This window comes from Stenotrophomonas sp. 96582_Sma (genome assembly GCF_056480905.1).
Window position 1 is genome coordinate 2134971 of record NZ_CM151122.1, and the last position, 111144, is coordinate 2246114.

Genomic DNA, 111144 nt, shown 5'->3' on the forward strand with positions numbered 1-111144 from the left:
CGGTCGAGCTCGGTCTCGGCGCCGATCAGTTCCAGGTCCACTTCCTTCTTCAGCGAGCGGGCGACGTCGCGGGCAACCTTGGGGAAGCGCGAGAACACCTTGCCCACCGGCTGCATGCGGGTGCGCATCACTGCCGACTGCAGGCGGGCGGTGGCGATATCCAGAGTGGACACGGCCCGGTCCAGCTCTTCATCGCGCAGGCGTGCACGCAGGGTCTTGAGCCGATTGCGTGACAGCACCAGTTCGCCGATCAGGTTGACGATCGCGTCCAGGCGCTTGGTGTCCACGCGCACGGTATGTTCGGCCTCGGCCAGCGGCTTGGCGGCCGGCTTCGCCACCGGTGCCGGTGCGGCGACCGGGCGCGGCGCTGCGATCGGTGCCGGTGCCACCACGGCCGCAGGCTTGGTGCCCGGTGCCGCGCCACCGTGCAGCTGGTCGAGCAGGGCTTCGAACTCGTCTTCGCTGATCAGTCCGTCGTCGGCCTTCTTCGCTGGCGCGACCGCGGTCGGCGCGTTGCCACCATGCAGTTGGTCGAGCAGAGCCTCGAATTCGTCGTCGGTGATCAGGTCGCTGCCACCCGCGGTGGGTGCTGCTGCGGCGGCGGGTGCAGCCACGGCACCGCCGTGCACGTCGAACTGTGCGATCAGGTCCGGCGGCGCATAGCCCGGCTCGGTGCCGGAGGAAACCGCGTCCAGCATCGACTGCAGGTAGTCCAGCGATTGCTGGGCCGCGTCGAAGTGGTGGGCCTGCAGCACGGCCTGGCCGGCACGTGCGGCGCCCAGCGCCTCTTCAGCGGCATGGCACAGCTCGACCATGGCGGTGACGCCGAGGAAGCCGGCGCCGCCCTTGAGCGTGTGGTAGCCGCGGAACACCGCGTTGAGCTGGTCGCTGTCCTGCGGTGCCTGCTCCAGCGACACCAGCTGTTCGCCGAGGCGATCCAGGATCTCCTGCGCCTCGATGATGAAATCGGCAGTGATGTCGTCGGATACCGCGCTCATGCTTACAGCCCCAGATCCGACAACAGGTCGTCGGCGTCGTTCTGCGAGACCGCGTGGCGGTCCAGTCCCTTCAGTGCCGGCCCGGCCAGTTCCGGGTCGGTGCGATGCTGTTCCGGCGGCAGGCCGAGCGCGCCGAAGCCTTCGTGCACGCGGCGGACGATGCCGACCACGCGACGGATGATCTGCCCGGTCAGGTCCTGGTAGCTCTGGGTCAGGGCGATCTCGGTCAGGTTGTGGCGGATGCGCTCGAGCTGCGCGTCCTGGCCCGGCTGCAGGCCTTCGGCGCGCAGCTGTTCGGTCAGGCTGCGGCATTCCTCGGCCAGGTCCAGGGTGCGGTGCGTGGCCTGTTCTGTCATCGCCACCACGTGGTCCAGTCGCGCGCAGGCGTCGTCCAGTTCGCCGGCTTCGCTCGGCACGGTCGGCAGTTCGCCCAGCGCCTGCCCCAGCTCGCGGGCCAGCCGCGAGAGGCCGCTCATCATCGGCTGCGTGCGCAGCGCGACCAGCCCATCGATGCGCTGCCGCCAGGCGGCCTCGTCACCGGACTCGAGTGCGTCCAGGGCCTCCTGCAGGCGCAGGGCGAGGGCGTTCTTGTCGACCGTGGTATCCATCAGGCGCTGGCCGCCAGGCGTTCGAAGATCTTGCCGAGCTTCTCTTCCAGCGTCTGCGCGGTGAACGGCTTGATGATGTAGCCGTTCACGCCGCTCTGGGCGGCTTCGATGATCTGCTCGCGCTTGGCTTCTGCCGTGACCATCAGCACCGGCAGGGTCTTCAGCTTGGCATCGGCACGGATGGCCTTGAGCAGCTCGATGCCGGTCATCACCGGCATGTTCCAGTCGGTGACCACGAAATCGAACGGCTGGCTCTGCAGCAGCGACAGCGCGGCATGCCCGTCCTCGGCTTCGGCGGTATTGGTGAAGCCCAGATCGCCCAGCAGGTTCTTGACGATTCGACGCATGGTCGAGAAGTCGTCGACGATCAGGATGCGCATGTTCTTGTTCAAAGCAGAATTCCTTTGTTGTTCATTCCGGACGGCCGGGGGCAGCCGCCTCGGGGATGTTCATTCTTCGAGGCCTGCGTCGGCAGCCTCGAACAGCTTCAGCCGGCCACGCAGGCGCAGTACCGCCTGGCCGTGGATCTGGCAGACCCGCGACTCGCTCACGCCGAGCACCGCGCCGATCTCCTTCAGGTTCAGTTCCTGCTCGTAGTACAGCGAGAGCACCAGTTGTTCGCGCTCGGGCAGGTGGCCGATGGCCTTGCCCAGCTCGCGACCGAACTCACCGCGCTCCAGTACCTGCTGCGGGGTCGGCCCGCCCTGGGCGACGGTGTCCAGCTCGCCCTGGTCCTCGATGCGCGATTCCAGGCTCAGCACCTGGCCACGTGCAGCGTCTTCCATCAGCCGCAGGTACTCAGGCAGCGGCATCTCCATCGCGGCGGCCACTTCAGTGGCGCTGGCGGCACGGCCACTGCTCTGTTCCAGGCGGCGGATGGTGGCGGCGGCATCACGTGCACGGCGGTGCACCGAGCGCGGGACCCAGTCACCACGGCGGATCTCGTCGATCATCGAACCACGGATGCGGATCGAGGCGTAGGTCTCGAAAGAAGCACCCTGGTCGGCGTCATAGCTGCGCGAGGCTTCGATCAGGCCCATCATGCCGGCCTGGATCAGGTCGTCGACCTCGACGCTGGCCGGCAGGCGCGCGGCCAGGTGGTGGGCGATGCGCCGCACCAGGTCCGAATGCTGGGCGATGACTTCGTTTGCCGCCGAGCGCTGCACTTCCCTGTACTGGGCTGCGCCTTTCATGCCGTCACCCCACGCTGCTTGAGGATGCGTTCGAGGAAGAACTCGACGCCGCCACGCGGTTCGGTCGGCGCCTGCCAGCGCGCGGTACGGCGCGCGATCTCGGTGATCGCCAGCGCCGCCGGGCTGGACGGATAGGCCTTCACCACCGGCTGCTGGCGCTGCACCGACAGGCGCAGCCAGTCATCCTGCGGCACGCAGCCGAGGTAGTTCAGCGAGACATCGGCAAGGAACTTCTCGCAGACGCGGGTCAGCTTTTCGTACAGCACGCGGCCCTCGTTCGGGTCGCGCACCATGTTGGCCACCACCTGGATGCGGTCCACGCCGCGCTCGCGCGACAGCACCTTGATCAGTGCGTAGGCGTCGGTGATCGAGGCCGGCTCGTCACAGACCACCACCACGGTGTCCTGTGCGGCCTGGCAGAAGGTCAGCACGCCATCGGTGATGCCCGCGGCAGTGTCCACCACCATGATGTCCAGCTCGCGCTCCAGCTCGGAGAACACGTTGACCAGGCCAACGTGCTCAGCCGGGGCCAGCTCGGCCATGTGCCGGCGGCCGGATGCGGCCGGGACCACCAGTACGCCGTTCGGGCCTTCGACGATGACGTCGTCCAGCGAACAGCGCCCGGCGACCAGGTCGGCCAGGGTAAAGGTGGGGTTCAGGCCCAGGATCACGTCGATGTTGGCCAGGCCGAGGTCGGCGTCCAGCAGCAGCGTGCGCTTGCCCATGCCAGCCAGGGCCACGGCCAGGTTGGCCGACACATTCGTCTTGCCCACGCCGCCCTTGCCGCCAGTGACCGCAATGGTGCGCACAGGGCCGAGCGGCTCGCTGCGGGTGGCCGACAGCGGGAAGGTCTTGGTCAGCTTGGCGTACTCACGCGACGGCATGGTTCAACTCCGGGTTGCAGGGCATATCGGCCGCGCGGCGCAAATCTTCAAGGCGAAGTACAAGATTGGCTGCACTGGCCCGGTGCAGGTCCTCCGGGACGTCCTGGCCATCGGTCACCCAGGTGATCGGCAGGGCATGGTCCACGGCCACCGACAGGGCGTTGCCGAAGCGGCCGGTCTCGTCCAGCTTGCTCAGTACCAGGCCCTGCAGGTTGGCGGCGCCGAAGCGGCGGACCACCTCGTCCATGTCGCCGAAGCTGGTGTTGGCCGGCAGCACCAGCAGGGTGCGGACCTGGCGGGCGGCACGCAGCCACTGCAGCTGGGCGGCCAGGGCGCGGTCGCGCGGGCCCAGGCCGGCGGTGTCGATCAGCACCAGCTTGTAGTCCTTCAGGCGTTCCAGCAGCTGGTCCAGGTCGGTGCCGCTGTTGGCCTCGTGCACCGCGATGCCGAGCTGGCGGCCGTAGCCGTACAGCTGCTCGCGGGCACCGATGCGGGTGGTGTCGGTGGTGACCAGGGCCACGTCACGCGGCGCGTGCTTCTCGGCGAAGCGCGAGGCCAGCTTGGCGATGGTGGTGGTCTTGCCGGCGCCGGTCGGTCCGACCAGTGCGATCACACCACCTTCTTCCAGCGGGTCGACCGGGGCGATCGGCAGCTTGCGCGAAATCAGCCCCAGCATCAGGCCGCGGCCTCGATGGGCCTCGGTCTCCAGCGGGATCTGCATGGCCACGTCGCGGGCCAGGCCGGCATCGAAGCCATACTCGTCCATCAGGTCCAGCGCGGTGGCGCGCACCGGGCAGCCGCGCAGGCGCTCGTCGGTGAAGCGGTTCATCTCGCGCTCGATCACATGGCGCATGCCGGCCACTTCCTGGCGCAGCTGGCGGATCTCGGCGTCGTCCTGGGCCACCAGGGTCAGTGCCGGGGCTGGGGCCAGCACGGGGGCAGCGCCGGTTTCGTCGCTGGCTTCGACCGGTGCCGGTTCGCTGGCGACGATCCCGGGTTGCGCTTCGGTCACGGCAGCGGTAGGCAGCGGCGGCGGCTGCACGGCCGACGCCGCGCATTCGTGATGCGTCTCGTGCGGCGGGTCGATCTGGAAGCGGGCGCGGTTGGCCGGTGCGGCGGTGCTGGGCGCCGGTGCGACGATGGCTTCGGCGAACGGAGCGAAGGGCTGATCCGGCAGCGCCGGTTCGTTGACGGCGGCGCGTGCCAGGGTGGCGGCGAAGCCGGTGCTGCCGCGGGTCGGCACGATCTCGTCGGCGCTGTCCAGGGTGCGGCCGGTGGCGCCGACCGCAGCGCGGGCGAGGGCAGCCACGGCCGAGGTGGTTGCGGCGACCGGTTCCGGTGCCGGGGTGTTGCTGCGGCGGCGGGTGACCGCGGCGATCACCGCGTCGGCGGCGGTGCGCGGCTTCGGCGCCGGCGGCGGAGCGATGTCACGACGCGAGGCTTCCAGTGCACGCTGCACGGCGCTCTCGTCGTAGTTGGCGGCGGCGACGATCTCGATGCCTTCCTCGATCCGGCGGTTGGACAGGATCACGGCGTCAGGACCATGTTCCTTGCGCACCAGGTTCATGGCCGAGCGCATGTCGGCGGCGACGAATCGTTTGATTTTCATGCTGTGGTCACGGGACGAAGACGGCGGGGTGGCGGTCGGAGAACTCGGGTGGTCGGTGGTCTGCACGGTGCGGGTTCCCCTTGGTATCTGTCTGTTGCGTTGGTTCGAAAGTGGTGTCTGTTTTCTGGCGCATCGGAGGGCGGCGTCAGCTGATCGTTCCGACCAGCTTCAGGCGCTTGTCCTCCGGCACCTCGCTGTAGGCCAGGACCGACAGCGACGGAACGCTGTGGCGGACCAGGCGGGCCAGCGCGGCACGCACCGGGCCAGGTACCAGCACGACCGCGGGCTCGTTGCGGGCTTCCTGCTTGCTGACACATTCGGCCAGGCTCTGGTGCAGTCGCTCAGCGAGTCCGGGTTCCAGCGCGGCGCCGTTGCCCTGCGTGGACTCCTGCAAGACACGTTCCAATTGTGGGTTGAGCGTGAACACCGGCAGCTCCGCCGACATTCCGGCGATCTCCTGCACGATGAAACGACCCAGCGCGGTGCGCACCGCGGCGGTCAGTACGGCCGGGTCCTGGCTGTTCGGAGCGTGTTCGACCAGTGCTTCGGCGATCTTGCGCAGCTGGCGGATTGGAATGCGCTCGACCAGCAGGTTCTGCAACACGCGCACCACCGCCGACAGCGGCAGCGCCTTCGGCGTCAGATCTTCGACGAGCTTGGGCGCGCTCTTGGCCAGGTTGGCCAGCAGGTGCTGCACTTCCTCGTGGCCGAGCAGCTCGGGCGCGTGTTCGCGGATCAGGTGCGACAGATGGGTGGCGACCACGGTGGCCGGATCGACCACGGTGTAGCCCAGCGTTTCGGCCTGGGCACGCTGGTGCGGTTGGATCCAGGTCGCGTCCAGGCCGAACGCGGGGTCCTTGCCGGCGATGCCTTCCAGCGCGCCGAGCGCGCTGCCCGGGTCCAGTGCCAGCTCGCGGTCCGGATGGATCTCGGCGGTGGCCACCGGTACGCCGTGCACCAGCACGCGGTAGCCGTTGGCCGGCAGTTCCAGGTTGTCGCGGATGTGCACCGACGGGATCAGGAAGCCGACGTCCTGGGTCAGCTTGCGCCGCACGCCCTTGATGCGTGCCATCAGTTCGCCGCCCTGGCTGCTGTCCACCAGCGGAATCAGCCGGTAGCCGACCTCCAGGCCCAGCGGATCGACCGGGCGCAGTTCGTCCCAGCTCAGTTCGGCAGTCGGAGCCGGCGCGGCCGGGCGGCCGAGTGCGTTGAGCGCGGCAGCGTCATTGCCTGCGGCTGCCGGATCGGTGGCCGCGGCCTTGCCCTTGCGGTAGACCTTCCAGGCGATGAAGCCGAGGATCGCGGACAGTGTCAGGAAAGCGACGTTGGGCATGCCCGGCACCAGGCCGACCACGCCGATGATGCCGGCGGTGATCGCCAGCGCGCGGTACTGGCCGAACACCTGGCCGGTCATGGCCTGGGCCATGTCCTGCGAACGCGAGGCGCGGGTGACCAGCATGGCCACGGCGCTGGAGACCAGCAGCGCCGGCAGCTGCGCCACCAGGCCATCACCAATCGACAGCAGGGTGTAGGTGGCAGCGGCATCGCCGAACGGCATGCCATGCTGCAGCACGCCTACGGCCAGGCCGCCGAGCATGTTGATGAACAGGATCAGGATGCCGGCGATGGCATCGCCGCGGATGAACTTGCTGGCACCGTCCATCGCGCCGTAGAAATCGGCTTCCTCGCGGACTTCCTCGCGGCGCAGCTTGGCTTCTTCACGCGTCAGCAAACCGGCGTTGAGGTCGGCGTCGATCGCCATCTGCTTGCCGGGCATCGCGTCGAGGATGAAGCGCGCGGTCACTTCCGAGACGCGGCCGGCGCCCTTGGTGATGACCACGAAGTTGATGATGGTCAGGATCGCGAACACCACGATGCCGACCGCGTAGTTGCCGCCGATCACGAATTCGCCGAAGGCAGCGATGACCTTGCCCGCGGCGTCATGGCCGTTCTGGCCGTTCAGCAGGATCACGCGGGTGGAGGCGACGTTCAGCGCCAGCCGCAGCATGGTGGTGATCAGCAGCACGATCGGGAAGATCGTGAAGTCCAGCGGGCGCTTCACGTAGACCACCGCCAGCAGCACCATCAGCGAGATGGCGATGTTGAAGGTGAACAGCGCATCGAGCACCGGCGCGGCCAGCGGCACCACGACCATGGCCAGCAGGGCCAGCACGATCAGCGGTGCGCCAAGGCCCTGGCGGATCATTTCCAGCGCGCGGCGGGTGTTGAAACCGGTGGAGGGCTGGGCGCTCACGGGCGGCCTCCCTTGCCGAATTCATCCACCTGGATGTGCGGGGCGTCCGGCATCGGGCCAGTGCGCCAGGCGCGCAGCTGGTAGACGTAGGACAGGACCTGGGCGACGGCCGAATACAGTCTCACGGGGATTTCCTTTCCGAGTTGGCCTTCCCGATACAAGGCGCGTGCCAAAGGCGGGGCGGAGACGATCGCCACCTTGTTGCCGTCGGCCACTTCACGGATGCGCAGGGCGGTCTCATCCACACCCAGGGCGACCACTTTGGGGGCGTTCATGGCGCCGCCCTCGTACTTCAGGGCCACCGCGTAGTGGGTGGGGTTGACTACCACCACGTCGGCAGTGGGCACCGCCTCCATCATCCGGCGGTTGGCCATCTGCTGCTGCAGCTGGCGGATGCGGCCCTTGACCTCGGGGCTGCCCTCGCTTTCCTTCATTTCCCGGCGCAGCTCTTCACGGGTCATCTTCAGCTTGCGCATCCAGTTCCAGCGCTGGTAGGGCGCATCGATGGCAGCCAGCACCAGCATCGCGCCGGCGGTGGCCAGCAGCAGGCGCAGGGTGAAGCCGAGGCCGTCGGTGATGGCGGTCTCCAGCGGGTGGTGGATCAGCCCGCGCAGGGTGTCGAAGCCGGTCCACACCACCAGCCCGGCGGCAACGCCGACAAAAGCCACGCGCAACAACGACTTGGTGAACTCGGCGATGGCTTCCGGGCCATACAGGCGCTTGAGCCCGCTCATCGGGTTCATGCGGTTGAAGTCGGGCATCATCGCCTTCTGCGACCAGCGCAGGCCGCCCATCACCAGCGGGGCGACGAAGCTGGCCAGCAGGCAGACCAGCACCAGCGGCGCGATCACCAGCATGAACTGCAGCAGCAGGTCGCCGAAGTGGCCGAACAGCGCCTTCGGGTTCTGCCGCAGGCTCTGCTCTGGGCTGAGTGCATGCTTCATCCAGGCGCTTGCACCACGGCCGATCGAGCCGCTCATGGCCATCACCGCCAGTACACCGGCGCCGAACACGGCGGCCGTGCCGAGCTCGCGCGAGCGCGGCAGGTTGCCCTGTTCACGGGCGTCGCGCAGGCGTTTTTCGGTAGGTTGTTCGGTCTTTTCGCCGGCGGATTCGTTCTCGGACATCACGGGCACTGCGGCAGGGGATGCCGGGGTGCGTGCAAGAACCGTTCCGTGATGGGTTCATGTGCCAACCAAGGTTGGCATCTACCAGAGCAGGTGCAGGTGGGAGCGCAGCCTGGATTTACCCCGGCGGGTGCTGCGTCGGCGGGCTCTGCGCCAGCTCCACCCGTGGGCGAGGCAGGTCGTGCAGCTGCATGAAGCGCGCCGCGTCGACCGGGCGGCCGAGCAGGTAGCCCTGCAGGAAGTCGCAGCCCAGGCGCTCCAGGTAGGCGCGCTGTGCGGCGGTCTCCACGCCCTCGGCCACGATGTCCATGTCGAGCGCGTGGCCCAGTGCCACGATCGCCGAGACGATCACCACATCCTCGGCGCTGTGCTCCAGATCGCGTACGAAGGCATGGTCGATCTTGATCTCGGTGGCGGGCAGCCGCTTCAGGTACAGCAGGCTGGAATAGCCGGTGCCGAAGTCATCGATGGAGATGCCCACGCCCAGCGCCGACAGCGCCTGCAGCAGGCGCAGGCTGGCATCGGTATCGCGCATGACCGTGCTTTCGGTGATCTCCAGCACCAGGTGGCGTGGGGCAATGTCGTAGCGTTCGATCACTTCGCGCACATCCTGCAGCAGGTGCGGCGAACTGAACTGCACCGGCGACAGGTTCACCGACATCGACCAGCCCTCGTGGCCGGCATCGTGCCAGCGGCGCAGCTGCAGGCAGGCCTGGTCCAGCGCCCAGCGCCCGATGTCGTTGATCGCACCGCTGCGTTCGGCCAGCCGGATGAAGCGGTCCGGCGGGATCAGGCCATGCTCGGGATGGCGCCAGCGGATCAGCGCTTCGGCACCGGCCACCTTCTGCGTGGTTACCTGGATCTTCGGCTGGTAGTGCAGGAACAGCTGCTCGCTGCCGATGGCCCGGCGCAGGTCGGCCAGCAGCCGGAACTGTTGTTCGGCGCTGTCATTCATCCAGTCGGCGAACAGCACGAAGGCGTTGCGTCCGGATTCCTTGGCCTGGTACATCGCTGCATCGGCAAAGGCCATCAGCTGCCGCTCGCTGGCAGCGTGATCCGGACAGATCGCCACGCCGATGCTGGCGGTCACCTGCAGTTCGTTGTCGGCCAGCAACGGCCCGCTGCCGACCGCCTGCAGGATGCGCCGGGCCAGCGTCGGCAGGTCCTCGTCGTGCTCGATGCGCACCACCAGCACGAATTCGTCACCGCCCAGACGGGCCAGCATGTCGTTGGGCCGAAGCAGCTGGCGCGTGCGTTCGGCCACCGCAACCAACAGTGCATCGCCGGCCTGGTGGCCGTAGGCATCGTTGACCTGCTTGAAGCCATCCAGGTCCATGAACATCACCGCGAAGCGGCTGCCGCCCTGTTCGGCCTCGGCCAGCGCCTGCACGATCCGACGCTGCAGCAGCAGGCGGTTGGGCAGGCGGGTAAGCGGGTCGTGCAGTGCGGCCTGGGTCAGTTCCTGCTGTGCGTCGGTCAGTGAGGTACTCAACAGGGAATTGCGCAGGCGCAGCAGCTGCGCCTCCACCCGCTGGTCCAGCCAGGAGACCACCAGCACCACGGCCAGGATGGCGACGGTCAGCACCACCACCAGCATGGCCAGCCATTCGCTCTGCAGCCCATCGCCGACGGCTGCGCCGCAGATGCTGCCTTCCGGAAAGCGCGCTGCGGCCATGCCGGTGTAGTGCATGCCGACGATGGCCAACCCGAGCAGGCCGGCAGCCGCGAGCCGGTCGCCGACACGGGTGCGCTGCGCGCGCAGGCGGAACGCCACGTACAGCGCCGTCCACGAGGCGGCCACCGCCACCATCAGCGAAAAAAGCAGCCAGCCCGGGTCGTAGTCGATGCCCGGCTGCATGCGCATTGCGGCCATGCCAACGTAATGCATGCCGGCAATGCCGGTGCCCATCAGCAGCGCGCCACCGGCCAACCGCGGGTGGGGCAGGGTACGCAGCGAAACCAGCCATAGCGCGAACACCGATGAGGCGATCGCCAATGCGAGGGAAAGCAGGGTGATCGGCAGGTCGTAGCCGAGCGGAATGGGCAGATCGAAGGCGAGCATGCCGATGAAGTGCATCGACCAGATGCCCAGGCCCATGGCGAAGCCACCACCGAGGCGCCACCACCACGCCGCGCCCTTGCCGGGTGCAGTGACCGTGCGCCCGGCCATCGCCAGCGCGGTGTACGAAGCCATCACGGCCACCAGCAGCGAGATCGCCACCAGCCACGGGTTGTACGTGCCTACCAGCATTCGTCAGTCTCCCGGACCTGCCTGTCGACGGAAACCACGGTGGGGCATGCATGAGGCAGGCCGACGCACGGCGCCGGCCACGTGCGGCATCCCCCCGGTTGCCGCGTATTCACTCTAACGCGCAGACCCGGGGGAAGGGCAAGCAGTAAAACGTGATGATCCGGTCAGTGTGTGACCGTGTCCGCAGCCTGGAAGGCGGCATCGAAGAGGCGCTGTACCGGCGGACCCATTTCCCCGGCCAGCAGCGCCAGCAGGAACAGGCCCAGCAGCAGAGACACTGGCAGGCCGAGCTGGATCGGGTTCAGCGCCGGGGCCGCACGGGCCAGTACGCCGAACGCCAGGTTCACCGCCAGCATTGCCACAGTCAGCGGGATCGCCAGGGTCAATGCGCCGCGCAGTACGGTCAGCAGGAAGGTTGGGGCGATGCTGAAGAAGGCGTGCGGGTCCGGCAGCGGGGCGCCGATCGGCAGCGCCCGGTAGCTGTCCACCACCAGCGAGATCAGCGCCAGGTGCCCGTTGGCGGTGAAGAACAGCAGGCCGAACAGCAGATAGAACCACTGGCCGATCACGCCGGAGGTGCCGCCACGCAATGGGTCACTCATCTGCGCGAAGGCCAGGCCGGTGCCCTGGGCGATCAGTTCGCCGGCCATCGCGCCGGCCTCGAACACCAGCCGAAGCAGGAAGCCGATGGATACGCCGATGGCCAGTTCACGGGCGATGGTAAGGACCGTGGCGGCATCGAAACCGGTCCAGTCCGGTACCGGCGGCAGCAGCGGCGCCAGTGCGATGGCCAGGGTGCCAGCCAGCACCACGCGCACCCGCGCGGGAACGGCACGGGTGCCGACCATCGGCATGGCCATGGCCACTGCGCCGATGCGCAGCATGGTCCACAGCACGGTGCCGATCATGCCGAAGGCCTGCAGGCCGTCGGCAGCCATCTGGGTGGCGGCGTCCATCGAAGCGCGTGTCCTAGCCGATCAGGTGTGGAATGCGCTGGAACAGCAGCGTGGTGAACTCCACCAGGTGGCCGATCAGCAGGCTGCCCAGCGCGAACAGCACCGCGGTCAGCGCCGCCGCCTTGGCAACGAAGGCGATGGTCGGCTCATTGAGCTGGGTCGCGGCCTGCACCACGCCCACCACCACACCGACCACCAGCACGGTGAGCAGCAGCGGGCCGGCCACCCACAACACGGTGATCAGGCCGCCACGCAGTTCGGTCAGGGCAAGTTCGGGAGTCATTCGGGTTCCATCTGCTCATGTAGAGTCGAGCCGCGCTCGACTGTGCTTCTGTAGAGTCGAGTCATGCTCGACTGCCTCTCGATCACGCCGGATTGAAGCTCGCCGCCAAGGTGCCGACGGTCAGCACCCAGCCATCCACCAGCACGAACAGCAGGATCTTGAACGGTGCCGACACCAGCATCGGCGACAGCATCATCATGCCCATCGACATCAGCACGCTGGCCACGACCAGGTCGATGATCACGAACGGAATGAAGATCAGGAAGCCGATCTCGAAGGCGGTCTTCAGTTCACTGGTGACGAACGAGGCGACCAGCACCGGGAACGGGATCGCGTCGGGGCTGGCGTAGGTGCCATGCCCGGCGATGCCGGCAAAGGTCATCAGGTCGGTCTCGCGGATCTGCGCCAGCATGAAGGCGCGCAGCGGCGAGGTGGTCAGCGTCCAGGCGGTCTGGAAGTCGATCTCGCCATTGAGGTAGGGCGCCATGCCGGTGCTCCAGGCCTTGTCCCAGGTCGGCAGCATGATCATTGCGGTGAGGAACAGGGCCAGGCCCAGCAGCACCTGGTTGGACGGCGTCTGTCCGGTGCCCAGTGCCTGGCGCAGCAGGCCCAGCACGATGATGATGCGGGTGAACGAGGTCAGTACCAGCAGCATCGACGGGATCAGGGTGATCGCGGTCATCAGCAGCAGGGTCTGCAGCGGCAGGCTGACCGGTGCACCGCCGATCTTGCCGACGTTGATGTCCGGCAGCGGCGTGGTCGGGGCACCGGGTGCGGCGAATGCCAGCGCCGGCAACAGGCACAGGGCGAGCATCAGCAGCCACGGCATCAGGGTGGCAAGACGGGTACGGGTGACACGCATGTCAGGGATCCTTGCGCAGCCGCTGCTGCAGCAGCTGGGCGAAATTCGGCAGGTTCTTGAAGTCCGGCACGCGCACCGGCGCGGGCGCCGGCAGCGGTTCGGGCAGGGTGTGCAGGGTGTTGATACCGCCGGCGGTGACGCCCAGCAGCAGCTGCTGGCCGTTGACCTCGACCACCACCACGCGCTCCTTGGCACCGACACTCAGGCTGGCCACCACCTTCATGCCGTCGGCCGGGCGGAAGCCGCTGCCGGGCAGGCGCTTTAGCAGCCAGCCGAGGCCGATGACCAGCGCCAGCACGGCCAGCAGCGCCAGCACCGCACCGAACAGGCTCGGTGCGGCGGCCGCGTGCTGGCCGACCTGCGGACCGATCGGTGCGGCGGTCTTGCCGACCGCCAACAGGGTGGAGGCCAGCAGGCTCAACGCAGTCTCCGGATCCGCTCGCTCGGGCTGACCACGTCGGTCAGGCGCACGCCGAAGCGGTCGTTGATCACCACCACCTCGCCGTGGGCGATCAGGGTGCCGTTGACGAACACGTCCAGCGACTCGCCGGCACCGCGTTCCAGTTCCACCACCGAGCCCTGGTTGAGCTGCAGCAGATTGCGGATCGGCAGGCGGGCACGACCGACTTCCAGCGACAGGGTCACCGGCACGTCGAGGATCACGTCCAGGTTGAGGTCGGCGCCGGCCCCTTCTTCGGCCTGCAGGGTGCCGAACTGGGCCGGGGTCGGTTCGAGGGCGTCGATATCGTTCATTGCGGGTCTTCCTGGATGACGGGTGCGCGCGGGCGGGTGCCCGGCGGATGGGTAGCGGTGATCTTCACGGCGTTCATGCCGTTGGCGATGCCGAACTCGCCGGTGAACACCGGGATGTTCTCCACGCACAGCGGCACCTGCGGGCTGAGCTCGATCGGCAGGATGTCGCCGACCTTCAGCTGGGTCAGGTCACGCAGGGTCATGCGCTTGCTGGCCAGTACGCTGGACAGGGTCACCTCGGCGATGTTGAGCTGTTCGCGCAGGGTCTGGCCCCAGCTTTCGTCGCGATCATTGCGGTCGCTCTGGATGCCAGCGTCGAGCAGCTCGCGGATCGGTTCCAGCATCGAATACGGCAGGGTCACATGGATGTCGCCGCCACCGCCGTCGAGCTCGACGTGCAGCCGGCACACCACCACGTACTCGCGCGGCGTCACGATGTTGGCGAAGTGCGGGTTGATCTCCGAGTTGATGTACTCGAAGTCGACATCCATCACCGGTGCCCAGGCCTCGCGCAGGTCGGCGAAGGTCTGCTTCAGCAGCAGGTGGATCACCCGCATTTCGGTGGCGGTGAACTCGCGGCCTTCAATGCGGGTCGGGTAGCGCCCGTCGCCGCCAAAGAAGTTGTCGACGATGGCGAACACCAGGGTCGGTTCGAACACGATCAGGCCGGTACCGCGCAGCGGCTTGAAGCGGATCAGGTTCAGGTTGGTCGGCACATACAGCGAGTGCATGTAGTCGTTGAACTTGATCAGCTCGATGCCGCGCACCGACAGTTCGGCCGAACGGCGGATCAGGTTGAACAGGCCGATCCGCCACAGGCGCGCGAAGCGCTCATGGACCATTTCCAGGGTCGGCATGCGACCGCGGATGATGCGGTCCTGGCTGGCGAAGTCGTACGAACGTGCTTCGCCTGACGGCGGTTCCGCATCGGTCTCGACCGCGCCACTGTCCACGCCGTGGAGCAGGGCATCGATCTCGTCCTGGGACAGCAGATCATTCATCTGTGGGCCCTTACTGGGTCACGAAGCTGGTGAACAGCAGATCGTCGGCGCCGTTGCTGCCGGTCTCGGCCTTGAGCACTTTCTGCACTTCGGCCAGCGAAGCGGCCTGCAGCTTCTGCTTGCCGGCGATGTCGGCGATCTGGTCGGGGCTGACCTGCGAGAACAGCATCAGCAGGCGTGCGCGAATGGCTGGCGCATGCGTCTTGATCGCTTCCAGTGCAGCGGGATCGCGGGTCATCAGCTGCACTTCCAGCTGCAGGTAGCGCGGGCCGTCGACCGGGCCGTTGAGATTGACCACGAAGGCCGGGTCCAGCGCGAAGTACTGCGCCGGTGCCGGAGTACTGGCCTTCTTCGGGGCCTGCGCGGTCTTCTCTTCGTGCTTGGACTGGGTGAAGAACCAGACGCCGCCACCGGCGGCAGCGGCGGCGAGCACGGCCACCAGTGCGGTGATCAGGATCGGACTACGCGGCTTGGCGGCCTTGTCCTTCTCGGCGGTCTTCTTGGTTTTGTCAGCGGCTGCGGCCACGGGGTGAAGCTCCTGAGGGTTGCTTCACCGGGATATGCAAGGGGTGTGCCGGAGCCGGGGCAGAGGGGTGCGACGGAATTCCGTCGGGGTGCCGGTGGGGCCGTGCGGCGCACGCTCCGCACCCACCAACGCGATACTGGTAGGTGCCAACCGTCCCGCTCTGGTGGGTGCCAACCTTGGTTGGCACGTCTGTCAGGCGTACGCGTCCAGCAACCCGCGCTGGCGGATCAACTGCGCGGACGACACGCTGGCCTCGCCCGGCGACGGTTCTCCGTCACCCGCGATGCCGCCGCCACTGGCCTGGCCTGACGCATTGCCGTCACCACCGGGCGCCTGATGACCAACATCAGCATGAGCCAGCTGGAAGCCCTGCTCGCCGAGGAGTTCGCGCAGGCGCGGCAGGCTGCTTTCCAGTGCCTGGCGCACATCCACGTGTGGGCTGCTGAAGCTGGCATGCACCTTGTCGCCGTTCAACTGCAGGCGCACATCGACCGGGCCCATGTCGTCCGGACTCAACCGGATGTGGGCGTGGCCGATCTTCTGGTCGGCCAGCCAGCCCAGGCGCGCGCCGACGGCCTGGTCGAAACCATCGTCACCGAGCACCGGCTTCGGCGTCGGCTCGCCATTGAAGATGGCATTGCCGGTGGCCAGCGCGGCTTTCAGATCCTGCACGGCCGCATTGCTTGGCGCATGCAGCAGCGGCGCTGCGGCACGGTCGCCGATGAAGGTTGCGTCGCTGTCTTCGCCACGTTCGTTGCGCTTGCCGGGCAGCACCAGTTCAGGCAACGGCAGCGTGGCTGTCTGGTCGGTGCCGCTGCTGGTGGTGGACGATGTGGCAGCCGCCGCTGTGGATGGCAGGGCTGCGGCGGCCGGCAGTGCGGCGGGGGCGGGTAGTGCGTTGCCGTCTACGTCGGTAGCCGTTGCGGCCACTGTTGGCAGAGCGGCGGCAGGATCGGCAGGCGCGGGTACCGCCAGCACCAGCCCGGCCAGGCCGAGTGGCGGCCAAGGGGCTTCCTCGGTCGCCGCCGGGGTGTCCTTTTCGGCAACCGGCTTGGCCGGTGCTGTGGGCACCGTGGCGGCGGTCTCTTCGGGGACGGCAGTGCTGTCCGGCCTGCGCTCGGCGCCGGCCTGGCCAGTGCTGTCCGATGCCGGTCCCTGCGTGGACGGCATAGGCGAGTTCGAGGGTTTCGAGGGTGCATCGGCAGCCGGCGAGCCACCGTGCAGCAGTTGGCTGAACTCCTTGTTGCCATCACCGCGTGGCGCGCGGGGTGCGCTGCTGCCGGAATGCTGTGGCTGCGCGTTGGCGCTGCTGGCCAATGGCGCGGGCATCACGAGCGGCCCCCCTGCTCGGCGCCGTCCTGATCTTCGGCCTGCACCAGGCGGGCGCGACGCGCGCCAATGTCGTCCATCTCGCGCTGGTCGCGGCGGTCCGTCACTACCTTTTCCTGTGCGCGGTAGCTGGCGGCCAGCTGTTCCAGCACGGCCTTGTCACGGCTGGCCAGGATCAGGCGGGCGCGCTCGGCTTCCACCTTTTCGCGGTTGCCGTTGACCGTGGCCTGCTGCTGCTCCACCGCACTGTCGAGACGGTCGAGGAAGGCGCGCCGGTTCAGCAGCTGCGCCGGGCTGGTCGCCGCCATCTGCGCGTTCGCGTATTCCTCGGCATAGCGGCGCAGTTCGTCCAGTCGCGATAGATGGGTATCGAGCACGCGCTGGCGTTCGGCCAGATCGCGGGCGACTGCGTCCTCGTGTTCCTGGGCCCGCTTGAGCAGGGGATCGATGCGCTTGGACTGGTTCATGGCTTAACTCTCTTGTTCCACCAGGCGCTGCAGTGCCGCCTGGCTGTGCGGGAGATCTGCGGCCTTGGCGACGTCCTGGCCGAGGAACTCCATGATTTCCGGCCAGCGTTCCAGGGCTTCGTCGGTGGCCGCGTCGTTGCCGCGCTGGTAGGCACCGATGGCGATCAGGTCACGGTTGGCCGAGTAGGCCGAGACCAGCCGCTTCAGCTTGCGGATGCGCAGGCGCCACGGTTCGTCGGCGATTTCCGTGACCACGCGGCTGACCGACGATTCAACGTCGATGGCCGGGTACAGGCCACTGTCGGCCACGCGCCGCGACAGCAGGATGTGGCCGTCGAGGATCGCGCGCGCTGCATCGGCGATTGGATCCTGCGGATCGTCGCCTTCGGTCAGCACCGTGTAGAACGCGGTGATCGAGCCACGGCCCTTGGCACCATTGCCGGCACGCTCGACCAGCGCCGGCAGCTTGGCAAACACCGACGGTGGGTAGCCTCGGGTGGTCGGTGGTTCGCCGACCGACAGGCCGATCTCGCGCTGCGCCTGGGCGAAGCGGGTCAGCGAGTCCATCAGCAACAGCACGTTCAGGCCCTGGTCGCGGAACCATTCGGCGATGGCGGTAGCGCGATAGGCACCATGCAGGCGCGCCAGCGGCGGCCGGTCGGCGGGACTGGCCACCACCACGGCGCGGCGCAGGCCTTCCTCGCCCAGCGTGGTCTCGACGAAGTCGCGTACTTCGCGGCCACGTTCACCGATCAGGCCGACCACGATCACGTCGGCGGCGGTGTAGCGGGTCATCATGCCCAGCAGCGTCGACTTGCCGACGCCGGAACCGGCGAACAGGCCGACACGCTGGCCGCGGCCGATCGGCAGCAGCGCGTTGATCGCGCGCACGCCCACGTCCAGCGGCTGGGTGATCGGCTCACGCGCCAACGGATTGATCGACACGCCGGCCATGCCGACGTGGCCTTCGGCGCGGATCGGGCCCTTGCCGTCCAGCGGCACGCCGTCGCTGTCGATGACGCGGCCGAGCAGGCCTTCGCCCACTTCCACGCCGCCGCGGCGCGCGGACGGCACCACCCGTGCGTTGGGCAGCAGGCCGTGCAGTTCGGCGCTGGGCATCAGGTAGGTGCGCTCGCCGGCGAAGCCGACCACTTCGGCATCGACCCAGCCACCATCGACCACTTCCACCTTGCAGCTTGCGCCCAGCGGTGCCTCGCAGCCGACCGCTTCCAGGGTGAGCCCGACTGCGCGGCGCAGCACGCCCTCGCGGATCAGGCCGCGGCCATGGGCGGTATCCACGCGCAGGCCGTCGAGCCGACGGGCCAGACGCAGGTTGCGGGCCATGGCCCAGTCGGCCGGTGGCGGCGTCGGCTGCGGATCGGGGTTCATGCATTGGCTCCGGTCTGGCGGATCACCGCGTCCAGCGCGCCGCGCAGGCGGGCTTCCAGGGTGCCGTCGATGCGCACGGCTTCAGCGTGCACGCGAAGATCGCCGCGGCTCAGGCTGGTGTCGGGCACCAGGCGCTGTTGTGGCGGCAGGCTCAACAACGGGGCGAGGGCAGCGATGTCGTCCGGGTGCAGTCGCACTTCGACCTCGCGGGTGCTGCCACCCACTGCGTCGATGGCTTCACCGACCAGCTGTGCAAGCAGTGCCGGGTCAGCTTCATAGGCGCGACCGACCAACGCACCAGCGATGCGTACCGCCAGCTCGCCCAGTGCGCCGACCACTTCGTTCTCCAGCCGCACCAGCGGTCGGCTGAAGTTGTCCAGGATGCCTTCGATCTGCGCGGCGAGACGACGCACCTCCGCCTGGCCCTGACCGTAGCCTTCGGTATGGCCGTGCTGGAAGCCTTCCTTCTCTGCGCTGTCCTGGATGGCCTGGATTTCCTCCAGGGTCGGCAGCTGCAGCGGCGGCTCCGGCTCGTGTTCCGGGTCCGGCTCGGTGAGTTCGAACGCATCCGCCTGATCCAGCACCGGTTCGGGCTGGGCCAGCAGGTCCGGGGCAAGCCAGCGCACGACGTTGCTCACAGCATGGCCTCCGCGCTGCCACCGATGGTGACGGTGCCTTCATCGGCCATGCGCTTGACGATGGCCAGGATCTCGCGCTGCGCGCCTTCCACGTCGGACAGGCGCACCGGGCCACGGGCTTCCATGTCTTCCAGCAGGATTTCCGCCGCGCGCTGCGACATGTTGCGGGTGATCTTGTCGCGCACCTTGATGTCGGCACCGCGCAGGGCCAGGCCCAGGCGCTCGCCGCTCACTTCGCGCAGCACCAGCTGCATTTCGCGGTCGTCCAGGTCTACCAGGTCGTCGAACACGAACATCAGGTCCTGGATGCGGTTGCTCAACGGCGCATCGATGCGGGCGATCTCGCCCAGGATCGCCTGGTCCTGGCCGCTGTCCATGAAGTTCAGGATGTTGGCCGCGCACTGCACGCCGCCGATGTTGGACGACTTCAGGTTCTGGTTGCCGGCGAACTGGCGCTCCATGATCTCGTTGAGTTCATTGAGCGCGTTCGGCGGAATGCCATCGAGCGTGGCGATGCGCAGCAGCACGTCCACGCGGGTACGGTCGGGCAGCAGCTTCAGCGCGTCGGCGGCCTGGTCGGTTTCCAGGTGCGCCATCACGATGGCGATGATCTGCGGGTGCTCGTTGCGCACCAGGTCGGCCACAGCACGCGGGTCCATCCACTTCAGCGCGTCCAGGCCGGTGGTGTTGCGGCCGAGCAGGATGCGGTCGATCAGGTTGCCGGCCTTCTCGCTGCCCAGTGCCTGCACCAGCATGTTGCGGATGTAATCGTCCGAGCCCACGCCCAGCGAGGTCTTCGAGCCCAGCTCCTGGCCGAACTGGTCCATCACCCGTTCCACCTGTTCGCGGGTGATGTCGGTCATGGTGGCCATGGCGATGCCGATTTTCTGCACTTCCTTGGGTTCCATGTGACGCAGCACTTCGGCCGCATCCAGCTCACCCAGCGAAAGCAGCAGTACGGCGGCGCGCTGCACGCCAGTCAGTGCGGCCTCAGTCATTGGCCACCCAGCCCTTGACCACCTGGGCCACGCGCTTGGAGTCGGTCTTCACGGCTTCACGCGCCATCCGCAGTCGTTCCTCATATGAATCCACCGGCAGGGCCAATGCATCCGGCCCGCCCAGGCTGGCCCGGTCGGCGCCCAGCGCCGGCAGCGGCATGCCATCGTCATCGACCAGCTGCACGTCCGCGGTATGCGGCTCCAGTGCCAGCTGGTCGTTCTTCTTGTTCTGGCCGGTGATCGCGCGCAGTGCAGGGCGCAGCACACCGAACAGCAACGCCAGCACCACCACGGCACCCAGCAGCATGCGGCCGGCGTCGTGCACCCACGGCAGCTCCCACCATGCCGGGCCTTCGACCGGCGTGGTGTCACGCACGAACGGGGCGTTCATCACCGACACGGTGTCGCCACGCTCGGCCTTGAAGCCGACGGCCTGCTTGACCAGCGCCTCGACGCGGGTCAGCTCGGCCGCCGACAGCGGCTGCGGCGCGACTTTGCCGTTGGCACCGGCGCGCGGCACGTTGTCCACCAGCACCGCCACCGAGACGCGCTTGATGCGGCCGGCCGGCTGACGGGTGTGCTGCAGGGTGCGGTCCAGCTCGTAGTTGCGGGTCGCGTTCTTGCTGCTTTCGGTCGGAGTCTGTGCGGTTGCCGGTGCGGCCTGCTGGCCCGGCGGGCTGTTGCTGGTCGCGCCCGGCACGCCCTGCGGGCCCGGGGTGCTGGTGGTGTTCTCGCTCATCTGCTCGCTGCGCAGCTTCTGCGGTTCACCGTTGTAGAGCTCACGGGCTTCCTCGGTTACCGAGAAGTCCATGTCCACGCTCACTTCCGGATTGACGCGGCCAGGACCGGTCATCGGCTCCAGCAGCTCGCGGATGCGCTGGTTGAACGAGGTTTCCTGGCGGCGGACCTGCTCGAACTGGGCCGCATTGACTGCCGCTTCGCTGTTCGGGTCGGTGATGCTGAGCATGCGCCCGCTCTGGTCGACCACCGTCACCCGTTCCGGAGCGAGGTCCGGAATGCTGGCCGCGACCATGTGCACGATGGCGTCGACCTGGCTGCGTTCCAGCTGCTGGCCGCCACGCAGTTCCAGGGTGACCGAGGCGCTGGCCACGTCACGCTGCCGGGTGAAGGCGCTGGGTTTGGGAATGGCCAGGTGCACGCGCGAATCGCGCACCGGGCGCAGCGTGTTGATGGTGCGCGACAGCTCGGTTTCCAACGCATGCTGGTAGCGCGCGCTTTCCACGAACTGGCTGACGCCGAAGCCCGGGTCGCGTTCCATCAGCTCGAAGCCGAGCTTGCCGCTGTCGGTCAGGCCGGAGCCGGCCAGCTTCAGGCGGGCGTCGTGCAGGTTCTTTTCCGGCACGGTGATGCCACCGGTGGCCGGGTCGAGCGCGAACGGGATCTGCGCGGCGCGCAGCAGGTCGGTCGCTTCAGCGGTGGCCTTCTGGTCCAGGCCGGTATACAGCGGGACCATGCCGGGCTTCTGCGACCAGAAGAACACGGACAGCCCGGCCGCTACGGCCACGGCGATCATCGCCATCAGTCCGAGCCGACGGGTGATCTGCAGGCTTTGCAGCCGATCGAACCACTGGCCCGCCTTTTCGGCGTTCAGGGATTCCTTGGAGAGCGACAGGGCCATGCGGTTCTATCCTTACAGCGGCATGTTCATCACGTCCTGGTAGGCCTGGACGAGACGGTTGCGGACTTCCACGGTGGCGCGGAAGGCGATCTGGGACTGCTGCGAGGCGACCATGACCTTGGCGAGGTCGGCGCTGGGGTCGCCCATTTCGAAGGCTTTTGCCAGGGCGCCGGATTTCTGTTGCGCGTCGTTGACGCCGGCAATCGCACCACGCAGGGTTTCGGTGAAGCTGGCCGGCTGGGCCTGCGGTGCATCCAGCACCGTGCCCGGCAGGGCGTTGCTGCGCGGCGTTTCGCCCAGCGGGTTGAGCGCCGGCTGTCCCATCTGGGTCTGATAGGAGCGGATCTGCGAAAGGATCGACGTGACGGAGTGGGACATCTGCAACGGTTCCAGAAACAGGGGATGGGGTTGTCTGCTGGAGCAGGTGCAAGTGCCGTGCCGAAACCGGTTTTCGATTCAGTGAAGTGAGGGTTTTGGGTGTGCTGGCAGGGCTGCGCCCTGCACCCGCCGAATCAACGTCAACGTCAACGGCGGGCTATCCGTGGGGGGCGGGGTGGGTCCGGTTGCGGGGGACGCTGCAAGTACGTCCATGTAAGCTCGGTCGCCGCATCCATGCGGCTCACGCCCCCGCAACCGGACCCACCCCGCCTTCGACAGAATTCCGCGATCTGTTGGAACCTGCTGCTGATGGTGGGTGCCGACCGTTGGTCGGCACGGGCTCTTACCCCATTGAAGGCGCCATTTAACCGGCGTCGGTTTTCTGGCCTATGGCTGCAGGGTCCAGCGGCCGGAATTCTGGCGCTGGCGGGGTGCGATGGGGCCGTCGTGCTGGGTGTAGATGAAGCGGCCCTGGTGGTCGGTCTGGCAGGTCAGCAGCAGGGTGTAGTGGGTAGGGCCGGCCGGGTGGGCTTCGGTCATCTGGATTTCCGCGATATGGGGGGCCAGGTGCTGATAGCGGTAGCTGCCGCCGATGCGGAGGTCGGTGCCGAGGATGTCCAGCACATACTGGTTGCCGGCGAAGCTGACCTGCACCATGCGTCCGGCATTGGGGTTGTCCGGTGCGTACAGCGGGTCGCTGAGGTTGGTGAACTGGCGCTGGTCCAGCGTGGTGGGCAGGGTGCAGTCGGCGGCGCTGGCCAGGGGCGGGCAGAGCAAGGCGGCGAGCAGAGTGAGGCGATGCATGGTGGGACCTCGTTGGGATGTCCTTGCCATGCTCCGCACTGCGGCGGTGATGTCTTTAGGAAAACGTGCAAATGCAATGGGGTCAGATCTCTTTCCGCAGGAAAAGGGATCTGACCCCAGGTACTGGAAACACCAACGCCCGGGCAAGCCCAGGCGTTCGTGCCCCCTTCATGCTGGTCGCGAGGTTCAGCCGGCCAGTTCGGCCTGCTCGCGTTCGATGCCGTACTTGCGCAGCTTTTCCACCAGGGTGGTGCGGCGCAGGCCGAGCAGCTGGGCGGCGTGGGCGACGACGCCCTGGGTGCGCTCCAGTGCTTCGTTGATCAGGCCCAGTTCGATGTTGGCCATGTGGTTGCGCAGGTCCATGCCTTCATCGGGCAGCGCCGCCGGTGCTGCGGCGCGATTGACGGCAATGCTGTGCTCCAGCGCCGGTTGGCTGCCGCCGCCCGGGGTGTGGAACGAGAAGCTGCGCAGGTCGAGGCGTTCTTCGCTGGCCGTCGGCTGTACCGGTGCCGGTGCGGCCACCGCTGCCAGTGCAGCGTCGCCACGGTAGCGGGCCGGCAGGTCCTGAACGCGCACCGAGCCGCCCGGGTGCAGCACCGCCAGGCGCTCGACCAGGTTGGTCAGTTCGCGCACGTTGCCGGGCCACTCGTAGCCGGCCAGGGCCTGCAGGGCTTCCGGGGTGAAGCGCACTTCGCCACGGCCGGTGCGGGCCAGCTGTGCGGCGATGGTTTCCACCAGCGCCGGCAGGTCTTCGCGACGCTCGCGCAGGGCGGGCACGTCGATCGGGAACACGTTGAGGCGGTAGAACAGGTCCTCGCGGAACTTGCCTTCGGCGATGCGGGTTTCCAGGTCGCGATGGGTCGCGGCCACAACGCGTACGTTGCAGCGGATGGTCTGGTTACCACCGACACGCTCGAAACTGCGTTCCTGCAGCACGCGCAGCAGCTTCACCTGCATCGGCAGGCTCATGTCGCCGATTTCGTCGAGCAGCAGGGTACCGCCTTCGGCCATTTCGAAACGGCCCTTGCGCGCGGTCAGTGCGCCGGTGAAGGCACCCTTTTCGTGGCCGAACAGTTCGCTTTCCAGCAGGTCGGCCGGAATGGCGCCGCAGTTGATCGCCACGAACGGGCCGTCGCGGCGCGGCGAGCGCTGATGGATTGCGCGCGACACGACTTCCTTGCCGGTACCGGATTCGCCCAGCACGAGCACGGTGGTGTCGAATGCGGCCACCTGTTCGATCATCGTGCGCAACGCAGTCACTGCCGGACCGTTGCCGGTCGGGCCCTGGTCCTGGGCGGCGCCGGCCTGGTGCTCGGCGTCCAGGCGCTTGAGGCTGGCGCGGCGCAGCAGGGCTTCCATCTGCGCATGGCGCAGCGGCGTTTCCAGCGGCCAGATGTTGGCTTCGTGCAGGCCGTGCTGATGGGCAAAGGCTGCGGCATCACCGTCGGCCAGCAGTACCGGCGGCGGCAGGCTGCTGCCGCCCAGCCAGTTGTACAGCGCGGTGCTGGCAGCGGTGTCGTCCAGGCTGCCGACGATCACGGCCATCCAGTCGTTCTGGCGCTGGCGACCCAGGTCGAAGTCGGCCGCGTCGGAAACCCAGCGCGGGTTGAAATCCATGAATTCCAGCAGGGCAACGGTGCGCTCTGCGCGCACGGCGTCGTTGTCCAGCACCAGGATGCGCGATTCGCTCACGATCGATCCTCCCTGAGGCCTTCCAGGATCGGCATGACTTCCTGGATGTAGGACAGCTTGCTGACAAAATTGTCGGCGCCAGCGCGTAGCGCGTGTTCGCGGTGCTCGGCGTCGTCGAAGTGGCTGGCGATCACGATGTACGGTGCATCGTCCTGCGACTTGATCAGGCGGGTGGCCTGCAGGCCGCCCATTTCCGGCATCGCCAGGTCCATCAGCACCACCTGCGGGCGCAGCGTTTCCGAGCGCTCGATCGCTTCCAGGCCGTTGCCGGCGCTGCCGACGATCTGCAGCCAGTCGATCTTGCGGAAATGGCGCATCGCCGCGTTGATGAAGCCCTCGTGGTCATCGACCAGCAGGACCGTGAGCTTGTTCATGTCCAACATCCTTTTCAGCCCACCCGGGCCAGCTGCGGTTGCCTGGCGCCAAGCCGGCGCCGTTCACGGGCCGGGGCGATGTCCAGTTGTTCTCGGTATTTTGCGACGGTTCGGCGGGCAATGTTCACCCCCTGGCGCGACAGCAGGCCGGCGATGGCCTCGTCGGCCAGCGGGCGGCCGGCCGGTTCGGCGTCGATCAGGCGGCGGACCATGGCCTTCACGGCCTGCCCGGAGACGCTGGCGCCTTCCAGGCGCACGGCGAAGAAGTGCTTCAGTTCGAAGGTGCCGCGCGGGGTCTGCAGGAACTTGCCGGTGGTGATGCGCGAGACGGTGGACTCGTGCATGCCGATTTCCTCGGCCACTTCCTTCAACGTCAGCGGCGCCATGGCCTCCTCGCCACGCACCAGGAACGCGGCCTGGCGTTCGACGATCACCCGCGCGGTGCGCAGCAGGGTGTCGTAGCGCATCGACAGGCCGCGGCTGAACCAGCGCGCTTCCTGCAGCATTTCGCGCAGTGCCGGTGCGGCCTCGCTGGTCTCGGCCAGGGCCTGTTCGTACTGGCTGTTGATCGAGACGCGGCGGCTGGTCGCCGGATTCAGCGCCACCTTCCACTTGTCGTCGGCGTGCCAGGCGACCACGTCCGGCACCACCACGGCATTGCGTTCGGGCAGCAGGCTGTCACCCGGGCGCGGCTGCAGCGAGAGGATCAGGCGCACCGCCTCGCGCACGTCGTCGATCTCGGCATCGTGCTGGCGAGCGAGGGCGGGGTAGTCGTGCGCGGCCAGCGCGTCGAGCGCGCCATCGAGAATGCGTGCCGCCAGGTGGCGGGCGGGGACTACGCCGTGCAGGCTGCGCAGCTGGGCCTGCAGGCCTTCGCGCAGGTCCTGTGCGGCCATGCCGGCCGGCTCGCCATGCAGCAGCTGCTGACGGATGGCTTCCACGCCGTCGGCGGCGATGTCGAACTGGGCGCTGGCCAGCAGCTGCAGCTGGTCCAGCGGTGCCTGCAGGTAGCCTGCCTCATCGCAATGGTCCAGCCAGAAGGCGGCCACGGCCAGCTCGCGGTCATCCATGTCCAGCGACAGGCGCTGCAGCACGCGCAGCTGCGGGTCGCTCGATTCGCCGGCGGCGATGCGCGCCATGCGGTCGTCGTCGCCGTCCTGCCAGCTGGCGCCGGCCACGTCCCACATCGACGACTCGGGCAGCTCGTCGAACGCAGCGGTTTCCAGCGTGGTGGCGCCGGCCTCGGTGGCTTCGGCGGTGGGTGCTTCAGCCTCTTCGATCTCCAGCAGCGGGTTGGAGTCCAGCAGGCGCTGGATTTCCTGTTCCAGGTGCAGGCCATCAAGCTGCAGCAGCCGGATCGACTGCAGCAACTGCGGGGTGAGGTGAAGTTGTTGGCCCAGCTGGGCCGAGAGTGCAGCCTTCATCGTGGTTCCCCGGCACCGCTCCCCGGCGCCTTGTGGAACGCATCTTGCTTTTGATCCGGCGGGGGCGGAATCAGGGGGTTCCTGAGGGGCTTCGTGAATGTCCTGACAGGGTGTAGGGGTATTCCCTACATTGTCGCGGAATGTTGACGATGATCGCCGCTAAGTTGCTGATTTCCGGTGTGGGTCCCGGATTGATCGGGCTGCGCCGTGTACGGATTCCTGTCAGGGCGTGTCGGGGTGACGGGAATTCGTCGTCAGTGAAGAGGGCGGGCGTGGGTTGGTAGAGTCGACTGCCAGTCGACTGCTCTCCGGTCAGACAACGGAAAACGCCCGCGCTTCGCGCGCAAGTCGACTGGCAGTCGACTCCACCCGGCATTTTCCCGACGCCCACGCACGGTGGGGTCGGATCACTCCAGCTCGTGCTGGTGGCGCGCGGCCAGCAGCAGCAGATCGTTGGCGCGGCGACAGCCCAGCGACTCCATCATGCGTGCGCGGTGGGTTTCCACTGTCTTGACGCTGATGCCGAGGTCGGCGGCGATTTCCTTGTTGCTTTCGCCCTTGCCGATGCGGCGCAGGATCTCGCGCTGGCGCGGCGACAGTGCGGCGATGCCGGTGGGTTTCTCGCGACCGAGCATCGGTGCCAGCATCTTGGCGGAGATCTGCGGGCTCAGGAACACCTGGCCGGCGTGCGCGGCACGCAGCGCCAGTTCAAGCTCCTGCGGTGCGGCATCCTTGACCAGGAACCCGACCGCACCGCGATCGAGTGCATCGCGCACGTGTGCGGCGTCGTCGTGCATGGTCATCATCACCACCCGCGTGCCGGGGGCGCGCAGGCGGATGTCGCTGAGGGCTTCCAGGCCGGTGCGGCCGGGCAGTGACAGGTCCATCAGGATCACGTCCGGGGCGTGCTGCAGGGCCAGCTGCAGTGCCTGCTCGGCATTGCTGGCCTCGGCGACGAGCTGCACGTCGGCAAACCCCTGCAGCAGCCGCGCCAGGCCGGCGCGGACCAGGGTGTGATCGTCGACGATGAGAACTCGCACAGGCACGTTGGAGGTCCGTGAGGGGAGTCCACCTTAACTTAGCTGAACGGGCGCGCCAAGGGTTGCCCATCCGGCGTCATGGTGGCAGGTTTCAGCGGGCGCGGCGTGCTTCGGCCACCTGGCGGCGATGCAGGCGGAACAGATGCCGCTCCATTGCCATCTCCAGGCCATCGCCAAGACGCTGGAAACGCAGCCACAGGTAATGACCACCGCCACCGTCCGCCGCTTCGGCGATCACTTCCACGGGAAGGTCGATATGGTCAGGCAGCCAGTCGCTGGGCTGCAGACGCACCAGGCCGGCCTGGCCGGGGCTGGCGCCGCTGCGCGGCCCCAGCTGCAGGCGTATGCCGCGGCGTGACCAGCGCACAGGGCGCAGCGTCAGTTCCTGGCCCTGTTGGCGTACCAGACGGCCGAGCAGCACCATCGCCAGATCCAGCTTGGCTTCCAGCCGCTGCAACTGCAGGCTGGACTCATTGCGGTCGTCGTGCTCGTCAACGCGGCTGTCCTCGACCAGGGCCAGGCTGCGCAGCAGACCTTCGGCACTGCTGGTGCGACCGGCGGCGCTGCCTGCCTGGAACTCGGCCGGCAAGGCCAGCTCGCAGCTGAGCGTTTCGTCGAACAGCTCGCTTTCGGCGGGGTGGTGCAGCGACGTGGTCGGCAGTTGGGTCATGCGAGTGATTCTGCCTGCAGGTAGGCATGCGCCGCGCGAAGGGAGCGGCCGGTGTGCTTCAGGTGAGCTGCGGCTTCATCGCGGAGGGAGATCATGCGCGCCAGTACGCGTTGCTGGTGGTCGCGCAACGCGAGGATGGCGGCATCACTGGGGCGCTCGACAACCAGCGACAGGGCAGCCACGGCTTCCAGGTGTTCGGCCATCAGCCGTTCGCTGGTGTCGTGGTCCTCGCCCTCGAGGCTGGTTTCCAGCGTATCAAGGGCGTCGTGCATAGTCTGAAGGTTCATGGCGCCACCGCTTTGGTGACCTGGCGCTGGTCTGCCGGAATCGCGTTCCAGGCCGAGTCGATCTCCACCATCAAGCCCAGGGCTTCCTTCAGTGCGGTCGGATCGTTGTGCAGGTTGCCCTCGGTCAGGCGCATGATGACGAAGTCGTACAGTGCCGACAGATTGCCGGCAATCTCGCCACCGGCTTCGTGATCGAGCGAGCCGTTGAGGTGGCCGACGATGGCGCAGGCTTCGCCGATGGCCTTGCCCTTGCGCGCCTGGTCATTCTGCTGCAAAGAGGCTTCAGCGGTGCGGATGCGCTCGCAGGCACCGGCCAGCAGCAGCGCTACCAACTTGTGTGGATCGGCATCGACGACCGAGGTGGTCACGCCGACTTTTCGGTACTGCTCGGCGAACTGCCGATTGGAACCGTACATAGGGGAAGTCTCCTGGAATGCCTGCCCATCCGCGTGGGTTGAGGGGTTCGGCACGGGTCTAACGGGTTATCGGCGCAGCCGGGGCTCTACTTGAGTACCGACTGCGCCGGAAAAATGCCTGGAAATCAGTTGCCGAGCTGCTGGATGAGCGAGCCGCCGGCCGATTGCATCTGCGTGACCATCTTTTCCATCGCGGTGAACTGCTTGGTGTAGCGGTCGGCCACCTTTTCCATGTTCTTGTCCAGCTCGTCCAGCTGCTTTTCCAGTGCCTTGATCTGCTTGTTCAAGGTCGCCGTACGCTGGGTGATCGTGCCGGTGGTCGCGTCCAGGCTGCTCTTGAGCAGTTCGGTCATCGGCTTGCCCAGCGCGCCCTCTGCACCGAACAGCTTGGTGGCGGCCTCCGGGTTCTTCGCCAGCGCGGTGTCGAGCTTGGCGCCATCAAGGCTCATGCTGCCGTCGGCGGCAATGGTGATGCCCAGATCCTTGAGGTCGTTGACGTTGGCACTCAGCTGGGCGCGCAGCTGCTGCTGCAGGCCACGGACCATGGCGTCACCGGTCATGGTCGAGGCCGTGCGCGTCTCAGCGTTGTAAGCGCTGGAATTCTTCAACGTGGTCTGGATGCCGTTGTAGGCGGTGATGAAGGCCGTGAGATTGGTCTTCAGCGTGCTGTTGTCCGGAGTGACGGTCAGCGTCTGCGTCTCGCCTTCCTTCGCCTTGGTCAGGGTGAGGCTGATGCCAGGTACCAGGTCGGTGATCGTGTTGGAGCTGCTGGTGCGGGTGAAACCATCCACCACCACCACTGCATCCTTGGCGGGCACCATCTCGGTCATCTTCGATGCGGATGTGCCGTCATAGGCCAGCTCGGAGAGTCCGCCATTGCCGCCACTGGCGCTGACCTTCAACGCGCCCTTGCTGCCGGAATCAACGGCGGTCAATACCAGGTGCATGCCATCGTCGGCGGTCACCACGGCTGCGGTGACGCCCTTGCTCTCGGCGGCGGAATTGATCTCGGCTGCGATCTTCTCCATCGTCGCGCCGGGTTCGATGTTCACGCTGATGGACTTGTCGCCGTATGCGATCGTCAGCGTTCCGTCGCCAACCACGGCGTCCTTTGTATACGCCTTGGAGCTGAGCTTCTGGTTCTGTGCCAGGGATTTGACTTCCACCTGGTGGCTGCCCGCAGCAGCCTTGCCGGCGGTCGTGCTGGTGTCCAGGGTCGCAGTGAAGTTCGACTCGGTTGGCGTGCTGACTTTCAGGCCGGGGGTGGCCACACCCTTGACCAGGGTCTTCAGCGCGCTCTGCAGACCTGTCATTCCGCTTTTGATGGTGCCAAGCGCCGAAAGCTTGGCGCTGGCGGCAACACCCGCCGAGTTGATCTGCTTTTCCCGGGGCTCGCGTTCCTTGGCGGTCAGCTGTGCAACCAGGCTGGGAATGTCGAGGCCGGAACCAATCGTGCCGATGGCCATGAGGGGAATCCTTTATCTTGGACGGGCCGGGCGGGTGTCCTGCACCTGCTATCGGCCTGGGAGGGGCGAGCTTGAGCGTGGAAACGCTCTCCAGCCTTCTGCAAGGCCCATGCCAATCCGCCACCGGGCACGAAGAAGGGGGCTTGCGCCCCCTTCCCGTTGTTGCCTTGTACTACCGCTGGATCAGCGCAGCAGGCTCAGCACGTTCTGGCTGGACTGGTTGGCCTGGGCAAGCATGGCGGTACCGGCCTGCTGCAGGATCTGGTTGCGGGTCAGCTCGGCGGTTTCCGAAGCGTAGTCCACGTCGCGGATGCGGCTGCGGGCAGCCGACATGTTTTCCGACGAGGTGTTCAGGTTCGCAACCACCGAGGTGAAGCGGTTCTGGATTGCACCCAGGTCGGCGCGGGCGGAGTTGATCGAGTTCAGGGCAGCGTCCATCGCCAGGATGGCGTTGTCGGCACCGTCCTTCGAGGAGATGTCCAGATCGGCAAAGCCTTCAGCGGCCTTGCCTGCCGTGAACTTGGCGGTGCCAGTGGCCAGGCCGGTAGCATCCTTCAGCTTGTCGGCGGTCAGGCTGCTCTTCACTTCGAAGTCGGCCTTCTCCGAGGTCAGCTGCAGCTTGCCTTCCACCAGCGAGGCGGTGACACCCGTCTCGTGGGTCTTCGCATTGATTGCGTTGACCAGTGCGGTGCTGCGCTCGCCTGCGGTCTTCGCACCGCCGACGGTAATGTCGACGAAGCCGGAGCCATCACTCTTGCTGATCTGAAGTTCGCCAGCGGCGACGCCGGTGGAGAAGTCGGCAGCCTTCGGCAGAACGGTCGCTGCAGCAACAGTCTTCGCTGCGGTGAGGTTGCCGCCCGTCATGCTAAAGCCGGCGCCAGCGTTCGAGATGACGCCAGAAGTGCCATCCATGGTCACACCAGAGGCGGCCAGAGTAGCGTTGCTATTGATCGCCGTGGCCATCTTCGAGATGAGGTCGGCAGCAGCAGCGGCATTGTCCGCGCCCGTTGCAGCAGCGACGGTGACGTTCACACCGTTCACATTCAGAGTGGACTCGGCATAGCTCGTAGCTGCCGTGAAATCACCCGCCGCGACGGTCGCCGCAGTTGCATTTGGGGTGCCTGCGGTTGCGCCACCCACCGGTACGGCGCCGGTTGCGGTCGCAGCTTTCGACGCGGTGGTCCAGTTACCCAGCTTGCTGATGTTGGCGTTGGCAACCTGCGAGATGTTGATCGTCTGGCCCTGGTTGGCGCCGATCTGGAAGGCCTGGTTGGTGAAGGTGCCGTCCAGCAGGTTGGTGCCGTTGAAGTTGGTCTGTTCGGCGACGCGCTGGATTTCCTGCTTCAGCAGCTGCACTTCGGCGTTCAGGGCCTGACGGTCGGAATCAGAGTTGGTTGCGCTGCGCGACTGCACGGCCAGCTCGCGGACGCGCTGCAGGTTGTTGCCGATCTCACCCAGTGCGCCTTCGGCGGTCTGGGCCAGCGAGATGCCGTCGTTGGCGTTGCGGGCGGCCTGGTTGGCGCCGCGGATCTGGGTGGTGAAACGCTCGGAGATCGCCAGGCCGGCAGCATCGTCCTTGGCGCTGTTGATGCGCATGCCCGAGGACAGGCGCTGAATGGTGGTGGCCAGGTTGGCGCCGCTGGTGCCCAGGTTGCGCTGGGCGTTCAGCGACATGGTGTTGGTGTTGATGACTTGTGCCATGGTGCGGTTTCCTTGTAGGCAGTGTGTCCGGCAGAGCAGCCTGACCGGTTTCGGGGGGCAGTGGCTGGCGTCCCCCCAAGGGGTGTGCTACCGCTGCTGAAATCAATAACGGCACTACCCCTCCGGCCTTTAGCGGAGTTTCGATCCTTTTTTCTCTGGTCAAACGAAAAGGCCCCGCCATCTGCATGGCGGGGCCCGGCTCCAGCTCGAGTGGTGCAGGTATTACGACTGCAGCAGGCGCAGTACGTTCTGCGGCACCTGGTTGGCCTGGGCCAGCATGGCCGTGCCGGCCTGCTGCAGGATCTGCCCGCGGGTCAGTTCGGCGGTTTCCTGTGCGTAGTCAACGTCGCGGATGCGGCTGCGTGCGGCGGACAGGTTCTCCGAATTGGTGTTCAGATTGGCGATGGTCGAGGTGAAGCGGTTCTGGATCGCGCCGAGGTCGGCGCGGGCCGAATTGACCGACTGCAGCGCCGCATCCATGGCGAGGATGGCGTTGTCGGCGTTGGCCTGGTTGGAGATATCCAGTTCTGCAAAGCCCGTCTGGGCCGTACCTGCGGTGAATGCCGTGCCATTGGTGGCGCTGCTGCCTGCCGTCAGGCCAGTGGCATTGGCCAGCGCGGTGGCGCTCAGCGAGCCACCAATGGTGAAGTTGCCTTCCTTGTTTTCCAGCTGCACCTTTCCGTCGATCAGCGATGCGGTGACGCCGGTTTCGTGGGTCTTGGCGTTGATGGCGTTCACCAGCAACGTATTGCGTTCCGAGGCGTTCTTTGCGGCGCCAACGTTGATGTCGACCACGCCACTGCCATCGGCCTTGGTCAGCGTCAGCTGGCCGGCAGTGATGGCGGGGAAATCAGCAGCAACTGCCGGCGTGCCGTTTTGATGGTTGGCGACAAAGGCGCCAGTGGCGAAGCCCTCACCGGTACCAGCGCCGGTGACGGTGATCGGCAGATCATTGCCGTCGGCGCGCGAGAACGCCAAGGTGCCGGCAGCGACGGTGCCACTCATGGTGATGCCGGCGGCGGCCAATGCATCGGACTTGCTGGCCAGTGCTGCGGTAATGTCAGCGGCGGTGACATTGGCGCCAGCAGCAGCGGTATGGATCGAAATGCCGCCTACTGAGAAGCTGAAAGCAGGAGCAGCGGCCGCGACATCATTGAAAATGCCGGAGGTACCCGAGGTCGTCGGAATCGCAGCCTCGGCGCCACCGGTCGCAGTCTTGCCGGCCACGCTTGCCGGGGTCGAGGCACTGGTCCAGTCGCCCAGCTTGTGCACATTCGCATTGGTGATCTGCGAGATGTTGATGGTCTGGCCCTGGTCGGCGCCGATCTGGAAGGCCTGGTTGGTGAAGCTGCCGTCCAGCAGGCTGGTGCCGTTGAAGTTGGTCTGCTCCGCAACGCGCTGGATTTCCTGCTTCAGCAGCTGCACTTCGGCGTTCAGCGCCTGGCGGTCCGAGGCGGAGTTGGTTGCGCTGCGGGCCTGAACGGCCAGTTCGCGGATGCGCTGCAGATTGTTGCCGACTTCGCCCAGTGCGCCTTCAGCGGTCTGTGCCAGCGAGATGCCGTCGTTGGCGTTGCGCGCGGCCTGGTTGATGCCACGGATCTGGGTGGTGAACCGCTCGGAGATCGCCAGACCGGCGGCGTCGTCCTTGGCACTGTTGATACGCATGCCCGAGGACAGGCGCTGGATCGAGGTGGCCAGCGAGCTGCTGCTGGTGGACAGGTTGCGCTGAGCGTTCAGCGACATGGTGTTGGTGTTGATGATCTGTGCCATGGTGCTTCTCCGTGGTTGCTCGGTTGTTTCGGTGTGGAAGGCGCGGGACGCGCCGTGCTGGAAGACGGATGGAACGAGGAAAGGGACTAGCGGATCTTGTTGAACAGGGACATCGCCTGCATCTGGCTGAAGATCGTCTGGGCGGCTTGAAGGGCGGCGGTCTCCAGCTTGTATTGGCCGATGGCATCGGCGTAATCGAGGTCGCGCATCGTCGAGAGTGTGCTCTTGACGGTGACGGCTGTGGCTTCGCGGGCGCTGGCCGCGGTATCGATGGCGGCCAGCTGGGCGCCGCCCTTGGCGCGGGCGTCGATCATCGTTTCCGAGGCCCTGTTGAGGTCGCGGATGCTGGACTGCAGCGTGTTCTGCAGCGCCGTGCGCTGGCTTTCGGTGGACGGGTCGGTTTCCAGTGCGGCGACCAGTTTGTCCAGGGTGGAGAAGATGTCGCGGCTACCCGCGTCGCTGACGTTGAACTGATCACCGGCGGCTGGCTTGCCCTCGATGCGCATGCGCACGCCGCCAACGACAATGTCCTCGCCGGGTTTGTGGGTTCCGCTGCCGACCACCGTTCCGGTGCCATCAACCACCTCATAGGCACCTTCGGCAGTGCCGGTGAAGCGGACATTGAGCGTGCCGCCGGCCCAGCTGCCGCTGCCGTCACGGCTGACCGAGGTCAACAGGCCACTGCCGGTGTTGCCGGCGGCCGCGCTGGCATCCACACGGCCATCGCCGGTGGGGATGCGCATGAAGATCTCGCTGCCGGGCAGGGCGTCGGAGACCAGTTGGCCCGGTGCCACCTCCACCTGCCGCTGGTTCTGGTCACCGCTGTAGGTCACGGTGCCGCCGCTTCGCTGGAATGGGGCGTCAGCGTCGTTGCTGCCACCGAACAGGTAGCGTCCGCTGCCATCCCTGGAATTGGCCAGCGACAGCAGGCTTTCCTGGATGGTCTTCAGCTCGCTGACGATGGCCTTGAGGTCACTGGCCTTGGGCACCGGGCTGTTGGCCTGGATACTCAACTCCACGGCGCGCGACATGAGCTCATTGACCTGAGCCAAGGCGTTTTCCTGCAGGCCCAGGCGGTTCTGCACGCTGTTGGCGTTCTTGCCGAGCTGCTCGAGCCCGGCCACGACACGGTCCAGGCCAACGGCCGTACCTGCAGCGACCGGGTCGTCCTTGGCGGAGGTGATCTTGCTGCCAGTCGCGATCTGCTGCTCGAGGTGGCTGATTTTCGACTGCTTGGCGAGCATCAGCGACACGGACTGGTTGAACATCATCCCGGTGGAAATTCGGCTGCTCATCGACGGACGGCTCCCAGGATGGTCTGGAACATGTTGTCGGCGGTGGAGATCAGCTGTGAGGCGGCCTGATAGGCCTGCTGCAACCGCAGCATGTCGGCTGCTTCCTCATCCAGGTTGACGCCGGAGATCTCGTCGCGGGCTGCCTGCGCCTTGTCCGTGATGACCTGCTGCGCGTCCAGCGAGTACTCGGCCGAACGTGCCGCCGCGCCGACCTGCGTGGTCAACCCCCCCAGCGCACCGTTGAGGGTGACGGTGCCGCCGTTGAACGCCTTGGCGTCCTCGACCTTGGCCAGCTTTGCCGCGTTGCTGTTGTCCGACGAGCCTGCCGGAGTAGGGCTGATATTGAAGGTGTCGCCGACCTTCGGTGCGCCGTCCAGCACGAAGCTCCAGCCATTGGCGCTGATGGTCTGGCCCGGCGTGTAGGTCTGCGGCGGCCCACCGTTGATGGTGTAGGTGGTCGCCGACGTGAACACGATTGCGGCTGGGTCGCGCAGGTTCGGATTGGATACGTCGTTGACGGTGACGCCGGTCAGCTTCCCGGTGCCGGTGTTGGCCAGTGCAGCCGTACCCTTGACCGCTGCCGCTGCGGCGATGCGGGAGGGATCGGTGATGGCGGTTTCCAGGCTTCCGGCGACGCCCGCGGTCGGCTGCAGGAGGAAACGGTCGTTGGTGGCCGGGGTGCCGCCGACCACCAGCCTGACGCCATTGATCACCAGCGGATCGGCGGCGGTGCCGGTACCGGTCAACGCAACGGTGGCGCCAGTGTCGGCGCGGGTGGCCTGCCACTGGGTGCCGTCGAACTTGAGGACGATGTTCTGTGCCTCCAGCTTGGAGAGGTCACCGTAGGTCGCAGTGAGGCTGCCGGTACCGGTATTGGTCGCGTTGGGCGTGACGCGTGGGTTGCCGATGGTGAAGAAGTCGCCGCCCATCTTGCCGTACAGGTCCACGCCCTGGTGGTGCGCCTGGTTGAAGCTCTCGGCCAGGCCGACGGCGAGCTTGCCCAGTTCGGCCTGGGCCGGTGTCAGCACGGTATCGCGGAACTCGAGCATGCCGCCGATCTTTCCGCCCACTGCCTTGGGATCGAGCGTGATCGTGTTGCCCTGGGTTTCCAGCGCCAGTTGCAGGCGTTCGGGCTGGTATGGATCGGTCACCGTAGTGACCTTGGACGCGGTCGTGCCCACCACCAGCGCATTGCCGCCTGCGGTATAGACGTTCATCACGCCGCCATCCTGGACGACGGCAGTGCCACCGGTGTAACCGATCAGCTGCGAGATCAGCTGGTCGCGACGGTCGAGCAGGTCCGGCGCCGCGTTGGCCACGTTGCTGCCAATGGCGCCGTTGATCTGCGCAATCTCCTGCGCCAGGCGATTGACTTCCGTGGCGCCGGCAATGAGCCCGTTGTTGACCTCGCTGCTCAGGTTGTTCATCTGCGTGTTGAGCTGCACGAAGCGGCTCGCCAGGGCCTTGCCGCCATCGAGCAGGCTCTGCCGGTCGGCCGTGCCGGCCGCGTTGGACGAAAGGCCACTGACGGCGTCGAAGAAGTTGGACCAGGAGCCGGCGACATTCGTGGCCGGGTCCGAGAACAGGGCATTCACCCGGTCGGCCATGCCCGAAAGCTGCTTCAGGCGTGCCAGCTCGCCGCTGCTGTCGAGCAGGCGCGAGATGGCCAGCTGGTCGGCAGCACGGCGGATATCGGTGATGCGGGTGCCGCTGCCAACGTCCCCAAAGCCGTAGTTCTGCGGATCAGACGTGGCGAAGTCGACCTTCTGCCGGCTGTAGCCAGGGGTGTTGATGTTGGCGACGTTGTGGCTGGTGGTCGCCAACGCACGCTGGAAGGCGAGCAGGGCACCAGTACCGGTGGAAAGTACGCTGGACATGGGGTTCCTCAACGACGAGTGATACCCAGCGCCGCGGTTGCGGTGCTGGCGAAGGTCTGGCCAAGGCGTGAGCCGGCATCGGCGACGGCGCTGACGGCGCGCTCGATGGTCGGGCCGCCGGCGATCGCGGCGATCTTGGCCGCGTAACGCGGATCGGTGGCATAGCCGGCGCGCTGCAGGCCGCGGGCGAAGCCCTGCACGTCGGTGCCGGCCTGCAGGGCCTGCTGGTAACGCGGGCTGGTCTTCAGCAGACGCACGTAGTCGGCGAAGCTTTCGGCCGGCGAACTGTAGGCACGGAAGCTGGCGGTCTCGTTGCGGCGCACGCCATCGACATATTCATGGGTGCCGGCTACGGCGCGCTGGCCGTTCCAGCCATTGGCCTTGATGCCGAACAGGTTGTGCGAAGTGCTGCCATCGGCGTGCTTGATGTGGCGCTTGCCCCAGCCGGTTTCCAGCGCGGCCTGGGCGACCAGGGCGCGGGCATCCACGCCCAGTTCCTTGGCTGCACTCTGCGCGTGCTGCCAGATGCTGGCAACGAAGCCTTCCGGGGTGTGCTCGCCCAGCTGGGCGACGGCGGTGCGGGTAGCCATCGCATCGGCCGGGCTGATGGCGGTGCCGCGGTTGCTGGCGGTGGCCGACCAATGGTCGCCGTTGGCGGCCCAGTCCTCGCCCTGCAGGCTGCCGATGTACGGATCCTCGGTGCCCAACGAGCGGTGCATGCTGCTGCTCTCGCGGCCGGCGATCAGGTCCAGGGCTTGTTCCATCGGTGCGACTGCCGCCTGCGCACCGTGCTGTGCACCGGCGGCCATCTGCTGCAGCAGGCGCACGGCCTGACTGCCGTCTTCCAGCGGTAGCGACGGTGCCGGCTTGGCCGGTGCATTGAGCTGGTAGGCACGACTGGCCTTGGCCGGGTCCACGCGGGTATCCAGCGCAGGGCCGTCGGCGGCCTGGCCGGACAGCTGCCGGCTGATCATGCCCGACAGGCCCAGGCCCTTGCCGCGGGTCATCGCCTCGGCAATCTTCTGGTCGTACATCTCGCGGAACATCTTGTTTTCGCCGGGGAACAGCGAATCGCCGAAGCTGGCGTCACGCATGCTCTTGACCAGCATCTGCGCGAACTGGCCTTCCAGCTGGCGCGCGACCTTGTCGATCTTGGCCGGATCGTTCTGTTGCGCCGGGTGCAGATCGAATGCGGGATTAATACGCATATCAGATCACCTCGAGCTCGGCACTCAATGCGCCGGCCTGCTTCAGGGCTTCCAGGATCGCGATGAGATCGCCCGGTGCTGCGCCCACGGCGTTCACCGCGTGCACGATCTCGTCCAGGGTGGTGCCGCCGCTGAACTTGAACATGCGGCTGCCGTCGTTGGTGGCAGTGATGGTCGACTGCGGGCTGGCCACGGTGCGGCCGCCGGACAGCGCATTGGGCTGGCTGACGTTGGTGTTTTCCTGGATGGTCACGGTCAGCGAACCATGCGAGATCGCCGCAGGTCCCACGCGCACCTGTTGGCCGATGACCACGGTGCCGGTACGCGAATTGACCACCACCTTGGCCGGGGCGCTGCCGGGGGTCAGTTCCAGGTTCTCGATTCGCGCCAGCAGGCCGATGCGTGCGCCCGGATCGGTCGGCGCGGTAACCGCTACGGTCACGCCGTCGACCGCACGCGCGGCACCTTCGCCGAAGGCGTTGTTGAGCGCGGCAACCATGCGCGAGACCGTGGTGAAGTCGTTGTTGTGCAGGTTCAGGGTGATGTCGCCGCCGTTGGCCAACGGATCGGGCAGGGCACGTTCAACGGTGGCACCGTTGGGAATGCGGCCGACGCTGGGCACGTTCACCGAGACACGGGAACCATCCTTGCCCTGCGCACCAAAGCCGCCGACGATCAGGTTGCCCTGGGCGATGGCATAGATCTGGCCGTCAGCACCGCGCAGCGGCGCCATCAGCAGCGAACCGCCGCGCAGCGAGACCGCGTTGCCGATCGAGGACACGGTGATGTCGATCGGCTGGCCCGGCTTGGCGAACGGCGGCAGTTCGGCGTGGATCGCCACGGCGGCCACGTTCTTCAGCTGCGGGTTGACGTTCGGCGGCACGTTGACGCCCAGTTCGCCGAGCAGGTTCTTCAGGCTCTGCACGGTGAAGGGTGCCTGGCTGGTGCGGTCGCCGCTGCCATCCAGGCCGACCACCAGGCCATAACCCACCAGCGCATTGCCGCGCACGCCGCCGACCTGGGCCAGGTCCTTGATGCGCTCGGCGCTGGCAGGGGCAGCCACGACCAGCAGCATCAGCGCGACGAACGACGCCATGCGTCGCTGCCAGGAAGAAGAGGAGAAGAGTTTCATGGCCATACTCAGAACGGCGTCAGGCCGGAGTTGAAGAAGCGGCTCAGCCAGCCCATCGCGTTGGACTGCGCGACGGGACCGCGGCCGCCGTAGACGATGCGGGCCTCGGCCACGCGGCTGGACGGAATGGTGTTGTCCTGGCTGATGTCGCCCGGGCGCACGATGCCCTGCACCTGCACCAGTTCATCGCCCTGGTTGAGCCGCAGGTTCTTCTGCCCCTGCACCACCAGGTTGCCGTTGGGCAGGCGTTGGACTACGGTGACGGTGACGCTGCCCTGCAGGCGGTTGCTCTGCGCGCTGTTGCCCTTGCCGGTGAAGTCACGCGCGCCCTTGGCTGTGGCACTCAGGATGTCCTTGCCGCCGAGGGTGACCGGAGCACCGAGAATGGACGGCGTACCCAGGCTCAGGTTCGATTCCTTGTTGGTGGCCGTGTTGGCACTGGTCTGCGCGGTGGTGTTTTCCAGCAGGGTGATGGTCAACAGGTCGCCAACATCGCGCGCGCGCCGGTCCGAATACAGCTGCAGGGTCGGGCCGGCAGCGTAGATCGCGCCGGCGGTCGGCTGTGCCTGCGGCGGCATGATCGGCTGGATCGGTGCCATCGTCGGGTAGGGGCGCACGTCGCCCGCGATCACGCAGCCACCGAGCAGGGCGGCCACGGCGCAGGCGAGGGCAGTGCGGGCGAAGTTGGAAATGGGCGACATGGCGGTTTCCCGGTTTGGCCGGTCAGAGCTTGTTGTTGAGATAACCGAGCATCGAGTCGGTGGTGGAGATCGCCTTGGCGTTCATCTCGTAGGCGCGCTGGGTTTCGATCATCGACACCAGCTCTTCCACCACGTTGACGTTGCTGCCTTCCAGCGCGCCCTGCACCACGGTGCCGAGGCCGTTGAGGCCGGGGTTGCCGTTCTGTGCCGGACCGGACGCAGTGGTCTCGAGGAACAGATTCTCGCCACGGGCCTGCAGGCCGGCCGGATTGACGAAGTCGGTCAGGGTCAGCGCGCCGACTTCCACCGAGGCGGCGCCGTCGGCCATCTTCACGCTGATGGTGCCGTCGGTACCGATGGTTACCGACTGCGCGCCTTCGGGAATCTGGATGCCTGGCTGCACCGGGTAGCCGCTGTTGGTGACCAGCTCGCTGTCCTGGTTGATCTTGAACGAGCCATCACGGGTGTAGGCCGAGCTGCCATCAGGCATCTGAACCTCGAAGAAGCCGCGGCCATTGACCATCACGTCGAGGGCGCGGCCGGTCTGCTGCTGGCCACCCTGTTCAAAATTCTTGGCGGTGGCGACCACGCGCACGCCGGTACCCAGTTGCAGGCCGGTTGGCAGCTGCGTCTGTGCCGAGGAGGAGCCGCCGGGCTGGCGCACCTGCTGGTACAGCAGGTCTTCAAAACTGGCACGGTCCTGCTTGAAGCCGGTGGTGTTGGTGTTGGCGAGGTTGTTGGAAACCACCGACATGCGCATTTGCTGCGCATCCAGTCCGGTTTTCGCGATCCACAATGCCTGGTTCATCTTCGATGTCCTGTCTGGTGAAGCCGGCCGCGTGGTGCGGCCCTTGGTATCGGGTGTGCAAGCGGTGTGCCAGCGCTGGCATCAACCGGCGCCGGAATTCCGTCAGCTGCCCAGGCGCAGCATGCTGTTGGCGCTGCGCGCGTTTTCGTCGCCGTGCTTGATCACCTGCACCTGCATTTCGTACTGGCGCTGCAGCTGGATCATCTGCACCAGCGCGCCAGCGGCATCCACGTTGCTGCCTTCCAGCTGGCCGCTGTGCACGGCCGTGCCCTGTGCCGGTGCGAACGGCTGCAGTGGGTCGGTGTTGCGGAACAGGCCGTCCAGGCCACGCTCCAGGCGTTCATCCGGTGCCTGCACCACTTTGATGCGACCGATCTGCGCCATGGTCTGCGGACCTTCGCCCTGCGGGATGATCGAGAGCGTGCCGTCGGCACCGATCTCCATCGCCTGGTAGGGCGGAATGGCGATCGGGTTGTTGTTGTCATCCAGTACCGGACGGCCGCTGGAGGTCACCAGCTGGCCGTTCGGCGTCACCGACAACGCCGCGCCGCGCGTGTACGCCTCGCTGCCGTCACTGGACTGCACGGCCAGCCAGGTGCCGGTCTGCAGGGACAGGTCCAGCGGCTTGCCGGTGATGTGCTGCGAACCGGGCGTGCGGTTGAACCCGGCATCGACATGCAGCGCATCCACCCGCGAGGCAAAGCCCGGGCCACGGATCGGGAAGGCTTCGGTGTTGGCCAGCGCTTCCTTGAAGCCGGGGGTATCGGAGTTGGCGAGGTTGTGGCTGAGCGTGCCCTGCGCCTGCAGGGAGGCGCGGGCACCGGTCATCGCCACGTAAAGGGCTTTATCCATGCGGGGAGTTCCGTGACAGGGTCAGCGCGTCATCAACGGATGTTGATGACGGTCTGGGTGATCTGGTCCTGGGTGGTGATCATCTGCGCGTTGGCCTGGAAGTTGCGCTGCGCGGTGATCATGTTGACCAGCTGCTCGGTGAGGTCGACGGTGGACGCTTCCAGCGAACCGGCCTGGATCTTGCCGAGGTTGGAGGTGTCCGGCATGCCGGTGCGCGGCGTGCCCGACTCGAACGTCTCCACCCACAGGTTGTTGCCCTTCTGCTCCAGACCCTGCGTGTTGTTGAACGTGGTCAGTGCGACCTGGCCGAGGGGCTTGTCGTCGCCGTTGGAGTAGCGGGCATAGACCACGCCGGTTTCCGACACGGTGATCTCGTTGAGCTTGCCGGCGGCGTAGCCGTCCTGCTGGGTGTTGCGCAGCGCGAACTTCTCGCCGTACTGGGTCGAGCCGCTGATATCCAGCGTCATGTTCAGCTGGCCCGCGCCGGTGGTCGGGGTGAAAGTACCGAGGCTGACCTTGCCGTTGGCAGGATTGGTCAGCTTGCCGCTGTTGTCGAACGTCACCGGGGTCGGTGCGCCGGCCGGCTGGCCATCCACGTAGTTGCGCACGGTCCACTCGTTGGGGTTGGCGCCTTTCACGAAGTACGAGACCTGGATGTGGCTCACGCCCAGCGAGTCGTACACGGTGATGCCGCCGCTGGAGTGGTTGTAGCTGTTGGAGTCGGTCGGATCGAAATTGGTGACCGTCGGTTGCTTGGCGTTGGCGGGCAGGGTGAAACCGACCTTCACTTCGCTGGTCTGCTTCGGCGCGCTGTCGGTAGTCAGCAGCTGCAGGTCCACCAGGCGGCCGGCATCGAAGTTGGTGCCATCGGCGTTCGGCGCGAACACCTGCAGGCGCGCGCCCTGCGGGTTGATCACATAGCCGGCGGAATCGGTCTGGAAGTTGCCGGCACGCGAGTACACGCGCGAGCCGTTCATGTTCATTGTGAAGAAGCCCTCACCGGAGATCGCCATGTCCAGGCTGCGGCCGGTCTGCTCGTTGTGGCCCTGGATGAATTGTTGGGCCACGTTGGAAACACGCACGCCCGAGCCGGTCTGGTTCTTCGACAGGCCGTAGCTGGTGGAGGCGAACAGGTCAGCGAACTCGGCGCGTGATTGCTTGAAGCCGGCGGTATTGACGTTGGCGACGTTGTTGGCGGTGACGCTCAGGTCGGTATTGGCGGCATTGATGCCGGACAGGGAGACGTTGAAGCCCATGGGATGCTCCTGGTAGATGCGGAATGTGCGGCTCAGCTGACGCGGAGCACGTAGTCGATCGGGGCCGTGCCCAGGCCCTTGAGATTCAGGTACAGGCCGTCGGAGCCGACGGTCACGCTCTCCACCGGGGCCTGCACGAAGGTGGACAGCTTGGTGCTCTTGCCGGCGGTGTCGACGTGGTTGGCGACGATGGAGTACTTGCCCGGTTCCATGCGCTTGCCGTTGGCGTCCTTGCCGTCCCACTGAAACGCGGTTTCGCCAGCGGCCTTGGCTTCTACGCTCAGCGAGGTGACCTTGGTGCCGTTGGCATCGGTGATGTCGACGGTCACGATGCCGGCCGAGGGCGCAGCCACCGTGCCTTCGACGCTGCCTTCCTTTTCCAGTACCAGCTTTTCCGACGGCACCAGTACCTGGTGGCCAACCAGAGCGGCACCGCGCAGCACCTGGTCGCTGGCCATCGATTCCTGGAAACCCTTCACCGTCTTGTTCAGATCGGTGATGCCCTGCACGGTGGACATCTGCGCCATCTGCGCAACCATCTGCGTGTTGTCCATCGGCTTCAGCGGATCCTGGTGCTGCAGCTGCTCGGTCATCAGGCGCAGGAAATCGGCCTGGTCCAGCGTGTTCTTCTTCTTGGTGGCGTTGCTGTTCGGGGCGTTCAGGCCGAGCGCGGCGTAGACGTCCTGGTTGGTCTGGTTGTTGACGGCGGTGGTCATGGTGGTATCCGGTGCTGCGGGCCTCAGCGGCCCATGGTCAAGGTGGCCAGGGCCAGTTCCTTGGCGGTGGTCAGCATCTCCACGCCAGCCTGGTAATTGCGCGAAGTCGAGATCAGGTTGACCATCTGCGCCACCGGATCGACATCGGGCTGGTAGATGTAGCCATCGCCGTCGGCCAGCGGGTGGCCCGGTTCATAGCGCTTGATCGGCGCGGCTTCGCTCTGGGTGATCTCCTTGACCTTCACCGACGTGATGTTCGGATCGTTCTTGCTGGTCACTGCCTGGAAGATCGGTTCCAGCGGCTTGTACACGGCATCGGCGGAACCGGCGACGGTGTCGGCGTTGGAGAGGTTGGAGGCGATGGTGCTCATGCGCACCGACTGCGCCTGCAGCGCGGAGCCGGCGATATCGAAGATCGGCAGGTTGCTCATGGCTTATTGCCCCGTGATCGCGGTCAGCATGGAACGCACCTTGCTCTCGACGAAGCTGAGCGAGGCGCGGTATTCGAGTGCGGCGCGGCCATAGGCGGCACGCTCGGCATCGGGATCGACGGTGTTGCCGTCCAGGCTGGGTTGCACGCCTTCGCGCGCGATCTGGAACGGGTTCAGGCCACTACTGATCTCGTAGTGCTGCTCGTGGGTGGTGGCCATCAGGCCATTGGCATCCTGCCCCTGGGCGTGGCGCAGGGCGGCATCGAAGTCCAGGTCCTGGGCCTTGTAGCCGGGAGTGTCGGCATTGCCGAGGTTGCTGGCGATCAGCTTCATCCGCTGTTCGCGCAACGGCATGGCCTGGGCGTGGACGCCCAGGTAGTCGGTAATCAGGTTGCGCACGGTGCACTCCCACAGGAACGTTGCCCGGGAAGCTGCAAGGGGTGTGCCAAATTCGAGAGGGTAGTGCCGGCCGCTGGCCGGCTTCCCGGATTGTCCGCGGTTGCCGGCCAGCGGCCGGCACTACCGGATCAGAGGCCTCAGGCCGCCATCGCGACCTTGCGCAGGCGGTCCAGCACGAAGTCGGCCAGTTCGTGCGGCGAGTACTTGGCGACGAAGGCGTTGGCGCCGACGCGCTCGACCATCGCATTGTTGAATACGCCCGACAGCGAGGTATGCAGCAGGACGTAAAGGCCGGCCAGGCCCGGATGGCGCCGGATTTCCGTCGTCAGCGTATAGCCGTCCATGGCCGGCATTTCGATGTCCGAGATGACCATGGCGTAGCGCTCGGCGGGGTTCTCGCCCGAGGCCTGGATCTGCAGCAGGTGGTCCAGCGCCTGCTTGCCGTCGGAAAGCAGGGTGGCGCCCACCCCAAGCTGGTCCAGCACGCTGCGGATCTGTTGGCGGGCTACACGAGAGTCGTCCACCACCAGCACCTGCAGCTGCGGGCCGTCGGCGGGCATTGCCATCGCCGGGTCGAGTACTGCTTCACCGCGTACCTGGGCGATATCGGCCAGCACGCTTTCAACGTCGATCACCTGGATCAACTCGCCCTGGAAGCGGGTCACCGCCGTCAGATAGCTCGATTCGGCGCCCAGTTCCGGTGGCGGGTGGATGTCTTCCACCGCGATGTTGACGATGCGCTCCACGCCGCTGACCAGGAAGCCCTGGATCGAGCGGTTGAACTCGGTGACGACCAGGTAGCCGGGCGAGGTGTCCGCATCGGGCTCACGCTCGGGGTGGCCGATGGCCAGGCCCAGGTCCAGCACCGGCACCGAGCGGCCACGGACGTCGGCCACGCCGGCGAACTGGCTGGGCAGTCCGGGTACCTGGAACAGCTCCGGGCGGCGCAGGACTTCCTGCACCTTGAAGACATTGACGCCAAAAAGCTGACGTCCGCCGAGGCGGAACAGCAGCAGCGCCAGGCGATTGTGGCCGGCCAGTCGGGTCCGCTGGTCGATCCGGTTGAGCAGGTCATGGGACATGGCTGCTGTATCGGCGTGGTAGGCGCCGAACTTGAGCGCTTTTGTAGAGTCGAGCCATGCTCGACTGCTCTGCTCCGGACGGCCAGTCGAGCATGGCTCGACTCTACAGAAGCCGCTCCGTCGATCTGGCACACCCCTTGCACGCACCAGGGCCAGATCCCTTCGACAGGAGGCGCCATGCGCCGGGTCACATCGCTCTTCGCCATCGCGCTGGCCCTGGCCTCGCCGTGGGCGGTTGCCGCCGACTGGCAGCCGGTGGCCAGTATCCGCACCGCCGCGTTGTCGACGCTGCCGGCAGGCAGCGAGGGCGAGGCCCAGGTGGCCGATGCGCTGCGCTTGCCCAGGTGTGGTGGCGCGCTGCAGGTGCAGCCCACCGCCAACACCACGGTTGAAGTCAGCTGCCCCGATGCCGGCGGCTGGCGCCTGTTCGTGCCAGTAAAGGTGCGGCGCAACCAGACCGTGCTGGTGCTCAACCGCGGAATCGGTACTGGAGAAACCCTCACCGCCGCCGATATCACCACTGCCCAGCGTGATGCCGCCCGGATTGCCGGTGCGGTGCTGGCCGATCCGAATGCGGCGATCGGCCGCATCGCCCGCCGTCCGTTGCAGGCCGGAGCCCTGCTGTCGAACAACGATCTGGTGGTGCAGCGTCTCATCAGGCGAGGAGACAATGTGGCCCTGGTTTCGCGTCGCGGCTCGGTCGAGGTCCGTATTGCAGGCCGTGCGATGGGCGATGCCGGTGAAAACGAACGGGTCTCGGTGGAGAACCTGTCCTCGCGGCGGATCGTGCAGGGCACGGTCGATGCCGCCGGTGACGTAATCGTGGCGCGTTGATTTACCGCAAAATATCCCTAAAGATCACGGCCCTGCGGCCGTTATCCCTTGTGAACGGCAACTCCAGGACACCCCATGAGCCAGAAAATCGACGGCAACCTGCAGGTCCCCCAGGCACTGCGCAGCGTGACGACCCCGGCCAACAAGCCCGGCGTCAGCACCGATGCGGCGACGCGCCCGGTCGAAGCGGCCGACAGCCTGCGCCTGACCGGCGAGGCCACCAATCTGCAGGCCATCGAGCGTGAGCTGACCACCGCCCCGGCAATCGACGCCCAGCGTGTGGCCGCAGTGCGCGAGTCGCTGCAGAACGGCACCTACAAGATCAATCCGGACGCGATCGCATCGCGCATGCTTGAGCTGGATCAGCAGCTGCACGGATGACCGCGCCGATGAGCGAACAACTGCAGCGGCTGGCCCAGGCGCTTGACGTTGAACGTCAGGCGCTGGTCGATCATGACGTACACGCGCTGATCCGGGCGACCGGTGCCAAGCTGGAGGCGCTGCGTGCACTGGAAGGCACGCCGCCGCTTGGTGAGGGGGATCACCTCCAGGAACTGGCCGAACGCAACCGAGCCAATGGTGTGCTGCTGTCGCGCCGGCGCCGCGAGGTCGATTGGGCGCTGCGCCAGCTCGGGCGTACCGAGGCCTCCTCCTCCTATGATGCCAAGGGCCAGTCGCATACGGTCACTGCGCGGCGCCCACTCGCCATCGCCTGACGCGACGGCGGTCGCACATCCCCCCCCCGCGGGCTGAAGCTCGCCGCACGACCGCGTATATTGGGCGCCTGTTCGAATGCCCCGAGTCGCCGTGTCCGCTGCCAATGCCCTGGTTACCGCCCCCCTTCCGCCGCAGCCGGTGCTGCAGGCGCTGCTTGAGCGCCTGCGCGAAGGGCTGCTGCTGTTCACCGAAGACGGGCAGGTGGCCCTGGCCAACCCGGCCGCGCAGAACCTGCTGGCCAGTGGTGAGGGCGGCGGTCTGCCACCGCCGCAGCGCCTGCGTGAACTGCTGCCGCCCGATGCGCTGGAACAGGCGCGCCAGCATGGTCACTGGAACGGCAGCCTGCCGCTGGGCGAGGGCGTGGTCATCGCCCATCTGTATCACCACGGCCCGGTGGGCCAGGGCCACTTCCTGGCATTGTTCCGCCACATCGAAGGCCAGGAAGACTACGAACGCGAACTGCAGCAGCGCCATGCAGAGCTGCGGCAGGCCTACCTGCGCCTCAACGGTACCCAGGAAAAACTGCTGCAGTCGGAGAAGATGGCCTCGATCGGCCAGCTCGCCGCAGGCGTCGCGCACGAGATCAACAACCCGATCGGCTACGTGCACTCCAACCTGGGCAGCCTACAGGAGTACCTGCGCAGCCTGTTCACCGTGATCGAAGCCTACGAACGCGCATTGCGGGCGCCGGACCCGAAGGCGCTGATCCCGGAGATCGACGATATCCGTGACCGCCTGGACATCGATTTCATCAGCCGCGACCTGCCGCAGCTGATGGCCGAGTCGCGCGAAGGCATCGAGCGGGTGACGCGCATCGTGCGTGATCTGAAGGACTTCTCGTATTCCGGCCGCGACGAGTCGTGGAAGCTGGTCGACCTGCACGCGGGCCTGGAATCGACCATCAACATCATCTGGAACGAGCTGAAGTACAAGGTCACCCTGGTGCGGGAGTTCGGCCAGTTGCCGTTGGTGGAGTGCCTGCCGTCGGAATTGAACCAGGTCTACATGAACCTGCTGCTCAACGCCGGCCACGCCATCGCCGAGCGCGGCACGATCACGGTGCGTACCGGCGTCGATGGCGATCATGTATGGGTCGAGTTTGAAGACACCGGCGGCGGCATCTCGCCGGAACTGCGCCAGCGCATCTTCGATCCGTTCTTCACCACCAAGCCGGTCGGCAGCGGCACCGGCCTGGGCCTGTCGATCTCCTACAGCATCATCAACAAGCACCACGGCCGCATCGACCTGGACAGTACCCCGGGCGTGGGTTCACGTTTCCGCGTGGTGCTGCCGGTGAAGCAGCCGCGCTGACCGCTTCAGGTAGTGCCGGCCGCTGGCCGGCGATCCCATTGGACCGGGCATCGAGAGCAGCCGGCCAGCGGCCGGCTCTACCAGGGCTTGTCCCCGACCTGGTTTCGCGCTTCGGGTAGTGCCGGCCGCTGGCCGGCAACCTCATTGAACCCGACATCCAGAGCAGCCGGCCAGCGGCCGGCGCTACCAGAGGGGATCGTTACCGCAATGGGCGATCCTCGCCGCCATCTCCGCTTTCCACCGGCGCCGGACCGGCGTTGCTGCGGCGCTGTTCCTCATAGGTGCGGAACGCCTGGTGGATGTGCTTGCGCAGCTCGTCGTCGTTCCACGGCTTGGTCAGGAAGCGATAGATCGCACCGCGGTTGATCGCGTCGGTCACGGTGTTCAGATCGGTGTAACCGGACAGCACCAGGCGGATCGTGTCCGGGTACAGCATCTTCACCCGGCCCAGGAACTCGGTGCCGCTCATGTCGCTCATGCGCTGGTCGGACAGGATCACCTGCACGTCATTGATTGCCAGCAGGTCGAACGCATCGCGCACGTTGCCGGCGGCCAGGATGCGGTAGCCGTCGCGACGGAACAGACGCACCAGCGAGCGCAGTACGTTCTCTTCGTCGTCCAGCAATAGCAGCGTGCGGTCGGGACGGGTCTCGGCAAAGGCTTCCGGACGCAGGTAGCGGCGGCGCAGGGTCATGCCGGCGGCATCGGCCGACATCGGTTCGCCGAACAGATAGCCCTGGAACACATCGCAGTCGTTGCGGCGCAGGAAGCCCAGCTGGGCCTGCGATTCCACGCCGTTGGCGATCACGGTCATGCCCAGCTGGTGGCCCATGGCGATGATCGCGCGGGCAATGGCTGCCTCACGGTTGCCGGCCGGCGCGCTCTTGATGAAGCTGCGGTCGATCTTGAGCTTGTCCACCGGGTAGCGGACCAGTGCACTCAGGCTGGAATCACCGGTGCCGAAATTGTCCAGGCTCAGGCTGATGCCTTCGTTGCGCAGATTGGCCAGCGTCTCGTGCACGAAGTTGACGTTGTTGGTCAGCGCGCTTTCGTTGATCTCCAGCGTCAGCATCTGTGCCGGCACGCCCGCGGCCTGGATCAGGCCCATGACTTCAGCGAAGAAGTTGGGCCGCAGCAGCTGCAGGGTGGAGACATTCACCGCGATGGTGAAGTCGTCGAAGCCCTGGTCGCGCCACAGGCGTGCCTGCTTCAGTGCGCCTTCCAGCACCCAGGTGCCGATCTGCACGATGATGCCCAGCCGCTCGGCGGTGCGCATGAAGCGCTCCGGCACCAGCATGCCCAGCGTCGGCGACTGCCAGCGCAGCAGCGCTTCCATGCCGACCACGTGGCCATCGCGGGCGCTGACCAGCGGCTGGTAACGCAGTTTCAGTTCGCCGTTGGGAATGGCGTCCACGATCTGGCGGGCGATGATGCTCTCGCTGTGCGCGCTCGGTGGCGTATCCACGGCGTGGATGCGCACCGCGTTGCCGCCTTCGCGGGCCGCCTGGTACAGCGCATCCTCGGCGTGATCGAGCAGGCGCGAGGTGCTGCTGGCATGGTCCGGGCACAGGCTGACGCCCAGCTTGCCGGTCATGAACAAGGTGTACGGCAGCACCGACAGCGGCAGCTCCATCTGCTGGCGGATCTCCTCGGCGAAGTCCTCCGGCAATGGCACGTCGGCAGTGCGTGGCACTGCGATCAGGAACTCATCGCTGCCGTGGCGCCACAGCTTGCCGCGACCACGCAGGTAGGACTGCAACCGCTGCGCCACCAGCACCAGGGCCTGGTCACCCACCTCGGCGCTCATGTTTTCGTTGACCGAGGCGAAGTGGTCGATGTCCACGTGCATCAACATCAGTGCGGTGCCGCCCGAGGCCGCCTCGGCGACCATCGCCTGCAGCTCGGGGTTGCCGGCGCCAAGGCGATCAGGCGCATCATCGATGCTGACCGGGGGCTGGTTGGGATTCCACATAGGCTCAGTAGTCCGGTGACTCAACGGCGGCCATGCTGGCCGCCTGGTAGGGGAGGTGTACGTCGATCAGGGTGCCTTCGCCGTGTGCGGATTCGATCCGCACATGGCCACCGACGCTCTGCGCACGCTCACGCATCACGATCAGGCCCAGCCCGCGCGGACCGTCCGGGTCGAAGCCCTCGCCATCATCACGGATCTGCAGGTGCAGGCCGCGCTGGCCGACATCGCGCAGCTGCAGCAGGACCTGGCTGGCGCGGGCATGGCGCAGGGCATTGGTCAGGCTCTCCTGCGCGATGCGGAAGCAGGCCTGCTCGATGCTGTTGTCAGGACGTTGTGGCAGCGGTTCGATCTCGGCCAGCAGTTCCACCGGCGAGGAACGGAACAGCACCCGTGCCTGCCAGCTCAGTGCGGCCTCCAGGCCCAGGGCATCCAGCTGCGGCGGGCGCAGCAGCGTGGAGATGTCGCGCAGCTTGGCCACGGTGGTGTCGGCCAGGCTGACGATCTGCGCCAGATCCTCGGCGCGGCGCTGTGGATCATGCTCGTCCTGCGCAGCATGGGCGGACAGCTTGATTGCGGTGATCGCCTGGCCGATATCGTCGTGCAGGTCGCGCGAGATCGCGCGGCGTTCGTCTTCCTGCAGCGAGAACAGTCGGCCGGCCATCGCCTGCAGCTCACGGTTGCTGGTTTCCAGTGCAGTGCGGGTGCGTTCGGAATCGCTCAGGTCGCGCACGATCAGCAGCTTGCAGTCGCGTCCGCCATAACGCACTTCGCCCACCGCCAGGCCGGCATGGAAGCTGCGGCCATCCGCGCGCTGCATCGCCACCATGCTGCTGTGACCGGGCCCCAGGTGTGGTTGGCCTGCACGCAATTGGCTGCGCACGCGGGCCAGATCGGCGCTGTCCACCAGTGCTGACAGGGGTTCGCCCAGCAGGGTGTGGCTGCCATAGCCGAACAGGCTGGCGGCCCAGGCGTTGGCGTACAGCACGTGTTCGTCGGAGAGGATGACCACGCCGTCGGGCAGTACTCGTACCAGCTCGCGGAACTGTTCCTCGCGCTCGCGCAGCAGGCGTCGCGACTGCTCGCGCTCGGTCACGTCCTGCAGGGTGCCCAGCACGCGGTTGCGGCCGGCCTCGTCGATGCCGCTGGCCGCACGCAGATGCACCATCAAGGCGCGCCCATCCATCGACAGCAACGGCAGCAGCACGTCCACCTGCACGGGATCGCCGGAGCAGAGCTCGGCCAGCAGCTGTTCGGTCTGGGTGGCGGTGGCCGGGTCGGCCGGCACCAGCAGTTCGTCGAAGCGATGCCAGCGCCGCGCCTCGGGCGGGCGGCGACCGAGCAGGCGATAGACCTGGTTCGAATAGCGGCCAAGTCCCGTGGAGGGGTCCAGTTCCCAGGCGCCGATGCGCGCCAGCTCGTGGGCTTCTTCGACCCGCGCCAGCGCCTGGTCACGGCGCAGCTGGGCCAGGTCTTCAGCGGTGCGGTCGATGGCAATCAGCAGGCGGGCGTTGTGGCCGTCATAGCTGATGGCATTGGAGCGAAGTTCCATCTGGCGCAGGGAGCCGTCGCGCAGCTGCAGTTGGGTACGCAGGATGCACAGTTCCTCCGGTGCCTCGCGGATCGCTTCCAGCTTGGTCTGCAGCGCCAGGTCCTGGCCTGGCGGCCACAGCGAATCGATGGTCTGCTCCAGCAGTTCGTCACGGTCCCAGCCAAAGGCCGTACAGGCCGCCGGATTGGCATCGAGGATTGCCAGTGTGTCCAGGTCGTAGACCAGGATCGGGCCGGGGTTGCCTTCGAACATCTGCCGCAGGCGCAGCTCGGAGGCCTGCTGGCGTGCATGGGTGTGCAGCACATGCTCGGCCAGCGGGCGCAGCAGCAGATACAGCAGGCCGGCGCTGGCAAGGGCGAAGAACGAGCCCTTCAGGCCCTGCCACAAGGCCGCCTGCTGCGGGTCGGGCACCAGTGCCTGCACTGCACTGTCGGTGGAGATCATCCAGGCCAGTGCCATCGCCAGGTAGCTCAGCACCACCCGGCGCCGGTCGCGGCTCAGCGCCTGCGCCATCCGCGGGTCGGGAACTGGGGCGTTGCCGGTCGGTTCTGCGGGCATGGACAGGGCGGAAGAAAGGGGCGCCGGCCATCTTACCGCGCAGGTGCGCCCAGACCACTCAATTATCCGCCGCAGGCGCCGTTAACCACTGCGTGCCCCGCTGACGGGCGTGTCATCCGGAGCAAGATCGCGTGGACCAAGGGATCATCGCCAGCCTGCTGCAGCACCCGCTTGCGTCGGCGCTGGTCATCGTCGACCGCACGGGCCGCCCGCTGGCGGCCAATCCGGCTGCGCGCGAGCATGGCCTGCCGGCGACCGTGGCTGCGTATGCGCCGATGCTGGAAGATCTGCGCCTGATGGCCGCTGATGGCGGCATCGTGGCCTGCACGCTGCCGGGTGGCCCGCACGGGCACTACGACGGCCACCTGCGCGCCGTGCATGATGGCGCCGGCAACCTGCTGGCCTTCACGCTGAGCATTCCCGAGCCGGTGCCGCTCGGCGGCGGTGGGCGCTGGGAGCTGGCGCTGGACAGCGCCGGGCACAGCCTATGGGACTGGGACATTCCCAGCGACCGTGTGGTGCGCACCCCGGCACTGGGCGATGAAACCGCTACCGAGATTCTGGCCCGCGTGCACAGCGAGGACATCGCACAGGTGCGGGCTGCACTGGAGGAGCATCTGCGTGGCTTGAGCGAGCAGTACAGCGTACAGTTCCGTTTCCGCCAGGCCGATGGCCAGTGGCGTTGGGTACTGGACCGCGGGCGCGTGGTCGCGCGCACCGCCGATGGCCAGCCGCTGCGCATGGTCGGCACGCATACCGATATCGAACAACAGAAGCAGCTGGAAGGGCTGCTTCAGGAACAGCAGCTGCACCTGAGCGAGGCCCAGCGCATCGCCAGCATGGGCAGCTGGTCGTTCGACCCCAACAGCGGTCATTTCTGGTGGTCGCCGGAGCTGCGTTCGCTGCTGTCGTTGGAGCAGGGCGCCGTACCCGGCCAGCGGCGCTGGCTGAAGCAGCTGCATCCGCGCTCGCGTGGTGCGCTACGCGCAGCATGGCGGCGCTTGTGGCGCGACGGCCGGGCCGCCAACCTCGAGCTGGAACTGACCCGTGGCCATGAACCGTCGCAGCACCTGCGGCTGTGGATGCAGCCGCTGCTGGACATGGATGGCCAGCCCAAGCGGCTGCTTGGCCAGGTGCAGAACATCACCGAGCAGCACCAGACCGATGCGCTGATCCGCTGGCGTACCGAGCTGCTCAACCGCGTCTCCGCGCTGGGCCGCATCGGCGGCTGCGAAATCGAGGTGCAGACCCGGCACATGCAGTGGACCGAGGAGTGCTACCGCATCCACGGCCTGCGCAAGGAGCCGATCACTCTCGATCAGGCGCTGGCGCTGTATACCGAGGATTCGCGCAATGCCTTCGAGGCGGCGCTGGGCCGGATCGCTGCGGGTGGACTGCCCGAACAGCTGGACCTGTGCTTCTATCGCCAGTCTGGCCTGCGCGTGTGGGTGCAGGTGCTGATCGAACTGGATCGCCGCGATGGCCTGCCGCCACGCTTCGTGGTCCTGTTCCGTGACATCACCCGCGAACGCGAGGCCAACGAGCGCATCGAACTGCTGGCCCACTACGATCTGCTGACCGGCCTGCCCAATCGCGTGCTGCTCGGCGAGCAGACGGCAGAGGCCATCGAGGAAGCACGTGACCGTGGCACATCGCTGGCGATGCTGTTCATCGACCTGGATGGCTTCAAGACCATCAACGACAGCTTCGGCCACGCCACCGGTGATGCACTGCTGAAGGCCGCTGCGACGCGCCTGCACCAGAACCTGCGCAACAACGACCTGTTCGGTCGCTTCAGTGGTGATGAATTCATCGTGGTACTGCGCGACCTGGCCGAGCCGGAAGACGCCGGCCACGTCGCGCGCAAGCTGATCGCTTCGCTGGCCGAGCCGCTGCGTCGTGGCGAGACCACGTTGAAGGTCGGCGCCAGCGTCGGCATCGCGATGCTGGGCGATGCACAGACCGATTTCGATTCATTGCTGCGTGCCGCCGACGCCGCGATGTACGCGGCCAAGGAAGCGGGGCGCAACACGTACCAGTACTACAGCCAGGACGCATTGGCCCGCATCCAGCGCAAGCTCGAGTTGGAGCATGCCCTGCACGGGGCGATCGAACGCGAAGAGTTCAGCCTGGCTTACCAGCCGCTGCTGCATGCGCATCAGGGCGAGCCACCGGCGATCGAGGCACTGCTGCGCTGGCATCGGCCCGGCATCGGCTACTGCAGCCCGGCCGAGTTCATTCCGATTGCAGAGAAGTGCGGCGAGATCGTGCGCATCGGCGACTGGGTGCTGAACGAAGCCTGCCGCCAGGCGATCGCCTGGGACCGGGCCGGCCTGTGTTTCGACCGCATCGCGGTCAATGTGTCGGCGGTGCAGCTGCGCGACCGCGGTTTCGCTGAACGCGTGATCGAGATCTGCCATGCCCATGGCTGGCCGCCGCAGAGGCTGGAACTGGAGCTGACCGAGTCGGCCCTGATCCGTGACACCGACATCCTGCGCCACTGCTTCGACGTGCTGGAACGGCATGGTGTGCCACTGGCGGTGGATGACTTTGGTACCGGCTTCTCCAATCTGAACTACCTCAACCGTTTCCCGGTGGGGCGCCTGAAGATCGACCGCAGTTTCGTGCAGGGCATGCTGCATGACTCGGGCACGGCCGAAGTGACCCAGGCCATCGTGCACCTGGGTCACGCGCTGGGCATGAAGGTGGTGGCCGAGGGCGTGGAAACGCACCAGGAAGAAGACATGCTGCGTCGCCAGGGCTGCGACGAGATCCAGGGCTACCTGTACTCGCGCCCGCTCAGCCCGCGCGACCTGGCGCAGTGGCTGCGCCAGCAGCACGCCGCGCCCGGGCGCACCGACGCTGCCAGCGAGGTCGTGCTGGCACGCTGAGGGTAGCGCCGGGCCTTGCCCGGCGGGATCGCCGCACGCCGACGCACCGCTCTGGTAGGTGTCGACCTTGGTCGACACGAATGCCGGTGCTCGCGATCATCCACGCATGGCGTGGATCTACTGCGATGCGGCAACCATTCGCTGCGGAAATTCGGAGCGAAGCCGTGCGCGCACTGCTTCCACCACATGTGCATAGCGTCGGCGCTGGATGAAATAGCCCATGTAGAACAGCAGCAGGGCCACCAGCATCGGCGACGCAGCCGGGCGGACCAGGATGATCGGCACCAGCATCAGTGTCAGGCCCAGCGCGAACCAGCTGCACCGCCCGACCACCCGCACCTCCCTGCGTTGCGCGTCGATCATCACCCGCCCGCGCATCAGCGGAAAGTAGCGACCGCCAAAGCTCGGCGCGAAGCTCTCGCGAAAGGCGACACTGCCGTCCGGCAGCGCGCGGAACACCAGGCGAAGCCAGGTATCGGCCGGCAGATCATGCTCCAACCCGGCCAGCGAAAGCTGCGCCAGCTCTGCCGGCGTAGCGGCAATGCGTTGATTGAACAGGACGATGCCGGTGCGGAAGAAGAACGGCGCCCACAGCACAAGCAGCAGGACTTCGATCAACAGCGCGGCGATCAGGGCGATGGCCATCGGTCTTCCATGAACGGGACCTGCGCATCATGCCATAGCGATTTCGCCACCCCAGTAGATCCACGCCATGCGTGGATGTTGCCCGGAACCAGCTACCGTCCTCGCGGGGCGGTCCAGTGAATCGAGCAGTCTCCTGGATTCAATCGTCTTCCACCAGATCGCTGAGATCCAGAATCTGTGGATCAACACTGTGCGCGACGATGCTTCGGAGCATTCCAGCCTTTGGGCGTAGGGCATAGCAATGCATCGTATGGATGGGATTGAATTCCAGCCACGGGCAGGATGAGTGCCCCACGATAACCGGCATGTTGAAATTGATGTCTTTTGGATCATCCAGTGGCAGGGGCCATTTGCCGCCGTGATGCTCCCACACTACATCGCCCAGATATCGTGCAAACACAATCCTCAGGCCATCCTGTTCGTCCTCCGACAACGTTGCAGCCATCGTCGTGTACAGCGTCTCCAGGCGATCAAGGCTCTCCAGGCTGCCGTCAAGGTCGACGCCGCGGAGCTGTGCTTGTTCGATCAGCCATTCAATCTGATCGTCCATGATGATCAGAAACTGTTCGAAGGTTTCTCGCGCTTCTTCGAAATTGAATGCCATGCGGCCACCAGGGGGAGAGCGACGAGTGTGCCCTGCGCCTGTGACCCAGGCCATGCAACAAGTCCGAAAGGATGGAGTGTGGAGGGGCGATCGCATGCATCCACGCATGGCGTGGCTCTACCGGTTCATCAATGCGATGCCTGCAATGGAATAGCTGGCGATCAGCAGTCCGAACACGTACGCCGCCACGATGATCAGCCAAAAGGTCATCGGCTCGATGTCCCGCCATGCATCAATGGTGCCAGCGCGGTGATGGCTTAGATGGACGTGCCCGGTGTTGATGGCAGTTGCCGCCATCCAGGCACATAGAAAGGCTATCAGCATGAAGAGCAGGCTGCCGAACAGGAATGCGACAGGTCTATGCCGAGGTGGCCGCAAAGTGGCGTAGGCGGGGCGCCAGGTGAAGGTGACCGCGATGAGCACCATCACAGCAAATCCGAGCCAGGTCATGAACGTGGTGCTCATGCGACGACACTCCGTGTCCAGCCGTAGATGGCATGGGCGGATCATGCCATGGGTTTGGAGCGGGTGGTGGTGAAGACCATCCACGCATGGCGTGGGTCTACCTCAAGGCGTCCCCGTCCAACCCCAGGTCCCACGCCAGTCCCAGCAGCGCCTCATCCGCCCGTGACGGGCCAGGCCGCGCATCCGCCAGCTGCTGCAGTTCGCGGATCTCCTCACGTGCTACCTCTTCCAGCTGCTGCAGCTGCTCACGCACGCTCGCGTTGCGCGGGCGCTCGGTGTCGGCGAGGGAGGGCAGGGCGCGGATCAGGGTCATGGTGCTTGTACAGGATGCATCCAACGGCGGGTTACAGGCAAAGGCCCCGGACGAACCGGGGCCTTGCGGGCTGCCGGCGGCGGCAGCGGACATCAGGATCAGAACAGCTCGACGGTGCCGGCGCCCATGCTCTGCTGGGCAACCGGCTTGTGCGGCGGGCGTTCCCATTCGCTGCGCAGTTCGCGCAGGCGGCTGCCGGTGCGCTGCAGGGCGGTGGCGATCTCTTCGTCGAACACGCCGCCATTGCGGTGCAGCAGTTCCTGCAGGGCCACCGCCTCGCGGTTGATCGCGGTCAGGCGGTCCAGGTGGGTGTGCACGCCGCCCAGCGCCTGGGTGGCGATGTCTTCGAACTGCAGGGCGCGCACGGCTTCGGCCACGCTGCCATCGATCGAACGGGCGCAGTCGGAGACTTCGCGCATGCCATCACCCAGCGACGCATTGATCTGCGCGACGTTGTCGAGCATCGCCGCCGCTTCCTGGCGCGCTTCGCGGGAGCGGTCCATGTCACGCGAGGCCATGTGCGAGACCGTCTCGCGCACCTTGGCGATGGCGTCCTTGGAGCTGTGCGCCAGCTTGCGGATCTGCTCGTTGAAGGTGGTCGAGCGCTCGGACAGGTTGCGCACTTCGTCGGCGACCACCGCGAAGCCACGACCGGCTTCACCGGCACGCGCGGCTTCGATGGCGGCGTTCAGCGCCAGCAGGTTGGTCTGGTCGGCGATCGACTTGACGTCTTCCAGCAGCGCGAAGATGCCATCCAGGTGCTGCGCCATCTGGTCGATGTGCTGCACGGTGGTGCTGCTCTGGCCGCTCACCTGTTCCAGTGCTTCCACCAGCTGCTCCATGCGATGGCTGGCGTGCTGGGCGAAACGGGCAACGTCGAGGCCGGCATTGCCTTCATCACCGGCACGATCGACGATGCGCGACAGGGCCTGGCTCTGCTGGCGCGACTTGCGGTTCATGGCGTCGAAGCTGCCGCCCAGGCTGGACACCGCTTGGCGGATCAGGTCACGGGCGCGTTCCACTTCGCCACGCGAACCGTCGATCTCGTTGCCGACGAAGTTGCGCAGTTCGGTCAGCAGCTGGTCCTGCTCACGCAGGACACGGGCGTGTTCCGGGGAACGGTGCGCCTGGGCGCGGGTGGTCCACCACGCAAAGCCGAGCCAGCTCAGCGTCATCGTGGTCAGGATCGCCCAGCGCAGGGCGGCCGGCCATTCGAAACCGATGGCGAAGGGGAGCAGCAGGGTCAGAGCCAGGGGGGCGGCCAGACGGATGAAAATGCGTGAGTACATGGACGTTCTCGGGAGGTGCACGGAGGATGTATCGGCCGTACCCCCTTTCTCTTTAACGTCGAAATGCCTCGAAGTGCATTCTGAATGCGCCGGTTTTCCGACGCTGCCGGGACGTTCGGGGTCAGAGCCCTTTCCTTGCCGGAAAAGGATCCGACCCCATGCGGCTCAGACCAGCTGGCGGTCCACGGCCTCGATCATCGCCTTGCGGCTGAACAGGAAGTCCCAGTAGCTGCCGCCCAGCTGCCGCCACAGCACCGCCGAGCGCACCGCGGCCAGCAGCAGGGCGCGGATCTCGGCGACCACACCGGCCTGGCCCAGGTAATGCGGGTTGCCCTGCACCATCACCCGCGGCTTCAGGTGGCTGATGGTGTCGGCGTACAGGCCACCCAGGTTGGCCAGCACGTCCGGGTGGCCACTGTCGCCCAGCTCGACGGCTTGGCGCTGGGCGCGTTCGATGCCGGAGGCGACCTTGTTCACGGTGGCGCCGTCCTGCACGAAGCGGCGCTCCAGCTGCAGCACCGACAGGGCCAGCTTGGGCAGGATCGGGTCCTGGCCCTGGCTGCGGAAGTAGTTGTGCAGCAGGCGCAGCCCAGCCTTCAATGCATGGCGGTCACCGAACACCTCCTGCGGCGAAGACGCGTCGACGCGGAACACGCTGTCCACGGCGGTGCGCACGGCGGCGGCGTCGGAATGGCCGGTATCGGCGATGCGGCGTACCTGCTGCAGGGCCTGGGCAATGCCGGCCAAAGCCAGGACGCGGTCGTCGACAGTGAAACTCATGCAGCGATTACCTCAAAAGGGGAAGGGGTGGTGCGCAGGCGCTGTTCCAGCGGCGCATCGGTGGCGGCGATCACCGCGCCACCCAGGCACACATCACCGTCATACAGCACCAGTGATTGACCGGGAGTAACGGCGCGCTGCGGGCGCGCAAAGGTGACCAGCACGCTGCCATCGTCCAGCACCTCGACCGTACACGGCTCGTCGGGCTGGCGGTAGCGGGTCTGCGCGGTGCATTCGAAGCGCCGTGCCGGCGGCGCGCCGGCAATCCAGTGCGCGGTTTCCGAGCGCAGGCGGTCGGACAGCATCCACTTGCTGTCGCGGTCCTGGTCCACGTACAGCACGTTGCTGGCCACATCCTTGCCGACCACGTACCACGGCGCGGCCGGGCGGCCACGCACGCCGCCGATGTTCAGGCCCTCGCGCTGGCCCAGGGTGAAATAGAAGACGCCTGGGTGCTCGGCGATCACACTGCCGTCGGCCGGGTCCAGGATCTGCCCGGGCTTGGCCGGCAGGTAGCGGCCGAGGAACTCGCGGAAGTCGCGCTCACCGATGAAGCAGATGCCGGTGGAGTCCTTCTTGGCGTGGGTCGGCAGGCTGACGTCACGCGCGATCCGGCGCAGGTCGGTCTTTTCCAGGTCGCCGATCGGGAACAGGGTGGCCGCCAGCTGCGCCTGGCCCAGCTGGTGCAGGAAGTAGCTCTGGTCCTTGGAGCGGTCGGCACCACGCAGCAGCAGCCACTGGTGGCCGCGCTGGGCCACGCGCGCGTAGTGGCCGGTGGCGATGCGCTCGGCGCCCAGCTCGCGGGCGGCATCCAGGAAGTGCTTGAACTTCACTTCGCGGTTGCACAGCACGTCCGGGTTCGGGGTGCGGCCGGCCGCGTACTCGGCCAGGAAGTGCTCGAACACGCCCTGCCAGTACTCGCTGGAGAAATCACGGAAGTGGAACGGGATACCGAGCAGGCCGCAGACGGCCACTGCATCGCGGCGGTCGTCCTCGGCGCGGCAGTCGCCGCTGCCGTCGTCGGCCCAGTTCTGCATGAACAGACCGGCTACGGCCTCGCCCTGCTGCACCAGCCGCCAGGCGGCGACCGAGGAGTCGACGCCACCGGAGACGCCCACCATCACGCGCGGAGTGCTCATGCGACCTCCCGGACCAGCGAAAGCGGATGGCGCTGGCCACCCAGGAAATCAGCCACCACCTGCCAGACCAGCGGGCTGCGCAGGAGCTCCGTGGCGGCCTGCAGCTCGGCCGGGGTCAGCCACAGCGCGCGATCGATGCCGGTGTCCAGCGGCTGCGCCGGGTCGTGCGAGACCGGACGCGCCGCATAGCAGAAGCGCAGGAAGGTGGTGCCGTCGCCGGCCGTCCACTGGTAGCAGCCGATGAAGTGGGTCAGCTGCACCGTCCAGCCGGTTTCCTCGCGGGTCTCGCGCAGGGCTGCCTCGGCCAGGCTTTCGCCCGGCTCGAGGTGGCCGGCCGGCTGGTTCAGCACCTGGCGGCCGTCGATGGTCTCCTCGACCAGCAGCACGCGGCCGCCGTCGACCACTACGGTGGCGACAGTGGCGTGCGGTGCCCAGCGCGGGTCCGGCGTGGTGTTCAACTCAGAACTCGTCCTTCTTGGTCAGTTCCAGCTCCATGGCGTCGGCGGTGCGGATGGCCGCATCGATGGCGTCGCTGAGCTGGTCGGCCGTGGCATCGGCGTCGATCTTGACCACGAACATGGCGGTGGTGTCCTGCTTCACCCAGCCGCCCATCTTGGCGTCCTGCGAATCTTCCAGCAGGCGGTTGGCTACGGCCACCGGGAACTGCTTGGTCTTGGCGTTGTAGGCCGGCGACCAGATCTCGCGGATGTTGTGGGTGCCGAAATCTTCCACCGACGAGCGCACGTAGACCATCTGGGTGCGATCACCCTCGACGTCGAACACCATGCGGTAGTCGCCGTCCTCGTCGACCTCGTAGGTATAGCCCAGCTTGTCCAGGTGGCGGGCCACGGCCTTGTCGGCCTGGGTCTCGGCGGCGGCGGAGCCGGCGGCGGCCAGGGCGATCAGCAGGGCGGGGAGAAGGGTCCTTTTCATGAAGATCCTGTGAAACAGTGTTGAGAGAGGATGCAATTGTGACGGTGGGCGTGCGTGCCGTCCAATCTGCGGCAGGCCGACGCAGGCTGGCCCGTGCCTCTATAATGGGCAGATGCCCCATGAGTCTTCCCCCGATTCCCATCACGAGCACGGCGTTGCCGTGGAGCCCGCGCGCCCGGAAGTGGCGCCGCCACCGTTCTACCAGGTGATGCTGCTCAACGACGACTACACCCCGATGGATTTCGTGGTGGACGTGCTGCAGCAGTTCTTCAGCATGGACCTGGACAAGGCCACGCAGGTGATGCTGCACGTCCATACCCGTGGCCGCGGCGTGTGCGGGGTGTTCACCCGCGAAGTGGCCGAGACCAAGGTCGCCCAGGTCAACGAGTACTCGCGGATGAACCAGCACCCGCTGCTGTGCACGATGGAAAAGGCCTGACCGGCTGCCGGTTTTCATCCGGGCACATCGACTCCGGACCCGGTGTGCCCACCAAGGTGGGCACCTACCAAGGCAGGGGCCTGTATCGATAATGGATGGGGCGTGCCCACCAAGGTGGGCATCTACCAGAGCGCGGGATCAGCCCTCCGCCAACGCCTCCAGTGCCATCCGCGCCACCGCCTCGTCGACTTCGGCGGGGTCGCCATCATCCCGGAACCACACCGCTGACAGCCCCGCGCTGGCTGCGATCCAACGCAGCAGGCGCGTGCGTTCCAGGCCCGCCAGCGCGCCGACCTGTTCCAGCCGGGTGGCAAACCGCTCGGGTCGGGTGGCCACATGGATGCCGGGGCCGCACAGGTCCGGATTACTGAACATCGTCGTGTAATCGAACGCGCGGTCGCCCAGCAGCCGCTTCGGGTCGATCGCCAACCAGCCGCGCGCGCCGAAATCGAGCACGTTGTCGTGGTGCAGGTCGCCGTGCAGCGGCCGGATCTCCTGTTCCTGCTGCAGCAGTCCCTCCGCCAGTGATCTGCACTGTTCCAGCAGTGGCGGCAGCGCAGCCCTTGGCTGCAGCAGGTCGGCGAACCATGTTCGCAGGCAGACCAGTTCCGCTGGCGGTGCGCTCCGTGGCCGGTGCAGCCGTTGCAGGACCTGGCACAGGATCGTGGTGCAGGTGTCATCGTCGCCCTCGATCGAGCGCTGCCGCAGCGAGTCGCCGCCGGCACGTTCGATCAGGATCGCCGGCCCCTCGTGGGCCAGCAGGCGGGCGGCGCCGTCACCGTTCCACCAACGCAGCAGGCGATGGCTGTTCTGCTCTTCGGTTTCGCTGCTGATCTTCAGCATGGCCGGCTCGCCGGCGGCGGTCAGCACCGGCCAGAGCCGGGCATGGGGCGTTTCGATGGCTGCGCCATCACGCCGCAATCGCCAGCGGCTCAGGTAGGGTTCGCTCATGCTGGGTGGGCTGTCCTGGAGTGAATGAAGATCAATCGATTCGCACTGATAACGCCATCTGAACGCAGCAATCCGCTAGGGTGATGGAAATCGCGTAGTCAGGCCGCATATTGTCCCCATCTGCCGCCGGAGTAATCCATGTTCAGCAAAGACCTCGAACACACCATCGGCCAGTGCTACAAGCGCGCCCGTGAGGCCCGGCATGAGTTCATGACGGTCGAACACCTGCTGTTGGCACTGCTCGACAACCCGTCCGCCCAAGCCGTACTGAAGGCCTGTGGCGCCGACGCCGAACGCCTGCGCCAGGAGCTGGAGCAGGCCATCGAGGCCTCCGTGTCCCGCCTGGCCGAAGATGACGGCCGCGATACCCAGCCGACCCTGGGCTTCCAGCGCGTGTTGCAGCGGGCCGTTTACCACGTGCAGTCCTCGGGCAAGAAGGAGGTCACCGGCGCCAATGTGCTGGTCGCCATCTTCGGCGAGAAGGACTCGCACGCCGTCTACTACCTCAACCAGCAGGATGTCACCCGGCTGGATGTGGTCAATTACCTGTCCCACGGCATCGCCAAGCTGGGCGAGGAAGGCGAGCAGCCGTCGTCCTCCTCCGAGGGCGAAGGCCGCATCGAAGGCGGGGAGGGCGAGCCGAAGGGTGATGCCCTGACCGAGTTCGCCAGCAACCTCAACGAACAGGCCCGGGCCGGTCGCATCGACCCGCTGGTCGGCCGTGCCGACGAGATCGAGCGCACCATCCAGGTCCTGTGCCGCCGCCGCAAGAACAACCCGCTGTACGTGGGTGAGGCGGGCGTAGGCAAGACCGCCATCGCCGAGGGCCTGGCCCGCCGCATCGTCGAGGGCTCGGTGCCCGACGTTCTGGCCGATGCGGTGATCTATTCGCTCGACCTGGGCGCGCTGGTGGCCGGCACCAAGTACCGCGGCGACTTCGAGAAGCGCCTGAAGAGCGTGCTGACCGCGCTGAAGAAGGTGCCCAATGCGGTGCTGTTCATCGACGAGATCCACACCATCATCGGTGCTGGCTCGGCGTCGGGCGGCACCATGGATGCCTCCAACCTGATCAAGCCGGCGCTGGCGTCCGGAGAGCTGCGCTGCATCGGCTCGACCACCTTCCAGGAGTACCGTGGCATCTTCGAGAAGGACCGGGCGCTGGCCCGCCGCTTCCAGAAGATCGACATCGTCGAGCCGACCGTCGGCGAGACCTACGAGATCCTGCAGGGCCTGAAGTCCAAGTACGAGCTGCACCACGGTGTGACCTATTCCGACGAGGCTCTGCAGGCGGCGGTGGACCTGTCGGTGAAGCACATCGGCGACCGCCTGCTGCCGGACAAGGCCATCGACGTGATCGACGAGGCGGGCGCCCGCCAGCGCCTGCTGCCGGAAGGCCAGCGCAAGGAACTGATCGACGTCGAGGAAGTGGAGGCGATCGTCGCCAAGATGGCGCGTATCCCGACCAAGCAGGTCAGCGCCACCGACAAGGATGTGCTGCAGCACCTGGAGCGCAACCTGAAGATGGTGATCTTCGGCCAGGACCCGGCCATCGAGACGCTGTCCTCGGCGATCAAGCTGGCCCGTTCGGGCCTGGGCAACCCGGAAAAGCCGATCGGCAACTTCCTGTTCGCCGGTCCCACGGGTGTCGGCAAGACCGAGGTGACCAAGCAGCTGGCGCTGCAGCTGGGCATCGAGCTGGTCCGCTTCGACATGTCCGAGTACATGGAGCCGCATTCGATCAGTCGCCTGATCGGTGCGCCTCCGGGCTACGTCGGCTTTGACCAGGGCGGCCTGTTGACCGAGAAGATCGTCAAGACGCCGCACTGCGTGCTGCTGCTGGATGAGATCGAGAAGGCGCACCCGGACATCTTCAACATCCTGTTGCAGGTGATGGACCGCGGCGTGCTGACCGATACCAACGGTCGCGAGGCCAACTTCAAGAACGTCGTGCTGGTGATGACCACCAATGCCGGTGCGGCGCAGGCCTCGCGGCGTTCGATCGGCTTCACCAAGCAGGACCATGCCACCGACGCGATGGAGACCATCCGCCGCAGCTTCACCCCGGAATTCCGCAACCGCCTCGACGCGGTGGTGCAGTTCCAGGCGCTGGGCTTCGAGCACATCCTGCGCGTGGTCGACAAGTTCCTGATCGAGCTGGAGATGCTGCTGCAGGACAAGCACGTCAGCCTGTCGGCCACCCCGACCGCGCGCGACTGGCTGGCCCACCATGGTTTCGACCCGCTGATGGGTGCCCGCCCGATGGCCCGCGTGATCCAGGACAAGATCAAGCGTCCGCTGGCCGACGAGCTGTTGTTCGGCAAGCTGGTCGACGGTGGCAAGGTCAGTATCGATGTTCGCGACGACGAGCTGGTGGTCGAGACCCAGGCCGAGCCGGAGCGGCTGCTGCCGGTCACGGTGGAATGAGCTGATGCCATAGGCTTGGCGTGAAAGCCTGGAAATGACAAGGGCGGCTTCGGCCGCCCTTGTTGTTTCCAGTGGGACTGTCGTCCGCGGCCTTGCTTGAACGGAACGGAGGTGCCAATGCTGTCTTCTGGTCGCGATAGGGTGTTGCCCTGTTTGTATCGCGAAACGATACAGGATACAGTGATGATCATCGGTTTTCGCCACAGGGGCCTCGAGCGGCTCTACCGTTCCGGCAGTAGCAGTGGAATCCGCCACAGTCACGCCAGCAAGGTGTTGTTGATCCTGTCGATCCTGGATGTTGCTTCGGGTCCTGAGGATCTGGCCATGCCTGGATTGCGTCTGCATAAGCTCCGGGGCGGCCTGAAAGGGGATTGGTCTGTATGGGTCAATGGAAACTGGCGGATTACCTTCCGTTTCGCCGGCAGCGACGTGGAGCTGCTGGATTACCTGGACTATCACTGAGGCCGCGCATGATTCATCACCATCCGCATCCCGGGCAGGCGATCAAGGCAATGGTCTTTGATCCAATGGATCTGTCTGTGACCGAAGCGGCCGAGCGCCTGGCAATGTCGCGGGTAGCCCTTTCGCGGGTTCTGAACGGCAAGGCGGGCATCAGTCCTGACCTGGCCATCCGCCTTGAGATGGCGGGGGTAAGTACTGCGGTTTTCTGGATGGGGCTGCAATCCAGCTACGATCTCTGGTTGGCACGGCAGCGCGCGCAACCGAGAGTGTTGTCGCTGGTTGCCGCGACGCGTTGACGTATATCGCGACAAGGGCGGCTTCGGCCGCCCTTGTCCTGTCTGGGGTCAGCGGCTGCGGCGGCGCGCCTCACGCTTGAATCGCTCGGCATCGATCGGTTCGATGCGTGCAACCTCGCAGCTGCCGCGACCTGTGTCCAGTGCGCTTCGGCCCTCGCTGCACAGCTCGTCAGCTTCTTTGCCGTCGGTCTTGAAGCCGAGGCGGGTGGCCAGTACGGCAGAAGGGCAGCTGTTGCGGAAATGCACAACATAGCGGTCTTCGCCGGAGCGAAGCAGGATGTTCTTGTCGGCGCCGGCGCGAACGATCTGCTGTTCGCCGGTCAGTGATACGCACTGTGCCGGCGCGGTGTCGGCGGCATGGGCGGACGACGCCAGCAGGGTGACGGCAGACAAAGCCAGGGGGATGAGCAGGGAAGACAGGTTCATGGCGGGGCAGGGGGCAGCGATCCGGACTGGATCGGATCCCAAGATGCCGCCGCCGCTGCAAATGCGAATCTGCCGCAAGCAGGGCTGACCGACGCCACGGTGAGATCGGTCACGATGACCTTTGGCGCCTCAGGCCGCGATCGAACGGAATCCCTGCTGGCGCCCCTGGTCGCCGCCGTCTTCGATGACAAAGGCGACCGCCTCGTGCGGAATGTGCAGGCGCTGCTTGAGGGTGCTGCCCATATGCGGAATCTCGCGCTGCACGGCCAGGTACAGCGGGTGCGAGGCGTCCATGCTGGTGCAGACCAGGCAGGGCTGGCCGAACCAGGTGCCGTCCGGGCCCTTGCTGGCGTAGCAGCGGCTGGTGACGGACTGGGGGTCCAGGACGATCAGGTGGGTCATGCGCGCAACGCCTTCTGTGAAGAACGCATTGAGTCTAGAGTCGCGGCGCGATGCGGTATTTCGGACAGGGACGAAAATCGATCGGTCCCGGTGCCGGTCGCTTTCTTCCGCGCACGACAAAGGGCCAGCAGCGAGGCCGGCCCTGTCGGAGTGGCGCAATGCGCCGACCGCTTACTTCATGCGGTAGGTGATACGACCCTTGGTCAGGTCGTACGGGGTCATTTCAACTTTGACCCGGTCACCGGTGAGGATGCGGATGTAGTTCTTGCGCATGCGGCCGGAGATGTGGGCGATGATTTCGTGCCCATTTTCCAGACGAACGCGGAAAGTGGTGTTCGGCAGCGTCTCGCTGACGGTGCCCTCGAACTCGATGGAATCGTCTTTCGACATGTAGTCCTGTGCGGTTCAGAAAACGGCCACGCTGGGCCTAAGGCGCGGTATTTTACGCGTGATGGGCCCGGCTTGCAAAGTTTGTGTTAACCCCCGGCCAAACGCTGTGCTGGCAAGCGTCCTACCGCCTGGGTCCAGGGGCCTTCACGGCCGTCATGGTGTACGGCCTGACGGACGTGCTCCAGGAAGTCCGCGCGCGGCAGGTGCTCGGCGCCCATCCGCAGCAGGTGCGGATTCTCCACCTGGGCATCGATCAGTTCCCAGCCCCAGCCACGCAGGGTGGCTGCCAACGCGGCCAGGGCGATCTTGGAGCCGCCACTGGCGCCACTGAACATGCTCTCGCCGAAGAACATGGCGCCGATCGCGACGCCGTAGATGCCGCCGACCAGTGTCTGCCGATCCCAGACTTCGAAGGAATGGGCGAAGCCAAGGTCGTGCAGTTGGCTGTAGGCCTCGACCATCGCCGGGCTGATCCACGTACCGTCCTGGCCAGGGCGTGGTGCGGCGGCGCAGGCGCGCATCACCTGGCTGAAGGCGGTGTCGGCGGTGATCTCCCACGTGCTGCTGCGCAGCTGGCGGCGGAAGCGGCTGGACAGATGCACGCCGTCGGTGCGGAACACCATGCGCGGGTCCGGCGACCACCACAGGATTGGCTCACCCTCGCTGAACCACGGAAAGATACCGCCGGCGTAGGCATTGAGCAGACGCACCGGATGCAGGTCGCCGCCCACCGCCAGCAGGCCATCGGGCTGGCGCAGTGCGGTCTCGGCCGGAGGGAAGGGGGCGTCCGGCGCATCGGCCAGGCGCCAGGGCAGCTGGCGGGTCATGGGGCCATTGTATTCGTCGTGGTGATTCGTGATGTCTGGCACCATCACTGTTCACCGGCAAGGAGCCTCCGAATGAGTGACTCGATCAGCGCCATCCTCGACCTGCATGACGCCCCGCGCACGCGCAACGACAGCCAAGGCATGCTGCTGTCACTGGCCACTGAACAGCCGCGTCGGCTGGGAGAGTTGATGCTGCAGGCGCTGGCGCGGCCTTCGCCGGGCTCAGCCTTCCTCGACATGGCACTGGATCTGCTGCCGGATGACGCGGTGCCCGCGGTCGCGGCCGACGCGTGGCGCCGCTATCGCGCGGGCGAGCGCGGTGACGCGTTGACGAGCGTGATGGAGTTCGCCAGCTATCAGGCGCCGCAGGTGCTGCAGGACGATTGGGAGGCATTGCTGGCGGTCGCCAGTGAGGATGAGGTGCAGTTGGCCACGCAGGTCTGGCAGGGCCTGCCCAGCGCGACGGCCGCGCATTGGGCGCAGATCCTGGCCGAAGCCGATGACGATCGCGAAATGGCGCGGGCCAGGGCGCTGCTGCTCGCCGCCCAGCCCGAGACCTACGCCATTGCTCGCGGCTACCTGGTCGACTGGGGGCGGTTGGATGGCGAGGTCTGGGCGCACTGGGCCGGTGTCGCCGAAGGTCCGCAGCCGCGTCGCCTGCATGGCGAACGGCCATTGCACTTCCGATTCGGCCGCGAACAGCATCGCGCGCAGCAGGCGGACGAGCCGAGCTGGCGCAAGCGCATCTGGCGGCTGCACCCGACCTGGAATGGTGGGCAGGTGCATCACGCCGGGGACATGGGAGGACCACTGGAAGCGCTGTGTGGCAGCTGCCATGCGCCGCTTCAGCGCCTGCTGCAGACCGATGCCGCCGCGCTGCAGCCGGGCGCGCCGGGCGAGATCACGCTCGGCCTGTGTCTGGACTGCTGCGGCTGGGAAGACCCGCCCGTGCGTTTCTATCGCCACGATGCGGCCGGCCTGCCCAGCTGCCACCCCAGCCAGCACCGTGAGGTACCGAACACACCCACCGACAGTGGCGACCTGATGCAGGCCGAGGTGGGTCTGGTCGCCATGGACAGTGCGCGCTGGCAACAACAGGACTGGGGCCAGTCCAATCATCGGCAGAACCTGTCGCGCGTGGGCGGCGCGCCGAGCTGGGTGCAGAGTGCCTGGTACCCGGCGTGCATCGATTGCGGCGAAGAGATGCCGTTCGTGATGCAGCTGGATTCGACACTGCCGACCACGGGTGACGGCACGCTGCTGTGGGGCAGCGGCGGCATGCTCTATACGTTCTGGTGTGCAAAGTGCCGGGTGAGCGGGCACTTCTGGCAGTGCACCTGAGCACAGCGCCCTCGCCATTGTCCTGGTAGGTACCAACCTTGGTTGGCACGCCTCATTGCCCTGGTAGGTGCCAACCTTGGTTGGCACGCTTTTCGGCACCGCGCCAGTCGAGCAAGCTCGATTCTACGGCTCTACGCGGAACGGCCCATGCCCCTGCAGCTCCTGCTGGTAGCGCCGCACACTCTGTCGCTCCTGCCGGCACCAGTCCTGCAGTGCGTCTGCGAAATCCGGATCGGCCACCCAGTGCCGGCTGCGCACCAGCGTCGGCAGGAAACCGCGTGCCAGCTTGTGCTCGCCCTGTGCGCCCGGCTCGAAGCGGGTCAGCCCTTCGCGCAGGCAATACTCGATGCCCTGGTAGTAGCAGGCCTCGAAGTGCAGGCCGGGCAGCGTGGCGCCGCCCCAGTAACGGCCGTACAGCGTGTCTCCACCGCGCAGGCATAGCGCGCCGGCAATCGGCTCGCCGTCCTGTTCGGCCAGGAACAGCACCAGCCCCCGACCCAAAGAAATGGCCAGGTGACGCAGGAAGGTCTCGGTCAGCGCCGGGGCATTGCCGTACTCGAGGAACGTCTGCAGGTAGAAGCGGTACATCGCCTGCAGATCGGCGCGGCTCGCTTCATCGCCGTGCACCACGCGGAAGGTGATGCCCTGGCGAACGACCTTGGCCCGTTCCTGGCGGATGTTCTTGCGATGCTTGTGGTTCATCGCACCGAGGAACTGGTCGAACGTGGCCCAGTCGCCCGGGTTCTGCCACTGGAACTGCACGTCCTCGCGCAGCAGCCAGTCATCGCCGAACAGCGCCTCGTCGCCGGCGGTATGGAAGTTGATGTGGGCCGACGACACCCCCAGTGGCGGCAATGCGTCGCGCAATGCCGACAGCAATGCGGCGCGCTCTGAATCGTGACGGGCCAGCAATCTTGGGCCAGTGACCGGCGAGTACGGCACCGCGCCCAGCCACTTCGGATAGTAGTCGCGGCCATGACGGGCATACGCGTTGGCCCAGGCATGGTCGAACACGAATTCGCCGTGGGAGTTGGTCTTCAGGTAGCCCGGAATGGCGCCGACCAAGGTGTCACCTTCCCATAGCGTGAAGTGCCGGGGCTGCCAGCCCCAGTCCTCGCGCAGGCAGCCGTGCTGTTCAAGCCCGGAAAGGAAGGCATGACTGACGAAGGGGTTGCGGCCTTCGTGCAGGGCATCCCAGTCGGTGGCGGAAACGGACTGCAGGGAGTCGAGGAAGCGGGGGGAGGGCATGAGGAAAGGATAGGGCAGATGAAACAGAAAGGCCGACGCACTGGCGTCGGCCTTTTGCCTGAGTCGAACCTGGCTCGACGCTACAGCAGCGGGTTCGCCCCTCAGCTGGCCTTGCCCTGCGCGTCCAGATAACGCTCGGCGTCCAGAGCGGCCATGCAGCCGAAGCCGGCCGAGGTGATCGCCTGGCGGTAGTGCTGGTCGGCCACGTCGCCGGCGGCGAACACGCCTTCCACCGAGGTCTGGGTGGCGTTGCCGCCCAGGCCCGAACGGATTTCCAGATAGCCGTTGTTCATCGCCAGCTGGCCGTCGAACAGGGTGGTGTTCGGGTGGTGGCCGATGGCCACGAAGAAGCCGTGGGCGTCGATGTCGCGGGTGCTGCCGTCCAGGGTGGACTTCACGCGCACGCCGGTCACGCCGGCGTCATTGCCCAGCACTTCCTCCACCTGGTGGTGCCAGACGGTCTCGATCTTGCCTTCGGCCACCTTCTTGAACAGCTTGTCCTGCATGATCTTCTCCGCCTTCAGGGTGTCGCGGCGGTGGACCAGGTAGACCTTGCGGGCGATGTTGGACAGGTACAGGGCCTCTTCCACGGCGGTGTTACCGCCGCCGACCACGACCACGTCCTGGTCGCGGTAGAAGAAGCCGTCACAGGTGGCACAGGCGGACACGCCGCGGCCCTTGAACTCGTCCTCGGTCGGGATGCCCAGGTACTTGGCGGTGGCGCCGGTGGCGATGATCAGGGCATCGCAGGTGTACTCGTGGCTGTCGCCGATCAGCTTGAACGGGCGCTGCGACACATCGGCGGTGTGGATGTGGTCGAAGATGACCTCGGTCTCGAAGCGCTCGGCATGGGCCTGCATGCGCGCCATCAGGTCCGGGCCCATCAGGCCGTGGGCGTCACCCGGCCAGTTGTCCACCTCGGTGGTGGTCATCAGCTGGCCACCCTGCTGCAGGCCGGTGATGACGACCGGCTTCAGGTTGGCGCGGGCGGCGTAGACGGCGGCGGTCCAACCGGCCGGGCCGGAACCGAGGATGACGAGGCGCTGGTGGCGGGAGGGCAGGCTGGTGCTCATGTAGACTCGCGAAAAGGTAGATGGGACAAGGCGCTGGCGATGTTTGCGCAGCATCCGTGGCTGGTCATAGAGTGGCGGCTGGGGCAGGGCGATTCAAGCCGATGAACAGAACGCCGTCATCCAGCAGTGGTTCCGGCCCTCTGATTGCCCTGTCAGATGTCGCATAACTGAAAACTGACGCCGTCTCATTTATTATCAATCACTAACAGCGCATTCCAAAGGTATGGTCTAAGGTGGCGAAGCAGGTCCCCGAACGCTCCAAGTCCGACGACAGCAAGGCGTCACGTCGCACGGCCGCGGCGGCGACGACCGACAATCCACGCCGCCAACGCCTCTGGCGCGACCTTGGCCTGATCGCCATCGCGCCGGCGCTGCTGTACCTGGCGGCCAGTCTGTTCACCTATTCAGCGACCGACCCGGGCTGGTCGCACACCGGCAGCGTGGTCGCGCCAGTGCACAACCTCGGCGGCCGCGCCGGCGCCTGGATCGCCGACGTGCTGCTGCAGCTGTTCGGCTACATCGCCTTCCTGCTGCCGGTGGTGCTGGGCGCGCTGGCGTGGATCGCCATGTTCGGCCTCAAGCGCGAGAGCAAGGGCGAGAACGACCTGGACCCGGCGCTGCGCCTGGTCGGCCTGGTCGGCTTCCTGATCGCCGGCACCGGCTTCCTGCATGTGCGCCTGTTCAGTGGCGATGTCTCCAGTGCCGGCGGCATCCTCGGCAAGCTGGTGGGCAACTCGCTCACGGTGGGCTTTGGCGCGCTGGGCGCGAACCTGTTCGTGCTGGTGCTGCTGCTGGCCTCGATCACCCTGGCCACCGGGCTGTCCTGGTTCACGGTGATGGAGAAGATAGGCCGCGGCGTGATGTCGCTGGCGCCGTTGCTGGCGCGCAAGAAGGAAGAAGTCACCGAGTGGCAGCAGACCCGGGTGATGCGCGAGGAGCGCCAGGAAGTGCGCAAGGCCGATGCCGAGGTGCGCGCCAAGCGCGAGCCGGTGAAGATCGAGCCGCGCCCGGAACCGGTGATCGAGAAGAGTGACCGAGCCAAGCGCGACACGCAGATCCCGATGTTCCGTGGCGTCAACGGGGATGGCTCGGACCTGCCGCCGCTCGCGCTGCTGGACGACCCCAAGCCGCAGCCGGTGGGCTACGACAAGGAAACCCTGGACGCGCTGTCGCGGCAGATCGAGTTCAAGCTGAAGGACTTCCGCATCGACGCCCAGGTGGTCGGCGCCAACCCCGGCCCGGTCATCACCCGTTTCGAGATCGAGCCGGCGCCGGGCATCAAGGTCAGCCAGATCAGTTCGCTGGACAAGGACATCGCGCGCGGCCTGTCGGTGAAGTCGGTGCGCGTGGTCGACGTCATTCCGGGCAAATCGGTGATCGGCCTGGAAATTCCCAACGTCACCCGCGAGATGATCTACCTCTCCGAGCTGCTGCGTTCGAAGGAATACGACAAGTCGGCCAGCGTGCTGACCCTGGCGCTGGGCAAGGACATTGCTGGCCGCTCGACCGTGGCCGATCTGGCGCGCATGCCGCACCTGCTGGTGGCCGGTACCACCGGTTCGGGCAAGTCGGTGGCGGTCAACGCGATGGTGCTGAGCCTGCTGTTCAAGGCCTCGCCGAAAGACCTGCGGATGCTGATGATCGACCCGAAGATGCTCGAACTGAGCGTCTACCAGGGCATCCCGCACCTGCTGGCGCCGGTGGTCACCGACATGAAGGAGGCCGCCAACGGCCTGCGCTGGTGCGTGGCCGAGATGGAGCGCCGCTACAAGCTGATGAGCGCGGTGGGCGTGCGCAACCTGGCCGGCTTCAACAAGAAGGTGAAGGAAGCCCAGGACGCCGGCCAGCCGCTGATGGACCCGCTGTTCAAGCCGAACCCGGAACTGGGTGAGGCGCCGCGTCCGCTGGAGACGCTGCCGTTCATCGTCATCTTCATCGACGAATTCGCCGACATGATGATGATCGTCGGCAAGAAGGTGGAAGAGCTGATCGCGCGCCTGGCACAGAAGGCGCGTGCGGCCGGCATCCACCTGATCCTGGCCACGCAGCGCCCGTCGGTGGACGTGATCACCGGCCTGATCAAGGCCAACATCCCGACCCGCATCGCCTTCCAGGTCAGTTCCAAGATCGACTCGCGCACCATCCTCGACCAGTCCGGCGCAGAAACCCTGCTCGGCCACGGCGACATGCTGTACCTGCCGCCGGGTACCGCCATGCCCGAGCGTGTGCACGGCGCCTTCGTCTCCGACGAGGAAGTGCACCGCGTGGTTGAACACCTCAAGGCGATGGGCCCGGCCGATTATGTCGACGGCGTGCTGGACGAGGTGCAGACGATGGGCGACGGCGTGGTCGTCGGTGCCACCGGCCTGCCCGAGAACAGCTCTGCCGGCGACGAGTCCGACCCGTTGTATGACGAAGCGCTGCGGGTGGTCACCGAGACCCGTCGCGCCTCGATTTCCGGCGTGCAGCGCCGGCTGAAGATCGGCTACAACCGTGCAGCGCGACTGATCGAGGCCATGGAAGCGGCCGGCGTGGTCAGTCCGCCCGAGCACAACGGCGACCGCACGGTGCTGGCACCGCCGCCGCCGAAGTAAGACCCGACGTATCCCCCACGACGTCCAAGGAACCGACGCATGCTTCACCCCGTACCAAGCGCGCTGGCACTGGCGCTGGCAGCCTTCCTGGCTGCCGGCCCGGCACTGGCAGACACCGCCACCTCCGCGCCCGCCACGGCGCCGCCTTCAACCAGCGGCGATACCGAAGCCAGCAATAATTTCAGCATTGTCCGTTACCGCGCCGACTACCAGGTGCGGCCGGATGCGGGCAATGTGCAGACCGAAACCTACGAAGTCCTGCTCAAGACCAAGGCCTCGGTCGAGCAGTTCAGCCAAGTTCGGCTGAGCTACAGCGAGAAGATGGAGACGCTGGAAGTACTCGGCGCCTACACCATCACCGCCGACGGCCAGCGCCGCGACGTGCCGGCCGACCGCATCTACACCCAGGAAAGCTACTCCAGCGCCTCGGCGGCAATGTATGCCGACCGCAAGGTGCGGGTGATCGTGTTCCCGAACCTGGCCCCGGGCACGCGCCTGTTCTACCAGGTACGCCGCACCCAGGCCACGCCGTACTTCCCCGGCTACTTCGGCCTGTGGGAAACCTTCAATGTCTTCACCGAGTACGAGGACGCCGAGGTCACCCTGAGTGCGCCGGCCAACCTGCCGATGTTCGTCGACAGCCGCGGCGTGCAGGGTAGTGATCGCCCGACGGTGAAGAACGGCCAGGCACAGTGGCGCTGGCGCTACCAGCGTCGCGAAGCCATGCCAGCACAGAACTGGTCGGCGGCGGGCTGGGAGTTCGGCCCGAACATCATGGCCAGCACCTATCGTGACTGGTCGCAGATGGGGCGCGCCTACCAGCTCAAGGCCGGCCCGGCCGCGCAGGTCACGCCGGAGCTGCAGGCGCTGGCCGATGAGATCACCGCTGGCATCAGCGACCGTCGCGAGCAGGCCGACGCGTTGTACCGCTGGGTGGCGCAGAACATCCGCTACGTGGCGGTGTACCTGGGCAATGGTGGCCTGGAGCCGAACAGTGCGCAGAGCATCCTCGACAACCACTATGGTGACTGCAAGGACCATGTGACGATCCTGGAGGCGCTGCTGGCGGCCAAGGGCATCGCCAGCTCACCGGTGCTGATCGGTGCCGGTGGCGGCCCGACACTGCCGAAGATTCCGGTGCTGGGTCGCTTCAACCACGCCATCACCTACATCCCCGAGTTCGATCTGTACCTGGATTCGACCACCGCGTGGGCGCGCTTTGGGCAGTTGCCGGAAGGTGACCTGGGCGCACCGGTGATGCGTACCCGCGACGCCTCACTGGCGCGCACTCCGGCCAATACGCCGGAGCGCAATGCCACCTCGATGGAGGTGCGCTTCACCTTCGACGCCAACGGCAACCTGCGCGGCGAGACGATTCCGAAGCTGGGCGAGAACGCCGAGATCGGCATGCGCGCCCAGTTCTCCCAGCTCAACGCGCAGAACCGTGCGCGCGCTGAAGAGCAGATCATGGCCGCGTCCGGTTTCGATGGGCGAGGGCAGCTGCAGATCCAGGGCGTGCCGGTCGACCTGACCCGGCCGTTTGGCTATCGCATGGCGTTCCAGGCCGAGGACTACGCCGACTTCAGCGTGGCCGGCGGCATGGCCGTGCCGGATCCGCCGGGTGGCGAGTCGGTGCGTGGGCTGTACGCCACTGCCTCGGCGCCGGCCAACGAAACGCCGTTCTACTGCAATGCCAGCCTGCGCGAGGAAACCTATCGCCTGCAGTTCCCGGCCAATGCGCCGATCATCGCCATCCCGGCCAGCCAGCGTTTCGCCAATGCAGCCGGCGAGTACCGGGTGGACTGGAGTCGCGAGGGGCAGGAGGTGATCGTGCACCACCGCTTGCAGCAGAATGCAGTGCGTGGGCCAGAGGCGTTGTGCCAGCCGCAGGACTATCCGGCGTTCCGCGCGCTGTATCGCGAAGTGCGGCGTGGCTTCCGCGGCCAGGTGCTGTACGGCAAGCTGCCGGGATCCGGTGGCTGAATCGCCGATGGACGTTCAGGGCGGCATAATGTCGCCCTGATCGCCCATTCATCTTTCCCCGGGCACACTGGCAACCACCTTTCCTGGCGCCCGCGCCCACAGGATTCCCGCATGAACTTCCGCTTCCGCCGTTTCCTTGCCACCACCACCCTGGCCGTGGCCTGCGCCGCCGCCGGCAGCGCCTGGGCTGGCGCCCGCGATGACCTGAAGACCTTCACCAGCGGCCTGAAGGGCCTGGATGGCCAGTTCAGCCAGCAGGTGTTCGACAGTCGCGGCAAGGTGAAGGAATCGACCAGTGGCCGTGTGGCACTGTCGGCGCCGCGCCTGTTCCGTTGGGAATACGTGCGCCCGCACGAGCAGTTGATCGTGGCTGACGGCAGGAAGGTCTGGATGTACGAGCCGGACCTGGAGCAGGCCACTGTTCGCGAGCAGGGCAAGGAAGAGCAGAACAGCCCACTGACCGCGCTGATCAACCCGGCGCTGCTGGAACAGCAGTACGACGTCAGTGAAGAGGCCGCGCAGCGCGATGGCCTGCAGTGGCTGTCGCTGTCGCCGAAGCGTGAGACCGAAGCCAGCTTCCAGTACGCCGCGCTGGGCTTCAATGCCCAAGGTCTGGCCAAGATGGAAATCACCGATGCGGTTGGTCAGCGCACCGTGATCAGCTTCAGTGGCTGGAAGCGCAACCCGGGCTTTGCTGCCGGCACCTTCAGCTTCACCCCGCCGAAGGGCACCGACGTCATCGGTAACTGATCTGTGGCCCGGCGCAAACTGCTCTGGTGGGTGTCAACCGGCACCGTCTTGGTGGGTGTCAACCTTGGTTGACACGCTTTTGATCTGCCGGCCAGCGGCCGGCACTACCGAACCTGTGGCCTGATCTGCCGGGCATGGCCCGGCGCTATCTGCTCTGGTGGGTGTCAACCGGCACCGTCTTGGTGGGTGTCAACCTTGGTTGACACGCTTTTGATCTGCCGGCCAGCGGCCGGCACTACCGGAATCGTGGCCACCCGGCGCGGTACAATGGCCGTGTGCCAAGACATCGCTCCACTTCATTCCCCGGCCCCGATCTGCTGAGCGTTGATCGGGAACACATGCGCCCGCTGGCCGAGCGCATGAGACCGCGAACCCTCGACGAAATGGTCGGGCAGAAGCGCCTGCTCGCGCCGGACAGTGCGCTGCGCCGCGCGGTCGAATCCGGTCGCGTGCATTCGATGATCCTGTGGGGGCCGCCGGGCTGCGGCAAGACCACGCTGGCACTGCTGCTGGCCGAATATTCCGACGCCGAGTTCCGTGCGATCTCCGCAGTGCTGTCCGGCCTGCCGGAAGTGCGCCAGGTGCTGGCCGAGGCGGCGCAACGGTTCGCCGAAGGCCGCCGCACCGTGCTGTTCGTGGATGAGGTGCATCGCTTCAACAAGGCGCAGCAGGATGCGTTCCTGCCGCACATCGAGCGCGGCACCATCCTGTTCGTCGGTGCCACCACCGAGAACCCGTCCTTCGAGCTGAACTCGGCGCTGCTGTCGCGCTGCCGCGTGCATGTGCTGGAAGGTGTTTCGCCTACCGACATCGTCGAGGCGCTGGAGCGTGCGCTGGGTGACCGCGAACGCGGCCTGGGCGAGGAGGGCATCGAGGTCGCCCCCGAGCTGCTGCTGGAAATCGCGACCGCCGCCGACGGCGACGTGCGCCGTGCGCTGACCCTGTTGGAAATCGCTGCCGAGCTGGCGGGCGGGGAGGGTGGTCGCATCACCCCGCAGACCCTGACCCAGGTGCTGGCCGACCGCACCCGTCGCTTCGACAAGGGCGGCGAGCAGTTCTACGACCAGATCTCGGCGTTGCACAAATCCGTGCGCAGCTCCAATCCGGATGCCGCGCTGTACTGGCTGACCCGCATGCTTGATGGCGGCTGCGATCCGTCCTACCTGGCGCGCCGGCTGACCCGCATGGCCATCGAGGATATCGGCCTGGCCGATCCGCGCGCGCAGAGCATGGCGCTGGAAGCCTGGGACATCTACGAGCGGCTGGGTAGCCCGGAAGGCGAACTCGCGTTCGCTCAGTTGGTGCTGTACCTGGCCAGCACCGCCAAGTCGAATGCAGGCTATGCGGCCTTCAACCAGGCCAAGGCCGATGTGCGCGAGAGTGGCACCGAAGAAGTGCCGCTGCACCTGCGCAATGCGCCGACCAAGCTGATGAAGGAGCTGGGCTACGGTGCCGAGTACCAATATGACCATGATGCCGAAGGTGGTATCGCACTGGACCAGACCGGTTTCCCGGATGCGATGGGCGAGCGCGTGTACTACAACCCTGTGCCGCGCGGCCTGGAAATCAAGCTGAAGGAAAAGCTGGACCGGCTGCGCGCCGAGCGCGAAGCGGCGCGGGCGGCAAAGGGTCGTTGAGCCCGCTCTTGTAGAGTCGAGCCATGCTCGACTCCGCTCTTGCACGGACTACGGGTGCCTTCTGGAACAGCAGTCGAGCATGGCTCGACTCTACAGAGGGCAATGGCAGTCGAGCATGGCTCGACTCTACAGGGGGGCAATGGCAGGCGGGCGTGGTTCGTCGCCACATTGTCCTGTGCGCCTGCATTTGGCACACTCCGCGGCTTCTCTTTCAAGGATCGATGCCGTGCAGGAAATGATTCTGCCGTTGAAGCGCTACGCCCAGTTCGAGGGCCGCGCCAACCGCCGCGAGTACTGGATGTACCAGCTGTTCCTGTTCCTGGTCGCAACCGCGGTGATGCTGCTGGCCGGTGTGCTGGCGATCCTCCTGCGCAACAGCCCCGATGCGCTGGCCGGCATCCTGATTGGCATGGTGGTACTGCTGGGCGTGATGTGGCTGGCCACGATCGTGCCGCTGATTGCCGTGACCGTACGCCGCCTGCATGACTGCAATCAGTCGGGCTGGCTGTTCCTGCTGGCGCTGGTGCCGGGCGGTGGCATTGTGATCATGATCTTCTCGCTGCTGCCGGGCACGCCGCAGGAGAATGTTTACGGTCCGGTGCCTTCGGGGCCGTGAGGCTGCGGGAGTCGAGCATGGCTCGACTCTACAGAAGCGGGGGGGGGGGGCGAAGCCGGCGTGATGCCGGCTTCGTCATTTGCAAGGGGGTGTCGGTTGCGCGAGGCAGGATACCGGAGGGGGCTGACGGCCTATGCAGCGCGTGCCGTTATAGGCAAGCCCAGCGGGCTGTCGTGGATGATGCCCCATTGCGGGTATTGGCTATCGTGCAGCTTGACGTCAACAAAGCCGGCTTCCCCCAGCAATCGCACCAGGTGAGGATACGAATAGATCCTCAGTTCCAAAGTTGAGCCGTCACCACCATGGAAGGACAGGTCAGAGAATCGTTGCTCCCTGCCATCGCTGGTGATGTTGACAAGAACCCGATCCGCACCTTTGCCCTCGATCCGGTAGTCGTTGAGCTCAGGGAAGTGCTCAATCGTGACCTCGTGAAATCCATAGGGAACGGTGAGCACAAGCAGCCCGCCCGGCTTCAACAATGCCCGCAGGTTTTCGAGCGTGCGCTCGCAGGGCCCATCCACGTGTTCCAGTACATCTGAGCTGACAACAAAGTCATATTTTCCCAGGTAGTGTGCGGCTGGGTGACGGATGTCCAGCATGGGGCGCTTGTGGAAGTAGGTATTGATGTAATCGAACTTGCGCCGCAGGGCATTAGTGTAGATATGGGCGTCGGTCATGCCGATTCCCTTGATCTGTCCGCGCCTGGGGATCCGCTCAAGCACGCGGATCTCCCGCGCTTGGTCCATCTCCGACTGCAGGGCTGCCATGAGGGCACGGAAGCGCAGAGTGGATCCGCAGCCAATACAGCTGCGGGTTTCCCTTTCGGCGATGGCCTCGCGGGATGCTCGCAGGCGGAAACCGCAGATGTTGCACGCGGGCCTCTCGGTGGTCGGTATGCTCACGGGGAAGACGTGTGGGCGAATCGTGTCGAGCCCTTTTCGGGCAAGGCTGCGGCAAATGGCGTACACGCTATGACAGTCCCTGTTCTTGTTGATACCGCCTAGCTTGCCGTATGGCCGTGGCGCGAATCCAGCCTGCCCATTGTCTCGTTTCGTGCCGAAGGCCCTCATGCGCGCGTGATACACAGTGTGACGTTCGATCGATGTGATAATCATTCGCGTTTAAGGTAGACTGCGGTCCCTTGTGAACCGGCGGCCGTGAGCCGCTTCTGCCGCCGCTGATGAAGCATTTCGTCCCGCCTTCGCGCCGTGGTCCACTGGCCCGCGGCCTGGTCGCCTTGATGATGGGTCTGCTCCTGGCCACCCCGTACGCCCATGCCCAGCAGCGCAATCCGCTGCAGAAGATCGGCCACACCGTGCTCGACGAGCCGGCGGCGAGCTATCGCTTCGAGCAGTTCGTGGTGGACAGCCCTGACCAGCAACGCCGCTGGCGGGTGAATGTGGCGATCCCGGCCAAGGCCGGCAAGGCGCCGATGCCGGTGTTGTACGCGCTGGATGGCAATGCGGTGGCGATGGTGCTGGATCAGCCGTTGCTGGCCGAGCTGGCGGCACGCAAGGCGCCACCGGTACTGGTGCTGATCGGCTACGACAACGACCTGCGCATCGATTCCAAGGCGCGCACCCGCGACTACACCGCGTGGATCGACCGCGCCGACGACGAGAGCGGTACGACCCAGGCGGTCGGTGGCGGTGCTGCCGCGTTCCTGGATGTGATCGAACGCCGCATCAAGCCGGAAGTCGAGCGCCGCGCACGCATTGATACGCAGCAGCAAGCACTCTGGGGCCACTCGCTGGGTGGGTTGTTCGTGCTCAATGCGCTGTACACCCGTCCCGCCGCCTTCCAGTCCTATCTGGCGGCCAGTCCGTCGCTGTGGTGGAGCCAGGGCGCGGCGCTGGGTGATCCGGAACAGCAGTTCGTGCAGAACGTGCATGGCCAGCCAGCAAAGCTCTGGCTGATGCTGGGCGGTGCCGAGCGTGTCGGTGATCGCGGCAAGCGCGACATGAGTAATCCGCGCGTGGTCGCACACCTGCGCCGCATCGGTGGTGCCACCCCGGATGCGGCGATGCAGCTGTCCGAGCGGTTGGCCAAGGTGCCGGGCATGCGCGTGCAGTACCGCGAGTTCGACGGCCTCGGTCACGGCCCGATGCTGCCTGCGTCGTTCCATGCCGCGTTGCATGAACTGTACGGCGTGACCGACCGCAGTGCCGGTGACGGCGCACCCAATAGCGGTGACAACGCCGCCGAATGAATCCCTTCGCATGCCAAGGCGTGCGACCCCACTACCCAGGCGAGGCTGCCGATGTGCAGCGGCCCAGGCAACCGATGAATCCCGCGTCACGTGGCGCGGCCTACGTGTGCAAGGAGCCTTCCATGTCGTTCCGTCCGTCTTTCCGTCTCACATCTCTCGCCGCTGGCCTGTTGCTGGCCGTGACCGCCACCGCACAGCCGGTGTTCGATCAGCCGGCCAACGCCACCTTCAAGGGCGAGGTCGTCTCGCGCGGTGAGAACGTGGTTCCCGGCAGCACTGCCGACGTGGTCGGTCGCGGTTTCGTGCCGGGCCAGAAAGTCAGCCTGTTGCGTGGCGACAGCGTACTCAACACGCAGCCGCTGGTGGTCGATGCCGATGGCAACTTCAAGACCCAGCTGAGCATTCCGGCCGACGCCGTGCCGGGTACCCACCCGGTGGTGGTGCGCGCCAGCCAGCCGGCTGCAGCCACCGTGCTGAAGCTGCGTGTCTCGCCGCAGCTGCCGCTGTCCGGCCAGGCGCAGTTCGCCACCCAGTCCAACAAGCTGGTGCCGGGCCTGTATCAGTCCGCCTACAGCGCCGCCAGCAACGCGGTGTTCGTGACCTCGGCCGTGGGCCGCCCGCCGGTGACCCAGTCGCAGCTGTTGAAGCTGGACCCGAAGTCGCTGAAGGTGACCAAGGCGATCACCCCGGCGCAGGTGCCGGGCAGCACCAATGGCGCGGTCTACGCGGTCTACGGCGTTGGCGTGGATGACACCAACGGCAATGTATGGGTCACCAACACCCGCCAGAACTCCATCGCGGTCTACCGCCAGAAGGACCTGTCGCTGGTCCACCAGTTCCCGGTCGATGCCGTGCCGCACGCGCGCGACGTGGTGGTTGATGGCACCCACGGCAAGGTGTTCGCCTCGGCCACGGGCGAGGACCATCTGTCGGTGTTCGACGCCAAGACCCTCAAGGAGCTGCCGGCGGTGACGCTGGAGTCCGGCGTGGACGACGGCAAGTTCACCCCGATGAGCCTGGTGCTGGACGAGAAGGGCGGCAAGCTGTTCACCGTCAGCATCGGCACCCCGGAAGCGGCAGTGATCGACGTGGCCAGCGGCAAGGTCGAGAAGGTCATCGACCTAGGCAATTCGATCAGCGCCTCGGGCGTGGCCTTCGACGCAGCGCGCAACCGCCTGTACGTGGCCTCGCAGGGCACCGACAACCTGCTGATCGTCGATGTGGCCGCCGGCAAGGTGCTGCACGATGTGCCGGTCGGCGCCGGCGCGCTGAACGTCGCCTTCGATGATGCCTCCGGCCTGGCCTACGTCAGCAACCGTGGCGCTGGCACGGTCACCGTGGTGAACGGTGACGGCAAGGTGGTCGCCAACCTCGACGGCGGCACGCTGCCGAACCACGTCCGTGCCGATGGCAAGGGCAACGTGTTCGCGGTGAACAAGTCGCGCGGCGCCGAAGACCCGAAGGGTGACCGCATCACCCGCATCACCCCGAAGCAGTAAGTCACACGGCGGGGCGGCGTGCGCGTCGCCCCATCAGCAAGGAGAACGAGCATGAACATCGCGTCCCGTCTGCGCCTGTGTGCGCTTCCGTTGGCTGTCTCGCTGGCACTGGCTGCCTGTGGCGGTTCATCGACGCCCTCGGACACCGGCAAGCCGGTTGAACCCGCCGCCGCAACCGCGGCTGGCGAAGCCGCGTTGCCGGCTGGCTGGCAGCGCGTGGCCGGCACCGATATGCCGGCCGTGCGCGATCAGAAGGCTGTGCTGCCGGCCCAGGTGCATTCCGATGACGGCGCCGACGTCGAGGTGGCCGATACCAGCCGCATCATTGCCGGTGGTGACGACGTGATCGCGGTGATCGAGGCGCTGGGACTGGACAAGCAGGTGTTCGCCGCGCCGACCAATACCACCACCCAGGCTGGCCTGGCTGCCCCGCACCAGTTCCTGTTCAACCGCACCACGGGCGTGGAGGGCGTGCTGAGCCTGCAGGGCTCGCTGTTCCTCGGCAACAGTCTGCGCCGCCACACCGAACTGGCGAAGAAGCTGCGTGAGGTGGGTGAACCGGCGGTGGTCATCGATGACCTGCAGCCGGCGCCGGACAAGGTGCGCAAGGTCGCCGCCGCACTAGGGCTGGCCGAGGCAGGGCAGACGCTTGCCACACAGGTGCAGCGTCAGCTCGACGAGGCTGCAGCGATTGGCAAGGGGTTGGGCCATGCGCCACGAGTGATCCACGTCTCGGCCACCGGCGCCGGTGGCTCACCAACCGTTGCAGGTGCCGACAGTGCGTCGGCGCAGCTGATCGCACTGGCGGGCGGCATCAACATCGGTACCGAAGCGGGAGTGAAGAACTACTCGCAGCTGAGCAATGAGGGCGTGGTCGCGGCGGCACCGGAAGTGATCCTGGTGACCGAGCATGACCTGCAGCTGTTCGGCGGTGCCGAAGGCCTGTGGAAGGCGTACCCGACGCTGAAGCAGACCCCGGCCGGGCAGGCCAATCGGGTCTGGGTGATGCCGGATGTGCAGCTGAAGTACACCAGCGTGGGCTCCGGTGCCGGTGCGCTGGCGCTGGCCAAGGCCCTGGCGGCGTTGCCGAAGGCATGAGTCCGGCGGATCGGCGCCGCCGTCGCGGGCGGACGATGTTGCTGGTGGCGTTGCTGGCACTGCTGGGGGCAGTGCTGGCCTCGTTCGCCGTGGGTCCGTTGCGGCTGCCGCCGATGGAGGTGATGCAGGCGTTGGCGGTGAAGCTGGGTCTGCTCGATCCACAGGCGGTCAGCAGCCGCGACCTCGCCGTGGTCTGGCAGCTGCGTATTCCGCGTGCCCTGTTGGGCGCGATGGTCGGTGCGTCGCTGGCGATGGCCGGTGCCAGCCTGCAGGGCCTGTTCGGCAATCCGCTGGCCGATCCTGGCATTGTCGGTGTCAGCCAGGGTGCTGCGCTGGGTGCAGTCGCTGCCATTGTTCTCGGCGCTGCGGGCGCAGCCGGCTGGCTGGTGCCGGTGGCTGCATTCGCTGGTGGTGCACTGGCGATCGGCCTGACCTACGCATTGGCCCGGCCCGGCAAGGGTACGGGCAACGCCACGCTGCTGCTGGTCGGTATCGCGATGGCCGCGTTCTGCTCGGCGTTGATCGGTTTCCTCACATATATCGCCAGCGAAAGCGAGCTGCAGTCGCTGGTGTTCTGGCAGATGGGCTCGCTGGCGCGCGCCAACTGGGCCGATGTGGCGGCCGTGGTGCCGTTGTTCGCCATCGGTGTGTTCGCGCTGCAGCGATTGGCTACGCCGCTGGACATGCTGGCGCTGGGCGAACGCCAGGCACAGCACCTCGGGCTGGATGTCACCCGCACGCGTCGCCGCCTGGTGGCGTTCAGTGCGCTGCTGGTGGGCGCAGCGGTGGCGTTTGCTGGTTCGATCAGTTTCGTCGGCCTGGTGGTGCCGCACGTGGCGCGCCTGCTGGTCGGCCCTGGTCATCGCTGGTTGCTGCCGTTGTCCGGCCTGCTGGGTGCACTGCTGATCGTGGTGGCCGACACCGCCGCGCGCACATTGGATCCGCCGGCGGAGATTCCGCTGGGCCTGTTCTCGGCTGCGCTGGGCGCGCCGTTCTTCCTGTGGCTGGTGCTGCAGCAGCGCCGCAAGGCCGCACCATGAGCGTGTTGTTGAAGCTGCACGAAGTGGTGGTGCGCCGCCAGCAGCGCGAGATCCTGCACGGCATTTCGCTGGCGTTTGAACCGGGTACGGTCACCGCACTGGTTGGCCCGAATGGCGCGGGCAAGTCCACGTTGCTGGCTGTGGCGGCAGGTGACCTGCGTGCCGACGCTGGCGAAGTAAGCCTACTCGGCAAGCCGTTGGCCGGTTACAAGGCCGGGCCACTGGCGCGCGAGCGCGCGGTGATGCCGCAGGAGCACGGCGTGCGCTTCGCGTTCAGTGTGGAAGAAGTGGTGGCGATGGGGCGGCTGCCGCATCCGCCGGATCCAGCCGTGGACGACGCCCAGGTGGAAGCGGCAATCGATGCCGCCGAGCTGCAGGCGCTGCGCCTGCGCGAGGTGCAGCAGCTGTCCGGTGGCGAGTCCGCCCGGACGACGTTCGCGCGCGTGCTGACGCAGGACACGCCGCTGCTGCTGCTGGATGAGCCGACCGCAGCGCTGGATCTGCGTCACCAGGAACGCACGCTGCGCAGTGTGCGCGCCTGTGCCGAAGCCGGTGCGTGCGTGATCGTGGTGCTGCACGACCTCAATCTGGCCGCGGGCTATGCCGACCGCATCGTGCTGCTGGAGCAGGGCAGGGTGGCGGCCGATGGCACGCCGTTGCAGGTGCTGACCGAAGATAATCTGCAGCGGGTCTACCAGCAGGATGTGGTGGTGTTGGAGCACCCAAGGCGTGGGGTGCCGCTGGTGGTGGTCACGTGACTGTGTGAGGGCGTCGCGCTGGGCGCTTCTGACCGCGGCATCAGGCCCCTCAATGGCGCGGCGGCAGCGGATCCCGTATGCTCCGCCGGAACCAGGGGGCAAGCACGATGAAAGGGATTTCGTGGGTGGTCGCGGCAGCGCTCGCGACGGTGCTGGGTGGGTGCGCGACGCTGAAGGCACGACCGGATGTTCCACTGGCCGCGGACGAGGGCTACGTGGTGATGTCGGTGAACTGCGCCACCAGCAACATCAGGCTGATCACGATCTTTGCCAGCGGCACGCGGTCGACGTCGCCGTTGGCTGACCTGCGCGGCGAATTCGAGTTCGGCTGCAGGGCCGGTCTGGCCGCCATCCGCGCCAAGGCCGGGCGCCACTATGTCGGCTACCTGACCGAACATGGTTATGGATACGTCGGGGCGGTGCCCGAAGACGAAGCGCTGACTTTCGACGTGCGCGCAGGCGAAACGACCTACATCGGTGAGGTTGTGGTGTCTGGACTGTTCGACCGCCTGCACTCAAGGCCGACCTGGATCTCGGTACGCGATCGCGAAGCGGAGTCGTTACGGCTGTTGCAGCAGACGCAGCCCTGGCTGCTGGAACGCCATCCCTTCCACACCCGGCTGGCGACACCAGCGCCGGGCGCGCCGAGCGCCGAAGTGCTCGCCGAGCAGTTCCGCAGCTGCACGCCGGCGTGCGACAGCATCCTGGCCCTGCCGCTGTTCATCCGCTGAGGAGGTTTCCAATAAAGTGGATCTGCATGTGCTGACTGATGGGTCGCGCCATCCGGACGCTGTATCATTCGGCGCCAGTTACATTCAATGGACTGATTCAATGTTGCCCTCCGCTTCAGGTGTTTCGCGGACGTTGCTGATCGCATCGGCCTTTTTCTCTGCATTTGCCGCCAATGCGGCGTCGACATCTTCAGTTTCGCTGACCCACGCGGCCGAGAACGCCTCGCTGATCGAGACCCTGCATTCCAGTAGCGACGGCGCTGCAGTGACATCGATGAAGACGCAGTACTTCGCCAACGAGGAAATGTCGGTGAGCTGGGACGACCAGCAGGTGCTGGTGCTGTGCAGTGAAGCGGCGTACCTGCAGATTCCTGCCGCCAAGCTCAAGGCCGGAGCGTTGACCTCCGAGCAGCGGCAGATGATCGTCTATCAGGCACTGATGTCAGGCCTTGGGGTTGTCGCGGGCGTCGTCGGGCCGGCAGGCGAGGTGGTGGCCGTGGCTGATGACGGTAGCGAGACTCGCAGCGTTGGCGAAAACAGGTGGGCGTATGGCGTCGAGCGCTACGACGTCATCACCCAGCGGCTCCCGGATGGTGCGCTTCGGGTACGAACCCGCAAGACGGAAACCGTGAATACCACGCCGCCGGCCGGTCCGGACGACATGCTCAGCACCGAAGACGACCAGGCGGCACGCCTGTCCGAATTGGCGCCGGTCGGCAGCTGGACCGAGGTGGTTGTCCATGAGGGGCCGCGGCTGCCACATGTGGATCCGGCGATGTCGTTGAAGGGCTGGATCTCGATGGGGGACGACCAGGCTGCGACGGTGGGTGAGGCGCGCAAGCTGCACGACTGCAAGTAAAGCAGGGCAGGGGTCAGAGCCCTCTGCCGCCGCAAAGTGATCCGACCCCGATGCCGGTCGGCCTCATCGTTCTATTTATGTGCGCAATATTCACTTGCGCGCCAGATTGGCAGGTCTAGAATGCGCCCCATGAACCGGATGCCGCTCCTGAAGTTTTTCACCCTGACCCGCGCAAGCGCGGAACGGGCGTGTCTGCCTGGAGCCCCACGAGGCCGTTGAGACGGCCATCGCTGGACCTTCGACAGAGCGCCCTCCGGGGCGCTCTTTTCGTTTCTGATTTCCCGCAAGTCGACCAACAGTCGACTCTACCCAGTCGACCCTACCCAGTACCCAAGGAGAACGTGCCATGCACCAGATCGCCGAGACCGAACGCTAGCCGCGCGCCCTGTCGCCAACCGGGGCGCGCGGCCCCCGAAGTTGGCTTTGCAGGAACCTTTCTCATGAACACCCAAGTCCTTTCCCGCCGTCGCAACCTCGGCATCATTGCCCACATCGACGCCGGCAAGACCACGCTGACCGAACGCCTGCTATGGAAAAGCGGCGAAATCCATCGCGTCGGCGAAGTGCACGACGGCAATGCGACCACCGATTTCTCGGCGATCGAGCGCGAACGTGGCATCACCATCGGCGCCGCCGCCGTGCAGGCGCAGTGGGCGCCGCGCGACCTGCCGCCGCATCGGCTGACCCTGATCGACACTCCCGGCCACATCGACTTCGCCATTGAAGTTGAACGTTCGCTGCGTGTGCTCGACGGCGCCGTGGCCGTGTTTTCGGCCGTGGATGGCGTGCAGCCGCAGTCGGAAACCGTGTGGCGCCAGGCGCGTCGCCATCGCGTGCCGCTGATCGCCTTCGTCAACAAGATGGACCGCGTCGGCGCTTCGTTCGAGCGCGTGCTGGAGCAACTGCAGGACAAGCTGCAGGCGCGGCCGTGGGCGCTCGGTGTGCCACTGGGCAGCGAAAGCGACTTCAACGGCTGGGTCGACCTGGTCGATGAGCGCGTGCTGCACTGGCAGGATGGTGCCGTAACCACGGTGACCCCGTGGGACGACGCGGCGCGCACCCTGTGGCAGCCGCAACGCGACGCACTGGTCGAGGCCGTGGCCGACCACGACGAACTGCTGGCTGATGCCTGGCTGGAAGGTCGCGTGATCGATGCCGAACAGCTGCGGGCGGCGATCCGGCGCGCGACGCTGGCCGGTGCAGGCGTGCCGGTGCTGGCCGGTGCCGCGTTCAAGGACAAGGGCATCGAGACGCTGCTGGATGCGGTGGTCGATTACCTGCCGTCGCCGCTGGATCGGCCTGCAGTCACCGCCGAAAGCGAGAGCGGCGAGGTGGTGCTGCCGCCGGATCCAGACGGTCCGCTGGCGGGCCTGCTGTTCAAGATCACCCACCAGCAGCATGGCGCACTGAGTTTCGTGCGGCTGTACTCGGGCACCTTGAAGGTGGGCGACGCGGTGGCGAGTTCGCAGCATCCACAAGGGCGGCGTGTCAGTCGCCTGGTGCGGGTGCAGGCTGACCAGACCCACGACATCGAACAGGCCGTGGCCGGTGACATCGTCGCGGTGCTGGGCTGGAAGGATGCCGTCAGCGGTGAAACGCTGAGCGGGCGTGCGCAGCCGCTGCGCCTGGAGAACATCCAGGCACAGGCGCCGGTGCTGGCCTGGCGGCTGGAGCCGGCGCGTGCGGCCGACCTGATCCGGATGGCGCAGGGCCTGGCCAGTCTGGCCCAGGAAGATCCCTCGTTCCGCGTCGAAACCGATCGCGACACGGCGGAAACCCTGGTCTGGGGCATGGGCGAGCTGCACCTGGAGGTGATGGTCGAGCGCCTGCGCAGCGAGTGGAAGGTCGAGGTGGGCGTAGGTTCGCCGCGCGTGGCCTACCAGGAGACACCGCTGCGAGCGATGACCGGCGTGGTGGGGCGGCTGGTCAAGCAGACCGGTGGCCAGGGCCAGTTCGCGCACGTGGTGCTGGATGTATCGCCGCGCGAGGATGACCAGGTGGTGTTCAACGACCGCATCGTCGGTGGCGTGGTGCCGCGCAGCTTCATCGCCGCGGTGGAAAAGGGCGTGCGTGCCGCGCTGTCGGAAGGTCCGCAGGGCCATCCGGTGGTCGGTATCGAGGTCAGTCTTGTCGATGGCCAGACCCATGCCAAGGACTCGTCGGAGATGGCGTTCCACCGTGCCGGTGCCGAGGCGATCAAGGTGGCGCTGGTGGAGGGCGGTACGCAGCTGCTGGAGCCGGTGATGGCGGTGACGGTGCACTCCCCGTCAGCGTCGGTGGGTGATGTGGTCGGCGACCTCAATCGACGCCACGGCCGTATTGCCCGCATCGAGGACCAGGACGGTCGTGCCGAGGTCAGTGGTTTCGCACCGCTGGCGCAGCTGGTGGGTTACACCACGTCGCTGCGGTCTCTCAGCCAGGGGCGGGCCAGCAGTGAGGCGCACCTGCATGGTTACGAGCCGGTACGCGCTGCGTAAGGAAAGGCGAGGGGAGCCCGTGAGCGGGCTCCCTTTTTTTGTCGTCGGGAACGCCCATCCACGCATGGCGTGGATCTACCGGGTGATCGGGTTGCAGGCCCTGCAGTAGATCCACGCCATGCGTGGATGAATTCGCATCGACACCGGGATAATGCACTGCATCGCAACAAAACTGCAGAAAAAGCTGGATTAAAGTGATGCCTCACGATAAATTGCGCACCCCCCGTTGCTCGCCGCCGCCCGCACCCCTCTCATGCGTGATGACAAAGACCCCGGAACCCTGGAGCTGACCCTGCCGCGAAAGCGCGGTCGTCCGCCCAAGTTCGGGTACGCAATGAGTGACGCGCAGCGCGCAGCACGCTACCGCGCGCGCCGGGCGGGGCAGGCCAACCACGCCGATGTGCGCTCCTGCTCGGACATGGTGCTGCTGGACAAGATCCGCGCTGCGGTGAGCGCGCGCGACACCGAACTGGCCGGGTTCCTGGTCCACGTCCTCTGGCAGCGCTACCCCCTGCAGTTGAAATAGGCCGTCGGTGGGGTGGCCGTTGTCATCGAGCTTGTTGATAATGCGGGATTCAGGTTGTTCCCGCTGGCGCGCCCGGGATGGCAGGCGCGCATGATCGAACGGTTCCCAAGATGACGACCACCAGCGACACCACCACCGAAGCGGCGCCGAGCAGCGCGCCCCCCTGTTCTACACCCGTCCGGTGCCGCTGCAGGCCGATGTGCATGCCGATCTGCGCATCCTGCCGGGCAGGCTCGAGTTTGCCGCCGGCAACAACGCCATTCCGCTGGTGCTGGGCGAGTTCTCGCTGGCCCTGCATCACTTCCCGATCCTGTTTGCCGGCCCGACCGCCGTGCCGATGGCTGCCGTGGGCGTGTCCGACCAGAACCTGTTCATCAAGGACGGCCTGTGGGAAGACGAGGCCTATATCCCGGCCTACCTGCGTCGCCACCCCTTCATCTTCATCGACACCGGTGCAGACAACGACTTCCTGCTGGGCATCGACGAAGAGAGCGCGCGCGTGGTCAAGGGCGGTGACGAAGGCCAGCCGCTGTTCGTTGATGGCAAGGCCACCGACATGGTGCAGCAGGCGTTGGAGTTCTGCGGCCAGTACACCCGCGAGCACGAACAGACCCAGGCCTTCTCCAAGGCGCTGATCGACAACGGCCTGCTGGTCGAGCGCAACGCCACCGTCCGCACTCCGGATGGCCGCGAGTTCAATCTCAACGGCTTCCTGGTGGTGGACGTCGAGAAGTTCGTGGCGCTGCCGGAAGCGACCGTGGTCGAGTGGCACCGCAGTGGCTGGCTGGCGCTGATCCACCAGCACCTGATGTCGCTGGGTCGCTTCAATGACCTGACCCGTCGCCAGGTCGAGCGCCTGGCGGCCTGATCAGGCCGATGGTGCGGCTTCCGCCCTGCGGGAGCCGTGCCACTGCTGCAATCCCCGCAGCAGTCGCCGCGCCTCGACCCAGTCAGGCGCGGCCTCATGCCCCAGTTCCCACAGGTCGGCCGCTGTGCCGGCCTGATCCGTTGCCCGGCACATCTGCAGCGTTCCCTGCAGCCGGTGAGCATGATGGCGCAGTGTCGAGGCATCGGCGTCCTGCACGGCCTGTTCAATCCTGGCCAGTTCATGGGCAATGTCCGCAGCGTAATCCGGCGCGGCGCCAGGGGTGTCATCGGGCGCAGTGCCGTGCGCCGAGGGCGGCAGGTCCAGCGCCTGCAGCAGGCTCGCAACCTGCAGCGGCTTGACCAGGATGGCGTCGAAGCCGGCCCTTCGGCAGCGTGCCGCGTGCCGGCGCCCCATGCGGGCGGACAGGGCAATCACTCGCAGAGGTGCCTGTGCCTGCGCGCGCAGCTGCTGCGCCAGTGCATAGCCATCCGAGCCGCGAAGCCCGATATCCAGTACGACCGTGCCGCGCGGTCGTAGCGCATGCTCGGCCAATGCGGCATCGGCATCGGCAACCGCGCGTACGTCGGCGCCCAGCCGACGCAGTTGCTCTGCGACGACATGCCGGCTGAGTGCATGATCTTCGACAAGGAGCAGGTCGATGCCGGTCAGTGGCGACTGCTGCAGCGGCTCGATGGGCGGCTGATCGCCGTGAACGGCGCGGACCGGCAATCGCAGGGTGAAGCGGCTGCCGCGCCCATGCACGCTGTGTGCGGTCAGGTTGCCGCCCATGGCAACGGCCAGTTCGTGCGCAATCGTCAGGCCCAGTCCGCTGCCGCCACGTCTCTGGCCATCCTCGTTCTGCTGGAATGGTCGGAACAGAAGCGCCAGTTGAGTGGGTGCGATGCCGATGCCGCTGTCGATCACATCCAGCAACAGCTCCCGGGGAGACAGGGCGGGTTGTAGTTGCAGGCGCACCTCGATACCGCCGACATCGGTGAATTTCAGTGCATTGCCCAGCAGGTTGTCGACAATCTGGCGCAGTCCATCAGCATCGAGCACAACCACCGGCGCTGGATCGGGCGCGCGATCCAACTGGAGTGACAGCCCTCTCCGCAGTGCCTCCGGCCGGATTGCTTCCAGTGCACGGGCACAGAGTTGGCCGACGTCGCAGGGCGTGGGATGCGGTCTGAAGCTGCCGCTGGCAAGGCGCGAGAACGCCAGCGAGCGATCGAGCAGCCTGCGCAGCGAGTGGCCGGCGGCAAGGGCAGCCGCGAGCAGTTCACGCTGCCCCTTGGGCAGGTGTGACTGGCTCAGCAGGTCGATCGAAGCCAGTACTGTCTGCGCGGAATTGCGCACTTCATGGCTGATCATTCCCGCCGCGCGCCCGAGGCGTTGTTCCGCGCGGCTGATTCGCCAGCGTAATGCCTGCCAGAGCACGGGCAGGCCGATGAGTGCCGCGGCCAGACACAGCAACCAGAGCAGGAGCGGGGAACGCACCCGATCCAGTGCGCTCTCGATGGATGTGGGCAGCATCTGCTGCGCCCACAACTCCAGCAGGCCTGCGTGCTCTTCGAGGGTGATGGCGCGCAGTGCCTGATCGATGCGCACCAGCAGCTGCTGGTCCTCCCGGCGGACAAGCAGGTGCAGATCGGTGGAGAATTCGCTGTCGAACGGGTGCAATTGCAGGCTTCCCGTGAAGTGCTGCCGGATCATCGAGTGCAGCGTTGCTTCCAGGCCGATCGCAGCATCGGCGTTGCCGCTTTCAACAGCGGCCAGGGCCGCATGGCGGTCGGGGAAATGCAGGAGGTGGATCCGGGGGTGGTGGATCGTCAGCCAGTCGGCATAGGGGCCGCCGTCAACCACGGCCAGCAGCTGCGCCCTCACGCCGGTAATGTCACGGGGCGGGTGCTCGCCTTTACGCACAGCCAATACCGTCTTGCCGCCATGGAAGGCGCCGGAGGCCCTCAGGTCGGGACAGGGAAGCGGGTGATGCGAGGGGCTGCCCATGACCAGCACCAGGTCGGCCTCGTCCCGGCAGACGGCAGCGATCGCTGCGCTCGTGCTGGGGTAGTTGAGATCGCGGAAGCGCAGGCCGGAATGCCGAGCCACAAGCTTGGCATAGCCATGGGCGAGGGTGGGCAGTGCGCTTGAATCCGCCAGCGTTGGGGGGAGCGGTCGCAATGATGGCGCGGTGGCAACCCGCACTTCGCGGCCGGCGGACCATCTCTGCAGTTGTGCATCCTCGGCCGATGCAGCCGGCAGCAGGATCAGGGCCAGCAACAACGTGCACGACGTGCGTAGGCGGAGGCGAACGCGCCCCATCACTGGAGCTCCAGCTGCTGCCGCAGTGCATAGATCTCCACGTCATTGCGCAACCCGAGCTTGCGCAGGGCCGCGACCTTCTGGGTACTGACCGTCTTGACGCTACGGTGGCGGCGCAGCGCGATCTCCGAGACAGTCAGGCCGGCCAGGAGCAGGTCCAGTACTTCGCGTTCATTGCGGCTGAGTTCCTCGCGGCACGCCGGGAACAGGCAATCGGCAGGGAGGCGGCACAGCCCCTGCGAGATGCGCACGATGGCATCAGACAGCATCTCCAGGGGCTCGGACTTGCTGACTACGCCGGAGATGCCGCTCGCCAGCAGGTGGTCGATGCGGGTGGTTGGCGTCAGCGTGGCGAAGGCGAGCAGGGGAATATGTGGAAAGCACTCGCGCAGCAGGGGAACCAGCTCATCACTGCTGCGGTCGCCAGGCGCCAGGGTGAGATCGATGATGGCGACATCCACTGCCAACTGGCGCAGACTGCCGATGAGCTCATCGCTGCGGGTGTGGCTGGCGACAATGCTGAAGCGGACGTCGCGGGACAGGTGCAGGGCGGTGCCGCGGCGGACGATTTCGTGATCGTCGAGGAGTGCCAGCCGCAGTCGGCGCGGTGCAGGATATCCATTCATGCGCAGGGAGGTGATCGGCGCCCGCAGGGCGTGGCGATCATTCTGGCGCCGCTGTCGCGTCGAGCATCGAACTTGTTGGAATTTTGCGATTATTCCTAAGAATCGATGCGTAAAGCCCATCAATTCAATGCCGCCGATTGATGAGGTGGATCGTCAGCCCCCAATCACGCGCTTCGGGGTCGCGAAGCCGGTAGCCGGGCTCCATGTAGACATTGAGATTGATCAACCACTGATGCTTCAGGAAGATCCGCCCGAGGAGAAGGCTCCGCGTCATCGCACCGACTGCGGCACCCGCCTCAGCTTGTGGGTGTCGTAACCCATGGCCGCAATCCGCTCGACCGCCTGCTGGTAGTCACTGTCCGATACCTGCGGGGTGCGGGCCATGTACCAGACGTAATCGCGCTTGCTTCGTGCCACGATGGTCTGATGGTAGCTTTCATCGAGCCAGGCGATCACGTACTCAGCCTGGATCGGCCAGATGAACTGCATGCCCCAGATCGCGCCGTTGCCTTCCTTCTCGACACGGCCGACGGGGTGCATCGACTTCTGTGGCGCGTCGAAGCTGCCTTTGCGGTAAGTGAAGGTGGTCTGGATGCGTCCATCGGGGCGCAGGGCATAGCTCTCCACGGCGTCGAAGGCCTCGCGCTCAGGGCGCGACGGGATATGCGCGATTACGTACCAGTCGCCCATGAAGCGCGGTACATCCACCGACGGCGGACGCGGCAACGGGCGGGTGTCGCTGGAGTTGCAGCCGGAACCGAACAGGCCCACCGCGATCAGGGGGAGCAGCGGAAACATGCGCATCGGGCACCTCAGCGGGGTCGGAACAGATAGTGGGCCACCAGCCACTGCTGGCCATCGTCGTAGCCGAACAGCTCGGCGCATGCCATCCAGAACATCCGCCAGCGCTGCCACCAGACCTTCGCTGCAGCCTGGCCATAGGTGGCGATCAACACCGGCATCACCCGCTCGCGGGCCGCATCCTGGTTGGCCAGCCAGTGGTCGGCCGTGCGCTGGTAATGGGTGCCGTCCAGTAACCACCGTTGCTCCAGGCGCAGGTCGCGCTGGAAATGCAGCAGTGTGTCGGCTGCCGGCATCAGTCCGCCGGTAAAGAAGTGGCGACCCATCCAGTTGTCGCCGCCGTCTGTCTCGAACGGATACATCAGTGTGCGATGGGCGAAGATGTGCACGAACAGTGCACCGTCCGGTTTCAGCCACCGTGCGATGCCTGCCAGCAGGCGCTGGTAGTTGCGTACGTGCTCGAACATCTCCACCGAGACACAGCGGTCGAACCGGGCCGTCGGCAGGTCAAGCTGGTTGACGTCGCGGGTCATCACCTCGACGTTGCCCAGGCCGCGCGCCTGGCACTGCGCCATGATGTACTGGCGTTGGCTGTGCGAGTTGGAGACGGCGGTGATATGCGCCTGCGGGTAACGTTCGGCCATCCACAGGGTCAATGAGCCCCAGCCGCAGCCCAGCTCAAGTATCTGCTGGCCATCGGCCAGTCCGGCGCGCTGGCCGTACAGTTCCAGCATGGCGTCCTCGGCCTGGTCCAGCGTTTCGCGCCCGGTGGCGTAGTAGCAGCTGCTGTACTTCAGCCGCTTGCCCAGGCAGGCCTGGAAGAATGCCACGGGAACTTCGTAGTGCTGGCGGTTGGCCGCTTCGGTATGTAGCGCGAGTGGGCTGTCGGCCAGCTCGGTGATGCGCTGGCTGAAGCGTGCCGATTGGCCTTCGATGCCGCCTTCGCTTTCCTCATGCAGGCGTTGCGCGCACAAGCGGCGGATGCCCGCACGCAGCGCCGCATCGGGCACCAGCCCACGTTCGGCCCAGGCGATCAGCCCGGTTTCCGCATCTTCGGCCGGATTCAGTGACGGGATCGCGCTCATGCGGAATGCTCCTTGGAAGAACGGGGGAACCAGGGAAAGAACATCGAGGTAGTGCGCTGGTAGGCGCGGTAGTCGTCGCCGCGGCTGCGCAGCGCTTGCTTTTCAGTGAAGGGAATGCCGCTGAGATAGCGCAGGAACACGTACATCAGCAGCGGGCCGGCCCACGCCAGCCACCACAGTGGCGAGCCGACCGCGAGCAGGACATAGCTGAACCAGTGCAGCCACTCGAAGAAGTAGTTGGGGTGGCGGGAGTAGCGCCAGAGCCCCTCGCGGCAGGTGCGGCCCTTGTTCGCCGGGTCGGCGCGGAAGCGGGCCAACTGGCGGTCGGCCAGGCTCTCGCCGCCGACGCTCAGCAGCCAGACAAGTGCGGCGGCCACGATCCACAACGTCATGCTTGTCTGCGGATTGGCCGCCACCGCGACGAAGGGCAGGGCGAACAGCACGACCAGCAGCGCCTGGGCCATGAAGAAGCCGAAGATCTTGCCTTGATGCCCTTGCCAGTGCTCGCGCAGATAACGGTAGCGGCCGTCTTCCTGTTCGTGGCGGACCCGGTGCCACAGGTGCAAGGCGAGTCGACTGCCCCACAGGCCACCGAGCACGCCGAGCGCCATCCGTGGCGCCGCCGCACCATCGCCGAGCCACGCCAGCAACAGGGCTGATGCGCCCACGCCCTTGGCCCAGAGCACATCGACCACGCCGATGTTGTCGTGGCGGCGCTGCCAGGCCCAACCCCAGCTCATCACAAGTACGGGATACAGCAGGACCCACAACAGATTGATCATGACGGTGCTCCTGCCAAGGGCGGCGGGAGGGTGCGGGAGCCGCGACGAGCGGCCATGCACAGCAGCGAAAGCGCGATGCTCCAGCCCACACCCAGCACCAGCAGGCCCTGCCACAGCGGCGCAGTGAAACGGACCGCCTCGAAACCGCGCGCTGCGGAGAGATACGCCAGCGGGGCCAGCAACAGGCCAAACAGGGCTGGCAGGGCAGGGTGGCGCAGCAGGAAGCGCATCGAAGTGGTCAGCGTCATCGCAAACGCGGCCCACAACGCCATGATCCAGAGGGGCGGAGTCCAGCCCAGCGGGGCAGCAGCGTAGCGCACGGCGCCGCTGGCGGCGGCACTGGCGTCGACGAGCCACGCGCAGGCCAGCGCCAGCAGCATCAGCCGAAGGTCCAGTCGAGGGTGCGGTGAAGTGAGCAGCTGGCTGCCGATATAGATCGTTGCGGCCAGCAGCGCCGGCCACTGCCAGCCTCGCCCTGCGCCGGCCACGGCACACAGCCAGACCAGCTGGTTGCCAAGCAGATTGGTCCAGAACCGGCGCATGTCAGCGGCTGTCGCCCGCAGCGAGGACGGGCCGGTGGTCCGGACGGGCCAGCAGCAGATGCGAGACGCCGATCGAACGTTCCAGGAAGCCGCCCTCGCAATAGGCCAGATAGAACTCCCACAACCGGCAGAAGTGCGCATCAAAGCCCTGCGCCTGCACCGCAGGCAGCTGGGCCAGGAAGCGCTGGCGCCAGGCGCGCAAGGTCAGTGCGTAGGAGTGGCCGAAGTCCTGCTGGGCGATCAGCTGCAGGTCGCTGGATCGGGTCTTGGCGGCCATGATCGCGTTGATCGATGGGATGAAGCTGCCCGGAAATACATAGCGCTTGATGTAGTCGACGCTGCGCCGGGCCTGTTCGTAGCGATGGTCCTCGATGGTGATGGCCTGCAGCAGGGCAACGCCATCCGGCTTGAGCAGGCGTTGCAGCGTAGCCATGTAGGTGTCCAGGTACTCGGCGCCGATCGCTTCGATCATCTCGATCGAGACCAGCTTGTCGAACTGGCCCTGCAGGTCGCGGTAGTCCTGCATCAGCAGCGTGACCTGATCCTGCAGGCCCGCCGCCTCTACGCGCTGGGCGGCCAGCGCATGCTGTTCCGCGGAGATGGTGGTGGTGGTCACATGGCAGCCATAGTGCTGGGCGGCGTGTGCCGCGAAACCGCCCCAGCCCGTGCCGATCTCCACCACGCGGTCGCCTGGCTTGAGTTGCAGCTGCTGGCAGATGCGGTCCAGCTTGCGCCGCGAAGCAGATTCCAATGACTCGAATTCGCTGTCGAACATCGCCGACGAATACATCAGGTCCGGCGACAGGAACAGGGCAAAGAAGTCGTTGCCCAGGTCATAGTGCGCGGCGATATTGCGGCGGCTGCCTTCACGGCTGTTGCGGCGCAGGCGGTTCCAGACCCGCAGCATCCCCCCACCCAAGCGGGCCGGGCCACGCTCCATGCCGTCGAGCAGATCGCGATTGCGCACCAGCAGCCGGATCAGTGCCACCAGATCATCGCAGTGCCACTCGCCCTGGATGTAGCTTTCACCTGCGCCCACGCTGCCTTGCGCAGCAACCTTGCGATAGAACGCCGGGTCATCGATGGTGACGGTGACATGCAGTTCACCACGGGTGTCGCCCAGCCAGACCTCGCCGAGTGCATCGCGCACGCACAGCCGACCGTCGCGCATCGGGGCCAGCTGGGCCAGCAGGCGGCGGCGCAGGAACGCGTCCAAGGCGCCGGGGCGCGGCAGGGCAACCCAGGGAGTCATCGAGTTCATCGCGGTTTCTCGGTAAGAGTGGGGTGGTCGTGCACCGGGTTGCGTTTCAACCACAGCCGCAGTGCGTGCCAGTGAATGGCGGCCACCACCTGGGTGGTCATCAGGGGATAGCAGGCCAGAACCCGGGCCAGCCCGCGGCCATCCAAGGCACGCCGCTGCATGGCCTGGGTGGCATCAAACTGGCGCACGCCGTCCCGCCAGACCTGCATGTGCACGCGCAGGTCCTGGTCGGGGCGGTTGAACCGCCAGTCGTAGCCGCAGTCCATCGGCATGAACGGCGAGACATGGAAGCACTTGTCGAACTGCCAACGCAGTGAGCTGCCTTCGTGCGTGGCGGTAGCGACCGGCAGCACATAGGCGTGCCGTTCCTTCCAGGGCGTGTTGGTGATCTCGGCGACAATGCAGTCCAGCGTGCTGCCGTCGGCCTGGTAGCAGTAGTAGAAACTGACCGGGTTGAACACGTGCCCGGCAAAGCGAAGATGGGTGAGCAGGCGCACAGGGCCGGTCGGCCGGTAGCCAAGCGTGTGGGCAGCGTGATCGCGGATGGCATCGGCCAGGGGCCGTGCGGGATCGCCGAAGTAGTCGCTGCGGCGGAACTCGGCCAGGTTGCGGCGATTGACCGACCACAACCAGCGCCCGTCGAACACCGTATCGAGTTCTTCCAGATCGAGCAGGAGCTGGGCGATGGGGTAACGGAAGGCATGCGGGTGCGGATGATGCCGGCGATGCATCACCTGCCCGATGTAGAGCGCGCTGGCACTCATGCCGCCACCTCATCCGCGGCGGATGCCAGCCGATGTGGGGCGCAGGCCTGCAGGGCATCGACCACGCGGCGGGCGCTGCGGATGCCATCCTCATGGAAGCCCCAGCCCCAATAGGCGCCTGCGAACCACGTATGGCGACGGCCCTGCAGTTCCGCCCAGCGCTGTTGCGCGCGCACTGCGGCATGGTCGTGCACCGGGTGGGCGTAGCGCAGCGTACGCAGTACTTTGGCCGGATCGATTGCCTCGCTGCGGTTGAGGGTAACCACCAGGGGCGTATCGCCGGGCAGGCCCTGCAGCAGGTTCATGCAATAGCTGACCGTGCAGGGCGCGGCGCGATCCTCTGGCACGTGCGCGTTCCATGCCGCCCACGCCTTGCGGTTGCGCGGCAGCAACGAGGCATCGGTATGCAGTACGGCCTCGTTGGATTGATAGCGGATGGCGCCAAGGACCTCACGCTCGATGGCATCGGCGTCGCACAGCAACGCCAGCGCCTGGTCGCTGTGGCAGGCCAGGATCACTTCGTCGAAGGCCTCCGCGCCGGCCGCGCTGTGCACGCGTGCACCCCAGGGCATGCGTTCGACCATCCTGACCGGGCATTGCAGCCGCTCATGCACCCGCCAGCGGCGGCGCAGCGCATCCACGTAGCGCGCCGATCCCCCGCTGACCACCCGCCAGCTCGGGCGCCCGGTCATCTGCAGCATCTGGTGATTGGCCATGAACTGGGCTAGGTAGCGCGCCGGGAAGTCCTGCACGGTGGCGGTCGGTGAGGACCACAGTGCCGAGGCCATCGGCAGCAGGTGCTCGTCGATGAAGGCCTCGCCATAGCGCTGGCTGCGCAGGTACTCGCCGAGCGTGGGGCCGTCTTCCTCGGCCAGCAGCAACGGCGCATCCCGATAGAACCGGCGCAGGTCGGCCAGCATGCCCCAGAATCGAGGTGACACCAGGTTGCGGCGCTGGCAGAACAGGCCATCCAGCGAGGTGGCGTTGTACTCCACGCCGCTGCGCTCGCTGTGCATCGAGAAGCTCATCGTGGTCGGCTGCGAAGCCACACCCAGCTCGTCGAAGAGCGCGGTCAGCAGCGGATAGTGCTGGGGATTGAACACGATGAACCCGGTATCCACGGCCATGCGTGTCCCACCCACCTGGACGTCGTGCGTGTGGGTATGGCCACCGAGGTAGTCGTTGGCCTCGAACAGCGTGACGTCGTGCTGGCCATCGAGCCACCAGGCACTGGCCAGCCCCGCGATACCCGAGCCGATGACGGCGATGCGCATGTCAGTACCTCGCCTTGGCCAGGACCCACTCGGGGATGGGCTTGAGACCTTTGACCAGGCCCAGGGCCGCCATCGCGCGCAGTCCGTACCAGGTCAAATCCACTTCCCACCAGCGGAAGCCCTGGCGGACAGTGCCGGGGAAGAAGTGGTGGTTGTTATGCCAGCCTTCGCCGAAGGTGAGCAGCGCCAGCCAGAGGTTGTTGCGGCTGTCATCGCGTGTGTCGAAGCGGCGGCGGCCGAATCGATGCGCCAGCGAATTGATGGTGACCGTGGCATGGAACAGCACGATGGTGGAGACGAAGAAGCCCCACACCAGCAGCTGTGGGCCGGAGGTGTGCAGGCCCGGTGCCCAGCGCTCCAACCCGGCGCCCAATGCATACAGCGCTGCGGCCAGCAGTACCGGTACGGCCGTATCGAAACGGTCCAGCCAGCGCAGTTCGGGGAAGCGCGCCAGGTCCGGTACCCGTGACAGATCGGTGGCGAACGCCTCGCGGGTCAGGAACCAACCCATGTGGCTGCGCCAGAAGCCGCCCTCGCGTGGCGAGTGCGGATCCAGCGGCTGGTCGGCATGCCGATGGTGATGGCGATGATGGGCGGCCCACCAAAGCGGCCCACGCTGCACGCTGGAGGCGCCGATGACAGCGAACACGAACTGCACCGGCCGCGATGCCTGGAAGGTCCGGTGCGAGAAATAGCGGTGATAGAACGCCGTGATGGCAAACATGCGCACCGCATAGAGCACTGCGGCGACGATCACCGCTGTCCATGAGATTCCGACCCAGAGCACAGCGATGCAGGCCAGGTGCATCAGTGCGAATGGCACGGCGCGCAACCAGTCGATGCGGCCGGGCTGTTCGCCGGTGGTCTCTGCGACGTTGCCGGTGTCGATCCAGCGCTGCAGCGTACGCAGCAGGCGCGAGCGTCGACGGGGGAGGGGCGCTACAGAGGCCATTGGGGGATCTCGGCGGGTGTCGTGTCTACCTGTACGCAGCAGCGCGTGCAATGGATGCGCTGCGACGCGAAGAATCTCGACTTCACCTGGGCGTCACGGCGCAGCGGTCGATCAGAGGATGCGTCCAGGCCTGCTGCCATTCCGCGGCAGTCTGCTCGGCAGCAGGCGAGCTGAAGCGCACCGTCACCTGCGGATAAGTGCCGCTTGCATCGCGCAGGTTGCTGGTACCGCGGAATTCCAGCAGGCGGCGGTCGGTGCTGGCATAGACGAGTGACAGACGCGGGGCGATGCCGCCGTACCAGGTGTCCAGACTGACGTCGATCGACTGCCCATCAATACCCTGCCAACGTACCGGACCGATGCGCCGCACCTGCACCGGGAAGTAGCGCTGCCGCCCAGGCACCAGGAAGGGCAGACTGATGAGTTCGCCGCGCAGCAGCGCCGGCCAGTGCAGGCGCACCGCAGCGTCGAACCCTGCATCGATCACCGCGTCCGGCGGCAGTTCAAGCCGGCGCTGACGCGGCTGGCTGGCGGCATCTTCCTTCCAGGCAATCGACACCGAGTCGCCAGTGGCGTCGACTTCGGCGGTCTGGCCGCTGCGGCGGTCCTGCAGCGAATAGCCCCGTGCCTGCGGGCGGGCGCTGGCGGGCAGATGCTTGCGGGCGAAGGGCTGGCCATCCGGGCACTGGTACAGCACCCAGCGTTCGGCACCCTCCGTTGCCTCGCGCCGCCAGTGCACTTCACGGTAGAGGATGTCGCCCTGCGCGGAGGTGGCCACACCCTCACTTCGCAGCCAGGGTGCCGCCAGCGCGGCATGGGGCAGGCACAGCAGCAGCCAGGCAGTGCGCATGGTGTTCATCCGGAAGGGTAGGTCTCTCAGGTCATACGGCGGGGGCGCCCGGTTGGATGCGCAGTGCCGACTGCATCCAATGGCTGCCCCTGCACGTACAGAGGACAGACCTTCACCCGCCCGCCGCGAACGCAGATGTACCCTGACGCCGCCAGCACACTCCTCAACTTCGATACCGCACGTACCGTGTCCAGTTACCAGCAGCCGAGCAGCGAGCCGACGAACTGGGCCGGTGACATGGACGGCGTGGCGCGGCTGCGCGACCGCGAGTGTTTCATGCGGATCTACGACTACTTCATGCCGCGGCTGTGCGTGTACCTGCGCGGCCTGGGCGCACCCGATGCCGTAGCCGAGGAGCTGGCGCAGGAATGCCTGTTGCGCCTATGGCTGCGGGCCGCCGATTTCGATCCGGCACAGGGGGCGCTGAGTACGTGGCTGTATCGCATCGCCCGCAACCTGCATATCGATCGAGTGCGCCGCGAGCGCAGCTGGATGCAGGTGCAGGCAGCGGTGGAGGACGCGGCGACGCTGGATGTGATCGAGCGCAGCAGCGCCGAACAGTTCGCCGACCAGGCGCGTCTGCGCCAGCGCATCAACGAGCTGCCTGCGGTGCAGGCGCGGCTGGTGCGGATGTCCTATTTCGAGGCCAAGAGTCACAGCGAGATCGCCGAAGCGCTGGGCATGCCGCTGGGGACGGTCAAATCGCACCTGCGCCGTGCCTTCCTGCAACTGCAGGCGAAAGTGGGAGGTGTGCTGTGAATCCGCACCACCACCTGCACGAATCCACGCTGATGAGCTATGCCGCGGGTGCGCTGTCGTCGCCGTTGAGCATCGTGGCCGGTGCCCATCTGGAGCAGTGCCCGCATTGCCGTCAGCGCCTGCGCGATGCTGAGGCGATCGGTTCGGTGCTGCTGGAGCAGACCCAGCCGCCTGCAACCGACACGCGGCGCGAACAGTTGCGCGAGGCCATGCTGATGCAGCTGGCCACGGAAACGCCGATGGCCATGGCGGAATCCCTGCGCCCTATGCCGAAGGATCGGCCCGAGGCTGATCCCGATCATCTGCCGGCGTCACTGCATCCCTACTTTGGCACCTCGCTGGGTGACCTGCGCTGGCGTTGGATGGCGCCGGGGGTGCACTGCATCCGGGCCGAGCAGATGCCCTCGCTGATCATGCTGAAGATCGCCCCCGGCAAGTGCCTGCCTATGCACAGCCATGGCCGCAGCGAGCTGACCCAGATCCTGCGCGGTTCCTACAACGACGCGCTGGGGCTGTTCGCGCCGGGTGACGTTGCGGATCTGGACGAGGAGGTGGAGCACCAGCCGGTGACCGCGCCGGGTGTGCCGTGCATCTGCGTGTCTGCGTTGGATGCGCCGTTGGTGTTCAGCGGTTGGCTGGCGCGGAAGATCCAGCGTTTCGTGAAACTCTGAGGCGGGTGCGATGATGGTCGGGACGGGTGCATTGCGGATTCTGTTGACCGGTGCCGCAGGCCTGGTCGGGCAGGGTGTGGTGCTGGCCTGCCAGCGCTCACAACAGGTCTCCCGCCTGACCGCGCTGGTCCGTCACCCCGGCAGTCTGAGCGGCACCGGCAGCGAACTGATTGTCCCGGACTTTCTGCGTATCCAGGAGCGGGTGGAGGAGCTCGCCGGGTTCGATGCATGCCTCTACTGCGCCGGTGCGCCACCGGTCGGCACCGCCGAGGCCGAGTACCGACGCGTTACCGTGGACACCACGCTGGCGGTGGCCCGTGCCTGGGCGGCCGCGAATCCCGGGGGATGCTTTCTGTATGTATCCGGTGCGGGTGCAGACCCTCAGAGCCGGCTGATGCCGCTGAGGGTCAAGGGCGAGACCGAAGTTGCTTTGCAGGCTCTGCCGGTGCGCTCGGTGATGCTGCGCCCGGGTGGCGTCAGGCCGGTCGCGGGAACCGGCACCCGTCATGCCCTGTTGAAGCCCTTGTACTGGGGCGGCGCGCCGTTGATGAAGCTGGCCGGTGCGGTTGCGCCTTCGTTGATGACCAGCAATCTGGCCCTGGGCCAGGCGATGATTGCGCTGGCCGCCAGGGAGCATCCGCCGGCCACGGTGGAGTGCGCGGACATCAACCGGATCGCCGCTGGCATGCGCGATCCGGCGTCCTGACCTCAGTGCGGCGTCGCCTCCAGCGCGGTGCGCACCGCCGCTGCAAGATCACTGCGGGTAAACGGCTTTGGCAGCAATGAAACGGCGCGTCCCTGGCTGCCCACCTGGTCGTGGTCGCGTGGATAGCCCGACGTGAACAGGACGGCGACTTCCGGCCAGCGTTCACGTACTTCGTGCACCAGTTCCCAGCCCGACATGCCGGGCATCACCACGTCCGAGAACAGCAGATCCACCTTGGTGTCGGGGCGTTCCAGCAGCCGCAGTGCGGAGGGTCCGTCGTGGGCTTCCAGCACGCGGTAGCCGAGCAGCCGCAGCGCATCCACCGTGTGGGCGCGGACATCGTCATTGTCCTCGGCCACCAGAATGGTTTCCTCGCGCGGTGAGTAACCCGCCAGGCCGGTCTGTGGGGTGCGTGCTTCGCAGGGCAGGGACAGCGGAGAGCGCGGGAACATCATGGTGATGCTGGTACCGCCGCCTTCCACCGAGTCGATCAGCACGTGGCCACCGGACTGCTTGACGAAGCCATGCACCATGGACAGGCCAAGCCCGGTGCCGCGGCCAACCTGCTTGGTGGTGAAGAACGGCTCGAACACGCGCGCCAGGGTCGCTGCGTCCATGCCGTGGCCATTGTCGCGCACCCGCAACATCACGTACTCGCCTGGCGTTGCATCGGGAAACAGGGCGGCGTAGTCGTGGTCGAGGTGGCTGTTGTCGACTTCGATCACCAGCCGGCCGCCATGCGGCATCGCATCGCGGGCATTGACCGCCAGGTTCAGTACGGAGGCCTCCAGCTGGCTGATGTCGATCTCCACGCACCAGATGTCCTCGGCGTTGCGGATCTCCAGCTGCACCAGCTCACCCAGTGCACGCTGCAGCATGTCGTGCATGTCCAGCAGGCGTTCGTTGAGGTTGGCGGCCTGGCTGTGCAGCGGCTGGCGACGGGCAAACGCCAGCAGGCGCTGGGTCAGGCTGGCGGCACGGCCGACGCCTTTCAGTGCATTGTCCAGTGCACGGCTGACCATTGCCCCGGGTTCTCCGGCGCGTTCGTTGAGCAGCATGGCGTGCTCGACGTTGCCGGAGATGACCGTCAGGATGTTGTTGAAATCATGGGCGATGCCGCCGGTGAGCTGGCCGACCGCCTCGATCTTCTGTGACTGGCGCAGCGCGTGTTCTGCTTGTAGCCGCGCGGTGGTTTCCACCGCCTCGGAGACCACGGCGGTGACCACGCCTTCGGTATCCAGCAGCGGGCGGAACGAGAAGTCGAAGCTGCGCCGCCCGGTCGGGAGTTCCAGTTCCAGTGCATGCAGCGAACTGCGGCCCTGTACGGCTGCGGCGACGGCCTGGTCGATCAGCGCACTGATGCCATCGGTTGTGGCAAACCAGAGCGATTCGCCGAAGCGCGCGCCAACAGTGTCCTTCTTGTCCGCAAGCACCGCGGCCAGTGACGCGTCATTGGCATCAACCACGCGTCCGGACAGATCCAGCAGCACCTGATGCTGGAAGCTGGATTCGAAGATCGCCTGCAGGCGCCGCTTGCTGGCCCGCAACTCGGCGGTGCGTGCCTGCACCTGTCGCTCGAGAACCTGGTTGTCCTCGCGCAGCGCCAGTTCGGCCTGCTTCAACAGTGAAACATCGCTGCCCATGCAGATGTAGCCGACCACGCTGCCATCGGCCGCATGTTCCGGTACGCAGTCCATCTGCACGAATCGTGATTCGCCGCTGCGGTGGACCAGTTCGACCTGGAAGCTGGTGCGCTCGCCCTGCAGTACCCGCTCCAGGCTGGGCAGGGCGTGCTCGAAGGCGGAAATGCCGCTGACATCCCGTGCCGCGCGACCCAGCAGTTCGGCCAGGCTGACGCCGTGCCAGTCCAGGAACGCCTTGTTCGCGAAGCGGTAGCGATGCGCCGTGTCGAGCTGGGCGATCAGCGCAGGGACGGCATTGGTTACCTGCTGCAACTGCGCCTGGCTGTCGTTCAGTGCGGCCTGCGCCTGCACAAGCTGGGTGCGTTCATGGGCCTCCTGCCGCGCACGACGGATCGCATCCGGCAGGCGCTGCAGGCGCTGCTTGACCACGTAGTCGCGCGCGCCGCGGGTCAGCGCCTGCACGGCCAACTCCTCGGTAAGCGTGCCGGAGACGAAGATGAAGGGCGTCTGCGGAATCCGCTCGCGCGCCAGCGCCAGTGCAGCGTCGCCGTCGAATCCGGGCAGCACATGATCGGCCAGGATCACATCGAAGGCGCGATTCTCAATTGCCTCGATGAAGGCATTGCGGGTCCACAGGCGCTCGGCCTCGAAATCGAGGCCGGCACGCTGCAGCTGTGCGCTGATCAGCTCCGCATCAAGCGCGCTGTCCTCCAGCATGAGGATGCGCAGGCGCTCGCTGCGGCGCGATCCATCACGCATTGTGCTGCCCCGAGCCGTTGGGCCGATGCGGCGGGGGCTGGTTGGTGATGCCCCAGAACATGCCCAGCCCTTGGATGGCGTCGAAGAACTCCTTGAAGTCCACTGGCTTGACCACGAATGCGTTCACGCCCAGTTCGTAACTGCGCACGAGATCCTGTTCTTCGCGCGAAGAGGTCAGCATCACCACCGGGGTGCTGCTCAGCTGTGCGTCACCACGCACCTGTTCCAGCACTTCCAGGCCGTTCACCTTGGGCAGCTTCAGGTCCAGCAGCACCACCACCGGGCCGCCGTGCATGGCGCCGGCGAACTTGCCTTCGCAGCGCAGGTAATCCAGCGCTTCGGCGCCGTCACGTACATGGATGACATCGTTCAGCAACTGGCAACGCGACAGCGCCGCCAGCGTCAGCTCTGCATCCTTGGGGCTGTCCTCTACCAAGAGGATCGGCCGCAGGTCCCTCATGGGTGATCTCCTGTGGAACGGGGTAGGGTGAAGTGGATCGTGGCGCCCTTGCCAGGTTCGCCCTCGGCCCAGGTCCTGCCGCCGTGGCGGCCGACGATGCGGCGCACGTTGGCCAGGCCAATGCCGGTGCCTTCGAATTCCTCGACGTGGTGCAGGCGCTGGAATACGCCGAACAGCTTGTCCACGTAGCGCATGTCGAAGCCACAGCCGTTGTCGCGCACGAAGAAGTGGTCTTCGTCGTCGTTTCGCTGGTGACCGACCTCGATGACCGCCTGCTCGCGCTCGCGGGTGAACTTGATCGCGTTGGCCAGCAGGTTCTGCCAGACCAGGCGCAGCATCGTCGGGTCGGCTTCGACCTCCGGCAACGGCGCAAGCGTCCACTGCACGTCGCGGCCGCTGTAGTCCAGGACCAGGCTCCGGCGCACATCCTCGGCCAGCGCGGCCATATCCAGCCGCGCCCGGCCCAGCGTAGAGCGGCCCATCTGCGAAAAGCTCAGCAGGTCGTCCACCAACGTTCCGGCAGATTTGGCCGACTCCACGATCGTATCCAGGAAGCGGCGCTCGGTATCGTTGAGGCGTTCGCCGGCCGAGCTGCCCAGCAGTTCCGAGTAACCGACGATATGGCGGAATGGCGCGCGCAGGTCATGGCTTACGGAGTAGGAAAACGCTTCGAGTTCCTTGTTGCTGCGGACCAGCTGCTCGTTGAGCTCAGCCATTTCCTCGGCCTTGCGCAGCACGATGTCGACGATGGCCGTGCGCATCTCGTGCGCGGCATCGCGGTCGGCGTCATTCCACGGCAGGCTGCGCTGCTGCACGGTCTCTTTCCATGCTTCGAATGAACTGCGCGGGGACAGTGCCACGCCGGGCGCCGCCGCTTTGCGTGGGTCGCCCCCCCAGCGCACGGTGTGCACCACTTCCGGGCGGAACCACATCAGATAGCTGTCGTGCAGCTGCGAAATGGACACCGCCAGTACGCCGCTCGCCACGTCGGACAGGCGCGCGCCGGGCGCCCAGTCGGCTGCCAGATGGTCACTGCAGTACGTTTCCTGCCCGGCCTGCTGTGCGGCCAGCCAATCGGCCAGGGCCAGCACGTCGGTCGCGGGCGGGCACTGGCCCACACGCATGCAGTCGCCCTTGTGCACAATGGCGGCGCCTGCGGCACCGGTCAGCGACAGCAGGCTGGCTTCATCGTGGCGCAGCGCAGCCATGAAATCCTCGTCGCCGGCCATGCGTGCCAGCAGCTTGACCAGCACCGAGCGGCGCGCCACGCGTTCTTCGATGGCGCGTGCACGCTCCTTCAGCGCGATTTGCAGCGACAGGATCTGGCCCATGAATTCACAGGCGGTGCGCACGTGATAGGGCAGGCGGCGCGGCTGCACCGTGTGGCAGGACACCAGGCCCCACAGCTGGCCCTCATGCACGAGCGACACCGACATCGACGCGCCGGTGCCCATGTTGCGCATGTACTGCAGGTGCACGGGCGAAACGCTGCGCAGCACGGCCAGGCTCAGGTCGGTGGCCGGCGCGTCGCGGTGCTCCTCGCTGCGCATCAGCGGGGCAGGGGTGTAGCTGTTGTCCGCGATCAGTCGCACCCGGTTGCGCCGGTACAGCTCGCGGGCCTGGGCCGGAATGTCCGACTCGGGGAAGCGCAGGTCCAGGTAGGACGGCAACAGGCCGTTGCCATCCTCGGCGACGACGATGCCGTTCCAGCCTGCATCGAACTGGTAGACCAGGGTCCGGTCGAAGCCGGTCAGCCGGCGCATGTGCGCGGCCGCCAGCTGGCACAGATCTTCCACGGTGGTAGCCGATTCGATGCCGGTCATCAGTTCGCGGATCGACGGATACAGTTCTTCCAGCGAACCCGGCTGGCCGGGAACCGGTGCCTCCAGCTCGATCAGCAGATCGGTGGCGGAGCGATGCACCAGCAGCTGATGTCGGCCGTGGCCGTCCAGGTGCACAGCGCCTACATGGGCGCTGCTGCCCACCGTGGCCTGCTGGAACAGCGCCTGGAAGGGCGCCAGCACGCCGCCCAGTACCTCGCTGACGTGCTGCATCAACGGTTCGCCGAACTGCTTCAGCAACCCCGGCTGGCTGATGGCGCGCTCACGCACCCGCAGTGACTGAGGCTCCACTACCAGAAGCACCCCATATGGCTGGATGGCACCGGGCGTATGAATCGGTTCGCGCGCACAACGGGACTGGGCGGTGTCGTGCGTGGACTCAGCAGAAGGCATCAAGGGCGGGACTCATGATTCGTGGATGGCTGGAAAGGCCCAGCGTCGCATCCGGCATGCATGGATGGTGAAGCAAAATCGTGCATTCGCCTACCAGCACGTTCGCGTGAAGAGCGTTTCATTCAAACCTGAATTCTTCATCTGACCATTCCAACAGCACTTGCATGTTTCGCGAAAGGTACATGTGCGCTGCACGCGCGCTCGACACCGACTTGCCTAGGGTGAACGCACATTCCTGAGTGACCACGCCCGTGAACCTGCAGACCTTGCCTTCAACGCCATACCGCATGCTTGCCGACAGCTGCCAGTTTGAGCTGCTGGATGTGGATGCCCTGCAGGATCCGGCCAGTGGGCGCCTGCTCCACCTGTACTCGCTGGTTGCGCGCTGCCTGTGCTGCGAGACGGTGTTCAAGGCGGAAGAGGGGCAGGGACTGGTCAGCCACACCGCCGCGCGGGTGGTGCGATGCCCCACGGGTTGTGGCCAGCAGGCGTTCAAGCCGGCATTGCTGCGTGCATGGAAGCCGCAGCGCGTCGCACAGGCCTGAGAGCACTGATACTGGCTCACAGCACCCCGGGATTGGCGCGCCACACCGCGAAGTTCAGCGCCGAGGCAAACGATATCCAGGCCAGGTAAGGCAGCAGCATCACCGCCGCACCGCGATGGATGCGTGCGAAGGCAACGATCGTTGCGCAGACCAGCGTGATCAGTACCAGGATGTCGACGAAGGCCAGCGCTCCCAGCTTCCAGCCGAAGAACAGCCAGCTCCAGAGGGCATTGACGGCCAGCTGCACCAGATAGAGCACCAGGGCCGGTTGCGCGTTGCGCCAGCCGCGTTCGCGCCAGACCAGCCACGCCGCAATGGCCATCATCGCGTAGAGCAGGCTCCACACCGGGCCAAACACGCTGGCAGGCGGTGCCCAGGCAGGCAGGGCGAGGGTGGCGTAGAAGCTGGCGGCGGAGGCCGATGCCCATGCGCCGACTGCGGCCGCCGCAAAGGTGGCCACGCCCCATCCCAGAAGACCCAGAGCCTGTGAACGCCGCTTCATTCCGTACCGCTCCATCCTGCGTTTACCGCTCATACGAACGGAAGCGGCAAATGGATGCAGCCCGGGGCGATCAGTCTGAAGAACCTGCGGCGCTTCCACCTTCGGCAGCCGGCAACAGCGAAGGGCGCTGATCGAACC

At 66.5% G+C, this 111144-nt stretch carries 109 protein-coding genes and 2 pseudogenes (2 of these 111 running past the window's edge); 29 read left to right on the forward strand and 82 right to left on the reverse strand.

Annotated elements, in window-relative coordinates; genetic code table 11:
* The 47 genes and pseudogenes from ACZK2R_RS09900 to ACZK2R_RS10130 all read right to left on the reverse strand — a co-directional run.
* Window positions 1-998: the 5' portion of a chemotaxis protein CheA gene (locus ACZK2R_RS09900; RefSeq protein WP_132810051.1), read on the reverse strand. Its footprint begins 835 nt before the window's first position; 998 of the gene's 1833 nt are visible here — the first part of the coding sequence; it begins with the start codon at window positions 996-998; its stop codon lies off the left edge, out of view.
* Between the two features lie 2 nt (window positions 999-1000).
* Entirely contained in the window at window positions 1001-1606 is a 606-nt protein-coding gene (locus tag ACZK2R_RS09905) for a protein phosphatase CheZ (RefSeq protein ID WP_006442968.1), read from the reverse strand.
* A complete protein-coding gene (cheY, locus tag ACZK2R_RS09910; protein WP_006365466.1) occupies window positions 1606-1998 on the reverse strand; it encodes a chemotaxis response regulator CheY in 393 nt (130 codons plus the stop codon). The genes ACZK2R_RS09905 and cheY overlap by 1 nt, the downstream gene beginning before the upstream one ends.
* A gap of 57 nt (window positions 1999-2055) precedes the next feature.
* The gene (locus ACZK2R_RS09915; protein WP_049401180.1) at window positions 2056-2799 is read right to left on the reverse strand and encodes an RNA polymerase sigma factor FliA; all 744 of its coding nucleotides are present in this window, start codon (window positions 2797-2799) and stop codon (window positions 2056-2058) included.
* On the reverse strand, window positions 2796-3683 hold the full coding sequence (locus tag ACZK2R_RS09920; RefSeq protein ID WP_125895422.1) for a MinD/ParA family ATP-binding protein: 888 nt from the start codon (window positions 3681-3683) through the stop codon (window positions 2796-2798). Before ACZK2R_RS09920 ends, ACZK2R_RS09915 begins: the two co-directional genes overlap by 4 nt.
* Window positions 3670-5292 carry a flagellar biosynthesis GTPase FlhF gene (gene flhF / locus ACZK2R_RS09925; protein WP_180837599.1) on the reverse strand — a complete coding sequence of 541 codons (1623 nt, stop codon included), beginning with the start codon at window positions 5290-5292 and terminating at the stop codon, window positions 3670-3672. The genes ACZK2R_RS09920 and flhF overlap by 14 nt, the downstream gene beginning before the upstream one ends.
* A 145-nt stretch (window positions 5293-5437) precedes the next feature.
* Window positions 5438-7498: a flagellar biosynthesis protein FlhA gene (gene flhA / locus ACZK2R_RS09930; RefSeq protein WP_153855598.1), complete on the reverse strand. Its 2061-nt coding sequence runs from the start codon at window positions 7496-7498 to the stop codon at window positions 5438-5440.
* A 44-nt stretch (window positions 7499-7542) separates the two neighbouring features.
* Window positions 7543-8673, reverse strand: coding sequence for a flagellar biosynthesis protein FlhB (gene flhB, locus ACZK2R_RS09935; protein ID WP_049461531.1), 1131 nt, complete (start codon window positions 8671-8673; stop codon window positions 7543-7545).
* Window positions 8674-8791: 118 nt separating this feature from the next.
* Complete coding sequence (locus ACZK2R_RS09940; RefSeq protein ID WP_180837598.1) at window positions 8792-10924, reverse strand: putative bifunctional diguanylate cyclase/phosphodiesterase; 2133 nt, start codon at window positions 10922-10924, stop codon at window positions 8792-8794.
* 164 nt (window positions 10925-11088) lie between these two features.
* Entirely contained in the window at window positions 11089-11880 is a 792-nt protein-coding gene (fliR, locus tag ACZK2R_RS09945) for a flagellar biosynthetic protein FliR (RefSeq protein ID WP_012510964.1), read from the reverse strand.
* Between the two features lie 13 nt (window positions 11881-11893).
* Window positions 11894-12163: a flagellar biosynthetic protein FliQ gene (locus ACZK2R_RS09950; RefSeq protein WP_012510965.1), complete on the reverse strand. Its 270-nt coding sequence runs from the start codon at window positions 12161-12163 to the stop codon at window positions 11894-11896.
* Window positions 12164-12245: 82 nt separating this feature from the next.
* Window positions 12246-13025, reverse strand: coding sequence for a flagellar type III secretion system pore protein FliP (gene fliP, locus ACZK2R_RS09955; protein WP_043395553.1), 780 nt, complete (start codon window positions 13023-13025; stop codon window positions 12246-12248).
* A gap of 1 nt (window position 13026) precedes the next feature.
* The gene (fliO, locus tag ACZK2R_RS09960) at window positions 13027-13446 is read right to left on the reverse strand and encodes a flagellar biosynthetic protein FliO (RefSeq protein WP_125895418.1); all 420 of its coding nucleotides are present in this window, start codon (window positions 13444-13446) and stop codon (window positions 13027-13029) included.
* Window positions 13443-13778, reverse strand: coding sequence for a flagellar motor switch protein FliN (gene fliN / locus ACZK2R_RS09965; protein WP_012510967.1), 336 nt, complete (start codon window positions 13776-13778; stop codon window positions 13443-13445). The genes fliO and fliN overlap by 4 nt, the downstream gene beginning before the upstream one ends.
* Complete coding sequence (gene fliM / locus ACZK2R_RS09970; RefSeq protein ID WP_032129211.1) at window positions 13775-14779, reverse strand: flagellar motor switch protein FliM; 1005 nt, start codon at window positions 14777-14779, stop codon at window positions 13775-13777. Before fliM ends, fliN begins: the two co-directional genes overlap by 4 nt.
* Window positions 14780-14789: 10 nt before the next feature.
* On the reverse strand, window positions 14790-15305 hold the full coding sequence (locus tag ACZK2R_RS09975) for a flagellar basal body-associated FliL family protein (protein WP_049421892.1): 516 nt from the start codon (window positions 15303-15305) through the stop codon (window positions 14790-14792).
* A gap of 192 nt (window positions 15306-15497) precedes the next feature.
* Entirely contained in the window at window positions 15498-16634 is a 1137-nt protein-coding gene (locus ACZK2R_RS09980) for a flagellar hook-length control protein FliK (protein ID WP_125895417.1), read from the reverse strand.
* On the reverse strand, window positions 16634-17101 hold the full coding sequence (gene fliJ / locus ACZK2R_RS09985; RefSeq protein ID WP_005416437.1) for a flagellar export protein FliJ: 468 nt from the start codon (window positions 17099-17101) through the stop codon (window positions 16634-16636). Before fliJ ends, ACZK2R_RS09980 begins: the two co-directional genes overlap by 1 nt.
* Before the next feature lie 3 nt (window positions 17102-17104).
* On the reverse strand, window positions 17105-18490 hold the full coding sequence (locus ACZK2R_RS09990; protein WP_005413257.1) for a FliI/YscN family ATPase: 1386 nt from the start codon (window positions 18488-18490) through the stop codon (window positions 17105-17107).
* Window positions 18487-19128: a FliH/SctL family protein gene (locus ACZK2R_RS09995; protein ID WP_032129206.1), complete on the reverse strand. Its 642-nt coding sequence runs from the start codon at window positions 19126-19128 to the stop codon at window positions 18487-18489. The genes ACZK2R_RS09990 and ACZK2R_RS09995 overlap by 4 nt, the downstream gene beginning before the upstream one ends.
* Window positions 19125-20111 (reverse strand): flagellar motor switch protein FliG, encoded by a 987-nt coding sequence (gene fliG / locus ACZK2R_RS10000; RefSeq protein ID WP_024958226.1) that lies wholly within the window; start codon window positions 20109-20111, stop codon window positions 19125-19127. The genes ACZK2R_RS09995 and fliG overlap by 4 nt, the downstream gene beginning before the upstream one ends.
* 7 nt (window positions 20112-20118) lie before the next feature.
* Window positions 20119-21765, reverse strand: a complete 1647-nt coding sequence (gene fliF, locus ACZK2R_RS10005; protein ID WP_125895416.1) for a flagellar basal-body MS-ring/collar protein FliF — start codon at window positions 21763-21765, stop codon at window positions 20119-20121.
* A 12-nt stretch (window positions 21766-21777) separates the two neighbouring features.
* Window positions 21778-22143: a flagellar hook-basal body complex protein FliE gene (gene fliE / locus ACZK2R_RS10010; RefSeq protein WP_005409552.1), complete on the reverse strand. Its 366-nt coding sequence runs from the start codon at window positions 22141-22143 to the stop codon at window positions 21778-21780.
* Window positions 22144-22530: 387 nt separating this feature from the next.
* Window positions 22531-22947 carry a hypothetical protein gene (locus tag ACZK2R_RS10015; protein ID WP_125895717.1) on the reverse strand — a complete coding sequence of 139 codons (417 nt, stop codon included), beginning with the start codon at window positions 22945-22947 and terminating at the stop codon, window positions 22531-22533.
* Window positions 22948-23133: 186 nt separating this feature from the next.
* Window positions 23134-24639, reverse strand: coding sequence for a sigma-54 dependent transcriptional regulator (locus ACZK2R_RS10020; RefSeq protein ID WP_125895718.1), 1506 nt, complete (start codon window positions 24637-24639; stop codon window positions 23134-23136).
* On the reverse strand, window positions 24636-25013 hold the full coding sequence (locus ACZK2R_RS10025; protein ID WP_010485922.1) for a response regulator: 378 nt from the start codon (window positions 25011-25013) through the stop codon (window positions 24636-24638). The genes ACZK2R_RS10020 and ACZK2R_RS10025 overlap by 4 nt, the downstream gene beginning before the upstream one ends.
* Before the next feature lie 14 nt (window positions 25014-25027).
* Window positions 25028-26437, reverse strand: coding sequence for an RNA polymerase factor sigma-54 (rpoN, locus tag ACZK2R_RS10030; RefSeq protein ID WP_125895719.1), 1410 nt, complete (start codon window positions 26435-26437; stop codon window positions 25028-25030).
* A 407-nt stretch (window positions 26438-26844) separates the two neighbouring features.
* On the reverse strand, window positions 26845-27477 hold the full coding sequence (locus ACZK2R_RS10035) for a response regulator (RefSeq protein WP_032970105.1): 633 nt from the start codon (window positions 27475-27477) through the stop codon (window positions 26845-26847).
* Between the two features lie 91 nt (window positions 27478-27568).
* Complete coding sequence (locus ACZK2R_RS10040; protein WP_010485910.1) at window positions 27569-28147, reverse strand: PilZ domain-containing protein; 579 nt, start codon at window positions 28145-28147, stop codon at window positions 27569-27571.
* Complete coding sequence (locus tag ACZK2R_RS10045; RefSeq protein ID WP_125895720.1) at window positions 28144-28434, reverse strand: hypothetical protein; 291 nt, start codon at window positions 28432-28434, stop codon at window positions 28144-28146. Before ACZK2R_RS10045 ends, ACZK2R_RS10040 begins: the two co-directional genes overlap by 4 nt.
* On the reverse strand, window positions 28431-28850 hold the full coding sequence (fliS, locus tag ACZK2R_RS10050; protein WP_049398118.1) for a flagellar export chaperone FliS: 420 nt from the start codon (window positions 28848-28850) through the stop codon (window positions 28431-28433). The genes ACZK2R_RS10045 and fliS overlap by 4 nt, the downstream gene beginning before the upstream one ends.
* A gap of 125 nt (window positions 28851-28975) precedes the next feature.
* Window positions 28976-30316, reverse strand: coding sequence for a flagellar filament capping protein FliD (gene fliD / locus ACZK2R_RS10055; RefSeq protein WP_049421909.1), 1341 nt, complete (start codon window positions 30314-30316; stop codon window positions 28976-28978).
* A 183-nt stretch (window positions 30317-30499) separates the two neighbouring features.
* Entirely contained in the window at window positions 30500-32017 is a 1518-nt protein-coding gene (locus ACZK2R_RS10060; protein WP_106467965.1) for a flagellin N-terminal helical domain-containing protein, read from the reverse strand.
* 222 nt (window positions 32018-32239) lie between these two features.
* On the reverse strand, window positions 32240-33022 hold the full coding sequence (locus ACZK2R_RS10065; protein WP_312022980.1) for a flagellin: 783 nt from the start codon (window positions 33020-33022) through the stop codon (window positions 32240-32242).
* Window positions 33023-33055: 33 nt separating this feature from the next.
* Window positions 33056-33787, reverse strand: a pseudogene (locus ACZK2R_RS10070) (flagellin N-terminal helical domain-containing protein); the annotation flags it as partial.
* A gap of 86 nt (window positions 33788-33873) precedes the next feature.
* The gene (gene flgL, locus ACZK2R_RS10075) at window positions 33874-35082 is read right to left on the reverse strand and encodes a flagellar hook-associated protein FlgL (protein WP_049398114.1); all 1209 of its coding nucleotides are present in this window, start codon (window positions 35080-35082) and stop codon (window positions 33874-33876) included.
* A complete protein-coding gene (gene flgK / locus ACZK2R_RS10080) occupies window positions 35079-36959 on the reverse strand; it encodes a flagellar hook-associated protein FlgK (protein ID WP_125895722.1) in 1881 nt (626 codons plus the stop codon). The genes flgL and flgK overlap by 4 nt, the downstream gene beginning before the upstream one ends.
* An 8-nt stretch (window positions 36960-36967) precedes the next feature.
* Window positions 36968-38167 carry a flagellar assembly peptidoglycan hydrolase FlgJ gene (gene flgJ / locus ACZK2R_RS10085; RefSeq protein ID WP_125895723.1) on the reverse strand — a complete coding sequence of 400 codons (1200 nt, stop codon included), beginning with the start codon at window positions 38165-38167 and terminating at the stop codon, window positions 36968-36970.
* Between the two features lies 1 nt (window position 38168).
* Entirely contained in the window at window positions 38169-39305 is a 1137-nt protein-coding gene (locus ACZK2R_RS10090; RefSeq protein ID WP_049421917.1) for a flagellar basal body P-ring protein FlgI, read from the reverse strand.
* A gap of 2 nt (window positions 39306-39307) precedes the next feature.
* Window positions 39308-40000, reverse strand: a complete 693-nt coding sequence (flgH, locus tag ACZK2R_RS10095) for a flagellar basal body L-ring protein FlgH (protein WP_010485899.1) — start codon at window positions 39998-40000, stop codon at window positions 39308-39310.
* 22 nt (window positions 40001-40022) lie between these two features.
* Entirely contained in the window at window positions 40023-40808 is a 786-nt protein-coding gene (flgG, locus tag ACZK2R_RS10100) for a flagellar basal-body rod protein FlgG (protein WP_005409571.1), read from the reverse strand.
* A gap of 102 nt (window positions 40809-40910) precedes the next feature.
* Window positions 40911-41660, reverse strand: a complete 750-nt coding sequence (locus tag ACZK2R_RS10105; RefSeq protein WP_032127377.1) for a flagellar basal body rod protein FlgF — start codon at window positions 41658-41660, stop codon at window positions 40911-40913.
* A gap of 32 nt (window positions 41661-41692) precedes the next feature.
* Window positions 41693-42916 (reverse strand): flagellar hook protein FlgE, encoded by a 1224-nt coding sequence (flgE, locus tag ACZK2R_RS10110; RefSeq protein ID WP_107431886.1) that lies wholly within the window; start codon window positions 42914-42916, stop codon window positions 41693-41695.
* Between the two features lie 32 nt (window positions 42917-42948).
* A complete protein-coding gene (locus ACZK2R_RS10115; protein WP_049421924.1) occupies window positions 42949-43632 on the reverse strand; it encodes a flagellar hook assembly protein FlgD in 684 nt (227 codons plus the stop codon).
* Window positions 43633-43655: 23 nt separating this feature from the next.
* Window positions 43656-44063 (reverse strand): flagellar basal body rod protein FlgC, encoded by a 408-nt coding sequence (gene flgC / locus ACZK2R_RS10120; protein ID WP_010485892.1) that lies wholly within the window; start codon window positions 44061-44063, stop codon window positions 43656-43658.
* A gap of 3 nt (window positions 44064-44066) precedes the next feature.
* Window positions 44067-44462: a flagellar basal body rod protein FlgB gene (gene flgB, locus ACZK2R_RS10125; protein WP_005409576.1), complete on the reverse strand. Its 396-nt coding sequence runs from the start codon at window positions 44460-44462 to the stop codon at window positions 44067-44069.
* Between the two features lie 137 nt (window positions 44463-44599).
* Window positions 44600-45544, reverse strand: coding sequence for a chemotaxis protein (locus tag ACZK2R_RS10130; RefSeq protein ID WP_032127374.1), 945 nt, complete (start codon window positions 45542-45544; stop codon window positions 44600-44602).
* Between the two features lie 177 nt (window positions 45545-45721).
* Between ACZK2R_RS10130 and flgA the strand changes: the two genes are divergently transcribed.
* The 4 genes from flgA (at window position 45722) to ACZK2R_RS10150 (ending at window position 48406) form a co-directional block, all read left to right on the forward strand.
* Entirely contained in the window at window positions 45722-46378 is a 657-nt protein-coding gene (gene flgA / locus ACZK2R_RS10135) for a flagellar basal body P-ring formation chaperone FlgA (protein ID WP_049399390.1), read from the forward strand.
* Between the two features lie 75 nt (window positions 46379-46453).
* A complete protein-coding gene (flgM, locus tag ACZK2R_RS10140; protein ID WP_049421929.1) occupies window positions 46454-46759 on the forward strand; it encodes a flagellar biosynthesis anti-sigma factor FlgM in 306 nt (101 codons plus the stop codon).
* Window positions 46756-47094: a flagella protein gene (locus tag ACZK2R_RS10145; protein WP_049399388.1), complete on the forward strand. Its 339-nt coding sequence runs from the start codon at window positions 46756-46758 to the stop codon at window positions 47092-47094. The genes flgM and ACZK2R_RS10145 overlap by 4 nt, the downstream gene beginning before the upstream one ends.
* Before the next feature lie 91 nt (window positions 47095-47185).
* Window positions 47186-48406: an ATP-binding protein gene (locus tag ACZK2R_RS10150; protein WP_019337422.1), complete on the forward strand. Its 1221-nt coding sequence runs from the start codon at window positions 47186-47188 to the stop codon at window positions 48404-48406.
* A gap of 199 nt (window positions 48407-48605) precedes the next feature.
* On the opposite strand, the gene ACZK2R_RS10155 is transcribed toward ACZK2R_RS10150, so the two are convergent.
* Entirely contained in the window at window positions 48606-50378 is a 1773-nt protein-coding gene (locus tag ACZK2R_RS10155) for an EAL domain-containing protein (RefSeq protein WP_032127372.1), read from the reverse strand.
* 4 nt (window positions 50379-50382) lie between these two features.
* Window positions 50383-52485 (reverse strand): sensor histidine kinase, encoded by a 2103-nt coding sequence (locus ACZK2R_RS10160; protein WP_180838540.1) that lies wholly within the window; start codon window positions 52483-52485, stop codon window positions 50383-50385.
* Between the two features lie 131 nt (window positions 52486-52616).
* Here ACZK2R_RS10160 and ACZK2R_RS10165 point away from each other — a divergent pair, with 131 nt between their 5' ends.
* The gene (locus ACZK2R_RS10165) at window positions 52617-55376 is read left to right on the forward strand and encodes a bifunctional diguanylate cyclase/phosphodiesterase (RefSeq protein ID WP_125895715.1); all 2760 of its coding nucleotides are present in this window, start codon (window positions 52617-52619) and stop codon (window positions 55374-55376) included.
* A 117-nt stretch (window positions 55377-55493) separates the two neighbouring features.
* Here ACZK2R_RS10165 and ACZK2R_RS10170 read toward each other — a convergent pair whose 3' ends face one another.
* The 9 genes from ACZK2R_RS10170 to ACZK2R_RS10210 all read right to left on the reverse strand — a co-directional run bounded on the left by ACZK2R_RS10170 (window position 55494) and on the right by ACZK2R_RS10210 (window position 61544).
* Window positions 55494-56021, reverse strand: a complete 528-nt coding sequence (locus tag ACZK2R_RS10170) for a hypothetical protein (RefSeq protein ID WP_125895714.1) — start codon at window positions 56019-56021, stop codon at window positions 55494-55496.
* 139 nt (window positions 56022-56160) lie between these two features.
* Entirely contained in the window at window positions 56161-56625 is a 465-nt protein-coding gene (locus ACZK2R_RS10175) for a hypothetical protein (RefSeq protein ID WP_125895713.1), read from the reverse strand.
* A 117-nt stretch (window positions 56626-56742) separates the two neighbouring features.
* Window positions 56743-57090 carry a hypothetical protein gene (locus ACZK2R_RS10180; RefSeq protein ID WP_125895712.1) on the reverse strand — a complete coding sequence of 116 codons (348 nt, stop codon included), beginning with the start codon at window positions 57088-57090 and terminating at the stop codon, window positions 56743-56745.
* Between the two features lie 97 nt (window positions 57091-57187).
* On the reverse strand, window positions 57188-57403 hold the full coding sequence (locus ACZK2R_RS10185) for a hypothetical protein (protein WP_125895711.1): 216 nt from the start codon (window positions 57401-57403) through the stop codon (window positions 57188-57190).
* A gap of 98 nt (window positions 57404-57501) precedes the next feature.
* Window positions 57502-58692, reverse strand: coding sequence for a methyl-accepting chemotaxis protein (locus tag ACZK2R_RS10190; protein WP_032127364.1), 1191 nt, complete (start codon window positions 58690-58692; stop codon window positions 57502-57504).
* Window positions 58693-58857: 165 nt separating this feature from the next.
* Complete coding sequence (gene hflD, locus ACZK2R_RS10195; protein WP_125895710.1) at window positions 58858-59472, reverse strand: high frequency lysogenization protein HflD; 615 nt, start codon at window positions 59470-59472, stop codon at window positions 58858-58860.
* Complete coding sequence (gene mnmA / locus ACZK2R_RS10200; protein ID WP_107431878.1) at window positions 59469-60611, reverse strand: tRNA 2-thiouridine(34) synthase MnmA; 1143 nt, start codon at window positions 60609-60611, stop codon at window positions 59469-59471. Before mnmA ends, hflD begins: the two co-directional genes overlap by 4 nt.
* Complete coding sequence (locus tag ACZK2R_RS10205; protein ID WP_180838539.1) at window positions 60608-61069, reverse strand: NUDIX hydrolase; 462 nt, start codon at window positions 61067-61069, stop codon at window positions 60608-60610. Before ACZK2R_RS10205 ends, mnmA begins: the two co-directional genes overlap by 4 nt.
* A gap of 1 nt (window position 61070) precedes the next feature.
* Window positions 61071-61544 (reverse strand): hypothetical protein, encoded by a 474-nt coding sequence (locus ACZK2R_RS10210; RefSeq protein WP_032127360.1) that lies wholly within the window; start codon window positions 61542-61544, stop codon window positions 61071-61073.
* A gap of 112 nt (window positions 61545-61656) precedes the next feature.
* Here ACZK2R_RS10210 and clpS point away from each other — a divergent pair, with 112 nt between their 5' ends.
* On the forward strand, window positions 61657-61983 hold the full coding sequence (gene clpS, locus ACZK2R_RS10215) for an ATP-dependent Clp protease adapter ClpS (protein WP_006444529.1): 327 nt from the start codon (window positions 61657-61659) through the stop codon (window positions 61981-61983).
* Window positions 61984-62121: 138 nt separating this feature from the next.
* On the opposite strand, the gene ACZK2R_RS10220 is transcribed toward clpS, so the two are convergent.
* Entirely contained in the window at window positions 62122-62934 is an 813-nt protein-coding gene (locus ACZK2R_RS10220; protein WP_180838538.1) for an APH(6) family putative aminoglycoside O-phosphotransferase, read from the reverse strand.
* Window positions 62935-63072: 138 nt separating this feature from the next.
* Here ACZK2R_RS10220 and clpA point away from each other — a divergent pair, with 138 nt between their 5' ends.
* The 3 genes from clpA (at window position 63073) to ACZK2R_RS10235 (ending at window position 66116) form a co-directional block, all read left to right on the forward strand.
* Window positions 63073-65358 carry an ATP-dependent Clp protease ATP-binding subunit ClpA gene (gene clpA, locus ACZK2R_RS10225; protein ID WP_125895707.1) on the forward strand — a complete coding sequence of 762 codons (2286 nt, stop codon included), beginning with the start codon at window positions 63073-63075 and terminating at the stop codon, window positions 65356-65358.
* A gap of 183 nt (window positions 65359-65541) precedes the next feature.
* The gene (locus ACZK2R_RS10230) at window positions 65542-65820 is read left to right on the forward strand and encodes a type II toxin-antitoxin system RelE/ParE family toxin (protein WP_180838537.1); all 279 of its coding nucleotides are present in this window, start codon (window positions 65542-65544) and stop codon (window positions 65818-65820) included.
* Between the two features lie 8 nt (window positions 65821-65828).
* The gene (locus ACZK2R_RS10235; protein WP_032127356.1) at window positions 65829-66116 is read left to right on the forward strand and encodes a HigA family addiction module antitoxin; all 288 of its coding nucleotides are present in this window, start codon (window positions 65829-65831) and stop codon (window positions 66114-66116) included.
* Window positions 66117-66164: 48 nt separating this feature from the next.
* Here the strand turns inward: ACZK2R_RS10235 and ACZK2R_RS10240 are convergent, their stop codons facing one another.
* From ACZK2R_RS10240 to aat, 4 genes are all read right to left on the reverse strand, one after another.
* Window positions 66165-66542 carry a hypothetical protein gene (locus ACZK2R_RS10240; protein ID WP_180838536.1) on the reverse strand — a complete coding sequence of 126 codons (378 nt, stop codon included), beginning with the start codon at window positions 66540-66542 and terminating at the stop codon, window positions 66165-66167.
* A 129-nt stretch (window positions 66543-66671) separates the two neighbouring features.
* Complete coding sequence (locus ACZK2R_RS10245; protein WP_125895705.1) at window positions 66672-66944, reverse strand: hypothetical protein; 273 nt, start codon at window positions 66942-66944, stop codon at window positions 66672-66674.
* Between the two features lie 171 nt (window positions 66945-67115).
* A complete protein-coding gene (infA, locus tag ACZK2R_RS10250) occupies window positions 67116-67334 on the reverse strand; it encodes a translation initiation factor IF-1 (RefSeq protein ID WP_005409596.1) in 219 nt (72 codons plus the stop codon).
* Window positions 67335-67420: 86 nt separating this feature from the next.
* Entirely contained in the window at window positions 67421-68161 is a 741-nt protein-coding gene (gene aat, locus ACZK2R_RS10255) for a leucyl/phenylalanyl-tRNA--protein transferase (RefSeq protein ID WP_125895704.1), read from the reverse strand.
* Window positions 68162-68233: 72 nt separating this feature from the next.
* Between aat and ACZK2R_RS10260 the strand changes: the two genes are divergently transcribed.
* Window positions 68234-69502, forward strand: a complete 1269-nt coding sequence (locus ACZK2R_RS10260; protein WP_180838535.1) for a hypothetical protein — start codon at window positions 68234-68236, stop codon at window positions 69500-69502.
* Between the two features lie 123 nt (window positions 69503-69625).
* On the opposite strand, the gene ACZK2R_RS10265 is transcribed toward ACZK2R_RS10260, so the two are convergent.
* On the reverse strand, window positions 69626-70750 hold the full coding sequence (locus ACZK2R_RS10265) for a GNAT family N-acetyltransferase (RefSeq protein WP_180838534.1): 1125 nt from the start codon (window positions 70748-70750) through the stop codon (window positions 69626-69628).
* Window positions 70751-70851: 101 nt separating this feature from the next.
* Window positions 70852-71823, reverse strand: coding sequence for a thioredoxin-disulfide reductase (trxB, locus tag ACZK2R_RS10270; RefSeq protein ID WP_014037154.1), 972 nt, complete (start codon window positions 71821-71823; stop codon window positions 70852-70854).
* A gap of 233 nt (window positions 71824-72056) precedes the next feature.
* Between trxB and ACZK2R_RS10275 the strand changes: the two genes are divergently transcribed.
* The 5 genes from ACZK2R_RS10275 to ACZK2R_RS10295 all read left to right on the forward strand — a co-directional run bounded on the left by ACZK2R_RS10275 (window position 72057) and on the right by ACZK2R_RS10295 (window position 79403).
* Window positions 72057-74417, forward strand: a complete 2361-nt coding sequence (locus ACZK2R_RS10275; protein ID WP_032127351.1) for a DNA translocase FtsK — start codon at window positions 72057-72059, stop codon at window positions 74415-74417.
* Window positions 74418-74456: 39 nt separating this feature from the next.
* Window positions 74457-76400 (forward strand): DUF3857 domain-containing protein, encoded by a 1944-nt coding sequence (locus ACZK2R_RS10280; RefSeq protein ID WP_125895921.1) that lies wholly within the window; start codon window positions 74457-74459, stop codon window positions 76398-76400.
* A 111-nt stretch (window positions 76401-76511) separates the two neighbouring features.
* The gene (gene lolA, locus ACZK2R_RS10285) at window positions 76512-77150 is read left to right on the forward strand and encodes an outer membrane lipoprotein periplasmic chaperone LolA (protein ID WP_024958744.1); all 639 of its coding nucleotides are present in this window, start codon (window positions 76512-76514) and stop codon (window positions 77148-77150) included.
* A gap of 338 nt (window positions 77151-77488) precedes the next feature.
* Window positions 77489-78787 carry a replication-associated recombination protein A gene (locus tag ACZK2R_RS10290; protein ID WP_223276803.1) on the forward strand — a complete coding sequence of 433 codons (1299 nt, stop codon included), beginning with the start codon at window positions 77489-77491 and terminating at the stop codon, window positions 78785-78787.
* Window positions 78788-79013: 226 nt separating this feature from the next.
* Window positions 79014-79403: a DUF805 domain-containing protein gene (locus ACZK2R_RS10295; RefSeq protein WP_106548556.1), complete on the forward strand. Its 390-nt coding sequence runs from the start codon at window positions 79014-79016 to the stop codon at window positions 79401-79403.
* 131 nt (window positions 79404-79534) lie between these two features.
* Here the strand turns inward: ACZK2R_RS10295 and ACZK2R_RS10300 are convergent, their stop codons facing one another.
* Entirely contained in the window at window positions 79535-80305 is a 771-nt protein-coding gene (locus tag ACZK2R_RS10300) for a methyltransferase domain-containing protein (protein WP_253143106.1), read from the reverse strand.
* Window positions 80306-80583: 278 nt separating this feature from the next.
* Between ACZK2R_RS10300 and ACZK2R_RS10305 the strand changes: the two genes are divergently transcribed.
* From ACZK2R_RS10305 to ACZK2R_RS10350, 10 genes and pseudogenes are all read left to right on the forward strand, one after another.
* Window positions 80584-81612, forward strand: coding sequence for an alpha/beta hydrolase (locus ACZK2R_RS10305; RefSeq protein ID WP_180837730.1), 1029 nt, complete (start codon window positions 80584-80586; stop codon window positions 81610-81612).
* Window positions 81613-81734: 122 nt separating this feature from the next.
* Window positions 81735-83111, forward strand: a complete 1377-nt coding sequence (locus tag ACZK2R_RS10310) for a YncE family protein (RefSeq protein WP_065723255.1) — start codon at window positions 81735-81737, stop codon at window positions 83109-83111.
* Between the two features lie 51 nt (window positions 83112-83162).
* Window positions 83163-84209, forward strand: a complete 1047-nt coding sequence (locus ACZK2R_RS10315) for a heme/hemin ABC transporter substrate-binding protein (protein WP_180837729.1) — start codon at window positions 83163-83165, stop codon at window positions 84207-84209.
* Window positions 84206-85249, forward strand: coding sequence for a FecCD family ABC transporter permease (locus tag ACZK2R_RS10320; RefSeq protein WP_012511012.1), 1044 nt, complete (start codon window positions 84206-84208; stop codon window positions 85247-85249). Before ACZK2R_RS10315 ends, ACZK2R_RS10320 begins: the two co-directional genes overlap by 4 nt.
* The gene (locus ACZK2R_RS10325; protein WP_180837728.1) at window positions 85246-86007 is read left to right on the forward strand and encodes a heme ABC transporter ATP-binding protein; all 762 of its coding nucleotides are present in this window, start codon (window positions 85246-85248) and stop codon (window positions 86005-86007) included. Before ACZK2R_RS10320 ends, ACZK2R_RS10325 begins: the two co-directional genes overlap by 4 nt.
* A 107-nt stretch (window positions 86008-86114) precedes the next feature.
* Complete coding sequence (locus ACZK2R_RS10330; protein ID WP_180837727.1) at window positions 86115-86738, forward strand: hypothetical protein; 624 nt, start codon at window positions 86115-86117, stop codon at window positions 86736-86738.
* Between the two features lie 100 nt (window positions 86739-86838).
* A complete protein-coding gene (locus tag ACZK2R_RS10335) occupies window positions 86839-87597 on the forward strand; it encodes a hypothetical protein (RefSeq protein WP_180837726.1) in 759 nt (252 codons plus the stop codon).
* Window positions 87598-88037: 440 nt separating this feature from the next.
* The gene (fusA, locus tag ACZK2R_RS10340) at window positions 88038-90074 is read left to right on the forward strand and encodes an elongation factor G (protein WP_180837725.1); all 2037 of its coding nucleotides are present in this window, start codon (window positions 88038-88040) and stop codon (window positions 90072-90074) included.
* Window positions 90075-90327: 253 nt separating this feature from the next.
* Window positions 90328-90600 (forward strand): hypothetical protein, encoded by a 273-nt coding sequence (locus ACZK2R_RS10345; protein ID WP_005409616.1) that lies wholly within the window; start codon window positions 90328-90330, stop codon window positions 90598-90600.
* A gap of 110 nt (window positions 90601-90710) precedes the next feature.
* A pseudogene (locus ACZK2R_RS10350) lies at window positions 90711-91468 on the forward strand (SapC family protein).
* Here the strand turns inward: ACZK2R_RS10350 and ACZK2R_RS10355 are convergent.
* From ACZK2R_RS10355 to ACZK2R_RS10405, 11 genes are all read right to left on the reverse strand, one after another.
* Window positions 91469-93790 carry an ATP-binding protein gene (locus ACZK2R_RS10355; protein ID WP_180837724.1) on the reverse strand — a complete coding sequence of 774 codons (2322 nt, stop codon included), beginning with the start codon at window positions 93788-93790 and terminating at the stop codon, window positions 91469-91471.
* Window positions 93790-94416 (reverse strand): LuxR C-terminal-related transcriptional regulator, encoded by a 627-nt coding sequence (locus ACZK2R_RS10360; RefSeq protein ID WP_180837723.1) that lies wholly within the window; start codon window positions 94414-94416, stop codon window positions 93790-93792. The genes ACZK2R_RS10355 and ACZK2R_RS10360 overlap by 1 nt, the downstream gene beginning before the upstream one ends.
* Before the next feature lie 270 nt (window positions 94417-94686).
* The gene (locus ACZK2R_RS10365) at window positions 94687-95220 is read right to left on the reverse strand and encodes a lipocalin family protein (RefSeq protein ID WP_180837722.1); all 534 of its coding nucleotides are present in this window, start codon (window positions 95218-95220) and stop codon (window positions 94687-94689) included.
* An 8-nt stretch (window positions 95221-95228) separates the two neighbouring features.
* A complete protein-coding gene (locus ACZK2R_RS10370) occupies window positions 95229-96302 on the reverse strand; it encodes an SAM-dependent methyltransferase (protein ID WP_125894021.1) in 1074 nt (357 codons plus the stop codon).
* Window positions 96299-97084: a DUF1295 domain-containing protein gene (locus ACZK2R_RS10375; protein ID WP_125894023.1), complete on the reverse strand. Its 786-nt coding sequence runs from the start codon at window positions 97082-97084 to the stop codon at window positions 96299-96301. The genes ACZK2R_RS10370 and ACZK2R_RS10375 overlap by 4 nt, the downstream gene beginning before the upstream one ends.
* The gene (locus ACZK2R_RS10380) at window positions 97081-97626 is read right to left on the reverse strand and encodes a DUF2878 domain-containing protein (protein ID WP_125894025.1); all 546 of its coding nucleotides are present in this window, start codon (window positions 97624-97626) and stop codon (window positions 97081-97083) included. The genes ACZK2R_RS10375 and ACZK2R_RS10380 overlap by 4 nt, the downstream gene beginning before the upstream one ends.
* 1 nt (window position 97627) lies before the next feature.
* Window positions 97628-98887, reverse strand: coding sequence for a class I SAM-dependent methyltransferase (locus tag ACZK2R_RS10385; protein ID WP_180837721.1), 1260 nt, complete (start codon window positions 98885-98887; stop codon window positions 97628-97630).
* Complete coding sequence (locus ACZK2R_RS10390; protein WP_125894029.1) at window positions 98884-99651, reverse strand: DUF1365 domain-containing protein; 768 nt, start codon at window positions 99649-99651, stop codon at window positions 98884-98886. Before ACZK2R_RS10390 ends, ACZK2R_RS10385 begins: the two co-directional genes overlap by 4 nt.
* Window positions 99648-100925, reverse strand: coding sequence for an NAD(P)/FAD-dependent oxidoreductase (locus tag ACZK2R_RS10395; RefSeq protein WP_125894031.1), 1278 nt, complete (start codon window positions 100923-100925; stop codon window positions 99648-99650). Before ACZK2R_RS10395 ends, ACZK2R_RS10390 begins: the two co-directional genes overlap by 4 nt.
* Window position 100926: 1 nt before the next feature.
* Window positions 100927-101877 carry an acyl-CoA desaturase gene (locus tag ACZK2R_RS10400; protein ID WP_125894033.1) on the reverse strand — a complete coding sequence of 317 codons (951 nt, stop codon included), beginning with the start codon at window positions 101875-101877 and terminating at the stop codon, window positions 100927-100929.
* An 82-nt stretch (window positions 101878-101959) separates the two neighbouring features.
* A complete protein-coding gene (locus ACZK2R_RS10405; RefSeq protein ID WP_125894035.1) occupies window positions 101960-102727 on the reverse strand; it encodes a hypothetical protein in 768 nt (255 codons plus the stop codon).
* Between the two features lie 135 nt (window positions 102728-102862).
* Between ACZK2R_RS10405 and ACZK2R_RS10410 the strand changes: the two genes are divergently transcribed.
* The 3 genes from ACZK2R_RS10410 to ACZK2R_RS10420 are packed head-to-tail and all read left to right on the forward strand — an operon-like array spanning window position 102863 to window position 104863.
* The gene (locus ACZK2R_RS10410; protein ID WP_125894037.1) at window positions 102863-103486 is read left to right on the forward strand and encodes a sigma-70 family RNA polymerase sigma factor; all 624 of its coding nucleotides are present in this window, start codon (window positions 102863-102865) and stop codon (window positions 103484-103486) included.
* Window positions 103483-104157, forward strand: coding sequence for a ChrR family anti-sigma-E factor (locus tag ACZK2R_RS10415; RefSeq protein WP_125894039.1), 675 nt, complete (start codon window positions 103483-103485; stop codon window positions 104155-104157). Before ACZK2R_RS10410 ends, ACZK2R_RS10415 begins: the two co-directional genes overlap by 4 nt.
* A 13-nt stretch (window positions 104158-104170) precedes the next feature.
* Window positions 104171-104863: a Rossmann-fold NAD(P)-binding domain-containing protein gene (locus ACZK2R_RS10420; protein ID WP_125894068.1), complete on the forward strand. Its 693-nt coding sequence runs from the start codon at window positions 104171-104173 to the stop codon at window positions 104861-104863.
* 2 nt (window positions 104864-104865) lie between these two features.
* On the opposite strand, the gene ACZK2R_RS10425 is transcribed toward ACZK2R_RS10420, so the two are convergent.
* From ACZK2R_RS10425 to ACZK2R_RS10435, 3 genes are read right to left on the reverse strand one after another with little or no spacing between them, the layout of a single operon-like run.
* Entirely contained in the window at window positions 104866-107265 is a 2400-nt protein-coding gene (locus ACZK2R_RS10425; protein ID WP_125894041.1) for a response regulator, read from the reverse strand.
* Window positions 107258-107725 carry a response regulator gene (locus ACZK2R_RS10430; protein ID WP_125894043.1) on the reverse strand — a complete coding sequence of 156 codons (468 nt, stop codon included), beginning with the start codon at window positions 107723-107725 and terminating at the stop codon, window positions 107258-107260. The genes ACZK2R_RS10425 and ACZK2R_RS10430 overlap by 8 nt, the downstream gene beginning before the upstream one ends.
* Complete coding sequence (locus ACZK2R_RS10435; RefSeq protein ID WP_125894045.1) at window positions 107722-109959, reverse strand: ATP-binding protein; 2238 nt, start codon at window positions 109957-109959, stop codon at window positions 107722-107724. The genes ACZK2R_RS10430 and ACZK2R_RS10435 overlap by 4 nt, the downstream gene beginning before the upstream one ends.
* 251 nt (window positions 109960-110210) lie before the next feature.
* Here ACZK2R_RS10435 and ACZK2R_RS10440 point away from each other — a divergent pair, with 251 nt between their 5' ends.
* Entirely contained in the window at window positions 110211-110504 is a 294-nt protein-coding gene (locus ACZK2R_RS10440) for a hypothetical protein (protein ID WP_125894047.1), read from the forward strand.
* Between the two features lie 16 nt (window positions 110505-110520).
* On the opposite strand, the gene ACZK2R_RS10445 is transcribed toward ACZK2R_RS10440, so the two are convergent.
* Together ACZK2R_RS10445 and ACZK2R_RS10450 are read right to left on the reverse strand one after the other, a co-directional pair.
* Complete coding sequence (locus ACZK2R_RS10445; protein WP_125894049.1) at window positions 110521-111006, reverse strand: TspO/MBR family protein; 486 nt, start codon at window positions 111004-111006, stop codon at window positions 110521-110523.
* Between the two features lie 70 nt (window positions 111007-111076).
* Window positions 111077-111144 carry the end of an AsmA family protein gene (locus ACZK2R_RS10450; RefSeq protein ID WP_180837720.1) on the reverse strand. Its footprint extends 2128 nt past the window's final position, so the window shows 68 of its 2196 coding nt (coding positions 2129-2196); its start codon lies off the right edge, out of view; the stop codon is at window positions 111077-111079.

What these genes read in the sequence shown, in the direction of transcription:
- trxB (WP_014037154.1), bottom strand. Translation starts at nt 71,823, where the DNA reads ATGAGCACCAGCCTGCCCTCCCGCCACCAGCGCCTCGTCATCCTCGGT.
- ACZK2R_RS10435 (WP_125894045.1), bottom strand. Translation starts at nt 109,959, where the DNA reads ATGCCTTCTGCTGAGTCCACGCACGACACCGCCCAGTCCCGTTGTGCG.
- ACZK2R_RS10065 (WP_312022980.1), bottom strand. Translation starts at nt 33,022, where the DNA reads ATGAGTGGCACCGTCGCTGCCGGCACCTTGGCGTTCTCGCGCGCCGAC.
- ACZK2R_RS10145 (WP_049399388.1), top strand. Translation starts at nt 46,756, where the DNA reads ATGACCGCGCCGATGAGCGAACAACTGCAGCGGCTGGCCCAGGCGCTT.
- flgG (WP_005409571.1), bottom strand. Translation starts at nt 40,808, where the DNA reads ATGAACCAGGCATTGTGGATCGCGAAAACCGGACTGGATGCGCAGCAA.
- ACZK2R_RS10105 (WP_032127377.1), bottom strand. Translation starts at nt 41,660, where the DNA reads ATGGATAAAGCCCTTTACGTGGCGATGACCGGTGCCCGCGCCTCCCTG.
- ACZK2R_RS10375 (WP_125894023.1), bottom strand. Translation starts at nt 97,084, where the DNA reads ATGATCAATCTGTTGTGGGTCCTGCTGTATCCCGTACTTGTGATGAGC.
- flgL (WP_049398114.1), bottom strand. Translation starts at nt 35,082, where the DNA reads ATGAGCAGCCGAATTTCCACCGGGATGATGTTCAACCAGTCCGTGTCG.
- hflD (WP_125895710.1), bottom strand. Translation starts at nt 59,472, where the DNA reads ATGAGTTTCACTGTCGACGACCGCGTCCTGGCTTTGGCCGGCATTGCC.
- ACZK2R_RS10310 (WP_065723255.1), top strand. Translation starts at nt 81,735, where the DNA reads ATGTCGTTCCGTCCGTCTTTCCGTCTCACATCTCTCGCCGCTGGCCTG.
- ACZK2R_RS10260 (WP_180838535.1), top strand. Translation starts at nt 68,234, where the DNA reads ATGAGTGACTCGATCAGCGCCATCCTCGACCTGCATGACGCCCCGCGC.
- ACZK2R_RS10335 (WP_180837726.1), top strand. Translation starts at nt 86,839, where the DNA reads ATGTTGCCCTCCGCTTCAGGTGTTTCGCGGACGTTGCTGATCGCATCG.
- ACZK2R_RS10380 (WP_125894025.1), bottom strand. Translation starts at nt 97,626, where the DNA reads ATGCGCCGGTTCTGGACCAATCTGCTTGGCAACCAGCTGGTCTGGCTG.
- ACZK2R_RS10370 (WP_125894021.1), bottom strand. Translation starts at nt 96,302, where the DNA reads ATGAGCGCGATCCCGTCACTGAATCCGGCCGAAGATGCGGAAACCGGG.
- ACZK2R_RS10175 (WP_125895713.1), bottom strand. Translation starts at nt 56,625, where the DNA reads ATGGCATTCAATTTCGAAGAAGCGCGAGAAACCTTCGAACAGTTTCTG.
- ACZK2R_RS10015 (WP_125895717.1), bottom strand. Translation starts at nt 22,947, where the DNA reads ATGCATCGCCTCACTCTGCTCGCCGCCTTGCTCTGCCCGCCCCTGGCC.
- ACZK2R_RS10040 (WP_010485910.1), bottom strand. Translation starts at nt 28,147, where the DNA reads ATGACCCAACTGCCGACCACGTCGCTGCACCACCCCGCCGAAAGCGAG.
- ACZK2R_RS10235 (WP_032127356.1), top strand. Translation starts at nt 65,829, where the DNA reads ATGATTCATCACCATCCGCATCCCGGGCAGGCGATCAAGGCAATGGTC.
- fliF (WP_125895416.1), bottom strand. Translation starts at nt 21,765, where the DNA reads ATGGCCCTGTCGCTCTCCAAGGAATCCCTGAACGCCGAAAAGGCGGGC.
- ACZK2R_RS10395 (WP_125894031.1), bottom strand. Translation starts at nt 100,925, where the DNA reads ATGCGCATCGCCGTCATCGGCTCGGGTATCGCGGGGCTGGCCAGTGCC.
- ACZK2R_RS10280 (WP_125895921.1), top strand. Translation starts at nt 74,457, where the DNA reads ATGCTTCACCCCGTACCAAGCGCGCTGGCACTGGCGCTGGCAGCCTTC.
- infA (WP_005409596.1), bottom strand. Translation starts at nt 67,334, where the DNA reads ATGTCGAAAGACGATTCCATCGAGTTCGAGGGCACCGTCAGCGAGACG.
- flhF (WP_180837599.1), bottom strand. Translation starts at nt 5,292, where the DNA reads ATGAAAATCAAACGATTCGTCGCCGCCGACATGCGCTCGGCCATGAAC.
- ACZK2R_RS09905 (WP_006442968.1), bottom strand. Translation starts at nt 1,606, where the DNA reads ATGGATACCACGGTCGACAAGAACGCCCTCGCCCTGCGCCTGCAGGAG.
- ACZK2R_RS10155 (WP_032127372.1), bottom strand. Translation starts at nt 50,378, where the DNA reads ATGTGGAATCCCAACCAGCCCCCGGTCAGCATCGATGATGCGCCTGAT.
- fliR (WP_012510964.1), bottom strand. Translation starts at nt 11,880, where the DNA reads ATGGACGCCGCCACCCAGATGGCTGCCGACGGCCTGCAGGCCTTCGGC.
- ACZK2R_RS10240 (WP_180838536.1), bottom strand. Translation starts at nt 66,542, where the DNA reads ATGAACCTGTCTTCCCTGCTCATCCCCCTGGCTTTGTCTGCCGTCACC.
- ACZK2R_RS10445 (WP_125894049.1), bottom strand. Translation starts at nt 111,006, where the DNA reads ATGAAGCGGCGTTCACAGGCTCTGGGTCTTCTGGGATGGGGCGTGGCC.
- flgJ (WP_125895723.1), bottom strand. Translation starts at nt 38,167, where the DNA reads ATGCGTATTAATCCCGCATTCGATCTGCACCCGGCGCAACAGAACGAT.
- flgA (WP_049399390.1), top strand. Translation starts at nt 45,722, where the DNA reads ATGCGCCGGGTCACATCGCTCTTCGCCATCGCGCTGGCCCTGGCCTCG.
- ACZK2R_RS10045 (WP_125895720.1), bottom strand. Translation starts at nt 28,434, where the DNA reads ATGAACCTTCAGACTATGCACGACGCCCTTGATACGCTGGAAACCAGC.
- ACZK2R_RS10245 (WP_125895705.1), bottom strand. Translation starts at nt 66,944, where the DNA reads ATGACCCACCTGATCGTCCTGGACCCCCAGTCCGTCACCAGCCGCTGC.
- ACZK2R_RS09980 (WP_125895417.1), bottom strand. Translation starts at nt 16,634, where the DNA reads ATGCCCGCGCCATTGGCCAGCAGCGCCAACGCGCAGCCACAGCATTCC.
- fliE (WP_005409552.1), bottom strand. Translation starts at nt 22,143, where the DNA reads ATGTCCCACTCCGTCACGTCGATCCTTTCGCAGATCCGCTCCTATCAG.
- ACZK2R_RS10405 (WP_125894035.1), bottom strand. Translation starts at nt 102,727, where the DNA reads ATGCGCACTGCCTGGCTGCTGCTGTGCCTGCCCCATGCCGCGCTGGCG.
- ACZK2R_RS10160 (WP_180838540.1), bottom strand. Translation starts at nt 52,485, where the DNA reads ATGCCCGCAGAACCGACCGGCAACGCCCCAGTTCCCGACCCGCGGATG.
- ACZK2R_RS10060 (WP_106467965.1), bottom strand. Translation starts at nt 32,017, where the DNA reads ATGGCACAAGTCATCAACACCAACACCATGTCGCTGAACGCCCAGCGC.
- flgM (WP_049421929.1), top strand. Translation starts at nt 46,454, where the DNA reads ATGAGCCAGAAAATCGACGGCAACCTGCAGGTCCCCCAGGCACTGCGC.
- clpA (WP_125895707.1), top strand. Translation starts at nt 63,073, where the DNA reads ATGTTCAGCAAAGACCTCGAACACACCATCGGCCAGTGCTACAAGCGC.
- mnmA (WP_107431878.1), bottom strand. Translation starts at nt 60,611, where the DNA reads ATGAGCACTCCGCGCGTGATGGTGGGCGTCTCCGGTGGCGTCGACTCC.
- fliP (WP_043395553.1), bottom strand. Translation starts at nt 13,025, where the DNA reads ATGCGTGTCACCCGTACCCGTCTTGCCACCCTGATGCCGTGGCTGCTG.
- ACZK2R_RS10305 (WP_180837730.1), top strand. Translation starts at nt 80,584, where the DNA reads ATGAAGCATTTCGTCCCGCCTTCGCGCCGTGGTCCACTGGCCCGCGGC.
- ACZK2R_RS10190 (WP_032127364.1), bottom strand. Translation starts at nt 58,692, where the DNA reads ATGTACTCACGCATTTTCATCCGTCTGGCCGCCCCCCTGGCTCTGACC.
- ACZK2R_RS09915 (WP_049401180.1), bottom strand. Translation starts at nt 2,799, where the DNA reads ATGAAAGGCGCAGCCCAGTACAGGGAAGTGCAGCGCTCGGCGGCAAAC.
- fusA (WP_180837725.1), top strand. Translation starts at nt 88,038, where the DNA reads ATGAACACCCAAGTCCTTTCCCGCCGTCGCAACCTCGGCATCATTGCC.
- lolA (WP_024958744.1), top strand. Translation starts at nt 76,512, where the DNA reads ATGAACTTCCGCTTCCGCCGTTTCCTTGCCACCACCACCCTGGCCGTG.
- ACZK2R_RS10025 (WP_010485922.1), bottom strand. Translation starts at nt 25,013, where the DNA reads ATGAACAAGCTCACGGTCCTGCTGGTCGATGACCACGAGGGCTTCATC.
- ACZK2R_RS10130 (WP_032127374.1), bottom strand. Translation starts at nt 45,544, where the DNA reads ATGTCCCATGACCTGCTCAACCGGATCGACCAGCGGACCCGACTGGCC.
- clpS (WP_006444529.1), top strand. Translation starts at nt 61,657, where the DNA reads ATGCCCCATGAGTCTTCCCCCGATTCCCATCACGAGCACGGCGTTGCC.
- ACZK2R_RS10325 (WP_180837728.1), top strand. Translation starts at nt 85,246, where the DNA reads ATGAGCGTGTTGTTGAAGCTGCACGAAGTGGTGGTGCGCCGCCAGCAG.
- ACZK2R_RS10385 (WP_180837721.1), bottom strand. Translation starts at nt 98,887, where the DNA reads ATGAACTCGATGACTCCCTGGGTTGCCCTGCCGCGCCCCGGCGCCTTG.
- ACZK2R_RS10360 (WP_180837723.1), bottom strand. Translation starts at nt 94,416, where the DNA reads ATGAATGGATATCCTGCACCGCGCCGACTGCGGCTGGCACTCCTCGAC.
- flgE (WP_107431886.1), bottom strand. Translation starts at nt 42,916, where the DNA reads ATGGGCTTCAACGTCTCCCTGTCCGGCATCAATGCCGCCAATACCGAC.
- ACZK2R_RS10400 (WP_125894033.1), bottom strand. Translation starts at nt 101,877, where the DNA reads ATGGCCTCTGTAGCGCCCCTCCCCCGTCGACGCTCGCGCCTGCTGCGT.
- fliD (WP_049421909.1), bottom strand. Translation starts at nt 30,316, where the DNA reads ATGGCCATCGGCACGATTGGTTCCGGCCTCGACATTCCCAGCCTGGTT.
- ACZK2R_RS10290 (WP_223276803.1), top strand. Translation starts at nt 77,489, where the DNA reads ATGCGCCCGCTGGCCGAGCGCATGAGACCGCGAACCCTCGACGAAATG.
- rpoN (WP_125895719.1), bottom strand. Translation starts at nt 26,437, where the DNA reads ATGAAGGCTGCACTCTCGGCCCAGCTGGGCCAACAACTTCACCTCACC.
- ACZK2R_RS10180 (WP_125895712.1), bottom strand. Translation starts at nt 57,090, where the DNA reads ATGAGCACCACGTTCATGACCTGGCTCGGATTTGCTGTGATGGTGCTC.
- aat (WP_125895704.1), bottom strand. Translation starts at nt 68,161, where the DNA reads ATGACCCGCCAGCTGCCCTGGCGCCTGGCCGATGCGCCGGACGCCCCC.
- ACZK2R_RS10115 (WP_049421924.1), bottom strand. Translation starts at nt 43,632, where the DNA reads ATGACCACCGCCGTCAACAACCAGACCAACCAGGACGTCTACGCCGCG.
- ACZK2R_RS09990 (WP_005413257.1), bottom strand. Translation starts at nt 18,490, where the DNA reads ATGAACCCCGATCCGCAGCCGACGCCGCCACCGGCCGACTGGGCCATG.
- ACZK2R_RS10315 (WP_180837729.1), top strand. Translation starts at nt 83,163, where the DNA reads ATGAACATCGCGTCCCGTCTGCGCCTGTGTGCGCTTCCGTTGGCTGTC.
- ACZK2R_RS09950 (WP_012510965.1), bottom strand. Translation starts at nt 12,163, where the DNA reads ATGACTCCCGAACTTGCCCTGACCGAACTGCGTGGCGGCCTGATCACC.
- ACZK2R_RS10220 (WP_180838538.1), bottom strand. Translation starts at nt 62,934, where the DNA reads ATGAGCGAACCCTACCTGAGCCGCTGGCGATTGCGGCGTGATGGCGCA.
- ACZK2R_RS09920 (WP_125895422.1), bottom strand. Translation starts at nt 3,683, where the DNA reads ATGCCGTCGCGTGAGTACGCCAAGCTGACCAAGACCTTCCCGCTGTCG.
- ACZK2R_RS10410 (WP_125894037.1), top strand. Translation starts at nt 102,863, where the DNA reads ATGTACCCTGACGCCGCCAGCACACTCCTCAACTTCGATACCGCACGT.
- ACZK2R_RS10185 (WP_125895711.1), bottom strand. Translation starts at nt 57,403, where the DNA reads ATGACCCTGATCCGCGCCCTGCCCTCCCTCGCCGACACCGAGCGCCCG.
- fliM (WP_032129211.1), bottom strand. Translation starts at nt 14,779, where the DNA reads ATGAATGATCTGCTGTCCCAGGACGAGATCGATGCCCTGCTCCACGGC.
- ACZK2R_RS10390 (WP_125894029.1), bottom strand. Translation starts at nt 99,651, where the DNA reads ATGAGTGCCAGCGCGCTCTACATCGGGCAGGTGATGCATCGCCGGCAT.
- ACZK2R_RS10265 (WP_180838534.1), bottom strand. Translation starts at nt 70,750, where the DNA reads ATGCCCTCCCCCCGCTTCCTCGACTCCCTGCAGTCCGTTTCCGCCACC.
- ACZK2R_RS10210 (WP_032127360.1), bottom strand. Translation starts at nt 61,544, where the DNA reads ATGAAAAGGACCCTTCTCCCCGCCCTGCTGATCGCCCTGGCCGCCGCC.
- fliN (WP_012510967.1), bottom strand. Translation starts at nt 13,778, where the DNA reads ATGAACGATATCGACGCCCTCGAACCGACCCCGGCCCAGTTCGGCACC.
- ACZK2R_RS09940 (WP_180837598.1), bottom strand. Translation starts at nt 10,924, where the DNA reads ATGCTGGTAGGCACGTACAACCCGTGGCTGGTGGCGATCTCGCTGCTG.
- ACZK2R_RS10170 (WP_125895714.1), bottom strand. Translation starts at nt 56,021, where the DNA reads ATGGCCATCGCCCTGATCGCCGCGCTGTTGATCGAAGTCCTGCTGCTT.
- flhA (WP_153855598.1), bottom strand. Translation starts at nt 7,498, where the DNA reads ATGATCCGCCAGGGCCTTGGCGCACCGCTGATCGTGCTGGCCCTGCTG.
- ACZK2R_RS10355 (WP_180837724.1), bottom strand. Translation starts at nt 93,790, where the DNA reads ATGGGGCGCGTTCGCCTCCGCCTACGCACGTCGTGCACGTTGTTGCTG.
- flgK (WP_125895722.1), bottom strand. Translation starts at nt 36,959, where the DNA reads ATGTCCAGCGTACTTTCCACCGGTACTGGTGCCCTGCTCGCCTTCCAG.
- ACZK2R_RS10425 (WP_125894041.1), bottom strand. Translation starts at nt 107,265, where the DNA reads ATGCGTGATGGATCGCGCCGCAGCGAGCGCCTGCGCATCCTCATGCTG.
- ACZK2R_RS10365 (WP_180837722.1), bottom strand. Translation starts at nt 95,220, where the DNA reads ATGCGCATGTTTCCGCTGCTCCCCCTGATCGCGGTGGGCCTGTTCGGT.
- ACZK2R_RS10230 (WP_180838537.1), top strand. Translation starts at nt 65,542, where the DNA reads ATGATCATCGGTTTTCGCCACAGGGGCCTCGAGCGGCTCTACCGTTCC.
- ACZK2R_RS10330 (WP_180837727.1), top strand. Translation starts at nt 86,115, where the DNA reads ATGAAAGGGATTTCGTGGGTGGTCGCGGCAGCGCTCGCGACGGTGCTG.
- fliJ (WP_005416437.1), bottom strand. Translation starts at nt 17,101, where the DNA reads ATGAACCAGTCCAAGCGCATCGATCCCCTGCTCAAGCGGGCCCAGGAA.
- ACZK2R_RS10320 (WP_012511012.1), top strand. Translation starts at nt 84,206, where the DNA reads ATGAGTCCGGCGGATCGGCGCCGCCGTCGCGGGCGGACGATGTTGCTG.
- fliS (WP_049398118.1), bottom strand. Translation starts at nt 28,850, where the DNA reads ATGTACGGTTCCAATCGGCAGTTCGCCGAGCAGTACCGAAAAGTCGGC.
- flgC (WP_010485892.1), bottom strand. Translation starts at nt 44,063, where the DNA reads ATGAGCAACCTGCCGATCTTCGATATCGCCGGCTCCGCGCTGCAGGCG.
- ACZK2R_RS10430 (WP_125894043.1), bottom strand. Translation starts at nt 107,725, where the DNA reads ATGAGGGACCTGCGGCCGATCCTCTTGGTAGAGGACAGCCCCAAGGAT.
- ACZK2R_RS10345 (WP_005409616.1), top strand. Translation starts at nt 90,328, where the DNA reads ATGCGTGATGACAAAGACCCCGGAACCCTGGAGCTGACCCTGCCGCGA.
- ACZK2R_RS10420 (WP_125894068.1), top strand. Translation starts at nt 104,171, where the DNA reads ATGGTCGGGACGGGTGCATTGCGGATTCTGTTGACCGGTGCCGCAGGC.
- flgH (WP_010485899.1), bottom strand. Translation starts at nt 40,000, where the DNA reads ATGTCGCCCATTTCCAACTTCGCCCGCACTGCCCTCGCCTGCGCCGTG.
- flhB (WP_049461531.1), bottom strand. Translation starts at nt 8,673, where the DNA reads ATGTCCGAGAACGAATCCGCCGGCGAAAAGACCGAACAACCTACCGAA.
- ACZK2R_RS10090 (WP_049421917.1), bottom strand. Translation starts at nt 39,305, where the DNA reads ATGGCCATGAAACTCTTCTCCTCTTCTTCCTGGCAGCGACGCATGGCG.